At 71.7% G+C, this 96,600-nt stretch carries 83 protein-coding genes (1 of these 83 cut by a window edge); 49 read left to right on the forward strand and 34 right to left on the reverse strand.

Annotation, left to right across the window (positions count from 1 at the left end):
* Nucleotides 1–220 carry the 3' portion of a tyrosine-protein phosphatase gene (locus tag ABZ738_RS26230; RefSeq protein WP_357217481.1) on the forward strand. Its footprint begins 575 nt before the window's first position, so the window shows 220 of its 795 coding nt (coding positions 576–795); its start codon lies beyond the left edge, outside the window; the stop codon is at nt 218–220.
* On the opposite strand, the gene ABZ738_RS26235 is transcribed toward ABZ738_RS26230, so the two are convergent.
* Entirely contained in the window at nt 174–1,067 is an 894-nt protein-coding gene (locus ABZ738_RS26235; protein WP_357217345.1) for a serine hydrolase, read from the reverse strand. The genes ABZ738_RS26230 and ABZ738_RS26235 overlap by 47 nt on opposite strands.
* Nucleotides 1,068–1,075: 8 nt before the next feature.
* Entirely contained in the window at nt 1,076–2,944 is a 1,869-nt protein-coding gene (gene typA, locus ABZ738_RS26240; RefSeq protein WP_131055881.1) for a translational GTPase TypA, read from the reverse strand.
* A gap of 126 nt (nt 2,945–3,070) precedes the next feature.
* Here typA and ABZ738_RS26245 point away from each other — a divergent pair, with 126 nt between their 5' ends.
* Both ABZ738_RS26245 and ABZ738_RS26250 read left to right on the forward strand, forming a co-directional pair.
* Nucleotides 3,071–4,441, forward strand: coding sequence for a DedA family protein (locus tag ABZ738_RS26245; protein ID WP_176094825.1), 1,371 nt, complete (start codon nt 3,071–3,073; stop codon nt 4,439–4,441).
* 102 nt (nt 4,442–4,543) lie between these two features.
* Complete coding sequence (locus ABZ738_RS26250; RefSeq protein WP_131054682.1) at nt 4,544–5,434, forward strand: lytic transglycosylase domain-containing protein; 891 nt, start codon at nt 4,544–4,546, stop codon at nt 5,432–5,434.
* Here the strand turns inward: ABZ738_RS26250 and ABZ738_RS26255 are convergent.
* A complete protein-coding gene (locus ABZ738_RS26255) occupies nt 5,380–7,509 on the reverse strand; it encodes an efflux RND transporter permease subunit (RefSeq protein WP_131054681.1) in 2,130 nt (709 codons plus the stop codon). The genes ABZ738_RS26250 and ABZ738_RS26255 overlap by 55 nt on opposite strands.
* Before the next feature lie 188 nt (nt 7,510–7,697).
* Between ABZ738_RS26255 and ABZ738_RS26260 the strand changes: the two genes are divergently transcribed.
* The 3 genes from ABZ738_RS26260 (at nt 7,698) to ABZ738_RS26270 (ending at nt 10,966) form a co-directional block, all read left to right on the forward strand.
* A complete protein-coding gene (locus ABZ738_RS26260; protein ID WP_131054684.1) occupies nt 7,698–8,213 on the forward strand; it encodes a MarR family transcriptional regulator in 516 nt (171 codons plus the stop codon).
* 4 nt (nt 8,214–8,217) lie between these two features.
* Nucleotides 8,218–9,906: a CocE/NonD family hydrolase gene (locus ABZ738_RS26265; protein ID WP_357217353.1), complete on the forward strand. Its 1,689-nt coding sequence runs from the start codon at nt 8,218–8,220 to the stop codon at nt 9,904–9,906.
* A 163-nt stretch (nt 9,907–10,069) separates the two neighbouring features.
* Nucleotides 10,070–10,966 carry a hypothetical protein gene (locus tag ABZ738_RS26270; RefSeq protein ID WP_357217356.1) on the forward strand — a complete coding sequence of 299 codons (897 nt, stop codon included), beginning with the start codon at nt 10,070–10,072 and terminating at the stop codon, nt 10,964–10,966.
* Nucleotides 10,967–11,029: 63 nt separating this feature from the next.
* On the opposite strand, the gene ABZ738_RS26275 is transcribed toward ABZ738_RS26270, so the two are convergent.
* Nucleotides 11,030–11,233 carry a cold-shock protein gene (locus ABZ738_RS26275; RefSeq protein WP_111219891.1) on the reverse strand — a complete coding sequence of 68 codons (204 nt, stop codon included), beginning with the start codon at nt 11,231–11,233 and terminating at the stop codon, nt 11,030–11,032.
* A 236-nt stretch (nt 11,234–11,469) separates the two neighbouring features.
* Between ABZ738_RS26275 and ABZ738_RS26280 the strand changes: the two genes are divergently transcribed.
* Nucleotides 11,470–12,078 carry a VTT domain-containing protein gene (locus ABZ738_RS26280; RefSeq protein WP_357217361.1) on the forward strand — a complete coding sequence of 203 codons (609 nt, stop codon included), beginning with the start codon at nt 11,470–11,472 and terminating at the stop codon, nt 12,076–12,078.
* A 127-nt stretch (nt 12,079–12,205) separates the two neighbouring features.
* Here ABZ738_RS26280 and ABZ738_RS26285 read toward each other — a convergent pair whose 3' ends face one another.
* Both ABZ738_RS26285 and ABZ738_RS26290 read right to left on the reverse strand, forming a co-directional pair.
* Complete coding sequence (locus ABZ738_RS26285) at nt 12,206–12,859, reverse strand: MBL fold metallo-hydrolase (protein WP_131057794.1); 654 nt, start codon at nt 12,857–12,859, stop codon at nt 12,206–12,208.
* A 7-nt stretch (nt 12,860–12,866) separates the two neighbouring features.
* Nucleotides 12,867–13,583: a maleylpyruvate isomerase family mycothiol-dependent enzyme gene (locus ABZ738_RS26290; protein ID WP_357217365.1), complete on the reverse strand. Its 717-nt coding sequence runs from the start codon at nt 13,581–13,583 to the stop codon at nt 12,867–12,869.
* A gap of 119 nt (nt 13,584–13,702) precedes the next feature.
* Here ABZ738_RS26290 and rsgA point away from each other — a divergent pair, with 119 nt between their 5' ends.
* The 3 genes from rsgA to ABZ738_RS26305 all read left to right on the forward strand — a co-directional run bounded on the left by rsgA (nt 13,703) and on the right by ABZ738_RS26305 (nt 18,503).
* Nucleotides 13,703–14,728, forward strand: coding sequence for a ribosome small subunit-dependent GTPase A (gene rsgA / locus ABZ738_RS26295; RefSeq protein WP_357217368.1), 1,026 nt, complete (start codon nt 13,703–13,705; stop codon nt 14,726–14,728).
* Nucleotides 14,729–14,892: 164 nt separating this feature from the next.
* On the forward strand, nt 14,893–17,859 hold the full coding sequence (gene uvrA / locus ABZ738_RS26300; protein WP_357217371.1) for an excinuclease ABC subunit UvrA: 2,967 nt from the start codon (nt 14,893–14,895) through the stop codon (nt 17,857–17,859).
* A 158-nt stretch (nt 17,860–18,017) separates the two neighbouring features.
* Nucleotides 18,018–18,503 (forward strand): Rieske (2Fe-2S) protein, encoded by a 486-nt coding sequence (locus tag ABZ738_RS26305; protein ID WP_131052183.1) that lies wholly within the window; start codon nt 18,018–18,020, stop codon nt 18,501–18,503.
* 63 nt (nt 18,504–18,566) lie between these two features.
* On the opposite strand, the gene ABZ738_RS26310 is transcribed toward ABZ738_RS26305, so the two are convergent.
* Nucleotides 18,567–21,827 (reverse strand): penicillin acylase family protein, encoded by a 3,261-nt coding sequence (locus tag ABZ738_RS26310; protein WP_357217375.1) that lies wholly within the window; start codon nt 21,825–21,827, stop codon nt 18,567–18,569.
* A 195-nt stretch (nt 21,828–22,022) separates the two neighbouring features.
* On the opposite strand from ABZ738_RS26310, the gene uvrC reads away from it, so the two are divergent.
* Nucleotides 22,023–24,020, forward strand: coding sequence for an excinuclease ABC subunit UvrC (gene uvrC / locus ABZ738_RS26315; RefSeq protein ID WP_131052181.1), 1,998 nt, complete (start codon nt 22,023–22,025; stop codon nt 24,018–24,020).
* A 484-nt stretch (nt 24,021–24,504) separates the two neighbouring features.
* On the opposite strand, the gene recQ is transcribed toward uvrC, so the two are convergent.
* Entirely contained in the window at nt 24,505–26,385 is a 1,881-nt protein-coding gene (gene recQ / locus ABZ738_RS26320; protein ID WP_236145636.1) for a DNA helicase RecQ, read from the reverse strand.
* A 155-nt stretch (nt 26,386–26,540) separates the two neighbouring features.
* Nucleotides 26,541–27,194, reverse strand: coding sequence for a hypothetical protein (locus ABZ738_RS26325; protein WP_131052180.1), 654 nt, complete (start codon nt 27,192–27,194; stop codon nt 26,541–26,543).
* Nucleotides 27,195–27,504: 310 nt separating this feature from the next.
* On the opposite strand from ABZ738_RS26325, the gene rapZ reads away from it, so the two are divergent.
* The 8 genes from rapZ (at nt 27,505) to ABZ738_RS26365 (ending at nt 34,558) form a co-directional block, all read left to right on the forward strand.
* Nucleotides 27,505–28,377, forward strand: a complete 873-nt coding sequence (rapZ, locus tag ABZ738_RS26330) for an RNase adapter RapZ (protein ID WP_131052187.1) — start codon at nt 27,505–27,507, stop codon at nt 28,375–28,377.
* Nucleotides 28,374–29,351 (forward strand): uridine diphosphate-N-acetylglucosamine-binding protein YvcK, encoded by a 978-nt coding sequence (gene yvcK, locus ABZ738_RS26335; protein ID WP_131052179.1) that lies wholly within the window; start codon nt 28,374–28,376, stop codon nt 29,349–29,351. The genes rapZ and yvcK overlap by 4 nt, the downstream gene beginning before the upstream one ends.
* Before the next feature lie 54 nt (nt 29,352–29,405).
* Nucleotides 29,406–30,386, forward strand: a complete 981-nt coding sequence (gene whiA, locus ABZ738_RS26340) for a DNA-binding protein WhiA (protein WP_131052178.1) — start codon at nt 29,406–29,408, stop codon at nt 30,384–30,386.
* 333 nt (nt 30,387–30,719) lie between these two features.
* Entirely contained in the window at nt 30,720–31,724 is a 1,005-nt protein-coding gene (gap, locus tag ABZ738_RS26345; RefSeq protein ID WP_131052177.1) for a type I glyceraldehyde-3-phosphate dehydrogenase, read from the forward strand.
* On the forward strand, nt 31,721–32,929 hold the full coding sequence (locus ABZ738_RS26350) for a phosphoglycerate kinase (protein ID WP_217706037.1): 1,209 nt from the start codon (nt 31,721–31,723) through the stop codon (nt 32,927–32,929). Before gap ends, ABZ738_RS26350 begins: the two co-directional genes overlap by 4 nt.
* Nucleotides 32,930–32,932: 3 nt before the next feature.
* The gene (gene tpiA, locus ABZ738_RS26355) at nt 32,933–33,724 is read left to right on the forward strand and encodes a triose-phosphate isomerase (protein ID WP_176094637.1); all 792 of its coding nucleotides are present in this window, start codon (nt 32,933–32,935) and stop codon (nt 33,722–33,724) included.
* 95 nt (nt 33,725–33,819) lie between these two features.
* The gene (secG, locus tag ABZ738_RS26360; protein WP_131052175.1) at nt 33,820–34,080 is read left to right on the forward strand and encodes a preprotein translocase subunit SecG; all 261 of its coding nucleotides are present in this window, start codon (nt 33,820–33,822) and stop codon (nt 34,078–34,080) included.
* Between the two features lie 136 nt (nt 34,081–34,216).
* Nucleotides 34,217–34,558, forward strand: coding sequence for an RNA polymerase-binding protein RbpA (locus tag ABZ738_RS26365; protein WP_357217387.1), 342 nt, complete (start codon nt 34,217–34,219; stop codon nt 34,556–34,558).
* Nucleotides 34,559–34,661: 103 nt separating this feature from the next.
* Here ABZ738_RS26365 and pgl read toward each other — a convergent pair whose 3' ends face one another.
* From pgl to tkt, 6 genes are read right to left on the reverse strand one after another with little or no spacing between them, the layout of a single operon-like run.
* Complete coding sequence (gene pgl / locus ABZ738_RS26370) at nt 34,662–35,426, reverse strand: 6-phosphogluconolactonase (protein WP_131052173.1); 765 nt, start codon at nt 35,424–35,426, stop codon at nt 34,662–34,664.
* Nucleotides 35,427–35,485: 59 nt separating this feature from the next.
* Entirely contained in the window at nt 35,486–36,502 is a 1,017-nt protein-coding gene (locus tag ABZ738_RS26375; protein ID WP_131052172.1) for a glucose-6-phosphate dehydrogenase assembly protein OpcA, read from the reverse strand.
* 31 nt (nt 36,503–36,533) lie between these two features.
* The gene (zwf, locus tag ABZ738_RS26380; protein ID WP_131052171.1) at nt 36,534–38,048 is read right to left on the reverse strand and encodes a glucose-6-phosphate dehydrogenase; all 1,515 of its coding nucleotides are present in this window, start codon (nt 38,046–38,048) and stop codon (nt 36,534–36,536) included.
* A gap of 37 nt (nt 38,049–38,085) precedes the next feature.
* Nucleotides 38,086–39,690, reverse strand: a complete 1,605-nt coding sequence (locus tag ABZ738_RS26385; protein ID WP_176094636.1) for a glucose-6-phosphate isomerase — start codon at nt 39,688–39,690, stop codon at nt 38,086–38,088.
* A 48-nt stretch (nt 39,691–39,738) separates the two neighbouring features.
* Nucleotides 39,739–40,920: a transaldolase gene (tal, locus tag ABZ738_RS26390; protein ID WP_131054973.1), complete on the reverse strand. Its 1,182-nt coding sequence runs from the start codon at nt 40,918–40,920 to the stop codon at nt 39,739–39,741.
* Nucleotides 40,921–40,933: 13 nt separating this feature from the next.
* Nucleotides 40,934–43,072, reverse strand: a complete 2,139-nt coding sequence (gene tkt, locus ABZ738_RS26395) for a transketolase (protein ID WP_131054972.1) — start codon at nt 43,070–43,072, stop codon at nt 40,934–40,936.
* Nucleotides 43,073–43,339: 267 nt separating this feature from the next.
* Here tkt and ABZ738_RS26400 point away from each other — a divergent pair, with 267 nt between their 5' ends.
* The 3 genes from ABZ738_RS26400 (at nt 43,340) to ABZ738_RS26410 (ending at nt 45,883) form a co-directional block, all read left to right on the forward strand.
* Nucleotides 43,340–44,296: a heme o synthase gene (locus ABZ738_RS26400; protein WP_131054971.1), complete on the forward strand. Its 957-nt coding sequence runs from the start codon at nt 43,340–43,342 to the stop codon at nt 44,294–44,296.
* Between the two features lie 301 nt (nt 44,297–44,597).
* Complete coding sequence (locus tag ABZ738_RS26405; RefSeq protein WP_131054970.1) at nt 44,598–44,933, forward strand: hypothetical protein; 336 nt, start codon at nt 44,598–44,600, stop codon at nt 44,931–44,933.
* Between the two features lie 38 nt (nt 44,934–44,971).
* Complete coding sequence (locus ABZ738_RS26410; protein ID WP_131054969.1) at nt 44,972–45,883, forward strand: hypothetical protein; 912 nt, start codon at nt 44,972–44,974, stop codon at nt 45,881–45,883.
* A 51-nt stretch (nt 45,884–45,934) separates the two neighbouring features.
* Here the strand turns inward: ABZ738_RS26410 and ABZ738_RS26415 are convergent, their stop codons facing one another.
* Complete coding sequence (locus ABZ738_RS26415; protein WP_357217398.1) at nt 45,935–46,906, reverse strand: COX15/CtaA family protein; 972 nt, start codon at nt 46,904–46,906, stop codon at nt 45,935–45,937.
* Nucleotides 46,907–47,067: 161 nt separating this feature from the next.
* Here ABZ738_RS26415 and ABZ738_RS26420 point away from each other — a divergent pair, with 161 nt between their 5' ends.
* The 8 genes from ABZ738_RS26420 (at nt 47,068) to ABZ738_RS26455 (ending at nt 53,797) form a co-directional block, all read left to right on the forward strand.
* On the forward strand, nt 47,068–47,799 hold the full coding sequence (locus ABZ738_RS26420) for an HTH domain-containing protein (RefSeq protein ID WP_131054277.1): 732 nt from the start codon (nt 47,068–47,070) through the stop codon (nt 47,797–47,799).
* Complete coding sequence (sufB, locus tag ABZ738_RS26425) at nt 47,796–49,226, forward strand: Fe-S cluster assembly protein SufB (protein WP_117227176.1); 1,431 nt, start codon at nt 47,796–47,798, stop codon at nt 49,224–49,226. Before ABZ738_RS26420 ends, sufB begins: the two co-directional genes overlap by 4 nt.
* A gap of 82 nt (nt 49,227–49,308) precedes the next feature.
* Complete coding sequence (gene sufD / locus ABZ738_RS26430; protein ID WP_131054270.1) at nt 49,309–50,454, forward strand: Fe-S cluster assembly protein SufD; 1,146 nt, start codon at nt 49,309–49,311, stop codon at nt 50,452–50,454.
* Entirely contained in the window at nt 50,454–50,780 is a 327-nt protein-coding gene (locus ABZ738_RS26435; protein ID WP_131054271.1) for a non-heme iron oxygenase ferredoxin subunit, read from the forward strand. The genes sufD and ABZ738_RS26435 overlap by 1 nt, the downstream gene beginning before the upstream one ends.
* Nucleotides 50,780–51,553 (forward strand): Fe-S cluster assembly ATPase SufC, encoded by a 774-nt coding sequence (gene sufC, locus ABZ738_RS26440; protein ID WP_131054272.1) that lies wholly within the window; start codon nt 50,780–50,782, stop codon nt 51,551–51,553. Before ABZ738_RS26435 ends, sufC begins: the two co-directional genes overlap by 1 nt.
* Before the next feature lie 25 nt (nt 51,554–51,578).
* Nucleotides 51,579–52,883, forward strand: a complete 1,305-nt coding sequence (locus tag ABZ738_RS26445; protein WP_131054273.1) for a cysteine desulfurase — start codon at nt 51,579–51,581, stop codon at nt 52,881–52,883.
* A 39-nt stretch (nt 52,884–52,922) separates the two neighbouring features.
* Entirely contained in the window at nt 52,923–53,399 is a 477-nt protein-coding gene (sufU, locus tag ABZ738_RS26450) for a Fe-S cluster assembly sulfur transfer protein SufU (protein WP_131054274.1), read from the forward strand.
* Nucleotides 53,396–53,797, forward strand: coding sequence for a metal-sulfur cluster assembly factor (locus ABZ738_RS26455; protein ID WP_131054275.1), 402 nt, complete (start codon nt 53,396–53,398; stop codon nt 53,795–53,797). Before sufU ends, ABZ738_RS26455 begins: the two co-directional genes overlap by 4 nt.
* A 115-nt stretch (nt 53,798–53,912) precedes the next feature.
* Here ABZ738_RS26455 and ABZ738_RS26460 read toward each other — a convergent pair whose 3' ends face one another.
* Nucleotides 53,913–55,781, reverse strand: a complete 1,869-nt coding sequence (locus ABZ738_RS26460) for a S8 family peptidase (RefSeq protein ID WP_176094632.1) — start codon at nt 55,779–55,781, stop codon at nt 53,913–53,915.
* 570 nt (nt 55,782–56,351) lie between these two features.
* Here ABZ738_RS26460 and ABZ738_RS26465 point away from each other — a divergent pair.
* The 3 genes from ABZ738_RS26465 to ABZ738_RS26475 all read left to right on the forward strand — a co-directional run bounded on the left by ABZ738_RS26465 (nt 56,352) and on the right by ABZ738_RS26475 (nt 61,976).
* Nucleotides 56,352–57,008 (forward strand): LysE family transporter, encoded by a 657-nt coding sequence (locus ABZ738_RS26465; RefSeq protein WP_176094631.1) that lies wholly within the window; start codon nt 56,352–56,354, stop codon nt 57,006–57,008.
* 313 nt (nt 57,009–57,321) lie between these two features.
* Complete coding sequence (locus ABZ738_RS26470; protein WP_357217408.1) at nt 57,322–60,927, forward strand: M12 family metallo-peptidase; 3,606 nt, start codon at nt 57,322–57,324, stop codon at nt 60,925–60,927.
* Between the two features lie 173 nt (nt 60,928–61,100).
* On the forward strand, nt 61,101–61,976 hold the full coding sequence (locus ABZ738_RS26475) for a sulfurtransferase (protein WP_131056036.1): 876 nt from the start codon (nt 61,101–61,103) through the stop codon (nt 61,974–61,976).
* 116 nt (nt 61,977–62,092) lie between these two features.
* On the opposite strand, the gene ABZ738_RS26480 is transcribed toward ABZ738_RS26475, so the two are convergent.
* The 7 genes from ABZ738_RS26480 to ABZ738_RS26510 are packed head-to-tail and all read right to left on the reverse strand — an operon-like array spanning nt 62,093 to nt 68,482.
* Complete coding sequence (locus ABZ738_RS26480) at nt 62,093–63,577, reverse strand: mannitol dehydrogenase family protein (protein WP_357217411.1); 1,485 nt, start codon at nt 63,575–63,577, stop codon at nt 62,093–62,095.
* Complete coding sequence (locus ABZ738_RS26485) at nt 63,574–64,509, reverse strand: PfkB family carbohydrate kinase (protein WP_357217414.1); 936 nt, start codon at nt 64,507–64,509, stop codon at nt 63,574–63,576. Before ABZ738_RS26485 ends, ABZ738_RS26480 begins: the two co-directional genes overlap by 4 nt.
* The gene (locus ABZ738_RS26490; RefSeq protein WP_131052846.1) at nt 64,506–65,057 is read right to left on the reverse strand and encodes an SIS domain-containing protein; all 552 of its coding nucleotides are present in this window, start codon (nt 65,055–65,057) and stop codon (nt 64,506–64,508) included. Before ABZ738_RS26490 ends, ABZ738_RS26485 begins: the two co-directional genes overlap by 4 nt.
* Nucleotides 65,015–65,662: an orotidine 5'-phosphate decarboxylase / HUMPS family protein gene (locus tag ABZ738_RS26495; RefSeq protein ID WP_357217418.1), complete on the reverse strand. Its 648-nt coding sequence runs from the start codon at nt 65,660–65,662 to the stop codon at nt 65,015–65,017. Before ABZ738_RS26495 ends, ABZ738_RS26490 begins: the two co-directional genes overlap by 43 nt.
* 3 nt (nt 65,663–65,665) lie before the next feature.
* Entirely contained in the window at nt 65,666–66,436 is a 771-nt protein-coding gene (locus ABZ738_RS26500) for an ATP-binding cassette domain-containing protein (protein ID WP_131052844.1), read from the reverse strand.
* Entirely contained in the window at nt 66,429–67,454 is a 1,026-nt protein-coding gene (locus ABZ738_RS26505; protein ID WP_357217422.1) for an ABC transporter permease, read from the reverse strand. Before ABZ738_RS26505 ends, ABZ738_RS26500 begins: the two co-directional genes overlap by 8 nt.
* A 44-nt stretch (nt 67,455–67,498) precedes the next feature.
* Nucleotides 67,499–68,482: an ABC transporter substrate-binding protein gene (locus ABZ738_RS26510; RefSeq protein WP_131052842.1), complete on the reverse strand. Its 984-nt coding sequence runs from the start codon at nt 68,480–68,482 to the stop codon at nt 67,499–67,501.
* 272 nt (nt 68,483–68,754) lie between these two features.
* On the opposite strand from ABZ738_RS26510, the gene ABZ738_RS26515 reads away from it, so the two are divergent.
* The 3 genes from ABZ738_RS26515 to ABZ738_RS26525 all read left to right on the forward strand — a co-directional run bounded on the left by ABZ738_RS26515 (nt 68,755) and on the right by ABZ738_RS26525 (nt 71,146).
* Complete coding sequence (locus tag ABZ738_RS26515) at nt 68,755–69,801, forward strand: LacI family DNA-binding transcriptional regulator (RefSeq protein ID WP_131052841.1); 1,047 nt, start codon at nt 68,755–68,757, stop codon at nt 69,799–69,801.
* Nucleotides 69,782–70,429, forward strand: coding sequence for a nucleoside/nucleotide kinase family protein (locus ABZ738_RS26520; RefSeq protein WP_357217427.1), 648 nt, complete (start codon nt 69,782–69,784; stop codon nt 70,427–70,429). Before ABZ738_RS26515 ends, ABZ738_RS26520 begins: the two co-directional genes overlap by 20 nt.
* Before the next feature lie 69 nt (nt 70,430–70,498).
* Complete coding sequence (locus tag ABZ738_RS26525; RefSeq protein WP_303393496.1) at nt 70,499–71,146, forward strand: acVLRF1 family peptidyl-tRNA hydrolase; 648 nt, start codon at nt 70,499–70,501, stop codon at nt 71,144–71,146.
* Nucleotides 71,147–71,221: 75 nt separating this feature from the next.
* Here the strand turns inward: ABZ738_RS26525 and ABZ738_RS26530 are convergent, their stop codons facing one another.
* A complete protein-coding gene (locus tag ABZ738_RS26530) occupies nt 71,222–72,130 on the reverse strand; it encodes a neutral zinc metallopeptidase (RefSeq protein ID WP_131052839.1) in 909 nt (302 codons plus the stop codon).
* Between the two features lie 230 nt (nt 72,131–72,360).
* Between ABZ738_RS26530 and ABZ738_RS26535 the strand changes: the two genes are divergently transcribed.
* Entirely contained in the window at nt 72,361–73,965 is a 1,605-nt protein-coding gene (locus ABZ738_RS26535; RefSeq protein ID WP_131052838.1) for an ABC-F family ATP-binding cassette domain-containing protein, read from the forward strand.
* A gap of 82 nt (nt 73,966–74,047) precedes the next feature.
* Here ABZ738_RS26535 and ABZ738_RS26540 read toward each other — a convergent pair whose 3' ends face one another.
* Entirely contained in the window at nt 74,048–74,647 is a 600-nt protein-coding gene (locus ABZ738_RS26540) for a cadmium resistance transporter (RefSeq protein WP_357217433.1), read from the reverse strand.
* Nucleotides 74,648–74,992: 345 nt separating this feature from the next.
* Here ABZ738_RS26540 and ABZ738_RS26545 point away from each other — a divergent pair, with 345 nt between their 5' ends.
* From ABZ738_RS26545 to ABZ738_RS26555, 3 genes are all read left to right on the forward strand, one after another.
* Nucleotides 74,993–75,220 carry a helix-turn-helix domain-containing protein gene (locus ABZ738_RS26545; protein WP_007072022.1) on the forward strand — a complete coding sequence of 76 codons (228 nt, stop codon included), beginning with the start codon at nt 74,993–74,995 and terminating at the stop codon, nt 75,218–75,220.
* Between the two features lie 46 nt (nt 75,221–75,266).
* On the forward strand, nt 75,267–76,034 hold the full coding sequence (locus tag ABZ738_RS26550; RefSeq protein ID WP_357217436.1) for an enoyl-CoA hydratase/isomerase family protein: 768 nt from the start codon (nt 75,267–75,269) through the stop codon (nt 76,032–76,034).
* A 111-nt stretch (nt 76,035–76,145) separates the two neighbouring features.
* Nucleotides 76,146–78,122: an ABC transporter ATP-binding protein gene (locus tag ABZ738_RS26555; RefSeq protein ID WP_357217487.1), complete on the forward strand. Its 1,977-nt coding sequence runs from the start codon at nt 76,146–76,148 to the stop codon at nt 78,120–78,122.
* A gap of 6 nt (nt 78,123–78,128) precedes the next feature.
* Here the strand turns inward: ABZ738_RS26555 and mug are convergent, their stop codons facing one another.
* The 6 genes from mug to ABZ738_RS26585 all read right to left on the reverse strand — a co-directional run bounded on the left by mug (nt 78,129) and on the right by ABZ738_RS26585 (nt 82,621).
* Nucleotides 78,129–78,686, reverse strand: a complete 558-nt coding sequence (gene mug / locus ABZ738_RS26560; protein ID WP_357217440.1) for a G/U mismatch-specific DNA glycosylase — start codon at nt 78,684–78,686, stop codon at nt 78,129–78,131.
* Nucleotides 78,687–78,877: 191 nt separating this feature from the next.
* Nucleotides 78,878–79,639, reverse strand: coding sequence for an SDR family oxidoreductase (locus tag ABZ738_RS26565; RefSeq protein ID WP_357217443.1), 762 nt, complete (start codon nt 79,637–79,639; stop codon nt 78,878–78,880).
* Nucleotides 79,640–79,758: 119 nt separating this feature from the next.
* Nucleotides 79,759–80,226, reverse strand: a complete 468-nt coding sequence (locus ABZ738_RS26570) for a hypothetical protein (RefSeq protein WP_357217446.1) — start codon at nt 80,224–80,226, stop codon at nt 79,759–79,761.
* Nucleotides 80,223–81,038, reverse strand: coding sequence for a DUF692 domain-containing protein (locus ABZ738_RS26575; RefSeq protein WP_357217449.1), 816 nt, complete (start codon nt 81,036–81,038; stop codon nt 80,223–80,225). The genes ABZ738_RS26570 and ABZ738_RS26575 overlap by 4 nt, the downstream gene beginning before the upstream one ends.
* A complete protein-coding gene (locus ABZ738_RS26580; protein ID WP_357217452.1) occupies nt 81,035–81,946 on the reverse strand; it encodes a TIGR04222 domain-containing membrane protein in 912 nt (303 codons plus the stop codon). Before ABZ738_RS26580 ends, ABZ738_RS26575 begins: the two co-directional genes overlap by 4 nt.
* Before the next feature lie 102 nt (nt 81,947–82,048).
* Nucleotides 82,049–82,621: a helix-turn-helix domain-containing protein gene (locus ABZ738_RS26585; protein WP_357217455.1), complete on the reverse strand. Its 573-nt coding sequence runs from the start codon at nt 82,619–82,621 to the stop codon at nt 82,049–82,051.
* Nucleotides 82,622–82,768: 147 nt separating this feature from the next.
* On the opposite strand from ABZ738_RS26585, the gene ABZ738_RS26590 reads away from it, so the two are divergent.
* Both ABZ738_RS26590 and ABZ738_RS26595 read left to right on the forward strand, forming a co-directional pair.
* Nucleotides 82,769–83,443, forward strand: a complete 675-nt coding sequence (locus tag ABZ738_RS26590) for an HAD family hydrolase (protein ID WP_131054878.1) — start codon at nt 82,769–82,771, stop codon at nt 83,441–83,443.
* A 158-nt stretch (nt 83,444–83,601) separates the two neighbouring features.
* Entirely contained in the window at nt 83,602–84,528 is a 927-nt protein-coding gene (locus ABZ738_RS26595; RefSeq protein WP_176094618.1) for an RIO1 family regulatory kinase/ATPase, read from the forward strand.
* Nucleotides 84,529–84,610: 82 nt separating this feature from the next.
* Here the strand turns inward: ABZ738_RS26595 and ABZ738_RS26600 are convergent, their stop codons facing one another.
* Nucleotides 84,611–84,859 (reverse strand): DUF2630 family protein, encoded by a 249-nt coding sequence (locus tag ABZ738_RS26600; RefSeq protein WP_131054876.1) that lies wholly within the window; start codon nt 84,857–84,859, stop codon nt 84,611–84,613.
* Between the two features lie 530 nt (nt 84,860–85,389).
* On the opposite strand from ABZ738_RS26600, the gene ABZ738_RS26605 reads away from it, so the two are divergent.
* The 7 genes from ABZ738_RS26605 (at nt 85,390) to ABZ738_RS26635 (ending at nt 93,362) form a co-directional block, all read left to right on the forward strand.
* The gene (locus ABZ738_RS26605; RefSeq protein WP_131054883.1) at nt 85,390–86,727 is read left to right on the forward strand and encodes a cytochrome P450; all 1,338 of its coding nucleotides are present in this window, start codon (nt 85,390–85,392) and stop codon (nt 86,725–86,727) included.
* On the forward strand, nt 86,724–87,626 hold the full coding sequence (locus ABZ738_RS26610) for a terpene synthase family protein (protein WP_357217462.1): 903 nt from the start codon (nt 86,724–86,726) through the stop codon (nt 87,624–87,626). Before ABZ738_RS26605 ends, ABZ738_RS26610 begins: the two co-directional genes overlap by 4 nt.
* Nucleotides 87,623–89,248: a prenyltransferase/squalene oxidase repeat-containing protein gene (locus ABZ738_RS26615; protein ID WP_357217465.1), complete on the forward strand. Its 1,626-nt coding sequence runs from the start codon at nt 87,623–87,625 to the stop codon at nt 89,246–89,248. Before ABZ738_RS26610 ends, ABZ738_RS26615 begins: the two co-directional genes overlap by 4 nt.
* A 95-nt stretch (nt 89,249–89,343) precedes the next feature.
* The gene (locus ABZ738_RS26620; protein WP_357217468.1) at nt 89,344–91,875 is read left to right on the forward strand and encodes a nitrate- and nitrite sensing domain-containing protein; all 2,532 of its coding nucleotides are present in this window, start codon (nt 89,344–89,346) and stop codon (nt 91,873–91,875) included.
* 47 nt (nt 91,876–91,922) lie between these two features.
* Nucleotides 91,923–92,384: a roadblock/LC7 domain-containing protein gene (locus ABZ738_RS26625; protein ID WP_201272410.1), complete on the forward strand. Its 462-nt coding sequence runs from the start codon at nt 91,923–91,925 to the stop codon at nt 92,382–92,384.
* 5 nt (nt 92,385–92,389) lie between these two features.
* Nucleotides 92,390–92,776: a DUF742 domain-containing protein gene (locus tag ABZ738_RS26630; protein WP_131054129.1), complete on the forward strand. Its 387-nt coding sequence runs from the start codon at nt 92,390–92,392 to the stop codon at nt 92,774–92,776.
* The gene (locus ABZ738_RS26635) at nt 92,757–93,362 is read left to right on the forward strand and encodes an ATP/GTP-binding protein (RefSeq protein WP_131054128.1); all 606 of its coding nucleotides are present in this window, start codon (nt 92,757–92,759) and stop codon (nt 93,360–93,362) included. Before ABZ738_RS26630 ends, ABZ738_RS26635 begins: the two co-directional genes overlap by 20 nt.
* Nucleotides 93,363–93,440: 78 nt before the next feature.
* Here the strand turns inward: ABZ738_RS26635 and ABZ738_RS26640 are convergent, their stop codons facing one another.
* Nucleotides 93,441–96,296, reverse strand: coding sequence for an aconitate hydratase (locus ABZ738_RS26640; protein ID WP_357217474.1), 2,856 nt, complete (start codon nt 96,294–96,296; stop codon nt 93,441–93,443).
* Between the last annotated feature and the right edge of the window lie 304 nt (nt 96,297–96,600).

Here is a 96,600-nt window from a genome sequence, read left to right on the forward strand (position 1 = left end):
CGAGAGCCTGCGCGAGGTGCTGATCGAGGCGATGCGGCGGCGGCATCCCGGGCTTGACGACGCGGCGGTGCGTCCGGTGCTGGAGGTCCGTCCGGAGTATCTGGACGCCGGGTACGCGCAGGTGCGGCGGGTGCACGGGTCGTTCGACGCGTACCTGCGGGACGGGCTGGGGGTCACCGGTGAGACGGTGGCGGCGTTGCGGGCCAACCTGCTGGAGTGAGGTGGTGGCGGTCGCGCCACAGCCGGGCGGAGATGTCGGCGACCAGCCGTCGGGCGTGCGCGTCGGCCGGGCCGCTGGGCTGTTGCGCGGTCAGCGGGGTGGTGGTGCAGACGACCAGCAGGTACGGCGGGGCGTCGGTGGGGAAGACCACTGCCGCGCCGTGGCGGACTCCGCGTACCCAGCCGTTCTTGTGGGCCAGCCGGGTGCCGGCGGGTAGGCCCTCGGCGATGTCCTGGCGGACCTGTTGGGCGCAGAGCACGTCGCGCATCGCGGCGCAGGCGGCGGGTGAGGCGATCGGCCCGGGGCGGGTGGCGCCGACGGCGACGGCGCGCAGCAGGGCGGCCAGGTCGGCGGCGGTGACCAGGTTGGTGATGCCGGCGTCGCGGGCGGCGAGGTCCTCGATGCCCCGGGCGGTGACGCTGTGCCGGGCGCCGGCTGCGGCCCAGACCTCGGCCACGGCGGGTCGGCCGACGTGGTCGAGGAGCAGGTTGGTGGCGAGGTTGCTGGACCGCACGATCATCCGTTCGGCGAGCCAGCGCAGCGGCACCTGCCGCCCGAGCCGGTCCCAGACCTCCTGGTCGTTGTCGTACTCCCGGACGCAGGAGTACGGGGGTGCGTCCGGGAGGGCGGAGGTGAACCGGTTGCGGACCGGCACCGGGGTGTCCAGGTCGAGCCGTCCGGTCTCGGCGGTGCGGTGCAGCGCGGCGAGCACCGCGAGTTTCATGGTGCTCGCCGCGTAGTGGGTGACCTCGGCGTGTCGGGTCCAGGTGGGCGGGGCGTCGAGCCGCCCCGCGTACACCGAGATCGTGCCGGGTTCCCGGTCCAGCCGCGCGTCGTCGGCGGACATGAAAGGGGTCAGCCGGCGTGCTTGCGGCGGGCGGCGGTGCGCGCCCGCTGGGTCTGGTCGAGCACGACCTTGCGGATGCGTACGGCGGCGGGGGTGACCTCGACGCACTCGTCCTCGCGGCAGAACTCGAGGGCCTGCTCCAGCGACAGCTTGCGCGGCGGGATCAGCTTCTCGGTCTCGTCGGCGGTGGAGGAGCGCATGTTGGTGAGCTTCTTCTCCTTGGTGATGTTGACGTCCATGTCGTCGGAGCGGGAGTTCTCCCCGACGATCATGCCCTCGTACACCTCGGTGGTGGGCTCGACGAAGAGTTGGCCGCGTTCCTGGAGGTTGGTCATCGCGAAGGCGGTGACCGCACCGGCCCGGTCGGCGACCAGCGAGCCGTTGTTGCGGGTCCGCAGCTCGCCGAACCACGGCTCGTACGACTCGAAGACGTGGTGCAGGATGCCGGTGCCGCGGGTCTCGGTGAGGAACTCGGTGCGGAAGCCGATCAGGCCGCGCGCCGGGACCAGCCACTCCATCCGGATCCAGCCGGTGCCGTGGTTGACCAGCTGCTCCATCCGGCCCTTGCGGGTGGCCAGCAGCTGGGTGATCGCGCCGAGGTAGTCGTCGGGCGAGTCGATGGTGAGCCGCTCCACCGGCTCGCAGGTGCGGCCGTCGATCTCGCGGGTGACCACCTGCGGCTTGCCGACGGTCAGCTCGAAGGACTCGCGGCGCATCTGCTCGACCAGGATCGCCAGCGCCAGCTCGCCTCGGCCCTGCACCTCCCAGGCGTCCGGGCGCTCGGTGGGCAGCACCCGCAGCGACACGTTGCCGATCAGTTCCTTGTCCAGCCGGTCCTTGACCATCCGGGCGGTGACCTTGGCGCCCTTGACCCGGCCGACCAGCGGCGAGGTGTTGGTGCCGATGGTCATCGAGATGGCCGGCTCGTCGACGGTGATCAGCGGCAGCGGCTGCGGGTTCTCCGCGTCGGCGAGCGTCTCGCCGATCATGATCTCGGGGATGCCGGCGACGGCGATGATGTCGCCCGGGCCGGCCGAGTCGGCGGGCTTGCGCTCCAGGCCCTCGGTCATCAGCAGCTCGGAGATGCGGACCCGCTGGGTGCTGCCGTCGGTGCGGCACCAGGCCACGGTCTGGCCCTTGGCGATGGTGCCCTGCCGGACCCGGCACAGCGCGAGGCGGCCGAGGAACGGGGAGGCGTCGAGGTTGGTCACGTGCGCCTGGAGCGGGGCCTGCTCGTCGTACGCGGGCGGCGGGATGGTGTCCAGCAGGGTGCGGAACAGCGGCTCCAGGCTCTGGCTGTCCTGGGGTACGGAGCCGTCGGCGGGCTGGGTCAGCGAGGCGATGCCGTCGCGGGCGCAGGCGTAGACGATCGGGAAGTCGATCTGCTCCTCGTCGGCGTCGAGGTCGAGGAAGAGCTCGTAGCTGTCGTCGACGACCTCCTTGATCCGGGCGTCGGGACGGTCCACCTTGTTGATCACGAGGATGATCGGCATCCGGGCCTTGAGGGCCTTGCGGAGCACGAACCGGGTCTGCGGCAGCGGGCCCTCGCTGGCGTCGACCAGGAGCACCACGCCGTCGACCATGGTCAGGCCGCGCTCGACCTCACCGCCGAAGTCGGCGTGGCCGGGGGTATCGATGATGTTGATGGTGACCGGGTCGGAGCCGTCCGCCGGCAGGTAGCGCACGCCGGTGTTCTTGGCGAGGATGGTGATGCCCTTCTCGCGTTCGAGGTCCATCGAGTCCATCACCCGCTCGGTCACCTCGCCCCGGGCGCCGTAGGCGCCGGCCTGCCGCAACATGGCATCGACCAGGGTGGTCTTGCCGTGGTCGACGTGAGCGATGATGGCGACGTTGCGAAGGTCGGTGCGCAGCTGCATGAGCTCCATCCTCCCGCCTCGGCGGTAGCCGCGTGGCGTCGGGGTCACCGGAGGGTGGGGCCGCGCGGTGACGGAGAGCACTGTCACACTTGCAGGGCAGTCCTGCCGAGGTGATCCGGGGGCGCCGTGCACGATCTGCTGAACTCGGTGCAGAGCCTGCCACCGGGTCTGATCTACGTGGTGGCGGCCCTGGTGGTGGCGGCCGAGACGGCTCTGCTCGTCGGGTTGGTGGCGCCCGGTGAGGCCACTCTGCTGTTGGTGGGCTTCCTCACGTACACCGGGACGTTGCGGCTCGGTCCGGCGCTGGCGGTGATGGTGGTCGCGGCGGCGACGGGCGACGCGGTGGCGTTCCGGGCCGGGCGGCGCTACGGACCCCGGTTGCGGGCGAGCCGGTGGGGTGCGCGGGTGGGGCCGCAGCGGTGGGCCCGGGCCGACGCGATGCTCGGGCGGATGGGGGGCCGGGGCGTGCTGACCGCCCGCTGGGTGGCGTTCGCCCGGACGCTGGTGCCCCGGCTGGCGGGCGCGGCGGGCATGCCGTACCGCCGGTTCGCGCCGTGGAACCTGGCCGGGGTGGCGACCTGGGTGGGTGGGTCGGTGCTGGTGGGGCACCTGGCGGGTGAGTCGTATGCGACGGTGTCCCGGCTGCTCGGGCAGGCCACCGGCGCGGTGCTGGTGCTGATCGCGGCGCTGCTCGCGGTGGTGATGGTCGGGCGGTGGCTGGGGCGTAACCCGGACCCGGTCCGGGCGCTGGTGACGCGGGCCGCGCGACTGCCGCCGCTGCGGTGGCTGTCGGCCCGGTACGGGCTGCTGTTCTTCCTGCTCAGTCTGCGGCTCGGTCCGGCCTGGGCGTTGCTGGCGAATCTGGCGGCCGGGGTGGTGCTGCTGTTCGCGGTCGGTCTGGTCATCGCCTGGGCGTTGCGGACGGTGGTCCGGCACAGCGGTCTGTCACTGGTGGACGGGGCGATCGCGGGGTGGTTCGCGGCGCGGCGTACGCCGGACGCGGTGGAGGCGACGCAGGCGGCGGTGTCGGTGTTGCGCGGATCGTCGCTGATCGTGGTGGTCGCGGTGGTGGCGCTGGTGCAGGCGTGGCGGCACCGGCCGTGGCGGGCGGACCTGCTCAGCGTGGTGGGCACGGTCGGTGCGTTCGTGCCGCTGGTGGTGTTGGCGGTGGTGGCCGACCTGGCCGCCGGCGGACGGACGGTGCTGTTCTCCACGCAGAACGTGGTGGTCACGGCCAGCCTGTGCACGCTGGCCTGGTTGCTGTCGCGGGGGGCGCGGTGGCCGTTGGCGGTGGCGGCCTGGACGGTCGCGGCGGTCGGGGTCGTCGCGATCGGCGGGGCGCGGCTCTATCTGGGGATGAGCACGGCCAGCGGGACGGTGGGCGCGGTGTTGCTGGGCGCGGCGTGGCCGGCGGTGTTCATGGTCGCGTGGGCCACGCGGGACCGGGCGGTGACGGCCGGGTCGGTGCGTGAGTCGGGTTTCGGGCCGACGGTGTAGCCGACAGGGGGCTTGACCTGGGCGGCGTGGATGTGCGGGCCACGAAACACGACCTGGGGCTGTTAGTGTGCGGCGGGCTCGTCACTGCCGAAGGGGGTCGACATGGGACGGAGCGTCACCAGACTGGGCGTCGCGCTGCTCGCCGGGCTGTTGCTGGCGACCGGGGGTGGTTGCGCCAGTGTGGACGCTCCGGCGACGGAGGTGCCCGCGCCGGTCGCGTTGCCGCAGGAGGCGACGGAGCCGACGCAGGCCACCGAGTCGGTCGGGCCGGACGAGGCCAGTCCCACGCCGAAGGCGGTCCAGTCGATGGGTGCCGCGCCCCGGTCGGCTGCCGCGCCGTCGCCGACGGCGAGCGTGAAGCCGACGCCGCGACGCAGCGCCCCGGCGCCGAGGACGGTGCCGAAGCCGCCGACGGAGACCAACGTGCCGCCGAAGCCGCCGAAGCCCGCGCCCAGTGGCTGCCAGCCCACCTACAAGGGCGAGCAGGCCAGCCGGGCGCAGGCCAAGGCGGCGCTGACCGACGCGGCAGGCCGGACCTACTGGCCGACCTCCGCGCCGGACATCCGCGTTCCGCTGGACCTGATCAAGGCGACCGCCTGGCAGGAGAGCGGGTGGCAGTCCAACATCGTCGCCTGCGACGAGGGCATCGGCCTGATGCAGGTGATGCCGGATACCGCGACCTGGATGAACCAGCGGTTCGGGCAGAGCTACGACGTGTGGGACTACCGGGACAACGCCTATCTCGGCGGCACCTATCTGGCGTGGCTCACCAAGTACATCGGTGACATGTACTTCGACGCCGACTACCGGCTGGACGCGGGCCTGTGCACCCCGGGCGTACTGGACTCCTGTCTGCTCAACGCGGTGATCGCCGCGTACAACTTCGGTCACGGGGCGGTGGCCCGACCGGGGCAGCCGTTGGCCATCCCCAATCCGGGTTACGTGCGCAACGTGCGGGCGCTGATGTCGGAGTGTGTCTGCCTGGGGTTCTGATCGCGGGTGATCCGGCCGGGCCACCAGAACCTCTCGCCGAGCAGGAACGCCAGCGCCGGCACGACGACCGTGCGGACGAGCAGGGTGTCCAGCAGGACGCCCAGGCAGACGATGATGCCGATCTGGGTCAGGGTGATCAGCGGCAGCACGCCGAGCAGCGCGAAGACCGCGGCGAGCAGGATTCCGGCGCTGGTGATGACGCCGCCGGTGGCGCGGAGCGCGGAGAGCATGCCCTCGCGGGTGCCGGTGGCGCGGGCGTCCTCCCGGGCCCGGGTGACCAGGAAGATGTTGTAGTCCACGCCGAGCGCGACGAGGAAGACGAAGGCCAGCAGCGGCACTGTGGTGTCCAGTGCGGGGAAGCCCAGGACGTGGTCGAAGAGCAGCCAGGCACCGCCGAGGCTGGCGAAGTACGACGCGACGACGGTGACCACCAGCAGCACCGGGGCGATGATGCCGCGTAGCAGCAGCACGAGCACTGCGGCGACCAGCAGCAGGATCAGCGGCAGGATCACCCGGAGGTCCCGGTCGTCGGCGGCGGCGGAGTCGTAGTCTCCGGCGAGGCTGCCGCCGACCAGGGCGCCGGAGATCTCGTCGACGCCGGCCGGGGTCGGGGGTGCCGAGTCGGGTACGGCGGAGACGGCGTCGCGGAGCGCGACCAGGGTGCGGTTCGCGGCGGCGGTGCCGGGTTCGGCGTCGAGGACGACGTCGATCTGGGCGACGGTGTCTCCGGCCGGGCCGGGGCGGGCGGAGGCGACCCCGTCGACGGCGGTGGCGGCCTCGGTGACGGCCGGCACGGTGGCGGGGTTGGTCATCACCGCGACGGGTTGGGTGGTGCCGGCGGGGAAGGCGCGGCCGAGGGTCTGCGCGCCGGCCACCGCCTCCGGCTCGACCCGGAACTGCTCGGTCTCGGAGAGGCCGGTGCGCAGGCCCAGCCCGCCGAGGGCGAGCGCGGCCAGCAGCAGGGTGGCCAGCGCCGCGACGGGCACCGGGCGGCGGATCACGGCGGCGCCGAGGCGGCCCCAGATCCGGCCTTCGCGGCCCTGGCTGCCGACCTCGGGCACCAGCGGCCAGAACAGGCGGCGTCCGCCGAGCACCAGGGCGGCGGGCAGCACCAGCAGGGCCGAGGCCATCGCGAGCAGGATGCCGGTGGCGCAGGCCACGGCGAGGGCGCGGTTGAGTTCCCGTTCGCTGAGCAGCAGCGTGAGTACGCCGAGCATGACGGTGCCGCCGCTGGCCAGGATCGGTTCGGCGGTGCGGCGCAGGGCCTTGCGCATCGCGACGAAGCGGTCCTGCTCGCGGCGTAGTTCCTCGCGGTAGCGGGCGATGAGCAGCAGGGCGTAGTTGGTGGCGGCACCGAAGACGAGGACGCTGGCGATGCCGGTCACGGCGCCACCGGCGAAGTTGATGCCGACCGCCGGGATGATGGTGTCCAGGGCGCGCAGGGTGATCTGCTCGGTGGCTGCCACGATGGTCAGCGGGATCAGCCAGAGCAGCGGGCTGCGGTAGGTGACCAGCAGCAGGACCGCGACGACGGCGGCGGTGAAGGCGAGCAGGGTGAGGTCGGCGCCCTCGAAGACCTTGGTGAGGTCGGCGGTGAAGGCGGGCCCGCCGGTGACCTCGACGGTCAGGTCCCCGGGCAGCGCGGTGAGTGACTCGCGCAGCTCGGCCACCTGGGCGCTGACGGCGTCCTGGCCGCCGGCGGTGGACATCGGCACGACGACCAGGGCGACGGTGCCGTCGGGGGACACCTGGGGCGGGACGACCTGGCCGCCGACGGCGAACTCGCTGAGCCCGGTGGATCCGGTGGTGATCGCGGCCTGGTCGGCGTCGGTCAGTGCGGCGCCGTCGTCGCGGCTGACCACCACCACGGCGGCGGCGACGTCACTTTGGGGCAGTTCGTCCTGGAGCAGCTCGACCTGGGTCGACTCCCAGCTCTCGGACAGCCCGGTGGCGGAGACCGGTGCCGGGTTGTCGGGAGTGGGCAGGGCGAAGACGATCGCGCCGAAGACGACCGTCAGCAGGACGGTGAGCCAGGCTGCGCGGCGGCTGCGCGCGACACGGGTTAATACGGACATCCGTAGGGCCCCTCGAAACAGGTCTCTCGACAGACAGATATCTAGACAGTCGAGAGTTTTGCCCATCAAGATAGATGTGGCAACTACTGGCGGCGTGAGAATCTCGACAACGGTGGTGGACGGCCGGCTGGGTATGCTCCGACGCGGGCGTTCGGGAGGGGAAGCGGCGCGACGTGGCGGCTCAGGGGATGTACCGGCGGCGGGATACCCGCCGGGAGCTGCTGATCGCCGAGATCACCGCCGAGCTGCGCCGCTACGGCGTGGACGCCCAGCACGTGGGGCACGCCTTCGCCGGGCAGCACGGTCTGAACGTCACCGACCTGCAGGCGTTGATCGCGGTCATGGACGCCGAGCTGGCCGAGGCGCCGATCACCCCGGGACGGCTCGGCGAGCGCCTCGCCATCTCCTCCGGGTCGGTCACCGCCCTGATCGACCGGCTGGAACGCGCCGGGCACATCCGGCGGGACCGGGATCCCACCGACCGGCGCAAGATCCTGCTCCGCTACGCCGACCGTGGTGCGGCGCTCGCGATGGACTTCTTCCGGCCGCTGGGCGAGCGCACCGACCGGGTGATGAGCGGCTTCCGCGACGACGAGCTGGAGGTGGTGTACCGCTTCATCTCCGCCATGGGTGCCTCGCTGCGGGAACACCGGGACACCGTCCGGGGCGCCCGACCCGAGCCGCCCCGACGCCGGACGGAGTGACCCGATGTGGGAACGACTGACGTCGGCGCTCGCCGGCGCCGCGTTGCGACTGCCGCCGGCCCGTACCCGTCGGGTCGCCGTCACCCGGGACATCCCGGTCCGGGTCCGCGACGGGGTGATCCTGCGCACCGACCACTACCGCCCGGACCGGGTGGACGCGCCCACCGTGCTGATCCGCACCCCGTACGGGCGGGGTGGGCCGATGCGGCTGCTCTGTCGGCTCGCCGCCGAGCGCGGCTTCCACGTGGTCATCCAGTCCTGCCGGGGCACCTTCGGCTCCGGCGGCTCCTTCGACCCGTTCGTGCACGAGCGCGACGACGGGTTGGACACCCTCGACTGGCTGCGTCGGCAGCCCTGGTGGGGTGGGGCGTTCGGCATGTTCGGCGCGAGCTACCAGGGTTTCGTGCAGTGGGCGCTGGCCGCCGACGCGGGCACCGAGCTGCGCGCGATGGTCGCCGTGGCCACCGCCTCGTCGACCCGCGACTCCACGTACGCGGGCGAGTCGTTCGCCCTGGACACGGTGCTGACCTGGGTGGAACTGCTCCAGGCGCAGACCGTGCCGTGGCTGGCCCGGCAGTGGGAGCTCAAACGCGGCCAGCCCCGCCTGGCCGCCGCCCTGGCGCACCTGCCCCTGGTCGAGGCGGACCGGATCGCCACCGGGGTCACCGTGCCGTTCTTCCAGGAGTGGCTGGAGCACCACACGCCGCAGGCCGACTACTGGCGTACCCGGATCTTCGACGACCGGCTCGACCTGGTGCGGGCGCCGGTGGCGATGGTCAGCGGGTGGCACGACATCTTCCTGCCCGCCCAGTTGCGCGACTACGCGGCCCTGCGCGCCACCGGGGCCCGGCCGAGGCTGGTGGTGGGGCCGTGGACCCACGGCAGCCCCGGCCTGTTCGTGGCCGCGTTGCGCGAGGGACTCGACTGGCTCGACGAGCACCTGAACGACCGCGCCGCGGCGCCGGCCGGTGTCGACCGGGACACCGGTGCCGGCGCGCCCGTGCGGGTGCACCTGGGCGGCACCGGGGGCGGGTGGCGTGACCTGCCCGACTGGCCGCCACCGGCCCGACCCACCCGGTGGCACCTGCACCCGGGCTCGGCGCTGCGTACCTCGCCGCCGGTGTCCTCGACGCCGGACGCCTTCTGGTACGACCCGGCCGACCCGACCCCCTCGCTGGGCGGCCCGCTGCTGGTGGCCCAGCGCGCCGGGCCGTTCGACAACCGTCCGGTCGAGGCCCGTCCCGACGTGCTGACCTGGACCACCGATCCGCTGGAGCACGCGGTCGAGGTGATCGGCCCGGTGCGGGCGGAGATCCACCTGCGCAGCGAGCTGCCCCACCTGGACGTCTTCGTGCGACTGTGCGACGTGGACCGGCGTGGCCGGTCCTGGAACGTCTGCGACGGCCTGGTCCGCGTCGACCCGCGACGCTTCCGCTCCGACGCCACCGGTGCCGTCGCGGTGCCGGTGGAGATGTGGCCGACCGCCCACCGGTTCGCCCCCGGGCACCGGGTGCGGGTGCAGGTCTCCGGCGGGGCCCATCCCCGCTACTCGCGCAACCCGGGAACCGGCGAACCCCTCGGCGCTGCCGTGACTCTCCGTGGTGGACGCCGGGAGATCATTCACGACCCGGAGTATCCGTCCGCAGTGGTCCTTCCGGTCGTCCACTCTGCCTCACAGGCTTCTCCAAGCTGAACAAACCGGCTCTGAGCTGGGCATTCGTCGAGAAGTGCGGCTATGGTGGGGGTACGCCCGGCGCTGTGCAACCACTGGCCGGGAGCGCTTGTGCAGCCTTCCTACCGCGCACGCGGTGTCACTGCCGTGCCCGGCCCCCGACGGATCAGTAGAGGGGGGAACCATGACGCGGGCACCGGCGAACCTGATGGCCGTCCGCAGTTTGCTGCTCAAGCACCTCAACCGCGACCCGAACCGGGTACGCGACGAGGACCTGGAACCCAACGAGGTCGGCATCGTCGGTGATGTCAACCACCGCGGGGGATACCACACCGGATCGGACCGGGTCGTCGCGAACGACTACTCGGTGGTCGAGTCGCCCCGGGACCGCAACGGTCTGACGCTGGACGCGGCCGCGCTGGACGTGGGCATGTTCCGGGTCAGCAGCGGCGGTCGTCACCACGACCTGTTCACGTTCTCGACCTGGTGTGTGGCCCAGTGCGTCGCCAACACGGCGGACAGCCGGGACATCCGCGAGATCATCTACTCACCCGACGGCAAGGTCGTGCGGCGGTGGGACCGACTGGGGCGGCGCAGCACCGGTGACCGTTCCCACCTGTGGCACACCCACTTCAGTTTCTTCCGCGACTCGATCAAGGCGGGACGTGACCAGACGCCGCTGTTCCGCCGCTACCTGACCACCATCGGACTCATCACGCCCGAGCAGGAGGAGATGGACATGACCCCCGAGGAGCACAACTGGCTCAGGACCGTGCACCGCAACCTCACCGTCCTGGACGGTCGCAACCCGATCGGGCAGACCTATACCCGCACCACGACGGGTGAGGACCACACCGACCCGAAGTTCCAGGTCGGGCACCCGACACTGCGCAGCCTCGGCGCGCAGTTGACCGCGTTGCAGACCGCGGTGGAGTCGCTGGCCAACCGCGACTTCACCGACGAGCAGGCGATCATCACCGGTGTCCTGGCCGGCCTCACCCCCGAGGAGATCGCGGCGGCGATCCCGCCGACCGTGGCCGAGCAGGTCGTGCAGGAACTCGGTCGGCGGCTCGCCGCCTGAGGCGAGGACAGGTGGACGGGTGGCGGCGGCCGGCACGACCGGCCGCCGCCACCCCGGCACGGGTCACATCGGTCGGACGTTGTCCGCCTGCGGCCCCTTCTGTCCCTGGGTCACGTCGAACTCGACCTTCTGGCCCTCGGTCAGCTCCCGGTAGCCACTGCTCGCGATGGCCGAGTAGTGGACGAAGACGTCCGGGCCCCCACCATCCTGTTCGATGAAGCCGAAGCCCTTTTCCGAGTTGAACCACTTCACGGTGCCGGTTGCCATGCGTTCTCTCTCCCTGTTCCAGGCGGGCGACCGCCGGCTCCACGCCGGTGGCCGCCCGATACCTTCCCGACAGTAACCGGTGAATAGCGGATTTGCCGGGCGAAGCGCCTCAGGGAGTGGCGGCGGAACGATTCAAGCGGTGTGGAGACGGATCAGGGATGACCCGGAGCACACCGCGCGCAGTGTGGGGAGAATCCCGATGTCCACACCGGCGGTCAGGCAATAGCGTACGAGGCATGGCAAACCAGTTGGCCCAGGTCGGAGAACTTCCCGTCGCCCTGTTGATGGCGGTGCTCGGGGTGGTCATGGTCTTCGACGCGGTCCCGCTGTTCGGCGTCCTCGTTCCCGGTGACGTGGCGATCCTCGCCGCTGTGGCGGTCGGCACTCCCCGTACCGGGCTGGCGACCTTCGTCGCCGTGGTCGTCGGGTGCCTGGCCGGATGGTCCCTGACCTTCCTCGTGGGCCGGCGGTGGGGCGCGGTCCTGCGCCGCAGCCGCGTCGGCGGTTGGGTCGGGGAGACCCGCTGGGCCACCGCGGAGGGCATCCTGCGCCGCAACGGTGGCCGGCTGGTGCTGGTCGCCCCGTTCCTGCCGGTGTTCAACGCGCTGCTGCCGCTCGCGGCCGGCGGCCTGAACATGTCGTACCCGCGCTTCCTCGGCTTCGCCTCGCTCGGTGCGGGCGCGTGGGCCGGGCTCTACCTGGCGGTGGGCACCGCGTCGCGGTCGCTGGCCGGGCTGCTGCCCGGTGGCGCCAGCCCGATGCTGATCACGATGGCCGGCGGCCTGGTGCTGGCCGCCCTGGTGCTGCTCGGCGTGCGGCGCCGGCTGCGTGAGGTCACACTCTGACCGTGCGGACACCGGTCCGGAGCGCCGCGCGTTGTCGGATCCGTGCGGGGTGCGCCAGGCGCGGGCCCGGCGCACCCACGAGGGGCATCGCCGTGATCCGCGCCCGGCGGCGCGATCTGCCCCGGCCTCACCAGCCCCGGGCGCGCCACTCGGCCAGGTGCGGGCGTTCCGCGCCGAGCGTCGAGTCCCGGCCGTGGCCCGGATAGAACCAGGTCTCGTCCGGCAGCCGGCCGAACAGCTTGTGCTCCACGTCGTCGATGAGCGCCGCGAAGCGCTCGGGATCCTGGTCGGTGTTGCCGATGCCACCCGGGAAGAGACTGTCGCCGGTGAAGAGGTGCGGGGTGCCGGCCGGGTCGCGGTAGAGCAGCGCCACCGAACCCGGGGTGTGCCCCTTGATGTGGATGACCTCCAGCGTGCAGTCACCCACGGGCACGGTGTCCCCGTCGGCGAGGGTCTGCGCCTCGATCGGCAGCCCCTCCGCGTCGTCGGCGTGCACCAGCGCGCGGGCCCCGGTCTTGGCGACGACCTCCTCCAGCCCCACCCAGTGGTCCATGTGCTGGTGGGTGGTGACCACGGTGCGCAGCCCGCCGTCACCGACCAGCTCCAGCAGTCGGGGCGCCTCGTTGGCGGCGTCGATCAGCACCTGTTCGCCGGTGTGCCGACAGCGCAGCAGGTACGCGTTGTTGTCCATCGGGCCGACCGACACCTTGGTGATGGTCAGGGCGTCGAGTTCGCGTACGGCCGGCGGGCCGCCGGGGGTGACATCTCCGCTGTAGGTCATCGTCTTCCTAGATCCATTCCGGTGGGCGGGGCAGGTCACCGTCGGGGGTGACGGTCAGGGCGGTGCCGGTGCTGCGGCCGGTCAGCCAGGCGGCGAGTTCCGCTGCCGGACCGGTGACGACGGGCGCCCCCGCGCGCTCGCCCACCACCAGTTCGTGGCCGGCGCCGTCGAAGCGCAGCACCATCGGCGGCGCGTCGTCGCGGTCGCCGAAGCCGGTGGCCACCTCGTGCAGCAGCCGGTGGCCGAAGGTCGGCGACCAGTCCGCCGGCCGGTAAGCGGCGGCCAGGTCGACGTGGTGGATCTCCAGCTCCCGGAGCCGTCCCCAGACCAGCAGCGCGGCCGGCCAGGGACCCCGTCGGGTCTCGACGGTGGCCGCCCAGGCCGGCACCGGCATCGCCGCCACCGCCTCGGCGAAGCGGTCCGCGCTGCGACGCAGGTCGTCCAGGTGCTCCTCGGGCGGGCGGGACGCGCCGGCCTCGATGTCGGCGTCGCGGGCCTGCGCGCTGGCGTACTGCGGGATCTGCTCGCCGGTGCGCGCCGAGGTGAGCAGGTTGACGAAACCGTCGGCGTTGCGGCACAGGTGGGCCAGGACGTGGCCGCGTGTCCAGCCGGGCAGCAGCGACGGCGCGGCTAGGTCGGTGGCGTCGAAACCGGCAGCCGTACGCACCAGCCGGGCGGTGGCGTCGGTCACGTCACCGGTGAGGAGAAGGGGGTCTGTCGGCACGTTCCGACCCTAGCCCTCCGGGCGTGCCGCGTCGCCGGGGAATTCACTTCCGGCCGGGCGCCGCCGGGCCTACCGTCTGCGGTGGTTGCGGCGCCGGAGTGGAGGAGGTGGCGTCGAGCATGAGCATCACGTTGACCGCCCTGGGCTGGGACGCCGAGCGGGCGGCACATCTGCGACGTATCCGTACCGATCACCGTCCGGGTCGGGTGGCCCGGGTCGACCGTGGGGTCTGCACCGTGCTGACCGAGGCGGGGCCGGTGCGTGCCACCTCGGGCGGGGCGGTGCTGGTCGCCGCCGCGGGTGACCCCACGCGGCTGCCCGGTGTGGGGGACTGGGTGCTGCTCGGGCGCTGGCCCGACGCCCGGATCACCGTGGAGGCGGTGCTGCCCCGGCGTACCGCGTTGGTGCGGCGCACCGCCGGCAAGGACGCCGCCGGTCACCTGCTCGCCGCCAACCTGGACGTGGCGGCCGTGGTGGAGGCGGTGCACCCGGCGCCCGACGCCGCCCGCGTCGAGCGGCTGCTGGCGCTGGCCCACGAGTCCGGCGCCCGTCCGCTGGTGGTGCTGACCAAGACCGACCTGGCTGCCGACCCGGTCGCGGTGGCGCGGCAGCTCGCGGCGCTGGCTCCCGGCGTGCCGGTGCTGCCGGTCAGCGCCGAGCGCGGCACCGGGCTGGACCCGCTGCGCGCCGAGGTCGGCCCCGGCCGCACCCTCGGTCTGCTGGGACCCTCCGGTGCGGGCAAGTCGAGCCTGGTCAACGCGCTGGCCGGGGCGACGGTGATGCCCACCCAGGCGATCCGGCGGGTGGACGGCAAGGGCCGGCACACCACCACCTGGCGGGCGTTGGTGCCGCTGCCCGGCGGTGGGGCGGTGGTGGACACCCCCGGCGTCCGGGCGGTCGGTCTGCTCGACGGCGCGACCGGGCTCGACCGGGCCTTCGGCGACATCGCCGCGCTGGCCGTCGAGTGCCGCTACGGCGACTGCGGGCACGAGGCCGAGCCGGGGTGCGCCGTCCAGGATGCGCTGCGGACAGGTGAGCTGACCGCCCGGCGCTGGGAGAACTGGCGACGGCTGCACCGCGAGATCGCTCACGAGACCGGGCGGCGCGCCGCCCGCCGGCCCCGCCGTCGGGGCAGATTGTCGTAGGGCGGGTCTACAGTTGCCGGGGCGCTTTTCCGCGCCGGCACAACCGCTGGGGCGTACCCGAAAATCGGGTTCGCCCAGAAAGCCGGGTTTGCCCGAAAGGTCGGGCTCATCCCAGAAAGCGGACAGATCTTCCTTCGTCATCCTCACCCGGGAGTACACGGACCGTGGCCGACCGTTTGATCATTCGTGGCGCACGCGAGCACAACCTGCGTGACGTCAGTCTCGACCTGCCCCGGGACGCCCTGATCGTGTTCACCGGGCTGTCCGGCTCGGGCAAGTCGAGCCTGGCCTTCGACACGATCTTCGCCGAGGGGCAGCGCCGCTACGTGGAGTCGCTGTCGTCGTACGCGCGGCAGTTCCTCGGCCAGATGGACAAGCCGGACGTCGACTTCATCGAGGGGTTGAGCCCGGCTGTCTCGATCGACCAGAAGTCGACCTCGCGCAACCCGCGCTCGACCGTCGGCACGATCACCGAGGTCTACGACTACCTGCGACTGCTCTTCGCCCGGGTCGGCGTGCCGCACTGCCCGGTCTGCGGCGAGCGGATCTCCAAGCAGAGCCCGCAGCAGATCGTCGACCGGGTCCTGGCGATGGCCGAGGGCACCCGTTTCATGGTGCTCGCCCCGGTGGTGCGCGGCCGCAAGGGCGAGTACGTCGACCTCTTCGCCGAGCTCCAGTCCAAGGGGTACGCCCGAGCCCGGGTCGACGGGGTGGTGCACCAGCTCACCGACCCGCCGAAGCTCAAGAAGCAGGAGAAGCACACCATCGAGGTGGTGATCGACCGGCTCAGCGTCAAGGCCGGCGCCAAGCAGCGGCTGACCGACTCGGTCGAGGCGGCGCTCGGGCTCTCCGGCGGTCTGGTGCTGCTGGACTTCGTCGACCTGGCCGAGGACGACCCGGACCGGGAACGCCGCTACTCCGAGCACCTGGCCTGCCCCAACGACCACCCGCTGGCGATCGAGGACCTGGAGCCCCGGGTCTTCTCCTTCAACGCGCCGTACGGCGCCTGCCCGGAGTGCACCGGCCTGGGCACCAAGAAGGAGGTCGACCCGGAGCTGGTCGTCCCGGACCCGGAGCGCAGCCTGCGCGAGGGCGCGATCCAGCCCTGGGCGACCGGGCACAACCTGGAGTACTTCCTGCGGTTGTTGGAGGCGCTGGGCGAGGCCGAGCACTTCACCGTCGACACGCCGTGGCGGGCGCTGCCGTCGCGGGCGCAGAAGACGATCCTGCACGGTTCCGACGACCAGGTGCACGTGCGCTACCGCAACAAGTACGGCCGGGAGCGCTCGTACTACACCGGCTTCGAGGGCGTGGTGCAGTGGATCGAGCGCCGGCACTCCGACACCGAGTCGGAGTGGTCCCGGGACAAGTACGAGGGGTACATGCGTGACGTTCCCTGTGCGGCCTGCGGCGGTGCCCGGCTCAAGCCCGAGGTGCTCGCCGTCACGCTGGCCGGGCGCAGCATCGCCGAGGTGTGCAACCTGTCCGTCGGCGAGTGCGCCGACCTGCTGGCCGGCATCGAGCTGACCGACCGGCAGAAGCTGATCGCCGAGCGGGTGCTCAAGGAGATCAACGCTCGGCTGCGCTTCCTGCTCGACGTCGGTCTGGACTACCTCTCCCTGGACCGGGCCGCCGGCACCCTCTCCGGTGGCGAGGCGCAGCGCATCCGGCTCGCCACCCAGATCGGGTCCGGCCTGGTCGGCGTGCTCTACGTGCTGGACGAGCCGTCGATCGGGCTGCACCAGCGCGACAACCACCGGCTGATCGAGACCCTGGTCCGGCTGCGCGGGCTGGGCAACACGCTGATCGTGGTCGAGCACGACGAGGACACCATCCGCACCGCCGACTGGATCGTGGACATCGGGCCCGGCGCGGGGGAGCACGGTGGGCAGATCGTGCACAGCGGCTCGGTGCCGGAGCTGCTGACGAACCCGGAGTCGATGACCGGGGCGTACCTCTCCGGACGTCGGGAGATCCCGCTCCCGGCCGGGCGCCGCCCGCAGACGCCGGGTCGGGAACTGGTGGTGCACGGTGCCCGCGAGCACAACCTGCGCAACCTCACGGTGAACTTCCCGCTGGGCCAGTTGATCGCCGTCACCGGCGTCAGCGGGTCGGGCAAGTCGACCCTGGTCAACGACATCCTCTACGCGGTGCTGGCCAACCAGATCAACGGCGCCCGGCTGGTGCCCGGCCGGCACACCCGCGTCGGCGGGCTGGAGCACGTGGACAAGGTCGTCGGGGTCGACCAGTCACCGATCGGTCGGACGCCGCGCTCGAACCCGGCGACCTACACCGGCGTCTGGGACCACGTGCGCAAGCTGTTCGCCGAGACCACCGAGGCCAAGGTCCGGGGGTACGGGCCGGGCCGGTTCTCGTTCAACGTCAAGGGCGGACGCTGCGAGGCGTGCTCCGGTGACGGCACCATCAAGATCGAGATGAACTTCCTGCCCGACGTGTACGTGCCGTGCGAGGTCTGCAAGGGCGCCCGGTACAACCGGGAGACCCTGGAGGTGCACTACAAGGGCAAGACCGTCTCCGACGTGCTGGAGATGCCGATCGAGGAGGCGGCGGAGTTCTTCTCCGCCATCCCGGCCATCCACCGGCACCTCAAGACGCTCGTCGACGTGGGCCTGGGCTACGTCCGGCTGGGCCAGCCGGCGCCGACCCTCTCCGGCGGTGAGGCGCAGCGGGTCAAGCTCGCCTCCGAGCTGCAGAAGCGGTCCACCGGGCGGACGGTGTACGTGCTCGACGAGCCCACCACCGGCCTGCACTTCGAGGACATCCGCAAGCTGCTGCTGGTGCTGGAGGGGCTGGTCGACAAGGGCAACACGGTGATCACCATCGAGCACAACCTCGACGTGATCAAGAGTGCCGACTGGCTGATCGACATGGGCCCGGAGGGCGGTCACCGGGGCGGCACGGTGCTCGCCACCGGCACCCCGGAGGAGGTCGCCGAGGTCACCGAGAGTCACACCGGGCAGTTCCTACGGACCGTGCTCAAGCTCGACGGCACGGCCAAGGGCGCGACGGCGGCCACCGCCCGGGCCGCCAAGGCCAACGGTGCCAAGGCCACCGCCGCGAAGGCCACCGGGGCCAAGACGCGCGGTCGCAAGACGGCCGCCGCCCGCTGATCCGCGAGGCCCGGCCGTCGCCCGTGGCGGCGGTCGGGCCCACCCGTTGGGGTACGCCCGAGTGGCCGATCGGGTGAACCACCGGGCAGAGTGGTGCGTGTCGAGAGACGTAGCCACGGATCATGCACGGTGGTAGCCGAAGAGAGAAGCGAGGCGGCATGAGTGACGATCAGGTGCTGGCCGGACCGGACACGCGTACCCGACGGAGCCTGCTGACCGGCGTGGGCGCGGTCGGCGCGGCGGTGGTGCTGGCCGGGTGCGGCGGCGGTGACGACTCCGGTGACGGCGCGGCCCCGACCAGCGGCGGACCTCAGGTCACCAACACCGGTGACCCCGGCGGCGGGGACCGTGAGGGGGCGCAGTCACTGGCCAGGACCGCCGACATCCCGGTCGGCGGCGGTGCGGTCTTCGCCGCGCAGGGCGTGGTGATCACCCAGCCCAGCGCCGGGGAGTTCAAGGGGTTCGACCCTATCTGCACGCACCAGGGCTGCCCGGTGTCGAACGTCGACGGCGGGACGATCAACTGCACCTGTCACGGCAGCAAGTTCTCCATCGAGGACGGCTCGGTCAAGGCCGGGCCGGCGACCACCGGCCTGCCGGCCAAGGAGGTCAAGGTCGACGGGGACCAGATCTCGCTGGCCTGACAGCGGGGCACACGGATACGGGCGCGACCGGGGCGAACTCGCCTCCGGCCGCGCCCGTCCGCGTCACTGCGCGTACGCGGACAGCTCCCACAGCGAGAAGCCGTACGTGGTGGCCCGGGTGAGCCCGTACACCCGCACGTAGCGGGCCTGTTGCGGGGCGAAGGTCAGCACGTCGGTGCCGCCGTCGCCGGCCGTGGTCGACCAGACCGTCCGCCAGGTGGCGCCGTCGTCGGAGACCTCGACGCGATACGACCGGGCGTACGCGGACTCCCAGGCCAGGGCCACCCGGCCGACCTGCCGCACCGAGCCCAGGTCCACCCGCAGCCACTGGTTGTCCGACCAGGAGCTGGCCCAGCGGGTGTTCAGGTCACCGTCGACGGCGCGGGCGGCGCCGTTGCCGAGCTGGCTGCTGGAGGCGGTCACCGGACGGCCGGTCGCCAGGTTGGTCACCGCGTCACCACGTCGGGCCGGGAACGACACCACCTGCTGGTAGGTGGGACGGTTCTGCCAGGCGATGGTGGCGTGCTTGATACCGCCCAGCGGCGACTGGACGATCGCGTCCGCGCACCACTGGTCACCGGCGGCGCAGGTGGCGTCGCCCGGGTAGGTCTGGGCGGCCGGGGTCGTCGACGCGGTGCGCAGCGTGTCCAGCAGCACCTGACGGCACGTACCCAGGTTGCCGGCGCCGCAGAAGGTCCGTCCGGGGCCGCCGGCGACCGGGTCACCGAGCACCGCCCGCAGGTCCTTGTCGACGTAGCCCCACCAGCCGTACTGGAACGCCGAGCCCTTGTGGGTCTGCGCGCTGTTCGCCGAGGACGGCAGGTTCGACACATCGCCCTGTTGCAGGCCGGACGGGGACTCGTTGATCTGCATCGCGTTGATCACGGACTGGTAGAGGTCCGTGCCGAGCTGGTCGCGGAACATGCCCCGCACCAGCAGCGGCCACCAGGCGTCGAAGGTACGGATCGCCTCGGCGTGCTGGTACACCTTGGAGCCCTTGGCGGTCTCCACCCGCAGCGCGCCCGCCTGTCGCCAGGCCTTGAGCCGGGTGATCTCGGTGGCCAGGGCGCTGTCGGTGACCGGCTGGCTCTCCAGCACCCGGATGAGCTCGCCGAGCACCTCGGCGCCGCGCAGGTCGGTCAGCCCGGCCCGCTGCACCAGTTCGGTCAGCGAGGCCCGGTCGAACTTGCGGCCCGCCGAGATGGCCGCCTTCATCGGCTTGTCCAGCAGGTCACCCCGGTGTACGGCACCGAAGCTGAAGTTGCCGTCGGCGGCACCGAAGTCCTTGGCCTGCTTGTTGTTCCAGCTGATGTAGTAGTCCTGGTTGATTGACTGCGGGTGGGCCGAGCGCGGCGCGTACCGCGCGGTGCCGGTCGCCGGGTCGAAGTCCTGCCACTCGTAGGCCCGTTCGGCCTTCATCGGCAGGTTCGGGTTGCTGCCGGCGGCCCGCACCGGGTTGAGCCCGGAGTTGAAGTACGCCGACTGGGTGGAGTTGACGTAGAACCAGTTGAAGGCGTACTCGACGTTGTTGGCGGAGGTGAGGAACGCCTCGGCGGAACCCATCTGGGTCGGGTCGTTGAACATCTGGAAGCCGATGGCCGAGTCGGCCTCACGACCGTAGGTGGAGCGCAGTTGGGTGAACGCGTGCGGCACCCCGCCCACCGTGCCGCGCCAGCCCACCAGGCCCAGCTTGGTACGCCAGGCGACCAGCTTGTACGACCCGGCCGCGGTGCCGTCGGCGACGGTCGGGGTCCACCGGTTGACCCGGGACAGCTCCTCCATCGCCAGGCACTGGCCCCGGAAGAGGTAGTGGTTGCTGGCCGGCGTCGGCGTTCCGCCGCCGGGCACGCAGAGCGGCACCGCGTACGTGTCGGTGATGTCGTGGATCGAGGAGGTGGCGCTCCACGCGTAGTCCTGGCCCCGGCCGAGCAGGACATAGAGGTTGAGTCCGGCGAAGGCGGCGCCCCGGGCGCTGATGCCCGGGCCCTGCAACTCCTGCACCATCAGCAGTTGCGGGGAGAAGTAGCCGGTCTGCGGCCCGAAGACGGCGATCGGATGTCCGGTGGCCGAGTGGGCGGCGGAGACCACGGCCGCGTTGGACATGCCCCGGTGCGCCGGGTCGATGGTCAGCCCGGAGAGCGCGGCGGCCAGTTCCGAGCTGCGGTTCGAGGTCGTGGCGGTGGTGGCGGAGCCGGTCTGGTCGGTGACGATCGGCTCGACCCGGGCCGACCCGGCGTCCGGCAGCACCACGCTGGGCGCGTTCGGCGCGGCGTCACCGTACGGGAAGCTCTGCCCGTCGTGCAGGGTCAGCACGGTCTCCGGGTCGTTCTGCCCCCGGAAGGCGTTCCACACCCGGTCGCCGTCGGTCGGACCGAACTTGGCCCGGGCCGCGATGCGGACCAGCGCCGACTGCATCTCGGTGCCGCCACCGCCGCCGAACAGGCCGCCGACGACCCCGGCGATGGCGATCAGGTCGGTCATCACGAACGGCTTCGGTCCACCGGCGTTCGTGATCGCGTCGAGGTGACCGGTCAGCACGTACTCGCCGGGGCAGTTGCGGTTGGCCATGCAGGTCTGGATGTAGGCGTTGACCCCGGCGACGTACTCCTGCACGTCGGCGTAGAGCTGCTCGCCGCGCGTCCCACCCTTGCCGCGCAGGGCGTTCACCTGGGCCTGCAGGTCCGCCTCCGTGTACGGGGAGGTGCGCCACACGCTCTGCTCCAGCGCCCGGTTGCCCGGTGCGCCACCGGCGAACGGGGTCAGCGTGCCCCGACCGACGTGCCGCAGCAGGTCCATCGTGAAGAGTCTGTCCTCGGCTCCGGCGTACCCGGCGCCGTACATGGTGCCGCCCCGGGTGGTGCCGGTGATGTGCGGGACACCGTTGGTCCGGTCGCGCACGATCCGCACGTCGGAACGCGGGGAGTAGTCGCGTTCGACCTGGCCGGGGGCGACGCCGAAGGAGGCGTCCCGGAAGAACGTGCTGACCTGGTCCTCGCGCAGCCCGGCGTAGCCGTAGACCAGGTTGGCGTATGTGTCGAGCTGGTCGGCGGAGTGCCGGGGCAGCGTGCCGAACGCCTGGTTGCCCAGGACCTCGACGAGGGTGGCGTTGCCGTTCTGGCCGGGCGGCAGGATCTCGGAGCACTCGCCGAGGCAGTAGTCGTTGCCGGCGAAGGCGCTGGCGACGTTCACGGCGAGGGTGCCGGCGTCGGGGACGGGGGTGGCGGTGGCGGTGGCGGGGGACGACACGCCGACGAGCGCGGTGGCGACCGCGAGGGCGGCGGTCGCACCGGCGAGCAGCCGGCGGGTGGCGGGGTGAGCAGGCATGGCGATCCTCTGTGGACGGGGGACCATCGGGCGGGATCATTACGTGAAGAACATTCGGTTACTGGATGGTAGGGGTCGGCGCCCGAGATTGGAAGGCATCAATCACGACTCCCCGGTACGCCGACCCCGGACGGGCGGAGAAAGGGGCGAGTGGGGATGATCAGGGCTGTCGGGGGTGGCGACTAGTCTCGGAGTGTGGCTGATCCGTCGACCTACCGTCCCGCGCCGGGCACCATCCCCGAGGCGCCGGGGGTCTACCGCTTCTACGACGGCACCGGCCGGGTGATCTACGTCGGCAAGGCGCGGAGCCTACGCAGCCGGCTCAACTCCTACTTCGGCGACCTGTGGGGGCTGCACCAGCGCACCCAGCAGATGGTCACCACCGCCGAGTCGGTCGACTGGGTCACCGTCGGCACCGAGGTCGAGGCGCTCCAGCTCGAATACCTCTGGATCAAGCAGTACGACCCGAGGTTCAACGTCCGCTACCGCGACGACAAGTCGTACCCGTACCTGGCGGTCACCCTCGACGAGGAGTACCCACGGCTACAGGTGATGCGGGGCAGCAAGCGCAAGGGGGTGCGCTACTTCGGGCCGTACTCGCACGCCTGGGCGATCCGCGAGACCCTCGACCTGCTGCTGCGGGTCTTCCCGGCGCGGACCTGCTCCGCCGGGGTGTTCAAACGGGCCGGGCAGGTGGGCCGTCCCTGCCTGCTCGGGTACATCGGCAAGTGTTCGGCGCCCTGCGTCGGCAGCGTCACCGCCGAACGGCACCGCGAGATCGTCGACGACTTCTGCGACTTCATGGCCGGTCGCACCGACTCCATGGTCCGCAAGCTGGAACGCGAGATGACCGAGGCCAGCGAGGCGCTGGAGTTCGAGCGGGCGGCCCGGCTGCGCGACGACGTCGCCGCCTTGCGCCGGGCGATGGAGAAGCAGACCGTGGTGCTCGGCGACGGCACCGACGCCGACGTGGTCGCGTTCGCCGACGACCCGCTGGAAGCCGCCGTGCAGGTCTTCCACGTACGCGGCGGCCGGGTACGCGGCCAGCGCGGCTGGGTGGTGGAGAAGACCGAGGACCTCAGCACCGGAGACCTGGTGCACCACTTCTGCACTCAGGTCTACGGCGGTGAGCAGGGCGAGACCGACGTCCCCCGTGAGCTGCTGGTGCCGGAGCTGCCCGCCGACGCCGAGGCCCTCGCCGACTGGCTCTCGCACCATCGGGGCAGCCGCGTGACCCTGCGGGTGCCGCAGCGCGGCGACAAGCGCACCCTGATGGAGACGGTCGAGCGCAACGCGAAGGACGCGTTGGCCCGGCACAAGCTCAAGCGGGCCGGCGACCTCACCACGCGGGGCAAAGCGCTCGACGAGATCAGTGACGCGCTCGCCATGCGGACCGCGCCGTTGCGCATCGAGTGCTTCGACATCTCGCAGATCCAGGGCACCGACGTGGTGGCCAGCATGGTCGTCTTCGAGGACGGACTGCCCCGCAAGAGCGAGTACCGCCGCTTCATCATCCGGGGCGCCACCGACGACCTCTCCGCGATGTCCGAGGTGCTGCGCCGCCGTTTCGCCCGCTACCTCGACGCCCGCGCCGAGACCGGCGAGGCGGGTGCGGAGTCCGCTGTTGACCTTCCCGCCTCCGCTGAGGCGACGCGCGACGGGGCGGACCTGGGCGAGGCCGAGCCGGGGGTGGGTGTGTTGGTCGACCCGACGACCGGGCGGCCGCGCAGGTTCGCGTACCCGCCGCAGTTGGTGGTGGTCGACGGCGGCGCGCCGCAGGTGGCCGCCGCCGCCCAGGCCCTGGCCGAGATGGGCATCGACGACGTGGCGCTGTGTGGCCTCGCCAAGCGGCTGGAGGAGGTCTGGCTGCCCGACGACGACTTCCCGGTCATCCTGCCGCGCACCTCCGAGGGGCTGTACCTGCTCCAACGGGTACGCGACGAGGCGCACCGCTTCGCCATCACCTTCCACCGGCAGCGCCGCTCGAAGCGGATGACCACCTCCGCGCTGGACAGTGTCCCCGGCCTCGGCGAAGTCCGTCGCAAGGCGCTGCTGCGCCACTTCGGCTCGCTCAAGCGACTCTCGGCCGCCACCGTGGACGAGATCACCGAGGTCCCCGGCGTCGGCCGCCGCACCGCCGAGGCGATCCTCACCGCCCTCGGTGCCACCGACAGTCAGGCCGGCACTGACTGATCCTCGCGGTCAGGTCCGACGCGACCGTCCCATCGAACCCCGCGCGGCAACCTCGGGGCCTCGTCGCCTTGTCGGCTCGGTGTGATCGAGGTCGAGGGCAGTTTCCGCCCGAACCTGTCGAGCACCAGGCTGGTCGCCCGCGTCGGTCGACGACCCGACCTTGCCGACGTGGTTCGGCACCGGACCGCGTCGTCGTCGGCCTTGCCAGGTGAGGTCTCACGACTATCGAGCTGACTGCACCGACGGGTCACCCCTTCCGAGGGTGTGCACCGACGTGGCACCACTCCCGGCGGCGTGAGTGGTTCACCTCCGGTCACCGCGTCCGACAGCACGAACGGGTCAGCTCGAAAGGCGCCGACCTGGTCAGGCAGGAGAAGCTGCCGCACGCCAGGGAGGCAGGCTCACCGCTCCCGCCGACTGCCGAACAGTAGGCGCGTGAACAGCGGCGCGTTCAAGAGTGGCGAGCAGCGGGCGGGCGGGCGGATCAGGTCGGGTCGGCCAGCACCGAGAGGATCTGCTCGCCGTACTTGGCCAGCTTGTTCTCGCCGACACCGCTGATCCGGGACAGCTCGTCCAGCGAGGACGGGGCGTCGGCGGCGATCTGCCGCAACGTGGCGTCGTGGAAGATGACGTAGGCGGGTACGCCCTGCTCCTTGGCACTGGTCGCGCGCCAGGCGCGCAGGCGCTCGAACGTACCGGCGGCCTCGGCCGGCAGTTCCGCGACCACGGTGGCCGCGCCCCGGGGCTTGGCCGTCTTCGCCGGCCGGGCCGGCTCCCGACGCATCATCACGGTACGTCGACGGCCGAGCACCTCGGCGCTGGCGTCGGTGAGCGCCAGGGTGCCGTAGTCGCCCTCGACGGCGAGCAGGCCCTCGGCGAGCAACTGGCGTACCACGCCCCGCCACTCCGCCTCGCTCAGATCGTCGCCGATGCCGAAGACGGTGAGTGAGTCGTGCCGGTGCTGGACGATCTTGTCGGTGCTCTTGCCCAGCAGGATGTCGACGCAGTGTCCGGCACCGAACCGCTGGTTGCGTTCCCGGTCCAGCCGGAACACCGTGGAGAGCAGCTTCTGCGCGGCGACCGTCCCGTCCCAGGACTCCGGCGGAGCCAGGCAGGTGTCACAGTTGCCGCAGTCACCGTCCAGGCGCTGCCCGAAGTAGTCGAGCAACTGCACCCGGCGGCAGCGGACCGTCTCGCAGAGCGCCAGCATCGCGTCGAGGTGCGCGGCGAGGTTACGTCGGTGGGCCAGGTCGCCCTCGGAGGTGTCGATCATCTTGCGTTGCTGGACGACGTCCTGGAGCCCGTACGCCAGCCAGGCGGTCGACGGCAGTCCGTCCCGGCCGGCGCGACCGGTCTCCTGGTAGTAGCCCTCCACCGACTTGGGCAGGTCGAGGTGGGCGACGAAGCGGACGTCCGGCTTGTCGATGCCCATGCCGAAGGCGATCGTCGCCACCATCACCACGCCGTCGGCGCGCAGGAACCGCTGCTGGTTGGCGGCGCGGGTCGCCGCGTCCAGACCGGCGTGGTAGGGCAGTGCGTCGATGCCGTTGGCGGTGAGGAACTCGGCCGTCTTCTCCACCGAGGCCCGCGACAGGCAGTAGACGATGCCGGCCTCGCCCGGGTGCTCGTCGCGCAGCAGGGCGAGCAGTTGCTTGCGTGCCTCCCGCTTGGGCACGATCCGGTACTGGATGTTGGGCCGGTCGAAGCTGGCCACGAAGTGCCGCGCCTCGGTCAGGTTGAGCCGGGTGGCGATCTCCGTGCGGGTGGCACTGGTCGCGGTGGCGGTCAGCGCGATCCGGGGTACGCCCGGCCAGCGCTCGTGCAGCATCGACAGGTTGAGGTAGTCCGGCCGGAAGTCGTGCCCCCACTGCGACACGCAGTGCGCCTCGTCGATGGCGAAGAGGCTGATCCGGCCCCGCTCCAGCAGGCTCAGCGTGGCCCGGCTGGCCAGCGCCTCCGGCGCGAGGTAGAGCAGGTCGATCTCCCCGGCGACGAACTCCGCCTCGACCAGTCGACGGGTGTCCAGATCCAGCGTGGAGTTCAGGAACCCGGCCCTGACCCCGACGGCGGTCAACGCGTCGACCTGGTCCTGCATCAACGCGATCAACGGCGAGATCACCACCGCGACACCGTCCCGGACCAGCGCCGGAATCTGGTAGCAGAGCGACTTGCCGCCGCCGGTCGGCATCAGCACCAGCGCGTCCCCGCCGGCCACCACGTGCTCGATGACCTCCTGCTGGAAGCCGCGGAACGCGTCGTACCCGAAGACCCGCCGCAGCACGTCGAGCGTCGCTGTCACCTTTTCGCTGATGGGCGCGTCGGAGGTGGCCAGTTCGGTGACGCTCACGTCGGCGGGGGAGACCATCCGAGGATTCTACGAGCCACACCGCCTGCGGTACGGACCGCCGTTCCCCCGCCGACGTCGCGCGACTGGCCGGGCAGCACCCGGATCGTGGCAGTGCAGCTGGTCTCGCCCCGGCGTGTCGGCTAGCTGCGGTGCCACGTTGACGGCTGATGGGCTCAGTAGCTCGGGGGGACGGGGACGCGTTTGGCCCAGCGGACCTCGCCGTCGTCGTCGACGTGGCAGAAGGCCACCACCAGGCGGGTCGGGTCCTCCAGCGGCAGCGCGTCGGGAGCGAGGCGGAACACCCCGATCAGGCTGCCGTCGCCGGTCGCGCGGGTGCCGATCGCGCCGACATGCGGTGCGCTTCCCGCCGTATCGTCCGGCTCCTCCCGGGCGCCGGTGTCGGCCAGCCAGTCGTACCGGGCGGCCAGCACCTCGTACTCGGTGGACCAGCCGAATCCGGTGTCGCCGGCGGCGTCGTAGCCGCCCTCGGGGCGCAGCACCCGGGGCGGTGACTGTCGATCGTCCAGCAGCAAGACCTGGTAGGAGCCCTTGCGGGGCGGCCCGGACCAGCGCAGCCGCAGCACCACCGACTGCCGGTCGGGATCGCCGTGGACGCGGTCGGTCGCATGCGGCCAGCCGAGCGCGGCGGCGGCGCGTGCCACCCGGTCCGGTTCCGGCATGCGGGCCTCGACGGTCACCGCGACCTGGTCACCGCCGTGTGCCCACTCACGTTCCCGTTCGACGAAACGATCCACCGTGGCCAGCACCGCGATCGTGACCGAGACAAGGGCCACCACCCAGCGCAGCCGCGCCCCGTGCCTCCCCATTTCCGGAGGATAACGGTCCCGGGCGTCACGTGCCGTCAGTCAGCCGACACGAGCCGTGAAAGGAAGGGACCCTTTCTAACGCCTCGTGTATAGCAGGGGACCCCTCCTTACACTCCCGGGCCGGCGGCGGCGGTGCTGGTGGGACGGGTGCGGCGGTGCGCTCCGTCGGGTCGGGACCGGCGAGCTAGAGTCGGCGCTTGACCATGCCCGGTCGGCTCCGACCGCGGCGCCACGGCTTGGGGGTTGATGGGTGGGCGAGGCGCACACGACCGGTCACCACGGCGGCGTACCCGGTGAGCAGTCCGGGAGGGTGGCCGGCGAGACGGACACCACCCTGGTCGTGGTCACCGGCCTCTCCGGTGGCGGGCGCAGCACCGTGGCCCGGGCCCTGGAGAACGTCGGCTTCTACGTGGTGGACAACCTGCCGCAGGCACTGCTGCTGGACATGGCCGAGCTGGCGGTGAAGGCCGGTGGCGCGGCCCGACGCACGGCGATGGTGCTGGACGTGCGCTCGCGTGCCTTCTCCACCGATCTGGCCGAGGCGATCCGGGAGTTGAAGGAGCGTGGCTACGCCCCCCGGGTGGTCTTCGTCGACGCCGACGACGAGGTGCTGATCCGGCGCTTCGAGAGCGTGCGGCGCTCACATCCGTTGCAGGGTGACGGGCGGCTCGCCGACGGCATCGCCGTCGAGCGGGGCCTGCTGGAGGAGGCCCGCGACCAGGCCGACGTGATCATCGACACCAGCCACCTCAACGTCAACCAGCTCCGCCGACGCATCGAGGAGCTGTTCGGCGGGGAGGACGCGCGGCGACTGCGACTGACCGTGATCTCGTTCGGCTTCAAGTACGGCCTGCCGCCGGACGCCGACTTCGTGATGGACGCCCGGTTCCTGCCCAACCCGTACTGGGTGCCGGAGCTGCGTGAGCACACCGGGCGGGAGGAGGCGGTCAGCGCGTACGTGCTGAGCCAGGTGGGCGCCGACGCGTTCGTCGACGGGTACGCGGACCTGGTCGGCGCCACCACCGCCGGTTTCGAGCGGGAGGGCAAGCGGTACCTGACCGTGGCGGTCGGCTGCACCGGCGGCAAGCACCGGAGTGTGGCGATCGCCGAGGAACTGGCGGCCCGGCTGCGTCGTGCCGGGCTGGCCGCCAACGCACAGCATCGGGATCTGGGGCGCGAATGACGGTCCGGGTGGTGGCCTTCGGGGGCGGGCACGGCCTGTCCGTGTCGTTACGGGCGTTACGTCGCTGCGCCCCCGGGCTCGACCTCGACATCACGGCGGTGGTGACCGTCGGCGACGACGGCGGCTCCAGCGGACGGCTGCGCGCCGAGCGGGGCGGGTTGCCCCCCGGTGACCTGCGGCAGGCGCTGGTCGCGCTGGCCGGCGACCATCCGGCCACCCGACGCAGCGCCGGGCTCTTCCAGCACCGGTTCGGCCCGGCGACGCGCGGCCTGCCCGGTAAGGGTGACGGGTTGGGCGGACACGCGGTCGGCAACCTGGTGATCGCCGGGTTGATGGAGCAGCTCGGCGACCCGGTGGCGGCGCTGGAGCACGCCGGGGCGATGCTCGGCGCGGTCGGGCGGGTGCTGCCGATGTCCTGCCAGCCGGTCGACATCGAGGCCCGGGTACGCGCCGCGGACCCCGGCCGCCCGGACGAGGTGTGCACGGTACGCGGCCAGCACCAGGTGGCGATCACCACGGGCCGGGTCGAGTCGGTGCGACTGACCCCGCAGGCGCCGGCGGCGTGCCCGCAGGCGGTCGCCGCGATCGGTGCCGCCGACTGGTTGATCTTCGGGCCGGGCAGCTGGTACACCAGCGTCCTGCCGCACCTGCTGGTGCCGCAGTTGGCCGCGGCGATCCTGGCCAGCCCGGCCCGACGCCTGGTCACGCTCAACCTGGCCGCCGAGAAGGAGACGCTCGGTCTCTCCGTCGCCGATCACCTGGCGGCGCTGCGCTGGTATCTGCCGGAGTTGACGGTCGACGTGGTGCTCGCCGACGCCAAGGCGGTCGGTGCCCCCGAGCCGGTCGACCGTGCGGCAGAATCCCTGGGAGCCCGATTGGTCCTCGCTCCCGTCGCGGTCGATGACGGCACTCCCCGGCATGATCCGGCCGCCCTGGGCGCCGCCCTGGTGCCCGTACTGGGCGCCGATCGTTAGACACGTACGTAATCTCCGGCGACACGCCGGAACGGGTCCGTGAGGGGACGCACAATGGCGATGACGGCTGCGGTCAAGGACGAGCTGAGTCGGGTCGACGTGCCCAAGCCCTGCTGCCGGCGGGCGGAGATGGCCGCGCTGTTGCGGTTCGCCGGTGGGCTGCACATCGTCTCCGGGCGGGTGGTGGTGGAGGCGGAACTCGACACCGGCGCGGTGGCCCGTCGGTTGCGGCGGGAGATCGCCGAGGTCTACGGCTATTCGAGCGAGATCCACGTACTGGCCTCCGGCGGGCTGCGCAAGGGCAGCCACTTCATCGTCCGGGTGGTCAAGGACGGCGAGGCCCTGGCCCGGCAGACCGGCCTGCTGGACGTGCGGGGTCGGCCGGTGCGCGGGTTGCCGCCGCACGTGGTCGCCGCCAACGTCTGCTGCGCGGTGTCCGCGTGGCGGGGTGCCTTCATGGCGCACGGCTCGCTGACCGAGCCGGGCCGCTCCAGCGCCCTGGAGATCACCTGTCCGGGGCCGGAGTCGGCGTTGGCGCTGGTCGGCGCCGCCCGCCGGATCGGCATCACCGCCAAACAGCGGGAGGTACGCGGCGTCGACCGGGTGGTGGTCAAGGACGGTGACGCGATCGCCGCGCTGCTGACCCGGGTCGGTGCCCACTCCAGTGTGCTGGCCTGGGAGGAGCGTCGGGTCCGCCGCGAGGTGCGGGCCACCGCCAACCGGCTGGCCAACTTCGACGACGCCAACCTGCGGCGCTCGGCGCGGGCTGCGGTGGCGGCGGCGGCCCGGGTGACCCGGGCCCTGGAGATCCTCGCCGAGGATGCGCCCGAGCACCTGACGTCGGCCGGTCGGCTGCGGTTGGAGCACCGGCAGGCGTCGCTGGAGGAGTTGGGCGCGTTGGCCGACCCGCCGTTGACCAAGGACGCCATCGCCGGGCGGATCCGCCGGCTGCTGGCGCTGGCCGACAAGCGGGCCCGTGACCTGGGCATCCCGGATACCGAAGCGGCCGTCACGCCCGACATGCTCGTGGTCTGATAGGACGGTGGGTCGTCCCGGCACGGGCGGGCCGGCGAGGCACGCCCTCGTCGCCGCGCGTCGTCGAGGCGGTACGGCGTCCGGCGGTGCGGGTGAGGGCAACCACCCGGCGCGGCACGGCTCGCCGCGCTCGGATATGGTCGCTGCGTACGGCAAGGGGGCCGGCACCGGCGCTCCCCGCCGAACCCACCGCCTCGGGGCGGTCAGGTCCCTCGGACCGCGGCGGGGTGGCCGAGATGAACCGTCAACGGCCGGCTCCAACGGTCGGCGCACATCACTTCGCCGGCCGAGGGTCTCCACGCCGGCGAACCAGAACGCGAGGAGATGGGACCTGTGACCATCCGGGTTGGCATCAACGGCTTCGGCCGGATCGGCCGTAACTTCTTCCGGGCAGTGCTGGCGTCCGGCGCTGACGTCGAGGTCGTGGCCGTCAACGACCTGACCGACAACGCGACGCTCGCTCACCTGCTCAAGTACGACAGCATTCTGGGTCGCCTCCCGCACGAGGTCAAGGCCACCGCTGACGAGATCACCGTCGGCGGCAAGACCATCAAGGCGTACGCCGAGCGTGACCCGGCCGCGCTGCCGTGGGGCGACCTGAACGTCGACGTCGTCATCGAGTCGACCGGCTTCTTCACCGACGCCACCAAGGCGAAGGCGCACGTCGACGGTGGGGCCAAGAAGGTCATCATCTCGGCGCCGGCCAAGAACGAAGACGTCACCGTGGTGATGGGTGTCAACCAGGACCAGTACGACCCGGCCAAGCACACCATCATCTCGAACGCCTCCTGCACCACGAACTGCCTCGCGCCGATGGCGAAGGTGCTGCACGACACGTTCGGCATCGAGCAGGGTCTGATGACCACGATCCACGCGTACACCCAGGACCAGAACCTGCAGGACGCGCCCCACTCCGACCTGCGTCGGGCCCGGGCCGCCGCGCTGAACATCGTGCCGACCTCGACCGGTGCCGCGAAGGCGATCGGCCTGGTGCTGCCGGAGCTCAAGGGCAAGCTGGACGGGTACGCGCTGCGGGTGCCGATCCCCACCGGCTCGGCCACCGACCTCACCGTGACCGTCGGTCGGGAGACCACGGTGGACGAGGTCAACGCCGCGCTGAAGGCCGCTGCCGAGGGTCCGCTCAAGGGCATCCTGGTCTACAACGAGGACCCGATCGTGTCGGCCGACATCGTCACCGACCCGGCGTCCTGCATCTTCGACGCGCCGCTGACCAAGGTGATCGGCAACCAGGTCAAGGTCGTCGGCTGGTACGACAACGAGTGGGGCTACTCGAACCGTCTGGTCGACCTGGTCAAGCTGGTCGGCAAGTCGCTGTGAGTGCGACCATCCGCAACCTCGACGACCTGCTCGCCGAGGGGGTGTCGGGTCGGCGCGTGCTGGTGCGCGCCGACCTGAACGTCCCGCTCGACAAGCAGACCGGTGAGATCACCGACGACGGTCGGATCCGGGCGGTGCTGCCGACGCTGGGCGCGCTGGTCTCCGCCGGCGCGAAGGTGGTCGTCTGCTCGCACCTGGGTCGGCCGAAGGGCGCACCGGACCCGCAGTTCAGCCTCACCCCGGTCGCCGGCCGGCTCGGTGAGCTGCTCGGCGCGCCGGTGCACTTCGCCGCCGACACGGTCGGCGAGTCGGCCCAGGCCACCGTGGCGGCGCTCGCCGACGGCGAGGTCGCGCTGCTGGAGAACCTGCGCTTCAACAAGGGTGAGACCAGCAAGGACGACGCCGAGCGCGGTGCCTTCGCCGACCAGCTCGCCGCGTTGGGCGACGCGTACGTCGACGACGCCTTCGGTGCGGTGCACCGCAAGCACGCCAGCGTGTATGACGTACCGGCGCGGCTGCCGCACGTCGCGGGTCGCCTGGTGCTACGCGAGGTGGAGGTGCTCTCCACGCTCACCGGGTCGCCGGAGCGGCCGTACGTGGTGGTGCTGGGCGGTTCCAAGGTCTCCGACAAGCTCGCCGTGATCGAGGCGCTGCTGCCGACCGTGGACCGGCTGCTCATCGGTGGCGGCATGTGCTTCACGTTCCTCAAGGCGCAGGGTCACGAGGTGGGCACCTCGCTGCTCGAGAAGGACATGGTCGACACCTGCCGCAACCTGCTGGAGCGCGGCGAGGGCAAGATCATGCTCCCGGTCGACGTGGTGGCCGCGGACGCCTTCGCCCCGGACGCCGCGCACGACGTGGTGCCGGCCGACGGCATCCCCAGCCACCGGGTCGGGCTCGACATCGGTCCGGAGACCGTGGCCGGCTTCGCCGCGGCGCTGCGTACCGGTGCCCGGACGATCTTCTGGAACGGCCCGATGGGCGTGTTCGAGATGGCCGCGTTCGCGGGCGGCACCCGGGGGGTCGCCGAGGCGATCGCCGAGTCCGAGGCGTTCAGCGTGGTCGGTGGCGGTGACTCGGCGGCGGCGGTGCGGTCGCTCGGCCTGGACGAGAAGTCCTTCGGCCACATCTCCACCGGCGGCGGCGCCTCCCTGGAGTACCTGGAGGGCAAGACCCTCCCCGGCATCGCGGCCCTGGAGAACTGACTGATGGCAAGTGCTCCCCGCCGGCCGCTGATGGCCGGCAACTGGAAGATGAACCTCAACCACCTTGAGGCGAACCTGCTGGTGCAGAAGCTGGCGGCCAGCCTCAATGAGAAGCAGTTGACCGACGTGGAGACGGTGGTCCTGCCGCCCTTCACCGATTTGCGCACGGTGCAGACCGTGGTGGAGGGCGACAAGCTGCTCATCGGCTACGGCGCGCAGGATCTCTCGGCGCACGCCTCCGGCGCGTACACCGGTGAGATCGCCGGGTCGATGCTGGCGAAGCTGGGCTGCACCTACGTGGCGATCGGGCACTCCGAGCGGCGTGCCTACCACGACGAGGACGACGCGCTGGTCAACGCCAAGGTGCAGGCCGCGCTGGCCAACGGGCTCACGCCGATCCTCTGCGTGGGGGAGGGGCTGGACGTCCGCGAGCAGGGCGGGCACGTGGCGCACTGCGCCGACCAGCTCGACGCGGCCCTGAAGGGGCTCACCGCCGAGCAGGTCACCAAGGTCGTCGTCGCGTACGAGCCGGTCTGGGCGATCGGCACCGGCAAGACGGCGACCCCCGAGGATGCCCAGGAGGTGTGCGGCGCGGTGCGGTCCCGGCTCGCCGAGACCTTCGACCAGGCCACCGCGGACCAGGTCAGGGTCCTCTACGGCGGCTCGGTGAAGTCGTCGAACGTGGCCGCGATCATGGCGCAGCCGGACGTGGACGGTGCCCTGGTGGGTGGCGCCAGCCTGGACGCCGAGGAGTTCGCGAAGATCTGCCGGTTCCCGGAGCACATCACCGGCTGATCGCTCGCTATCCTTGACTCCGCCCGTCCGCCGGTCGGTGCCGCCGTGCCCGACCTGTCCGGGCGAGGATCGTAACGAGAGGACTGACCCCCGCCATGCCGATCTGGTTCGCCTACACGTTGATCGTGTTGCTGGTCATCACGAGCGTTCTGCTCGTCCTGCTGATTCTGCTGCACCGGGGCAAGGGCGGTGGGATGTCCAGCATGTTCGGCGGTGGGGTCAGTTCCAGCCTGGCCGGGTCGTCGGTGGCGGAGAAGAACCTCGATCGCTACACCGTCCTGGTGGGCATCGTCTGGTTCGCCTGCATCGTCGGGCTCGGGCTCTGGCTCCGGCTCGAAGTCGGCACGGGGGTCTGAGCCGCCTCTCCAGTCGTACAATCTGCGCGCGGTCCGTCACTCGACGGGCCGCGCGCAGTCCGTTACACCCGCTGCACCGCGTCGCCCGCCGTCCACCCCTCGACGGCGGTCCCCTCCGACGACAGGAGCGAGCGCCGTGTCGAACGGCCATGTCATCCGGGGCGCCCGGGTCGGGTCCGCGCCCCCACGCCATTCCGAACGCCATCAGCCGGTCCCGTGCCGGTCGGTGAGCTACTGGTGCCGTAACGGGCACCGCACCGACATCCGTCTCGTGGCCGAGGTGCAGGCGCCGCCGACCTGGGACTGCCCGCGCTGCGGGTTGCCGGCGGGGACGGACGCCCACGACCCGCCCGGCCGGGTACGCGCCGAGCCCTACAAGAGCCACCTGGCGTACGTGAAGGAGCGGCGTACCGAGGCGGAGGGGGAGGCGATCCTCGCCGAGGCCCTCGCGGCCCTGCGCCGCCGACGGGGCCGCTGAACCGCATCCTCGCTGCGCGCCGTCCGGCCGTCTCGCCGCCGGACGTGAGGAAGGGTCCCCTGCTATGCACGAGGCGTTAGCAGGGGACCCTTCCTTGCACGCGTCAGCGCAGGCTGCGGAAGCGGGCGGGGAGATCGGCGGCGGCGGCGCGGTCCAGCAGCCAGAGGGTGCGGCTGGTGCCCTGGACACCGGCCGCCGGCACCTGCACCGGCCCGGCACCGGCCAGCGCCATGCCGACCGCCTGGGCCTTGTCGGAGCCACCGGCCACCAGCCACACCTCTTCGGCGGTGTTGATGGTCGGCAGGGTCAGGGTGGTCCGCACCGGCGGCGGCTTGGGGCTGCCCCGCACCGCGCTGACCGGACGGCTCTCGTAGTGCACCGGGTGCTCGGGGAAGACCGAGGCGACGTGCCCGTCCTCGCCCACGCCGAGCATCAGCACGTCGAAGTGGGGCAGGGCGGCGGTGCCGGGCCGGGCGGCCCGGGCCAGCTCGGCCGCGTAGCGGGCGGCGGCCTCCTCCGGGTCGGCGCCCGCGTCCGACGACGGCATCGGGTGGATCCGGTCCGGGTCGAGAGGCAGCGCGTCGAGGAGGGCCGCGCGGGCCTGCGTCTCGTTGCGGTCCGGGTCGCCGGCCGGCAGGAACCGTTCGTCGCCCCACCAGAAGTCCACCCGGGACCAGTCCACCGCGTCCTTGGCCGGCAGGGCGCCGACCGCCCGGTAGACCGCCGCCGCGATCCGCCCGCCGGTGAGCACCACCGCCGCCTGGCCCCGTTCGGCCTGCGCGTCGAGCAGCTTCACCACCAACCGTGCCGCGACGGCCTGCGCCAGCAGATCCGCGTCGGCGTGTACGGCGACACTCGCCTCAGTCATGCTGTCCTTCCGCGACCGCACGGCGGTCGGTGTCGTGGTGGGGTATCCGGTCCGGACGGTCAGGAATCGGTGCTGGTGGAGCTGTGCGCGGTGACGCCCGCCTCGGCCCGCCGTGCGGTGCTCGGGTCCTTCCAGACGTGCACGCGTTGGCCGGAGCGCCGGTCCAGGTTGGTCAGCCCGGCGAAGGCGCCGAGCGCCTCGGCGTACACCTGGTCGGAGCCGAGCCGGCGCAACTCCTCGGCCAGTTCGTCGCCGAGCGGCCGACGCACCAGCGGCAGCACCCGGTCCTCCTGGCCGGTCCGCCGGAAGACGGCCATGCTGTCGTCCCGGGTCAGCGTCAGCTCGTCGCCGTTGGCGCAGCGCAGCTGCACCTCGCGCATCCGGGGGAACTCCTTGGTCCGCTCCCAGCGCGGCTTGATGCCGAGTCGGCTGCGGAGCCAGCCCCGCATCAGCGCGGCCGTCGGGTCGGTCGGCGGTGCGACCACCGCCGCCTCGGTGAGCTGCGCCTCGGTGGTGTCGAAGGCGCCGGCGACCAGGGTGCGCCACGGGGTGATCCGGGTCCAGGCGAGGTCGGTGTCGCCGGGGGCGTAGTCGCGCGCCCGCAGCCGCAGCGCCTCGATCGGGTCGGCGGCCTGGGCGGAGTCGGTGATCCGCCGGTCGGCGACCACACCGAGGAAGTCGGTGGCGATCTCGTCCGGCGGCTCGCCGTGCCACCAGGTGACCACCGGTACGTCCGGCACCAGCAGCGGCATCACGACGGACTCGGCGTGCAGCGCGAGGCGGCCGTACATCCGCATCACCACGGCCTCGCACGGGCCCAACCGGCCACCGACGACGATCTCCGCGTCGAGGCGGTTGCGGTCCCGGTCGACGTCGGAGCGGACCACCACGAGCAGCCGGCACGGGTGCGCGGCGGCGGCGATGGTGGCCGCCGCCTCGGCCTCGCGGACCCGCTTCTCGTCCACCACCACGATCAGGGTCAGGGCCATGCCGCTGGCCACGCCACCGGCACTGCGTCGTTCGGCGGCGAGCGCCTTCACCACCTCGTTGCCGGTGGTGTCCCACAATCCGATCAACGGAGCCTCCAGGTTCGCTCGCGGTGCCCGGTCACGCCCGCCGCCAGGCGCGGCCTTCGCGGGCCAGCATCTCGTCGGAGGCCCGGGGACCCCACTCACCGGACCGGTACGGCTCGGGCTTGCTGCCCTCCCAGGCGGCCACCAGCGGGTCCACCACGGCCCAGCTCTGTTCCACCTCGGCGGCGTCCGGGAAGAGCGTGCGGTCGCCGATCAGCACGTCCAGGACCAGACGCTCGTACGCCTCCGGGCTGGACTCGGTGAACGCCTCGCCGTACTGGAAGTCCATCGCGATGTCGCGGACCTCCATGGTGGTCCCCGGCACCTTGGAGCCGAACTTGAGCACCACGCCCTCGTCCGGTTGGACCCGGATGACGAGCTGGTTGTTGCCGAGCATCTCCATGTCGGCCGCGGTGAACGGCAGGTGCGGGGCCCGCTTGAACATCACCGCGACCTCGGTGACCCGTCGGGGCAGCCGCTTGCCGGCCCGGATGTAGAACGGCACCTCGGCCCAGCGGCGGTTCTGGATGCCCAGCCGCACCGCGACGTACGTCTCGGTGGTCGACGTCTGCGGGACGCCGTCCTCCTCCAGGTATCCCTTGGCCCGCTGGCCGCCGACCCAGCCGGGCAGGTACTGCCCGCGTACGGTGCCGTCGGCGACGTCGTGCGGCAGGGTGATCGCCTTGAGCACCTTGAGCTTCTCGGCCCGGATCTCGTCGGCGTCGAAGCTGGTCGGCTCCTCCATCGCGACCAGGGCGAGCAGTTGCAGCAGGTGGTTCTGCAGCACGTCGCGGGCGGTGCCGACGGAGTCGTAGAAGCCTGCCCGGGAGCCGATGCCGACGTCCTCGGCCATGGTGATCTGCACCGAGTCGACGTACTGCGAGTTCCACAGTGGCTCGAAGAGGCTGTTCGCGAACCGCAGCGCGAGGATGTTCTGGACCGTCTCCTTGCCCAGGTAGTGGTCGATGCGGAAGACGTCCTTGCGGGTGAACACGTCGTCGACCAGGTCGTTGAGCGCCTTGGCCGAGGGCAGGTCGTGCCCGAACGGCTTCTCCACCACGACCCGCCGCCAGCCGCCGCACTTCTCGTTGTCGGCCATGCCGGTGCGGGCGAGTTGCTTGAGCACCACCGGGAAGGCCGCCGGGGGGATGGAGAAGTAGAACGCCGCGTTGCCGTGGATGCCGTGGCTGTCGCGCAGCCCCTCCAGGCAGGAGGCGAGGTTGTCGAACGCGGTGTCGTCGTCGAACGAGCCGCCGACGAACTTGATGTTGTGCTCCAGCCGGGACCAGACCTCCTCCCGCCACGGGGTGCGGGAGTGTGCCTTGGCCGCCTCGCGGGCCAGCGAGGCGAAGTCGCCGTCGCGCCAGTCCCGCCGGGCGAAGCCGACGACCACGAAACCGGGCGGCAGCAGCCCCCGGTTGGCGAGGTCGTAGACCGCGGGCAGCAGCTTCTTCTGGGCCAGGTCACCGGTGACTCCGAAGATCACCAGAGCGCAGGGCTCCGGGATCCGCGGCAGCCGCCGGTCCTGCGGGTCGCGCAGCGGGTTCACGCCGCCTCCTCGCTCCGCTCGTCCACGTCGTCCATCGTCATGCCCGCAGCGACCCGACCGCGTCGATCAACCGGGTCAGGCCCGCCGACCGCTCGGTCAGGTGCAGGTGCAGTAGCGGGCGTCCACGACCGGCCAGGGCGCGCCGGTCGCCGGCGGCCTGCGCCGCCTGTCGTTCCCCGAAGGTGTACGGCTTGCCGGGTACCGGCAGATCAACTGTGACCGTACCGGTTATCTGAAGAAAGCTACCCGCCTGCGGGCCGCCCTTGTGGTATTGCCCGGTGGACTGCAGGTAACGGGGTCCCCAACCGAAGGTCACCGGTCGTCGGGTCAGTGCGGCCAGCAGCGGGCGCAGCCGTGCGGCGGCGGCCTCGGCGTGCGGGTCGAGGAAGGCGGTGACCGCCAGGTAGCCGTGGTCGCCGAGACCGGCGAGCAGGTGGCGCAGGGCGTCGGACAGGTCGTCCGGGGTGCCGGTCGGGGCGTACACCTGGATCGCGTCGGTGGTGGACGACGGCGTCGGCGTCGGGTCGGCCAGGGCCGCCTCGGTGTGCCGGGCGGACTCGGCGGCGTCGGGCCGGTCGGCCGGGTCGACACCGAGCACGGTGGCGGCGACGGCAGCGGCGTACTCCCAGGCCAGGAAGTGCGCGCCGAGGGGGCCGTTGACCGCCACGTCGGAGGTCGGCACCGCCGGAGCGGCGAGCGCGCCGCCGTAGCTGACGGTGAGTACGCCCGGCCCGGTCAGGCCGGGTTCGTCCGGGGACCCGACCGCCACCGGCAGGATGCCCTGGCCGTCCTTGCCGGTGGCACCGGCGAGCAGGTGCTCCACCCAGTCGCCCAGTCCCTCGACGCCGGTGCCGTCGGCGACCAGCGCGACCGTGTCCCGCCCCGTCGTCGCGGCGGCGGCCAGCGCGGCACCGAGCGTCAGGGCGGGGTTGTCCTGTGGGCGCGACAGCGAGGCCGCGAACGTGTCGGCCTGGTCGAGCAGGTCGGCCACCGGGACGCCGGCCAGCGCGCAGGGCACCAACCCGTACGCGCTCAGCGCCGAGGAGCCTCCGCTCACCGGCGGGTCGGCGGGCACGGTGATCGCCTCCCACTCGGCGGCGGCTGCCGCCAGCGGTGAACCCGGCTCGGTGACCACCACGACGTGTCGACCCGCCTCGGCCTCGCTCAGCCCCGCGTCGAGGAACGCCTGCCGGTAGGCGCGTCGGAGATCGTCCACCTCCGGCGTCGCCTCGGCGGCGCCGGTCAGGACCACGACGGTGCGGGCGAGCCGGTCGTCCAGGGCGGCCCGGATCCGGCCGGGGTCGGTGGTGTCGAGCACGGTCAGCGGGTGACCGGTGGTGCGGGCGACGGCCTGCGCCGCGAGCGCGGTGCCGTCCATGCCGAGCAGCACCACGTGGTCGAGGTCGGCCAGTTCCGCCGCCAGTTCGGCGAGGCGGGGGAGTAGATCGGCCCCGCCGTCGCCCCGGCCGGCCGCCGCCCGGGGATCCCACAGGGGTGGGTCCTGGGCGGCCAGCCGGCCCGGGACGTCGGCGTCGACCAGAGCCTGCCGGGTCGAGGCCGGGGTGCTGCCGTCCACGGCCCGTGCGCCGTGCACGGTGAGACCTCCCGCCGACTCGGCGGGTGCGGCCAGCAGGTCACCCACGCCGCCACCCGGACGGGGCGGCGGCGCGGGGGACTTCTGGTCGCAGGGTCACGCATTGCCTCCGGCGCGCACGGCGGCGTCGGCGTTGTCGCTGGCGGCGTCGCTCGGGTGGCCGCTGCCCCGCCCGGCGGCGTCGAGCGACTTGCGGACACCGTCGAGCAGTTCGTTCCAGCTCGTCTCGAACTTCTCGACGCCCTCGCGCTCCAGCGTGTCGATCACGTCGGCCAGGTCCACACCGACCTCACCGAGGTCGGCGAAGACCTGCCGGGCGTCGTCGTACGCGCCGGTGACCGTGTCCGGCCGGGTCTCCCCGTGCTCGGCGTACGCGTGGACGACCGACTCCGGCATGGTGTTGACCGTGCCCGGCGCGATCAGTTCCTCGACGTAGATGACGTCCCGGTAGTCCGGGTTCTTCGTCGAGGTGGAAGCCCACAGCGGACGCTGCGGGTGCGCCCCGGCGGCGGCCAGCGCCTGCCACCGGTCACCGGAGAAGACCTCGGCGTACCGCTCGTAGGCCAGTCGGGCGTTGGCCACGGCCGCCTTGCCGCGCAGGGCCTTGGCCTGCTCCGAGCCGATCTTCTCCAGCCGCTTGTCCACCTCGCTGTCGACCCGGGAGACGAAGAACGAGGCCACCGACGTGATCGTGGACAGGTCGTGCCCGTTCGCCTTCGCCTGCTCCAGACCGGCGAGGAACGCCTCCATCACCTGCGAGTAGCGGTCCAACCCGAAGATCAGCGTCACGTTCACGCTGATCCCCTCGGCGAGCGCGGCGGTGATCGCCGGCAGGCCGGCCTCGGTCGCCGGGATCTTGATGAAGAGGTTGGGCCGGTCGACCAGCCACCACAGCGCCTTGGCCTCGGCGACCGTCTTCGCGCTCTCGTGGGCCAGGCGCGGGTCCACCTCGATGGAGACCCGGCCGTCGACGCCACCGCTGGCGTCGTACGACGGGCGCATCACGTCGCAGGCCCACCGCACGTCGTACGTGGTGAGCATGCGGACGGCCTCTTCCACCTCGACGCCCCGGGTGGCCAGGTCACGAAGCTGCCAGTCGTACTCGTCGGCGTCGCTCAACGCCTTCGCGAAGATCGTCGGGTTGGTGGTCACCCCGACGACGTGCTTCTCCCGGCGGAGCTGGTCGAGCCCGCCGGAGCTCAGTCGTACCCGGGAAAGGTCGTCGAGCCACACCGCCACCTGCGCGGCGGAGAGCTCACCCAGCCTGTCGGTCGTCATTCACGCGCCTCCCTCAGTTGCCGGTCGTGAAACCGGTGATGTCACCGACCCGGGTCAGCGCCGCGTGCGCGGCGGCGACGATCCGGTCGGGGGTGAAGCCGAACTGTTCGAAGAGCACGGAGTGCGGGGCGCTCGCGCCGTAGTGCTCCAGGCTGACGCTCTCGCCGCAGTCACCGACGATGGCCCGCCAGGACATCGCGATGCCCGCCTCCACGCTCACCCGGGCCTTTACCCCGCGCGGCAGCACCGACTCCCGGTACGCCTCGTCCTGCGCGAAGAACCACTCCTGGCAGGGCATCGAGACGACCCGGGTGGGGGTGCCGTCGGCCTCCAGCCGCTCCCGCGCGGTCAGGCAGAGCTGCACCTCGGAACCGGTACCGACGATGATCACCTGAGGCTTGCCGTTGGACGCCTCGGCCAGCACGTAGCCGCCCTTGGCGGTCCCCTCGGCCCCGGCGACCTGCGTCCGGTCCAGCGTGGGCAGCGCCTGCCGGCTCAGTGCCAGCGCGGTGGGCCGGTCGGTGTGCTCCAGGGCCTGCCGCCAGGCCCACGCCGTCTCGTTGGCGTCGGCCGGCCGGACCACGTCCAGGCCGGGGATGGCCCGCAGCGCGGTCAGGTGCTCCACCGGCTGGTGGGTCGGTCCGTCCTCGCCGAGACCGATCGAGTCGTGCGTCCAGACGTAGACCACCGGCAGCTTCATCAGCGCGGCCAGCCGCACGGCGGGACGCATGTAGTCGCTGAAGACCAGGAACGTGCCGCCGTACGGGCGGGTGCCGCCGTGCAGGGCGATGCCGTTGAGGATGGCGCCCATGGCGTGCTCGCGGATGCCGAAGTGCAGCGTCCGGCCGTACTCGTGACCGGGGAACTCCTTGGTCGCGAACTGGCTGGGCACGAAGGAGGGCTCGCCCTTCATCGTGGTGTTGTTGCTCTCCGCCAGGTCGGCGGAGCCGCCCCAGAGCTCGGGCAGCACCGGCGCGAGCGCGGCGAGGACCTTGCCGGAGGCGGCCCGGGTGGCGATGCCCTTGGCGTCGGCGGGAAACTCCGGCAGCGCCTCGGTCCAGCCGTCGGGCAGGATCCGCCCGGCCAGCCGGTCGTAGAGGGCGCGGCGCTCGGGGTTGGCCTCGGACCAGGTGCCGAAGGCGGTGGTCCATTCCTGCTGGGCGGCGTCGCCGCGGGCGAGCGTCTTACGGGTGTGGGCGAGCAGTTCCTCGGTGACCTCGAACGATCCGGCCGGGTCGAAGCCGAGGATCTCCTTGGTGGCGGCCACCTCGTCGGCGCCCAACGCCGAGCCGTGGATCTTGCCGGTGTTCTGCTTGTTCGGCGCGGGCCAACCGATGATGGTGCGCAGCCGCACGAACGACGGGCGGCCGGTCTCGGCCTTGGCAGCCAGCAGCGCCTGGTACAGCTCCTCGACGTTCTCGTGGTAGTCGCCCTGGTCGGCGTCGCCGGTGCGCCAGTCGACCGTCTGCACGTGCCAGCCGTACGCCTCGTAGCGGGCCGCGACGTCCTCGCTCAGCGCGATCCGGGTGTCGTCCTCGATCGAGATCTCGTTGTCGTCGTAGATCACGCAGAGGTTGCCCAGCTGCTGGTGCCCCGCGAGCGCGCTGGCCTCGTGGGTGATGCCCTCCTCGATGTCACCGTCGGAGGCGATGCACCAGATGTGGTGGTCGAAGGCGGACTCGCCCGCCTCGGCCTCCGGGTCGAACAGGCCGCGCTCCCGGCGCGCCGCCATCGCCATGCCGACGGCGTTGCCCAGGCCCTGCCCGAGCGGGCCGGTGGTGGTCTCCACACCCGGGGTGTGCCCGTGCTCGGGGTGACCCGGAGTGAGCGAGCCCCACTGCCGCAGCGACTTGAGGTCCTCCAGGCTCAGCGGGTAGCCGGCGAGGAAGAGCTGGATGTAGAGCGTCAGGCTGGAGTGACCGGCGGAGAGCACGAAGCGGTCCCGGCCGGGCCAGTTCGGGTCGGCGGGATTGTGTCGCATCACCCGGTTGAACAGCAGGTACGCCGCGGGGGCGAGACTCATCGCGGTGCCCGGGTGGCCGTTGCCGGATTTCTCCACGGCGTCCATGGCCAGGACGCGGACGGTGTCCACGGCACGGCGGTCGAGGTCGGACCAGTCAAGTGCGGGGTGCGCAGGTCGGTTGGCAGCCACGGTGGTTTGTGCTCCTCGGCGAGATGGGCGGAACCCTCACAGGTGACCCTATCGAGCGCGGCTAAACGTGCGCCCGAGGATCTCAGCATGCTGGTCTGTACGTTTCCGTTCCGCCCGGCGGTTCAGTCGCGGGTGTGACGGCCCGCACCGTTACCGGGTCGCCCGGGCAGCCAAAACGACAACGCGTAGTGTGTGGGTCGGTGTGTGGACCCGAGACGGGTCCCCGCCGTCGTGACCTCCCCTGCCGAAGCCGGAAGGTGGCAATCCGTGAGCATGATCACCGAGCGCCCCGTCAGCAACCCTGCCGGGCAGACGCCGGTGCGCGTCACGGAGGAGGTGCCGGTCCGTTCGCGTGACCTGCGGACGGTGGTGGCGGCGTACGTGACGCTGACCAAGCCGCGGATCGTGGAGCTGCTGCTGGTCACCACGGTGCCGGCGATGATGCTCGCGCACGGCGGCATGCCGTCGCTGTGGCTGGTCGCGGTGGTGCTGGTCGGCGGGTCGCTCGCCGCGGGTGCGGCCAGCGTCCTGAACTGCTACATCGACCGGGACATCGACCAGGTGATGCGGCGCACCAAGCGTCGCCCGCTGCCGGCGCACACGGTGACGCCGCGTAACGCGCTGGTCTTCGGTCTGGTGCTGGCGGTGGTCTCGGTCGCGCTGATGGCGGCCTTCACCAACCTGCTCGCCGCCGGGCTGACGCTGGCGGCCATCGTCTACTACGACGTGGTCTACACGCTCTGGCTCAAGCGGACCACCACGGCGAACACCTTCTGGGGCGGCGCGTGCGGGGCGGCTCCGGTGCTGATCGGTTGGGCGGCGGTCACCGGGTCGCTGTCGCCGATCGCCTGGGCGTTGTTCGCGGTGGTCTTCTTCTGGCAGATGCCGCACTTCTATCCGCTGGCCATGAAGTACAAGGACGACTACGCCCGGGCGGGTATCCCGATGCTGCCGGTGGTGGCGTCGGTGCGGCGGGTCAACACCGAGATCGTGTTGTTCGCCTGGCTCACGGTGCTCACCTCGCTGGCCGTCTGGGCGCTGGGCCTGAGCCCGATCTACGGCGTGCCGACGCTGGTGGTGGGCGCGATCTTCCTGGTCGAGTCGCACAAGCTGGCCGGTCGGGCCAGCCGGGGCGAGCCGGTCAAGCCGATGCGGCTGTTCCACTGGTCCACCACGTACCTGACGATCGTCTTCGCCGCCGCCGCGCTCGACGCCCTGATCTGATGCAAGGAAGGGTCCCTTCCTAACGCCTCGCGTATAGGAAGGGTCCCTTCCTAACAATCGGGCAAGGGCGAGCGAATGCGATTTGTCTGCTTTGTCGGACTATTGACAGCGACTTCGGTATCAATCTCGTCCGCCCGCGAGCGAGGGCATTGATGGCGATCTGCGGCGTCGATTAGGGCGTTTTGGCCGGATAAATTAGGTCAAAACTCCTAGGTGCTGTCGTAAACCAGCAGGTAATCGGTATCACAAAAGCCCGCCGGTTCTCGCACTTTCGCTTGCCTCTCTGCTTAGGCTTCGCGTTATGGCAGATGGTTCCGATACGACGCTGACGGCTGATCAGACCGCCTCCGGCACGGCCCCGAGCGGGCTGGTCGCGGGTATCAAGTCGTTCGCCGCCGGACACGGCGGGGCGAAGGCGGTCATCGAGTACGTCGGCAAGCGTGGGGCGCGGATCGTCCTGGTGGGTTCGGACGGTGCGTGGGGCGACCAGTTCGCGGAGGACACCGGCGTCGCCCGGGATGCCTGCGCGGCGGCCGGCGTCGACGTGGAGAATGCCTGGGAGCGGGAGCTGATGGACCAGATGCGGCCCAGCAACGACCTCTGGCGTTCGATGGCCCGCCGCACCATGGCCCGCTAGATCAATCCGCACCAGAGACAGATAGAGATAGAGACAGATTGACTAACCACCACCAGTCGACCCGGGGGAAACCCCGGGTCGCTCTCGTCACCTGCACCGAACTGGCGGATCTGGAGCCGGACGACCGCCTCGTGGTCGGCCCGCTCGCCGCCCGTGGGGTCACCGCCGAGCCGGTCGTCTGGGACGACCCGGCCGTCGACTGGTCCGACTACGACCTGGCGATGCTCCGCTCGCCCTGGGACTACATGTCCCGCCGCGACGAGTTCGTCGCCTGGGCGACCCGGGTGCCCCGGCTGGCCAACCCGGCCGACGTGGTGCGCTGGAACACCGACAAGCGCTACCTCGACGAGCTCTCCGCCGCCGGTGTGCCGACGGTGCCCACCGCCTGGGTGCTCCCCGGCGAGCAGTGGCGACCGCCCGCCGACACGGGGGAGTACGTGATCAAGCCCTCGGTCAGCGCGGGCAGCCAGGACACCGGCCGCTACGACCTGGCCGACCCGGAACACCGGGACCTCGCCGTGGCCCACGTGCGCCGACTGGGCGCGGCCGGCCGGGTCGCCATGATCCAGCCGTACCTGCGCGCGGTGGACTCGGCCGGCGAGACCGCGCTGCTCTACTTCGCCGGTCCGGACGGGCCGGCGTTCAGCCACGCCATCCGCAAGGGCCCGATGCTCGCCGGGCCCGACCTCGGGGTGGGCGGCCTGTACCGGGCCGAGGAGATCAGCCCGCGTACCGCCGGCCCCGACGAACTCGCGGTGGCGCAGCGGACCCTCGCGGCCGTGCCCGGTGGCCCGGAGCGCCTGCTCTACGCCCGGGTGGACCTGATTCCGGGCCCGGACGGCGCACCGGTGCTGGTGGAGTTGGAGTTGACCGAGCCGTCGCTGTTCCTCGGGCACGCCGAGGGTGCCGCCGAGCGGCTCGCGGAGGCGATCATCGCCCGGATGGGCTGATCGTCGGGTTCCGGCCGGTGACCTGTCGGCCGGAACCGGTGGGTCGTCGCCTCAGGCGTGCGCGGAGACCGGCTGCGCGGCCGGGACGGCGCTCTCGTCCGGCGCCGGGTCCACCGGGCGGCGCTCCCGGGTCGACCAGAGCACCGCCAACGTCGACAGCCAGACCAGGCAGGAACCGAGCATGTGCGCGCCGACCAGCAGCACCGGCAGGTTGGTCAGGTACTGCACGATGCCGATCACGCCCTGCGCCAGTTCGACGGCGAGCAGCACCCCGGCCGCCCGCACGGCGCGGGCCGGCGCGCCGACCGCGCGGAGCGCCAGCCAGAGGCCGACGGTCAGACCGATCAGCAGGAAGACCAGGTCGGCGTGCACCTGGGAGATGGTCTGCGGATCGAGGCCGTTGCGGACGGCGTTCGCGTCGCCCGCGTGCGGGCCGCTGCCGGTGACCGCCACGCCGACCACGATCACCGCCGCACTGACCATCACGGTCAGCCAGGTCAGGGTGCGCAGCGCGGAGGGCACGACCGGCACCTTCGGCCCGTCCGGCTCGGTCACCCGACGCCAGAGGGCGTACGCGACGAGCAGCAGCGCCATCGAGACCACGAAGTGGATGCCGACGACCGAAGGGTGCAACTGGGTGCGGACGGTGATCCCGCCGATCACCGCCTGCGCCACGATCCCGAGGACCACCGCCAGGGCCAGCGGCACCACCCCTCGGCGGCGCGGCCGGTGCGCCAGCGCGGCCAGCAGCATGGCGCCCGCGATCAGCACCAGCACGAAGGTGAGCAGCCGGTTGCCGAACTCGATCACCCCGTGCACGCCCATCTCGGCGGTGGTGGTGTACGAGTCGTCGGTGCACCGGGGCCAGGTGGGGCAGCCGAGTCCCGAGGCGGTGAGCCGGACCGCCCCGCCGGTGACGACGATCACCGTGTTCGCGACGATGTTGGCGTACGCGAGTCGGCGCAGCAGGGTGGTGGAGACCGAGAACCGGGCGGGTCGCTTCACGGAGCGAATCCTACGCACCGTAGTTGACGCTGATCGGGTGACTCCGCCCGCTCGGTGGTTCGGATCACCGGACCCCGCGTTTGCAGGCGTCTGGCGAATTACGTAACGTGGGCGTTGTGAAAAAGGCGGCAGGGTTCCCCGGGTACCCGCCGACGGCCGGTTCGGCCGCCGGTGGCCCGGTGCCGCCTGCCACGGAACTGCCGCCCAGCTCGGAAGTGGCGCCCGCCGCCGACCTGTCGACCCGGGATCGGGTCACCCAGTTGCTGCTGGAGCGTCGCGCCGCCACCGCCGCCCAACTCGGCGACGCGCTGGGGCTCAGCCCGGCGGCGATCCGTCGGCACCTGGACGCGATGCTCGCCGACGGCGACGTGGTCGCCCGTGAGCAGACCGTCCGCGGCCACCGGGGGCGGGGTCGCCCGGCCAAGGTGTTCCTGCTGACCGACGCCGCCCGCAGCCGCTGCGGCACCCACCACTACGACAACATGGCCACCGCGGCGCTGCGGTGGATCGCCCGTACCGGCGGCTCCCGCGCGGTGGAGGACTTCGCCGCCGAGCAGGTGGCCGCGCTGGAGGCGCGCTGTCAGGCCGCCCTGAGCGACGCCGGGGACGATCCGATGGCGCGTGCCGAGGCACTCGCCGCGGCGTTGACCGCCGAGGGATACGCTGCCAGTGCGTCCACGATCGCTTCCGGCGGCCAGCTCTGCCAGCACCACTGCCCGGTGGCGCACGTGGCCGCCGAGTTCCCTGCGTTGTGCGAGGCCGAGACCACGGTGATCTCTCGCCTGGTCGGCACCCACGTGCAGCGCCTGGCCACCATCGCGCACGGCGACGGGGTGTGCACCACGCACATTCCGGGCTCGTCGCCTGCCCAGTCCGGTAAGACCGTCACCACTGTGAGGACAGATAGATGACCGAGCAGATCGTCCAGCCCCTGACCCAGGAGGAGCAGCTCGCCGCCCTGGGCAACTACGAGTACGGCTGGGCCGACCCGGACGTCGCCGGGGCGGTCGCCCAGCGTGGCCTCAGCGAGGCGGTGGTGCGGGACATCTCGGCCAAGAAGAACGAGCCCGCGTGGATGCTCGACCTGCGGCTGAAGGGTCTGCGGCTGTTCGGGCGCAAGCCGATGCCGGCCTGGGGCGCCGACCTCACCGGGATCGACTTCGACAACATCAAGTACTTCGTGCGTTCCACCGAGAAGCAGGCCGCCAGCTGGGAGGACCTGCCGGAGGACATCAAGAACACCTACGACAAGCTGGGCATCCCGGAGGCGGAGAAGCAGCGTCTCGTCGCCGGTGTGGCCGCCCAGTACGAGTCCGAGGTGGTCTACCACAAGATCCGTGAGGACCTGGAGGAGCAGGGTGTCCTCTTCCTGGACACCGACACCGCCCTCAAGGAGCACGAGGACGTCTTCAAGGAGTACTTCGGCACGGTGATCCCGGTCGGCGACAACAAGTTCGCCGCCCTGAACACCTCCGTGTGGTCCGGCGGCTCGTTCATCTACGTGCCGAAGGGCGTGCACGTGGAGATCCCGCTGCAGGCGTACTTCCGGATCAACACCGAGAACATGGGCCAGTTCGAGCGGACGCTGATCATCGTCGACGAGGGCGCGTACGTGCACTACGTCGAGGGTTGCACCGCGCCGATCTACTCCTCGGACTCGCTGCACAGCGCCGTGGTGGAGATCATCGTCAAGAAGAACGCCCGGTGCCGTTACACGACCATCCAGAACTGGTCGAACAACGTCTACAACCTGGTCACCAAGCGCGCGGTCTGCCACGAGGGCGCGACCATGGAGTGGATCGACGGCAACATCGGCTCCAAGGTGACCATGAAGTACCCGGCGGTCTACATGACCGGCGAGCACGCCAAGGGCGAGGTGCTCTCGGTGGCCATGGCCGGCGAGGGCCAGCACCAGGACGCCGGCGCCAAGATGGTGCACGCCGCGCCGCACACCAGCAGCACGATCGTGTCGAAGTCCATCGCCCGGGGCGGCGGCCGGACCTCCTACCGGGGTCTGGTGCAGGTCCTGGAGGGCTCGCACAGCAGCGCCAGCACGGTCAAGTGCGACGCCCTGCTGGTGGACACCATCTCCCGCTCCGACACCTATCCGTACGTCGACATCCGCGAGGACGACGTGTCGATGGGGCACGAGGCGACCGTCTCCAAGGTCAGCGAGGACCAGCTCTTCTACCTGATGAGCCGGGGCCTGAGCGAGGACGAGGCGATGGCGATGATCGTGCGCGGCTTCATCGAGCCGATCGCCAAGGAACTGCCGATGGAGTACGCCCTGGAGCTCAACCGCCTGATCGAGCTGCAGATGGAGGGCGCGGTCGGCTGACCCGCCCACCGGCGGGCCGGCTCGCGTCGGCCCGCCACCCTCGCACCACAGACCGTCGTCGTGAGAACAGACCAAGGACGAGATGACTACCCAGGCTTCCGCACCGCCGCCGAGCACCAAGTCGCAGGCGCTGCGCTCGTACGACGTCGCCGACTTCCCGGCCCTGACCGGCCTGGAGGAGGAATGGCGTTTCACCCCGCTCAAGCGGTTGCGCGGGCTGGTCGGTGACGGCCGCACCGCGACCGGCACGGTCCGGCACGAGTACGCCGACCTGCCCGAGGGCGTGACGGTGGAGCGCGTCGACCGGGACGACGAGCGGGTCGGCAGCGTGCTGACCCCGTTCGACCGGATCAGCGCGCTGGCGTACGGCGGTGCCGGCCAGGCGCTGCTGGTGCGGGTCGCCCGGGAGGCCGTCCCGGCCGGGCCGGTGACCGTACGGGTGGTCGGCGAGAGCGCCGAGGGGGTGGCCTTCGGGCACACCGTCGTGCAGGTGGAGCGCTTCGCCGAGGCGACCCTGGTGCTGGAGCACGTCGGTTCGGCGACGCTGGCCGACAACGTCGAGGTGACCGTGGCAGACGGCGCGAAGCTGACGCTGGTCACCGTCTCCGACTGGGCCGACGACGCGGTGCAGGCGCAGCACCTCAAGGTGAAGCTGGGCCGGGACGCCCGTGTGGTGCACGTCCAGGCCACGCTCGGCGGCGACCTGGTGCGCCAGTTCACCACCGTCGAGTACACCGACCGGGGCGGCGAGGCCGAGCTGTACGGCGTCTACTTCGCCGACTCCGGCCAGCACCTGGAGCACCGCCAGCTGGTCGACCACACGGTGCCGGACTGCCGCAGCTACGTCGGCTACCGGGGCGCGTTGCAGGGTGACAGCGCCCGGACGGTCTGGGTCGGCGACGTGCTGATCCGCGCCGAGGCGACCGGCACCGACACCTACGAGATCAACCGGAACCTGCTGCTCAGCGACGGTGCCCGGGCCGACTCCGTGCCGAACCTGGAGATCGAGACCGGCGAGATCGCCGGTGCCGGGCACGCGAGCGCCACCGGCCGCTTCGACGACGAGCAGCTGTTCTACCTGATGGCCCGGGGCATCCCGGCGGCCGAGGCCCGTCGCCTGGTGGTGCGCGGCTTCTTCGCCGAGCTGCTCAACAAGATCCCGGTCGAGGAGCTGCGCGAGCGGCTCGGGGAGACGATCGAGGCCCGCCTGACCAAGGCCGGCGCCTGATGATCCGTGTCTGCGCCGTCGAGGACGTGCCGAAGGGCACCGCGGTCAGCGCCGACGTCGACGGCACCGCGATCGCGCTCGTGCACGCCGAGGACGACGTGTTCTACGCCGTGCACGACGAGTGCTCGCACGCCGCGGTGGCCCTCTCCGAGGGGGAGGTGTCCGGCTGCACCCTGGAGTGCTGGCTGCACGGCTCCCGCTTCGACCTGCGTACCGGCGAGCCGAGCGGGCTGCCGGCGACCGAACCCGTACCCGTCTATCCCGTCGAAGTCCGCGACGGCGACATCTACGTCAGCCTGACGCCGAGTAATGGAGTGACCCGATAATGAGCACCTTGGAGATCCGTGACCTGCAGGTGTCGGTCAAGCTGCCCGAGGGTGAGCTCAAGCCGATCCTGGCCGGTGTCGACCTGACCGTGCGCTCCGGTGAGACGCACGCGATCATGGGCCCGAACGGCTCCGGCAAGTCGACCCTGGCGTACTCGATCGCCGGTCACCCGAAGTACGAGATCACCGGCGGGTCGGTCACCCTCGACGGCGTCGACGTGCTGGAACTCTCCGTCGACGAGCGGGCCCGCGCCGGTCTGTTCCTCGCCATGCAGTACCCGGTCGAGGTGCCCGGCGTGTCGGTGGCGAACTTCCTGCGGACGGCCAAGACCGCGCTGGACGGCGAGGCGCCGAAGCTGCGTACCTGGGGTGGCGAGCTGCGCGGTGCCATGGAGCGTCTGCACATGGACCCGGCCTTCGCCCAGCGCAACGTCAACGAGGGCTTCTCCGGCGGTGAGAAGAAGCGGCACGAGATCGTGCAGCTCGAACTGCTCAAGCCGAAGATCGCCATCCTCGACGAGACCGACTCCGGCCTCGACGTGGACGCGCTGCGCGTGGTGAGCGAGGGCGTCAACCGGGTCCGCGACACCGGTGACACCGGCCTGCTGCTGATCACCCACTACACCCGCATCCTGCGCTACATCAAGCCCGACTACGTGCACGTCTTCGTGGCCGGCCGGATCGTCGAGGAAGGCGGCCCGGAGCTGGCCGACAAGCTCGAGGAAGAGGGCTACGAGCGGTACGTCGCCGGGGCCGGGTCGGCGCGGGCCTGAGCCGAGGGAAGGGCCGGTCACCACGATGACCACCATCGCGATCCCGTCCGGGATGCCGCAGTACGACGACGTGCCCGGCTACGACGTGGCGGCGGTACGCGCCGACTTCCCGATCCTCGATCGGGAGATCAACGGGCATCCGCTGGTCTACCTGGACAGCGCCAACACCTCGCACAAGCCGCGCCAGGTGCTCGCCGTGCTGGACGAGCACTACCGCCGGCACAACGCCAACGTGTCCCGGTCGGTGCACACCCTGGGCACCGAGGCGACCGAGGCGTACGAGGGGGCCCGGGCGAGGATCGCCGCGTTCGTCAACGCGCCGAGCGTGGACGAGGTGGTGTTCACCAAGAACTCCACCGAGGCGATCAACATCGTGGCGTACGCCTTCTCCAACGCCTCGCTGCGCGCCGACGGCGACCCGCGGTTCCGGCTCGGGCCCGGTGACGAGGTGGTGATCTCCGAGATGGAGCACCACTCGAACATCGTGCCGTGGCAGTTGCTCTGCGAGCGGACCGGTGCGACGCTGCGCTGGTTCCCGGTCACCGACAACGGCCGGCTGGACGAGTCGGGGCTGGCGGACCTGGTCAACGAGCGGACGAAGATCGTCTCGCTGGTGCACATGTCCAACATCCTCGGCACGGTCAACGCCACCTCGCGGATCACCGCGCGGGTGCGCGAGGTGGGTGCGCTGCTGATGCTGGACTGCTCGCAGTCGGTGCCGCACATGCCGATCGACGTGGTCGACCTGGACGCCGACTTCATCGTCTTCACCGGGCACAAGATGTGCGGCCCGACCGGCATCGGGGTGCTGTGGGGACGGGCCGAGCTGCTGGCGGCGATGCCGCCGGTCTTCGGTGGCGGTTCGATGATCGAGACGGTGTCGATGGACGGCTCGACGTACGCGCCGCCGCCGGCCCGCTTCGAGGCGGGTACGCCGCCGATCGCCGAGGCGGTGGCGCTCGGTGCGGCCGTGGACTACCTGACCGGCCTCGGCATGCGGGCGATCCAGTGGCACGAGAAGCGGCTGACCGCGTACGCGTTGGACGCTCTGGCCACCGTGCCGGGCCTGCGGATCTTCGGTCCGGAGGTGCCGGTGGGTCGGGGTGGCACGATCTCGTTCGACCTGGCCGACGTGCACCCGCACGACGTGGGGCAGGTGCTCGACTCGCTCGGCGTGCAGGTGCGGGTCGGTCACCACTGCGCCCGTCCGGTCTGCCGGCGCTTCGGGGTGCCGGCGACGACGCGGGCCTCGTTCTACCTGTACACCACCACCGAGGAGATCGACGCCCTGGTCGCGGGTCTGGAACAGGTGCGGACGGTGTTCCGGTGAGCCGGGCCACGCCGGGCGCGTCGACGGGAGGTCGGCCCGATGCAGCTTGAGTCGCTCTACCAGGAGATCATCCTGGATCACTACAAGCACCCGCACGGCCGTGGCCTGCGGGACGCCGCCGACCCGGCGGCGCAGGTCGGCGAGGCGCACCACGTCAACCCGACCTGCGGCGACGAGGTGACCGTCCGGGTGGCCACCGACGGCACCGTGCTGCACGACGTGTCGTACGACGGCATGGGCTGCTCGATCAGCCAGGCGTCGGCGAGCGTGCTGCACGAGCTGCTGACCGGCCGTGACGCGGCGGCGGCGTTCGAGGTGCACGAGGCGTTCGTGGCGTTGGTGTCCGGCCGTGGCCAGGTCACGGCGGACGAGGAGGTGCTCGGCGACGGGGTGGCGTTCGAGGGTGTCGCCCGCTATCCCGCCCGGGTCAAGTGCGCGCTGTTGCCGTGGATGGCGTTCAAGGACGCCGCGGCACGCGCCGGTGTGGGCGCGAGCCCGACGGAGGTGAAGGCATGACCGAGGAAACCAGCACGCCGGAGAACGGGGGCGTGGCCACCGAGGCTGCCGCGCCGGTCGCGGCGACCGGCGGCAAGGCCGCCGCCGCCGACATCGAGGAGGCGATGAAGGACGTCGTCGACCCGGAGTTGGGCATCAACGTGGTCGACCTGGGCCTGGTGTACGGCGTCCACGTCGACGACGACAACGTCGCGACCCTGGACATGACGTTGACCTCGGCGGCCTGCCCGCTCACGGACGTGATCGAGGACCAGACCCGCCAGGCGCTGACCACCGGTCCGGGTGGTGGCCTGGTCAACGACATCCGGATCAACTGGGTCTGGCTGCCCCCGTGGGGGCCGGACAAGATCACCGACGAGGGGCGCGACCAGCTCCGCTCGCTCGGCTTCAACGTCTGACCTGACGACACGGCGCCCGGAGCCCGGCCGATGGCCGGAACTCCGGGCGCTGTCGTGTGTGCGCCGTGCCTTCTGTGGTGTCGGGCGGTGTGACCCGCCCGACGCGACAGTCAGGTCACAGGCTCAGCGTCCAACTGTCCAGGTAGCCGGTGTCGGCGCTGGCGGAGTCCTGGACCCGGAGCTTCCAGGCGCCGTCGGCGGCCTTGCCGGACAGGTCGCGGGTGTAGGTCTGGAAGATGTTGTCGGCGCTGCTGCCGGTGCGGTTGTGCAGCACGTACGCGGTGCCGTCCGGGGCGATCAGCGAGACGGTCAGGTCACCGATCCAGGTGTGGAAGATGCGCACCTCGACCGTGCTGGCCGCGCTGGCGGCGCGTCCGCACCCGTGGATGACGATCGTGCTCTCCACGGTGCTGTTGTCGTTGATCGGGTAGTCGGTGGCGTTGCCCTGGGTGCAGCCGGGCGGGCCGTTGACGGTGAGCGTGAAGGTGGCGCCCTGGGTGGTCTCCGGCCCGGTGCCCAGCACGGTCACCGTGTAGAGGCCGGGCACGGTGCCGGCGGCGGCGCTCAGGGTCAACGTGGCGGTGTCGCCGGAGGTGACCGTGGTCGGGCTGAAGCTCGCGGTCACTCCGGCCGGCAGGCCGCTGACGCCGAGCGCGATGCTGTGCGGAGTACCGACCGTGGTGGTGGTGCCGACCGTGGTCGTGGTGGAGCTGCCCGGGTCGACGGCACCGGCCGCCGGGGTGAGGGTGAGGGCGAAGTCCTGGGTGGGCGGCACGATGTTGCCGGTGTAGAGCAGCTTGTTCGGGGAGCCGACGCCCGGGTTGGTGACCACGTTGTCGGTGGCGTCGGCGACCAGCAGGTCGCGGATCTGCTGCGGGCTGTAGCCGGGGTTGGCGGCCACGGCCAGGGCGGCGGCGCCGGCCACGTGCGGGGAGGCCATCGAGGTGCCGTTGATGGTGTTGGTGGCGGTGTCGCTGCCGATCCAGGCCGAGGTGATCGTGCTGCCGGGGGCGAAGACGTCCAGGCAGGTGCCGAAGTTGGAGTAGCTGGCGCGGGCGTCGGTGCTGGTGGTCGCGCCGACGGTGATCGCCTCGGGGGTGCTGGCCGGCGAGTAGTTGCAGGCGTTGGCGCCGCTGTTGCCGGCGGCGACGGCGTACACCACGCCGTCGGCGATGGAGCGGGCGACCGCGTCGTTGGTGGCCTGGTCGCGGCCACCGCCGAGGCTCATGTTCGCCACCGCCGGCTCGCCCGGCTGGTGATCCGCGGTGACCCAGTCGATGCCGGCGATGACCTGCGCGTAGGTGCCGCCGCCGCCGTTGTCCAGCACCCGTACGCCGACCAGGGTCACGCCCTTGGCCACGCCGTACGCGGTGCCGCCGACCGTGCCGGCGACGTGGGTGCCGTGACCGTTGCCGTCGTCGGCGCTGCCGCCGTCGATGGCGTCGAAGCCGGAGACGGCCCGCCCGCCGAAGTCGGTGTGGGAGAAGCGGATGCCGGTGTCGATGATGTACGCGGTGACGCCGGTGCCGTCGTTGGGGTAGGCGTAGCTGTTGTTCAGCGGCAGCGAGCGCTGGTCGATGCGGTCCAGTCCCCAGGACGGGGTGGGGGACTGGGTGCCGGCGATGCTGACGGTGCGGTTCTGCTGGACGTACTCGACGGACGGGTGGGCCGCCAGCCGCTTGGCCGCTCGTTCGGTCAGTCGGGCCTCGAAGCCGCGCAGGGCGTCCTGGTAGGTGCGGGCGATGCTGCCGCCGTGCCGCCCGGCGAGGGTCTTGGCGGTGGCCCCGACCTGTGCCCGGCTCACCGCCGAGTCCTTGAGCACGACGATGTACGAGTCGGCGACGGCGGCGGCGTCGCCGGCGTGCACGATCGCACCCTCCGCGGGGGCGGCCTGGGCGGGTGCGGCGACCGCCACCAGGGCGAGTGTGGCCGCGGCGGTGAGGGCGAGGCGCCAGGGACGCCGGGACGGCTGGGAGAGGAGCATCTCCCGCCTCCTTTCGATGCGCAGCCGGGCCGTTTGTGACGGGCCGACCGGTGACCGTGGAACGGACTGACACAGATGGTAGGACCTCAACGCATCGAAATTGAGAGATATAATTCGTCCCGCGAATCGCGTAGCATGGTGGATTTCGGCATCCACGATCTTGAATCATTTACCCGAAACAAGCCGGAAACGTCGGTCATTGGTGGGTGGCAGAGCTTGTCCGTTGTGGATGGTCTTCGACGTTCCGTGGTCAGGACTTGTTTCGGTTGGCGAGTCGGGTGTGTCCGCTACTGATCCACATGATTCGACCAGGAACGATTGTCGGGCGGCAATTCGTCGCGGGGGATGTTCGCAATTCGGTCCCATTGACGAGACGCGTGGATAGATGGCCGTGACGCGTCGGCCGGGACACCCGGTGGGAGCCGCCCGTAAATGCGTGGCACCCGTCGGGCGGGGGACGCAGGATGGCGGCGTGCGAACGTACCCGATGATGCCCCGCCCGGTTGCCGTGCCCGTCGCCACGGGCCGACAGCCGGTCGCGCCCGGGTCCCCGCCACCTGATCCGCTGTCGTGACCGGCGCGTTCCTGGCCGGCGTGGTCGCCGGCTACGGCGTCGCCATCCCGGTCGGCGCCATCGCGGTGCTCATCGTGGGGCTCACCGCCCGCACCTCGTTCCGGGTCGGTGCCTCCGCCGCGCTCGGGGTGGCCAGCGCCGACGGCCTCTACGCCGCGCTCGCGGCGTTCGGTGGCGCGGTCGTGGTCGGCTGGCTCGCCCCGCTCGCCACACCACTGCGGCTGGTCGCCGTCGCGGTGCTGCTCGCCCTCGCCGCACACGGCGCGTGGCGGGCGCTGCGCCCCACCGGCCCGACCCGGCCCGCCGTGGACGCCGACGGCCGTCCGGCCCCCGGTGCCGTGCGGCGAGGGCTGGACACCCCACTGCGGGCGTACGCCGGCATCCTCGCGCTGACCCTGCTCAACCCGGCCACCGTCGTCTACTTCACCGCACTGGTGCTCGGTCGCGGCGGCCGGTACGGGTCCGGGGCCGGCGCGGCGACCCTCTTCACCCTCGGGGTGTTCCTGGCCTCGGCCAGTTGGCAACTGGTGATCGCGGCCGGCGGCACGCTGCTCGGCCGGACGCTCACCGGTGCGCGGGGACGCCTGGTCACGGCCCTGCTGTCGAGCGCCATCATCGCGGCACTCGCCGTCGCCCTGCTGATCGGCGGCTGACCCTCCGAACGGGACGGTCGACGGTGTGACGATCCGGTGACAGTCGCGTTGCGACCGGCGGCGGCGGTTCCCTTCCAGAGGATCTTCCCCTGTTCGGCTGATGTTCGTCCTCCGCCGTCCGGTTAGGGTCTGGCCCATCCATCGATCACTCGCGCTGCCCGTCGACCCGGACGGCGCGATGGGTCGCACCCCTCATCACCAGGGAGACGAGTTGAGGCGCTTCCGCACCCCTCGACCGGGCGGACGGTCCGGACACACCCGGTCACACCGACCCCGCCTGGCCGCCGTGCTGGCCATGGCATTGGTGGCGACGATGTCACCGATCCTGCTGACCTCCACCCCGGCCGCCGCCGCCCCCTCGGCCGACGGCCCGTGGCGCAAGGTGGACGGCACACCCGCCGCCACCAAAGCGGGCCGTCCAGCGGCCATCGAGGCGGCGCACCTGTCCGCCTACACACTGGACCGGGGCGGCATGCAGCGCCTGCTGGAGAGGGCACCGGCGGAGCAGCGCCGCGCGGCGGGCCAGCCCCAGCAGGTGGTGTCCCTGCCCGCCCCCGACGGGACCTTCCAGCGTTTCGCGCTGGCGGAGTCGCCGGTGATGGAGCCGGAACTGGCCGCCGCCCACCCGGAGATCAGCACGTACGCCGGCACGGGCCTGGACGACCCGACCGCGACGATCCGCGCCGATCTCACTCCGCTCGGCTTCCACGCCTCGGTCCGGTCCGCTGACGGCGCGTGGTACATCGACCCCTACTACCACCGCGACCAGAGCCTGTACGCGAGCTACTTCGCCCGCGACCTGACGAACCAGAACGGTGAGTTCGTGGAGCGGGAGGACGTCGAGTCGGCGGCGCACCACCTGCACGACGAGATCGAGGAGGCGCACGACGAGCCGGTGGTCGGCCCACTGGTGACGCTGCGCACCTACCGTCTCGCGTTCGTCACCGACCCGTCGTACGCCACCTTCTTCGGCGTGGAGAACGTGACGGCCGCGAAGGTCACGCTGATCAACCGGGTGAACCAGATCTACGAGGACGAGACCGCGATCCGGCTCGTCCTGGTCAACGACACCGAGAAGACGAACCTGAACACCCCGGCGCTGGCCACCGAGCCGAACGGCCCCTGTGGCAGCGCCGGCTGCTACACCCCGGCGCAGCTGACCGGGTGCAGCAGCGGGCTGCTCAACCGCAACCGGATCGTGCTCGGCCAACTCGTCGGCGCGGGCAACTACGACGTCGGCCACATCGGTCTCGGACTGAGCGGCGGCGGCATCGCCGGCCTCGGCGTGGTCGGCGGTGACGGCAAGGCGCGCGGCTGCACCGGCCTGCCCAACCCGGTCGGCGACTACTTCGCCGTCGACTACGTGGCACACGAGATCGGGCACCAGTTCGCCGGCAACCACACCTTCAACGGCAACCAGTGGAACTGCTCGGGCGGCAACCGCAGCGCGGCCAACTCGTACGAGCCGGGCAGCGGTTCGTCGATCATGGCGTACGCGGGCATCTGCCAGCAGGACAACCTCCAGCCGCACACCGACCCGTACTGGTCGCACCGGACCTTCACCGAGATCACGAACTTCGTCACGTCGAGCCGGCCGGCGATCAACGAGGTGCAGACCGTCTCGTTGCGCGACTTCGACACCGCCGGTGACTCGTTCACCCTCGGCTACGGCGACGCGACTTCGGCGCCGATCGTGCGCGGGGCCAACTACACCACCGCCGGGATCAAGGCCGCCGTCGAGTCGATCGCGGGCTGGCCGGCCGGCGCGACGGTCACCGTGGCCGCCTTCGGGGGCAGCGGCACGCTCAACGACACCGGATTCCAGGTCACCTTCGGCGGCACCCTGGCCGCCACCGACGTGGCCCCGCTGACCCTGGGCGACCTCACCGGGGCCACCGGCTTCGTCGGCGAGACCGCCAAGGGCGGTGCCGTCGACAACGGCGGCCACCTGGTCGAGCAGACCACCAACCACGCCCCGGTGGTCACCGTGCCGGACGGTCTGACCATCCCGGTGCGTACGCCGTTCGCGCTCACCGGCAGCGCCACCGACGTCGACGGCGACACGCTGACCTACCTGTGGGAGCAGAACGACCGGGGTGGCAGCGCCGGCACCGCGCTGGTGAACAACACCAAGACCAACGGGCCGCTGTTCCGGGTCTTCGGCGAACCGGCGTGGGTGTCGCCCGAGGACGCCCTGAAGTACCACTCGCCGGGTCAGAACGCCGTCACCACCGACTCCACCCGGGTCTTCCCGGACCTCGCGCAGGTGCTGGTCGGCAACACCAACGCCCGTACGGGTGCCTGCCCCACCCCGCCGGCACCCCCGGCCAGCGGCAGCGCCTCCAACGTCCCGCCGGAGATCCTGGACTGCTACTCGGAGTTCCTGCCCACCCGGGACTGGGTCGGTGTGAACAACGACCGGACCCTGAACTTCAAGCTCACCGCCCGGGACGGTCGGCCGGGCGGGGGCGGGATCGGTAGTGCCGACGTCGCGCTGCGGCTGGCCCCGGACGCCGGACCGTTCCTGGTCACCTCGCAGGCCGAGGCCGCCGTGCTCGACGGTGGTACGGCCCAGACCGTCACCTGGGACGTCGCCGGCACCGACGTGGCGCCGGTGAACGTCGGCCACGTGAAGATCACGCTCTCGGTCAACGGTGGGGGGACCTTCCCGTACGTGCTGGCCCAGAGCACGCCGAACACCGGTAGTGCGACGGTGACCCTGCCGAACGTGGCGACCGACGAGGCACGGATCAGGATCGAGGCGGTCGGCAACGTCTTCTTCGCCGTCAACGACGCCGAGTTCGGCGTCCGCGCCGCCCCCGAGGTCTCCACCGACGCCCCGGCGGCGGGAGTCGACGTGCAGTACAGCGACGCCCTCTCGCCGACGGTGACCGTCCGGGCGACCGACGCCGACGGCGCCGGGTCGACGCTGACCGCGACCGCCACCGGTCTGCCGGCCGGTCTGGCGCTCACCGTCGCGGGCACCTCCGGAGCGGACACCCGCCCCGGCACCCGGAGCTGGACCGTCACCGGCACCACCGCGGCAGCCCCGGGCACGTATCCGGTCACCGTCACGGTGACCGACGGCACCGGGCTGGTCGGCAGCACCACGTTCACCGTCACCGTCAGCCCGGAGAACGCGGCCCTGACCTGGGCCGGTGACACCCTGGTCAGCACCGCGACCGCCGGTGCCGCCGGTCGGGCCCTGCTGCGGGCCGTGGTGCGGGACAGTTCCGTGCTGCCGTCGTCGGCCGACACCACCGGCGGCGACCTGCGTACCGCCACGGTGACCTTCACCGCGGGTGGGGCCACGCTCTGCACCGCCCGTGTGGACCTGGTCGCCCCGGCCACCACCACCGGTACGGCGGCCTGCACGGCGACTCTGCCGGCGGGCGCGCACACGGTGACCGCCACGGTCGGCGGCACCTACACCGGTGGCACCACCGCCACGGTGACGGTCGCGCGGTCCGACGGCGGATTCCTCACCGGGGGCGGCCACCTGACCGCCACCCGATCGGCCGGCACCCACCCGGCGGACCGGGCGTCGAAGGTCTCGGTGAACCTGAACGCGAAGCCGGCCACCGCGAAGAAGGCGGCGTCGGGCCACGCGGAGATCACGTACCGCTCCGGCGGCACCGACTACAAGGTCCGGACCACCGCCGTCGACGGTCTCGGCATCACCTCGGCCGGTAGGTCGGCGTCGGTGCGCTACCAGGCCGGTCTCCACGACGGCCGGGGCAAGCTGGTGGCCGCCGGGCTGACGCTGGCGGTGACGGTGACCGACCGGGGCGCGCCGGGACGTCACGACACCGTCGGCATCACCCTCTGGCAGGGCGGCACCCTGGTCTTCTCGTCCGACTGGACGGGAGGCGGGACCGGCGAGGTGGCGCTGACCGGCGGCAACCTCACCGTGCACTGACCGGCGGGCAGGCCGGGGAGGCCCGTCCTCCCCGGCCTGTCGTCCGTCGATGGCTACCCCGGCAAGCGGCGGGTGAGCTCCACCACTAGCCGAAATATCCGCAGGTCGGGGCCGTATTGTCGCGAAGGTAATCCCGATTGCCAAGATAGGGAATCCCGGCGACAGGAGGACTCATGGCACGCACCCTCGACCTGCCCACCCCGCTCGTGTCCACCGAGTGGCTCGCCCAGCACCTCGACCACCCGGACCTGCGGATCCTCGACGCGACCGTGCACCTGGCCCCGCCGAGCGAGGCCGGTCAGGACTGGTCCCAGACGTCCGGTCGCCCCGAGTACCTGGCCGCGCACATCCCGTCGGCGGCGTTCGCCGACATCATCGACGACCTCTCCGAGCCGGACGGCGGCTGGTTCACCAAGCCCTCTCCGGAGCGCTTCGCCGCGGCGGCGGGCCGACTGGGCATCGGCCCGGACACGGCGGTCGTGGTCTACGCGGCCAACGTCTTCTGGGCCACCCGGGTGTGGTGGCTGCTGCTCGCGAACGGCTTCGACAACGTGGCCGTCCTCGACGGCGGGTTCGGCAAGTGGACCGCCGAGGGCCGGCCGACCCGCGACGGCGAGGAGAGCTACCCGCCCGCGCAGTTCGTCGGCACGCCCCGGCCGGAACTCTTCGCCGATCTGGACGAGGTCAAGCAGGTGGTGGAGAACGTCAGCGGAGCCTGCCTGATCAACTCGCTGTCGCCCGAGGACCACCACGCCACCGAGACGATCAACTACGCCCGCCCCGGCCGGATCCCCGGCAGCCGCAACGTCTTCGTCGCCGCGCTGCTCGACCCGGCCGACGGGACCTTCCGGTCGGTGCCGGAGCTGCGGGAGATCTTCCAGGAGGTGCAGGCCCAGCCGGGCCGGAAGGTCACCTACTGCGGCGGAGGCATCGCGGCCACCGGCGACGCCCTGGCACTGCGCCTGATCGGGGAGACCGACGTGGCCGTGTACGACGGCTCCCTGCGCGAGTGGACCAGCGACCCGTCGCTGCCCGTCGAGGTCGGCTGAGCGCGTCCCACCCCCGTACGCCTTCCGGCCCGCCGCGCTGTCGCGCTGGCGGGCCGGAAGGCTGTACGGCGTCTGACACGTCCCGGCTCAGCGGGACGGTGTCGACTGGTCCCGGCTCAGCGGGACGGTGTCGCCACGATCTGCCGCAGGGCGGCGCGCACGCCGCCGGTCCGGATCAGTCGCAGGGCCTCGACGTAGGCCTCGACGAACCGGGGGGAGTCCGCGAGAGCGCCGAAGAGCGACCGGTCCGCGATGAAGGCGGTCGGGTCGTCCCCGTTGCGCCGCGCGGCGGCCATCAGGCTGTCCCGACGCGGATCCACCACGTCGATCGGCTGGCCCTGCTCGTCGGTGCCCTCGGCGTACCGCGCCCAGGCCGCCACGACGGCGGCGCAGATGCCCACCGGCCCGCCGTCGGCGAGCTGCGCGGTCACCACGGGCAGCAGGAACTTCGGGATCCGGTCCGAGGTGTCGGCGCAGATCCGGGTCAACGGATCCTGGATCTCCGGGTTGCCGAAGCGCGCGACCACCGTGCGGCCGTACGCCCGGAAGTCGACCCCGGCGATCGGCTTGAGCGTCGGTACGGCCTCCTCGTCGATGTACCGCAACAGCAGCGCCTGGACGTCCGGGTCGGTGATGGCCTCGTGCACGTACCGGTGCCCCAGCAGGAAACCGAAGTAGCAGAGCGCCTGGTGGGTGCCGTTCGCCAACCGCAGCTTCATCAGCTCGTACGGCTCGACGTCCCCGACGATGTCCACGCCGACGTCCTCCAGCGGTGGGCGGCCGGCGACGAAGGTGTCCTCCAGCACCCACTGGTGGAACGGCTCGGCGGTGACCGGCCAACGGTCCCGGTAGCCGAAGGTCCGCTCCAGGTACGCCCGGTCGGCGTCCACGGTCGCCGGGGTCACCCGGTCCACCATCGAGTTCGGGAAGGAGACCTCCTGTGCCATCCACCGGGCCAGATCGGGGTCCTTCATCCCGGCGAAGCCGAGGAACGCGGCGCGGGACACCACGCCGTTCTCCTGGATGTTGTCGCAGGACATCACGGTCAGCCCGCCCAGGCCCCGGGCGCGTCGCAGGCGCATCGCCTGGAGTACCAACCCGAACGGTGTCGCGTTCGGCACGTCGGCGTCCAGGTCCGCGCGGATCGGGGCGGAGTCGCCGGTGAACTCGCCGGTCACCTGGTCGATGCCGTACCCGCCCTCGGTGATGGTCAGCGACACCACGCGGGTGGCCGGGTCGGCGATGCGCTCCACGACGCCGGTCGGGTCCTGCGGGGCGTACCCGGTGCTCAGCAGCGAGCCGATCACCCGGTTACGTCGGCTGCCGTCCGGCTCCTTCACCGTCAGCGTGTAGAGATGGTCCTGCGCGGCGAGCCGGTTGCGGGTGCCCTCGTCGGCGGGGCGGACGCCCACGCCGTGCACCGCCCAGTCCATGCCCTGCCCCCGGCGCATGAGTTCGTCGAGATACATCGCCTGGTGCGAGCGGTGGAAGTGCCCGACACCGAAGTGCACGATCCCGCCGCGCAGTGCCGCCCGGTCGTAGCGGGGCGCCTCGACCTCGCTGGGCAGCGAGGTCAGGCTCGCGTTGCTCAGTTCCCTCATCGCTCTTTCCGTCCTGTGGGCCGCAGCGCGGCCAGGTTGCCGCCGGAGATCCGGCAGATGTCGGCCGCGAGGTCCATCGCCTCGCGGGCAAGATCGCGCCACCGCGCCGCGTCCAGGTCGACGCCGTCCTCGGCGACGCCGCACACCAGGCGGGCGAGGGTGGCGTCGCCCGCGCCCATCGTGTCGACGACGGGTCCGGGTCGGTCCGGTACGGGTGCGGTCGCCACGACCCCGTCAGCCGTGTGCACCGACACGCCGTCGGCGGCCCGGGTCAGCACGACCACCCGTACCCCCGATCGCAGCAGCTCGGCCACGAACTGCTCGGGGTCCTCGACGTGCAGGTCGGCGATGTCCTGCAGGCTCAGCTTGACCACGTCGGCGACGGTGGCGAGCCGGCGGAGTCCCGACCGGTACGCCGGGACGTCCCGCACCAGCGTGGGCCGCACGTTGGGGTCGACGACGAAGGTCCGTCCGGTCCGGCGGACGACGTCGACGAGCGCCTGCACCTGGCCGAGGTCGTCCATCGGGTACGAGTTGACGACCAGGACGGCGCCGCTGCCCATGGCCGCGACCTCCGCCTCCGGGTACGCGTACCGCCGATTCTGGATCGCCTCGGAGAACTCGTAGGCCGGCTCTCCCGCCACCCGCCGGGACGTCGCTGTTCCGGTCGGCAGCGCGCAGGCCAGTGGCACCAGGGCGACGTCCTCGGCGGTGACCGCGTCCCGCAACCACTCGCCGAGGCGGTCGGCGGAGACCGGTGACACCAGTGCCGCCGGTGTCCCGAGCCGCCGTACGCCGACGGCGAGGTTGAGCCCGGCACCGCCGGGGTGGCGGGTACGGGTCCCGTCCTCGTGCTCGATGATGTCGGCGAGGAGGTCGCCCACCACGACCACGCCGGAGGGCGCCACCCCGGCTCCGGTCGACGCGGTCACTGGAGATTGGTGTGGTGGTAGCTCATCGTGGCGTCCGGGTCCGGCAGCGCCCGCATCAGCTCCAGCACCACGGAGTCGAGCAGGATCAGCGCCGACTGCTCGAAGAGCGTGCCGCCGAACTGTCGGCTGGCGTCCGCCGGCAGGACGATGGAACCGTCCGCGAGATCCCGCAGCGGGCTCTCCCGTTGGTGGGTCACCAGCAGCACCTTCGCACCCTCCGCGCGGGCGATCCGTGCGAAGCCGACACTGACGGGGGTCTGCCCGCTGCCGGACACGATCACCAACGTGTCGCCCGACCGCACCGACGGCGCGGTGGCCTCGCCGACGACGTGCGCCGCCAGGCCGAGGTGCATGAAACGCATCGCGGCCATCTGCGCGGCGAGCCCGGAGCGGCCCTGCCCGGAGAAGAAGAGGCGGCCCTCGGCCACGCCGTCGAAGCAGGAGACGAACCGGTCGTACTCCTCGACGGGCAGCGCCGCGAGCACCGACCTCAGTTCGGTGCCGCTCAGGTGCCAGGAGTCGACAGGTCGACCTGTGCCCTGATCCATGCCGCTTCTCCTTCCGGGTCGGTGGCCTCGGTGACTCCCGAGCCGATCACGACGATGTCGGGGGCGACCTCCAGGGCGCGGGCCAGGTTGGCGCGCCCGATGCCGCCGGCCAGGGAGACGCGGAATCCGCGTTCCCGGCGCTGGGCCACCCGGTCGATGTGGTCCTCGTTGCCGAGACCGGCCCGCCGGGCGTCGGACGGGGAGTGCAGGGCCAGCCAGACGTCCTGCGGTGCGCGGCCGTCCAGCAGCGGCTCCACGTCCAGTTCGCCGTCGAGGATGGTGTCGAGCACCACCTCCCGCCCGTACCGTCGGGCCACCTCGTCGGTGTCGCGTCGGGTGGCGGGGGAGGCGTGCGCGAGCACGGTCATCATGGCGGCCCCGGCGGCGAAGACCATCTCGGCCTCCAGGCTGCCGCCGTCGGCCGTCTTGGTGTCGGCGAGCACCGGTGTGTCCGCGCCGAGTTCCCGGACGGTGCTGATGGCGGCGAGCCCGAAGCGCTTGAGCACGGGCGTGCCGACCTCGATGATGTCGAAGTAGCGGCCGACGCGCGGGATGAGCGCGAAGTGCTCCGGCGCGTCGATGGCGAGTTGCAGTCGGACCGTCACGGCCTAGCTCCTCGGCTCGGGAGTGTGCAGACCGGTGATCACCTTCAGCAGCGAGTCCGGGGTGAACGACGACGTCGGCTCGTCGGCCACGACCCGGCCGAGGCGCAGCACGACGATGCGGTCGGTCACCTGGAGCACGTGCGGCAGCGTGTGCGAGATGAAGATGACGCCCAGACCCCGTTCCCGGGCTCCCGCGATCACCTTCAGCACCTCGCCCGACTGCCGGGCGCCGAGGTGGTTGGTGGGCTCGTCCAGGATGATCACCTTGCGGGCCCAGGCGACGGCGCGGCCGATGGCGACGGCCTGCCGCTGCCCACCGGAGAGCTGGTTGACGTTGCGCCGTACGCCGGTCGTCAGGCCGATCCCGGCACGCTCCAACTCCTCGTGCGCGACGCGGGCCATGGCCTTGTTGTCGAGGAATCCGAGCTTGCCGAGCAGCCCCGGCCGACGGCGTTCCCGGCCGAGGAAGACGTTGCCGCTGATGGTGAGGTCGGGGCAGAGCCCGGAGTCCTGGTACAGCGTCTCGATGCCGGCCTGGAGCGCGTCGTGCGGCGACTTCCACTCCTGTGCCACGCCGTCGAGATACACGCCGCCGGTGTCCGGCCGGTGCACGCCGGAGAGCACCTTCACCAGCGTCGACTTGCCGGCCCCGTTGTCGCCGACCAGACCGATGATCTCTCCGGCCCGCAGGGACAGGTTGACGTCGGTCAGCGCCCGGACGCTGCCGTAGGACTTGGTGACCTCGCGGGCCTCGTAGATGGGTGCGTCAGCCACGGCCGGCTCCCCTCCTGGTACGGATGTTGATCTGCTGGACCCCGACCGCGACGGCGATCAGGACGCCGATGACGACCTGCTGCCAGTTCGGTGCGACGCCGATCAGGATCAGGCCGCTGAGGACCGCCGTCGTGATGAGTGCGCCGAGCACGGTGCCGGACATCCGCCCGACGCCGCCCGCCAGGCTGGTGCCGCCGATGACCGCCGCGGCGATCGCCGCCAGCTCCTGGCCCTGGCCGGAGGTGGGCGAGCCCGAGCCGAGCCGGAAGTAGACGAACAACCCGGCCAGGCCGGCCATCAACCCGGCCAGCATGTACACCTTCAGCAGGTGCCGTTCGACGTTGATCCCGGCACCCCGCGCGGCGAATCCGTTCGACCCCACCGCGTACGTCCAGCGGCCGAACCGGGTGAAACTGAGCGTCAGCCACGCGACCGCCAGCACACCGAGCACGATGATCAGTGGGACGGTCAGCAGGTTGAGGTACTGCGTGTTGCCGAGCCGGATCACCTCGGCCGGGCCGCCGGCGATCTGGACGCCGCCGGTCAGCACCAGCGTCAGACCGGCGGCGGCACCCATGGTGGCCAGCGTGGCGATGAAGGGCGCCAACTTGGCCCGGGTGATCAGCAGCCCGTTGACCAGGCCGACCGCGAGACCGGTGGCGAGGGCCACCACCACGCCGACGGCGATGGTCGTGGCGGTGGCCGTACCACCCTCGTTCAGGGACCTCATCGTCATCGCACAGGCCACGCCGCTCAATCCGAGCGTGGATCCGACCGACAGGTCGATGCCGCCGGTGATGATGACGTACGTCTGCCCGATCGCCAACAGCATGACCGGGGCCCAGTCCTGCAGGATGTTGGCGAAGGCGAACCGGCTGAAGAACAGCGGGTTCATCGCCGTGAAGAAGACCACCATGACGATGAGGACGCCGAGCAGGATCACGTCCTGCCGTAGCAGTGTCGCCATCAGGCGGCTGGCGCGCGTCTCGCTCGCCGCCTGTGTGGTGTCGGCCGTCATGGTGCTCCTCCTCCTGAGATCCGCATTCCCCTGATCGCCGCCGACTACTGGGTCGGGTACTGGTACTGCTCGGTCTCGGCCAGGTTGTCGTTGGTCATCACGACGTTCGTCATCACGACGTCCTTCTCGATGCTGTCGACGTTCTGGCCGCGGATCGTGTCCACCAGGTTCTGCAGGGCGAGCGCGGCCTGGTCGCCGGGCTTCTGGGCGACGAGAGCGCTGTAGATGCCGGCCTTCAGGTCGGCCACCTGGTTGTCGTACGCGTCGTAGCCGATGAGCTTGACCTGCTCGGCCTTGCCCGCGTTGCGCAGCGCCGCCACGGTGCCGGAGCCGGAGGTGCCGTCCACGGCGAAGATGCCCTTGAGGTTCGGGTGCTTCAGCAGGATCGTGTTGACCGCCGAGGTCGCCCTGGCCGGCTGGCTGTTGGCGTACTCCTTGCCGACGAGGGTGATGCCCGGGTACTTCTTCAGCTCCTCGGTGAAGCCCTCCTCGCGGAGCTGGTTGGTGGTCGCCGTCGGCGAGCCGGACATCAGGAAGACCTCTCCGGACTCCCCGATCTGCTCGGCCAGGGTCTGGGCCGCCTGCCGGCCGCCCTCACGGTTGTCACCGGTGATCGCCGAGGTGAGGTAGCTCTGGTCGGTGACCGTGGTGTCGACGGTGACGACCGGGATGTTCGCCGACTGCGCCTTGGTGACGCTGGGCTGCAGCGCGTCCGGGTCGGTGGGGACGAGGACGAGCCCGTCCACCTGCTGGGTGAGCATCGAGTCGACGAACGGGATCTGCGACTGGGGCGAGTACTCGTCCGGAGCGCCCTGCCACAGCAGCCTGATGCCCAGCTCCTGGGCCTTCGCCTCGGCGCCGACCTGCATGGCGCGGAAGAAGGGGTCGGAGGCGATGCCCGGGACGAACCCGATGGTCAACTGCTCCTCGCCGCCCTCCGCGGCGGAGTCGTTGCCACAGGCGGCCACCGAGAAGGCGAGCGCGCCGGCCATGGCTACACCGATTACTGTCCGGAATGTCCTCTTCATGCCACCAGATCCTTGTCGACTAGTCAGACCACATCAGGGGAGTTCCGCCTACCGTCGTCCTGCCGGGCCGTGTTGCGTCGTCGGGCATCCCCACCAGCACTTCATCAGATGCGCAACCGCTTGCGTACCGTGAAGATGGCGGAACTTTACCCCCGCGCAACCGCTTGCGCAAGGGCTTGCTTTTGGTTAGATTGAGCTCCTTCTCGCCGTGGTCCCGGCAGCCGTAGGACAGGTGGCGAGCCGGGGGAAAGGGTGCAAAACGAGTGGCGACGATGGCCGAGGTAGCACGGATCGCCGGAGTGTCGACGACGACCGTGTCGCACGTGCTCAACAAGACGCGCAAGGTCGCCCCGGAGACCGAGGAACTCGTGCGCAAGGCGCTGGAGTCGACCGGTTACCGGCACAACCTCGCCGCCCGGGCCCTGGCCACGCAGTCCACGGACACCATCGGGCTGGCGATGTCCGTGGTCACCAACCCGTACTTCGCCGCGCTCATCCGGGACATCGAGCGGCACCTGCGACGGGCCGGGTACACCCTGATCCTGGCCGACACCAACGACGACCCCGAGGTCGAGTTGGACGTGATCAACCACCTGCTGGCGCGGCGGGTGAGCGGCCTGATCGTGAATCCGCTCGAAGGCCACGGCGAACTCACCCAGTGCCTGCAGAAGCTGCTCGACGAGCAGTTGCCGACGATCTTCCTCGACCGCCGGTCGACCCTGCCGGGCGACCAGGTCTACTCCGAGTGCCTGGATTCGATCCACCACCTCACGGCCCACCTGGCGGCGCAGGGGCACCACCGGATCGGCTACGTCCGGGGCGCCATGCGGGAGATGTCGGCCCAGGACCGGCTCGCCGGATACCAGCGGGCCGTCGCGGAACTGGGGCTGGCGGACGACCCGGGGCTGGTCATCGCCGGTGAGTCCGACGAACGCACCACGGAGCAGCGCCTCGTCGAGCACCTCGCCTCGGACGAACCGGCCACCGCCCTGGTCGTCTCGAACAACCAGATGACCCTGGGCGCGCTCCGCGCCATCCGGCGTACCGGGTTGAAGGTGCCGCACGACATCGCCCTGGTCTGCTACGACGACTTCGAATGGGCCGACCTGTTCGACCCGCAGATCTCGGCGATGGCGCAGGACGCCGCCCGACTCGCCTCGACCGCCGTCGAACTCCTGCTCGCCCGGATCCGGCGACCGGACCGCGCCCCGCAGTCCGTGGTGGTGCCGGCCACCTTCCGGCACCGGGACTCGTGCGGCTGCGGCGCCGTGCCGCACCAGACACAGGGGAGCGTGGACAGTGTCCTGGCCGCCGGCTGACACCCTGACGCTCGGCGGACTCGCCGACCGCGCCCGGGCGATGTCGGCGGGCGCCGCCCGTACGCTCATCGGGATCGTCGGGCCGCCCGGCGCGGGCAAGAGCACCGTCGCGGAGGCCCTTGTCCGGCAGCTCGGCCCGGACGCCGTCCTGGTGCCGATGGACGGCTTCCACCTGAGCAACGAGGTCCTCGGCGCACTCGGCCGCGCCGACCGCAAGGGCGCTGCGGACACCTTCGACGCGGACGGCTACCTCGCCCTGCTCCGCCGGCTACGCGACCAGACCGACGAGGTCGTCTACGCGCCGACGTTCCGCCGCGACATCGAGGAGCCGATCGGTTCCAGCATCCCGGTGCCCCGCAGCACCCCGATCGTGGTCACCGAGGGCAACTACCTGCTGCTCGACTCGCATCCGTGGAAGGTCGTCCGCGACCTGCTCGACACCACCTGGTATCTGGAGGTGGCCGAGGAGGTCCGCCTCGACCGGCTCGTCGCCCGCCACGTCGCCTTCGGCAGGACACCCGACGCGGCCCGCGCCTGGGCACAGGGCAGCGACCAGGCCAACGCGGCGGTCATCGCCGAATCGCGCCGCTGCGCCGACCTGCTGGTCCACCTCGCGCCGAGCGACTGAGGGACCCGGCGCCGCCGATCCGCTTCCGCCGGACGGTACCGCCCCGTCCGTCTGCCGTAAGGTCGGGTGATGAGCAGCCGACCCGCCGCCGGGGGAGGCCGGTGGGTCGAGATCGACCCGGCCCGGACCGAACGCTGGGTGGCCGGCTTCGCCGACCGGCACGGTCCACCCACCACCACCGCGCAGGAGTACGGACTCCTGCTCACCGCCCCGGACGGTGCCACCGCCGAACTGCACACCCCACCGGGCTCGCCGGCCACCGCAGACCTGGACACCTTCGCGGCGGAGGCCGTCGTGTCCCGCCGGATCGGACTGCTGCTGGCGCGCAAGGGCGCGGTGGCGGTCGGCGTCGCGGAGGGGGAGAAGCTGCCGGTGCACAAGGTCGACACACGGTACGTGCAGGGGCGCACCGCCGCCGGTGGCTGGTCCCAGCAGCGGTTCGCCCGGCGGCGCGACAACCAGGCCAAGGCCGCCCTCGCCGACGCCGTCGACCTGGCGGCCCGGCTGCTGCTGCCGCAGGCCGAGCGGTTGGACGCGGTGGTCGCCGGTGGCGACCGGCGGGCCGTGGACACCGTGCTCGCCGAGCGCCGACTCGCCCCACTGGCCGCACTGCGTGCCGACCGGCTGCTCGACGTACCCGAGCCCCGGTACGCGGTGCTGCTGGCCGCGATCACCGCCGCCCGCGCCGTGCACATCCTGATCCGCGATCCTGCCTGAGGCGTCGTCACGTCGGACACGGACGGCCCCGGTCGACGCCCTTCCAGGCGTCGACCGGGGCCCGTCCGCACCGCGTCAGATCGCGCCGCTGAAGGTGTCGCAGGAGGCCGGGGTGCCGGACTCGTAGCCACGGTTGAACCAGCGCTTGCGGTCGGCCGAGGAGCCGTGCGTGAACTCCTCCGGGTTCACCGGCCGGTCGGCGCGCCGGGAGATGGCGTCGTCGCCGATGGCCTCGGCGGTGTCGATGGCCTCGGCGATGTCCTGCTCGGTGATGCTGGTGAAGATCTTCTGGCCGCGGTCGTCGGCGGTGCCGGTGGCGTTCTTGGCCCAGGCGCCGGCGAAGCAGTCGGCCTGCAACTCCAGGCGGACCGACAGGTCGTTGGCGTTGCCCGGGTCCCGCTGCTGCTGGCGGCGGACCTGCTCGTTGGTGCCGAGCAGGTTCTGCACGTGGTGGCCGTACTCGTGGGCCAGCACGTACGGCTGGGCGAACTCACCGGTGGCGCCGAGCTGCGTGGCGAGCACCTCGTAGAAGGAGAGGTCGATGTAGACCAGCGAGTCGGCCGGGCAGTAGAACGGGCCGACGCCCGAGTCGGCCTGGCCGCACGCGGTGTTGACGGCCTGGTCGAAGAAGACGGTACGGGTCGGCCGGTACTGCTCGCCGAACGCCTCCGGCAGGGCGGTCCGCCAGTACGCCTGGATCGAGTTGACGTAGAGGCTGTTGCGGCAGTCGAGCTGCTCCAGGGCGTCCGGGGCCTCGCAGCGCTGCTCCAACGCGGTGTTGTCGCCCTGCTCGCCGCCGGTCATGGCGTTCAGCCCGAAGCCGCCGCCCACCAGCGCCACCAGCACGGCGATGACGATTCCGACGATGCCGCCGCGACCACCGCCGATCGGGATGGGGATGCCCAGCCCGCCTCCCCCTCCACCACCACCTCGCCGGTCCTCCACCTGGCTGGTGTCGATCCGCGCATTCTCGTTCAGCTCCATGATGACCCCGATCAGTCGGTGGCTCGCGGGCCGGAACCGGTCCGGACGGCGAATCGGTACCCGACGATCTTGGTCGGTAATCCGCGTTCGCCGTTCACCGGGGCCCGGTACAATCGACCCGTGCTGCTCTGCGAAGGCTGAACGCCCCGCGCCGACGGGTCACCATGATCCGCCGGCGCTTTCGTGTGCCCTGAGTCAGCCCTGCGGATCCCGAGAGCGAGTACCCCGACATGATCACTGCCAGCGGCCTGGAACTGCGCGCCGGCGCCCGGATCCTGCTGTCCGACACCACGCTGCGGGTGCAGCCGGGCGACCGGATCGGCCTGGTCGGCCGCAACGGTGCCGGCAAGACCACCACCCTCAAGGTGCTCGCCGGTGAGGGACAGCCGTACGCCGGACAGATCGACCGGCGCAGCGCCGTCGGCTACCTGCCACAGGACCCGCGTACCGGCGACCTGGAGGTCACCGGCCGCGACCGGGTGCTCTCCGCCCGGGGCCTGGACAAGCTGATGGCCGGGATGAAGGACCTGGAGGAGAAGCTCGCCGACGGCGGTGACGAGAAGCTGGTCCGTCGGTACGGCGCGCTGGAGGACCAGTTCGCCGCGCTCGGCGGGTACGCGGCCGAGGCCGAGGCGGCCCGGATCTGCGCGAACCTGGGGCTGCCCGACCGGGCGCTCGCCCAGACCATCGGCACCCTCTCCGGCGGTCAACGTCGGCGCATCGAGCTGGCCCGGATCCTGTTCCGCGACGCGGCCGACAACGGCGGCGGGATCCTGCTGCTCGACGAGCCCACCAACCACCTCGACGCCGACTCGATCACCTGGCTGCGCGGCTTCCTCGCCAACCACAAGGGCGGGCTGGTGGTGATCTCGCACGACGGGTCGCTGCTGGAGTCGGTGGTCAACAAGGTCTGGTTCCTCGACGCCACCCGGTCCGTGGTCGACGTCTACAACCTGGGCTGGAAGGCGTACCTGGAGGCGCGGGAGACCGACGAGCGGCGGCGGCGTCGGGAGCGGGCCAACGCCGAGAAGAAGGCCGGCGCCCTGATGGCCCAGGCGGACAAGATGCGGGCGAAGGCCACCAAGACGGTGGCCGCGCAGAACATGGCCCGGCGGGCCGAACGCCTGATGTCGGGCCTGGATGAGGTCCGCGTCGGCGACAAGGTGGCCAAGGTGCGTTTCCCCGCCCCGGCGCCGTGCGGCAAGACTCCGCTGACCGCGTCCGGCCTCTCCAAGTCGTACGGGTCGTTGGAGATCTTCACGGACGTGAACGTGGCGGTGGACCGGGGTTCCCGGGTGGCCATCCTCGGGCTCAACGGTGCCGGCAAGACCACATTGCTGCGGATGCTCGGCGGGCTGTTGGAGCCGGACACCGGCGAGGTGCGGCCCGGCCACGGGCTGCGGCTGGGCTACTACGCGCAGGAGCACGAGACGCTGGACATCGAGCGGACCGTGCTGGAGAACATGCGGGCCGCCTCGACCGAGCAGACCGACACCGAGCTGCGCAAGATCCTCGGGGCGTTCCTCTTCTCCGGCGAGGACGTGGACAAGCCCGCCGGGGTGCTCTCCGGTGGCGAGAAGACCCGGCTGGCGCTGTCGACCCTGGTCTGCTCCGGCGCGAACGTGCTGCTGCTGGACGAGCCGACCAACAACCTCGACCCGGTCAGCCGCGAGCAGGTGCTCGACGCGATCGCCAACTACCCGGGCGCGATTGTCCTGGTCACCCACGACCCGGGCGCGGTGCTGGCGCTCAAGCCGGACCGGGCCATCCTGCTGCCCGACGGCGACGAGGACGCCTGGAGCGACGACCTGCTCGAACTGGTCGAGCTGGCCTGACCATTTGCACCGCGTGTAAGGAAGGGCCCCCTACTAACGCCAGGCGTATAGGAAGGGTCCCCTCCTAACACGCGCGCCGACGTCAGCGGGCGAGGTCGAGCAGGTGACCGACGACGCCGGAGCTGGCCAGGATGACCACGCCGACGCCGATGAAGATCGCCGGCACCAGCCAGTGGCCGGTGCGTTCGACCAGCCGGGTCACCCTCGGGTGGCCGCCGAGCCAGGCACCGGCGACGCACCAGACGGCGACCAGGGCCGCGAAGACCACTCCGAAGACGGCGGCGTCGGCGACACCGAGGGTGCGCAGCACCGGCACGTAGACGGCCACGTTGTCGGCGCCGTTGGCGACGGTCACGGCGGCCACGCCGACCACACCGGCGACCACCGGGGGCGGCTCGTCGTCGTCGCGTCGCCACAGCGCGCGGAGGCCGAGGGCGATCGGCAGCAGTCCGAGCAGACCGGTCCACTCGTCGGGCACCACCAGGAGCCCGGCCGCGACCACGGCACTCACCAGCACCAGGGCGCCGATGCCGAGGTACTGACCGGTGACGATCTGCCCGACGCGGGGACGGCCGGTGGTGCGGGCGGCGACGAAGAACACCGTCAGGACGACGATGTCGTCGATGTTGGTGGCGGCGAAGACCACCGCGGCGACGGTCGCGGTGCCGAGCAGGTCGAGCATGGCCGGCAGCGTACGGGCACCGGGCCGACCGGAGCATCACGGAGGCCGAGGGCGACTCCGGTGGCGGGCGGTCGCCGCCATCTATACCGGCGGTGAGGATCGGTGGCGGACGGTGGTGTCGGCGGTACCGTGCGTGTGGGTGGCGGCGGTTCGTCGAGGGCCAGCTCCGGGCCGGTCCGACGCGGTGTCCCGCAGTCGAGCCCCGGATGTCGTCACCTATCGGGAAGCTGACATTGCATAGCGTGTCGGTTGGCGAATAGTTGATATCTGGCGCATGATCGTTCGAGGCGGTCTAATAGGTGGGACCGTATCCGAACCGCACAGTCTGGGACGTGAGGACACAGCATGGCAGCCACTGGCACAGCCACCAGCACTGAGAAGGGTCGCCGGATCGTCGGAGCCGAGCGTCAGACGCTCGCCAAGGACCTCGTCAAGCGGTACACCGGAGGAGAGAGCATCCGTGCTCTCGCGGCCTCGACCGGCCGATCCTACGGGTTCATCCACCGCGTGCTCACCGAGTCCGGGGTGCAGCTGCGGCAGCGCGGCGGCGCCCGGCGCCGCAAGAAGGCGTGACCCGCCCGTCAGCGTCGTACACCACCACCGTGACCCGGGCCGCCCGGTGACCACCGAGGCGACCGGGGTCCGGCTGGAATGTGACGGGCCCATCGCCACGGTCACGCTGTGTCGGCCCGAGGTGCTCAACGCGCAGACCCCGTCGATGTGGCGCGCGATGAGCGAATTCTCCCGGGACCTGCCCGGTGACGTCCGTGTCGTGGTCGTCCGGGGTGAGGGGCGGGCGTTCTCCGCCGGCCTCGACCTGGCGGTCGTGAGCGCCACCGGGCCGGGCTCGTTCGCCGAGCTGGCCGCACTGCCGGAAGCGGAGTGCGCCGACCGGATCGCCGCCCTGCAGGACGGCTTCACCTGGCTGCACCGACCGGACATCATCTCCGTCGCGGCCGTGCAGGGGCATGCCATGGGCGCCGGGTTCCAACTCGCCCTCGCCTGCGACCTGCGGGTATTGGCGCAGGACGCGAAGCTGTCGATGGCCGAGGTCACGTTGGGTCTGGTGCCCGATCTGGCCGGCACGAAGCGTCTGGTCGAGTTGGTCGGCTACGCCCGTGCGCTGGAGATCTGCACCACCGCCCGGCGGATGGACGCCGCCGAGGCGGACCGGCTCGGCCTGGCCACCCTGGTGGTGCCGAACGCGGAGCTGGACGACGCGGTGCGCGACCTCACCGCCGGGTTGGTCGCCCACCAGCGCGACGCGGTGGTGGAGATCAAGGCACTGCTCGCCGGTGCCTCCGGGCGGACCCACGCCGAGCAGCAGCGGGCCGAGCGGGAAGCACAGACCCGGCGGATCCGCGATCTTGCCGGGTACGCAGAATAGTAAGGACCGTTCGGGAAGATCCGGGTTACTCACGAGGTTGTCGTAGCTGTCGGGAGAATTGACCCGACGGCATCCTGAGGCCCTTTCCCGGAGGTGAGCGTGTCGAACCCGATGGCCGCCGGCGGCATGGGCGGTTGGAGCATGCTGCGGTCGATGCGCAACGGTGACGAGATCTCCAGTCACCGGTTGCAGCGCGGTGTCGCCCGGCGGATCGTGGCGTTCGCCCGGCCGTACCGGCGCGACATCGTCGTCTTCCTGCTGACCGTGGTCGTCGCGGCGGTGATCGGGGTGGCCACCCCGTTGCTCGCCGGCCAGGTCATCGACGCGATCACCCGGGGCGGCGACGAGGCCGGCGCACTGGTGATCCGGCTGGCGTTCTTCATCGCCGGCCTGGCCGTCGCCGACGCGATGCTCTCCCTCGCCCAGCGCTGGTATTCGGCGCGCATCGGCGAGGGCATCATCCTCGACCTGCGCACCCGGGTCTACGACCACGTGCAGCGGATGCCGTTGCAGTTCTTCACCCGCACCCAGACCGGTGCGCTGGTCAGCCGGCTCAACAACGACGTGATGGGGGCCCAGCGGGCCTTCACCTCGACGCTCTCCGGCGTGGTCAGCAACGTGATCCAACTGCTGCTCACCGCCGCCGTGATGCTCACCCTCTCCTGGCAGATCACCGCGCTGTCGCTGGTGCTGCTGCCGGTGTTCATCATCCCGGCCCGGCGGGTCGGCCGACGGCTGGCCGAGATCACCCGCGAGTCGTACAACCTCGACGCCAAGATGAACGCGACCATGACGGAGCGGTTCGGGGTCGCGGGCGCCCTGCTGGTGAAGCTCTTCGGTCGCCCCGATGCCGAGGCCGGCCGGTTCGCAGCCCGCGCCGAGCGGGTCCGCGACATCGGCATCACCTCCGCGATGTACTCGCGGACGTTCTTCGTGGCGATGCTGCTGGTCGCCTCGCTGGCCCAGGCGCTCACCTACGGGCTCGGCGGATGGCTGGCGGTCACCGGCGAGGTCAGCGCCGGCACGGTCGTGACGCTCGCGTTGCTGCTCACCCGGCTCTACGGTCCGCTCACCGCGCTGAGCAACGTCCGGGTCGACGTGATGAGCGCGCTGGTCTCGTTCGACCGGGTCTTCGAGGTGCTCGACCTCGATCCGGCGATCAAGGAGCGGTCCGACGCGATCCCGGTGCCCCGGGACGCGGGCCGGGTCGAGTTCCGCGACGTGCGCTTCCGCTACCCGAGCGCCGCCGAGATCTCCCTCGCGTCGCTGGAGGAGGTCGCCACGCTGGACCGTACGGTCAACGAGCCGGTGCTCAAGGGCGTCTCCTTCCGGGTCGATCCCGGGCAGATGGTCGCCCTGGTCGGGCCCTCCGGCGCGGGCAAGTCCACGCTGTCCATGCTGATCTCCCGCATCTACGACGTCACCGACGGCCAGGTGCTGGTCGGCGGTGTCGACGTCCGGGACGCCACCCTCGAATCGCTGCGGGACGAGATCGGTGTGGTCACCCAGGATTCGCACCTGTTCCACGAGACGATCGCCGAGAACCTGCGGTACGCCAAGCCGGACGCCACCGACGACCAGCTCTGGGCGGCGCTGGCCGGTGCACAGGTCGCCGATCTGGTCCGGTCGCTGCCCGACGGGCTGGACACCACCGTCGGCGAGCGCGGTTACCGCTTCTCCGGCGGTGAGAAGCAGCGCATCGCGATCGCCCGGCTGCTGCTCAAGGCGCCGTCGATCGTGATCCTCGACGAGGCGACCGCGCACCTCGACTCGGAGAGCGAGGCGGCGGTGCAACGGGCGCTGTCGGTGGCGTTGACCGGGCGTACCGCGTTGGTGATCGCGCACCGGCTCTCCACGGTCCGCGACGCCGACCAGATCCTCGTCCTCGACGAGGGACGCATCGTCGAGCGCGGTCGGCACGACGAACTGGTCGCCGTCGGTGGCCTCTACGCCGAGCTGTACCGCACCCAGTTCGCGGTGGCGGACTCGCCGACCCCGCACACCGACCAGGCCATGGTGGAGCCGGTGATCATCTCGTCGCGGGAATACCTCGCCGACGAGGCGATGCCGCCCGCCGCCGCCAACTGACGGCGGTCACTCCCGGGTCGTCGCCTCGCGCAGTTCGGCGAAGGCGGCACCGAGTGTCTGCGGGGTGTAGTGCGCGTTCAGGCCGCTGGGGTTCGGTAGGACCCAGAGGTGGGCGCCGGCCAGCGGCTCGGGCTGCCGGCCGAAGGTGGCCTTCGGCCGCGCGAACCCGATCCGGTACGCGGTCACCCCGACGACCGCCACCCAGCGCGGCCGGTACGCGGCGACCTTGCCGGTCAGCTCCCGTGCCCCGTCGACCAGTTCGGCGGCGGACAGTTCGTCGGCGCGGGCGCTGGCCCGGGCCACCACGTTGGTGATGCCCAGCCCGAGCCCGGGCAGTTCGTCCTGCTCACTGGGGTGCATCAGGCGTGGGGTGAACCCGCCCCGGTGCAGGGCCGGCCAGAACCGGTTGCCGGGGCGGGCGAAGTGCCATCCGGTCGCGGCCGACCACAGCCCGGGGTTGATCCCGACGAACAGGACGTCCAATCCGGGCGCGACGACGTCCGGCAGCAGCCGGTCCACGGCCGCCGCCAGTTCCTCCCGGGTCGGCCGGTACCCCCGATCCACGCTGTCGGTCCGCGCGGCGGGTCCGGGACTCGGCACCGCCGCGCCACGGACGCTTCGCGCCGGGCCGCCCTCTGCTTGCCCGTTCACCGGCCGCGCAGCGCCGCCTTCCGGTCGCCCGGTCTCCGGACGGGCGGGGCTGCCTTCCGGTCGCCTGGTCGCCGGACGGTCAGCGCCGCCTTTCGGTTGCCTGGTCACAGGCCGCGCAGCGCGCCGCCGTCGACCGGGATGGTGACCCCGGTCAGGTAGCTCGCGGCCGGGGAGAGCACGAACGCGGCCACCTTCCCGAACTCCTCGGGGTCACCGATGCGGCGCAGCGGGATGCCGGCCTCGGCTTCGGCGCGGGCCTGTTCGGGGTCGCCGCTGGCGGCGAAGAGCTCCCGGTTCCGGTCGGTCATGATCCGCCCCGGCAGCAGCCCGACCACCCGTACGCCCCGGGGGCCGTACTCGTCGGCGACGTCCTTGGCCACCCCGGCCAGGCCGGGGCGCAGCCCGTTGGAGATGCCCAGCCCGGTGACCGGTCCTCGTACCGAGGTGGACAGCACCAGCGCGATGGCGCCTCCGTCTGGCAGCGCCCCGGCCACTGTCCGCACCGTCCGTACGCTGCCCAGGAAGATGGTCTCGAAGGCACGTCGCCACTGCTCGTCGTCGACCGAGGCGGCGCTGCCGGGGGTCGGTCCGCCCACCGAGACCAGCGCGCCGTCGAGTCGGCCGAAGTGCTCGTGGGCGGCGTGCACCAGCCGTTCGGGCGTGTCCGGGTCGGTGAGGTCGGCGGTGATGCCGACGGCGTGCTCCGGGCCGCCGAGATCGGCCGTGGCGGCGGCCACGGTGTCGGCGTTCCGGGCCGAGAGCACGACTCGGGCGCCGTCGGCGACCAGGCACCGCGCCGTGGCGTGACCGAGGCCGCGCGAGGCGCCGGTGAGCACGTACACCCGGTCGGTGAGTCCTAGATCCATGCCACCGATCCTGCCGCAGCCGGTGCGGGTCCGGCATCCCCGGGTCCGTCCGCTCGGCCGACCGCTGATGTTAGGAGGGGACCCCTGCTCTACCGCAGGCGTTAACAAGGTGCCCTTCCTTACCTCCGCAGGAGGTGTGTGCGGCCGGCGAATTGGATCGCTACGGCGCCGTCGACGTGCGCGAGCGCGGGGGACCGGCGGGGGCGTGGCGCCCGGCGGCCGTCGTAGCGCAGGCTGACTTCGCGCACGGCGAGTTCCTCGGCGCCCAGCGGCGGCAGCTCGGCGCGGTCGCGGAGCGCGCGGGCCAGATCCCAGCCGTCGCGCAGGCCGCCGCCGGTGGGCCGGTCGGCGGCCCAGGTGAGGAAGGCCGACGGCCAGTGTGGGCCGAGTGCGGCGGTGAGCAGCGGCCAGTGTCGGGCGACCTCGCCGGCCCGCTTGCGGAGCAACGCCGCGCGGGCTGCGGCCAGCGGTGCGGGCGCGAACCCCGGTGGCGGTGCGCCACCGGCCACCAGCGCGGCCACCAGTCGTGCCTGCCGCTCGGCCAGCGTGCCACCCGGCGCGGGTGGCTCGTGGGCGTCGGTGCTCACGTCACCACCGGCAAGCCGCTGGCGGTGGCGATGGCGTCCAACTCGGCGCGCAGGTCGGCGGCGGGCGGGTAGTGCCCGTCGCGTTCCAGCATGACCGCCGGTGGCCGGTGTCGCGCGCACAGCTCGGCGAGCAGGTCGAGGACGTCCTGGCTGACCGGGTCGGTGTGGGTGTCGTGGTAGAAGCCGCCGTGGTCGGCGCCGCCAGCGACGTGTACGTACGCGACGCGGTCCAACGGCAGTCGGTCCAGCAGGGCGAGTGAGTCGGTGCCCCGGTTACGGGCGTTGGCGTGCACGTTGGCGATGTCGAGCAGCAGCAGGGCGTCGGTGCGGTCCAGGATCTCGGTGAGGAAGGTGGCCTCGTCGAGTTCGTCGTCCGGCCAGTCGAACAGCGCGGCGATCGGCTCCAGCGCGATCGGCACCGGCAGGTCGGCCCGGGCCCGGGCGACGTTGGCGCAGACCACGTCGACCGCCTCGCGGGTACGGGGCAGCGGCAGCAGGTGTCCGGCCTCCAGCCCACCGGCCCGGACGAAGGCGATGTGCTCGCTGACCAGGGGTGCCGCCAGCAGTTCGGCGACCGCCGCCAGGTGGCCGACCCGGGCCGGCTCGACCGGATCGGTGCCGCCGAGGGAGAGCCGTACCCCGTGCGGCACCACAGTCACGCCGCGCCGTCGCAGCTCGACCAGCCCGTCCGGTGGGTCGGTGGGGGACACGCCCTCCGCGACCACCTCGACGAAGCGCAGGCCGGGCAGCTCCGCGACGAATCCGGCGATCTCCGGTCGCCAGCCGATGCCGACCCCGTACGGGCCGGTCATCCGCCGCACCCACCGCCGCCGCCACATCCACCACCGCAGCCACCGCCACTGTCGCTGGCGCCTGCGGTGCTGCCGCCGCCACAGGCGGTGGTGCCGCCGGTGCTGGTGGCCGCCTGGCGCTGGAGTTCGGCCTGCTGGGCGAAGGTGGGGTCCATGGCCCAGATCGTGGCGCTGCCGTAGAGGGCCACCGCCATGGCGGTGCCGGCAGCGCCGTAGGTGGCGTACGACGGGTTGCTGTGGGGCGCCAGGTGGTGGTTGCGCATGCGGAGGAGCCCCAGCGCCGCGTCGGCGGCCCGGGTCCGTCGGGGCACCAGGGCGAACAGCAGCGTGGTCACCACCAGGAGCCCGAGTACGACGGCCACGAGATACCAGACGGGCCGCCCGTTGGCCATGCCGGCGAAGATGCGCGCGATCCCGACCGCCGCCAGCACGGCCATCAGCAGCGGGCCGATCCGTAGGGCCGCCCGCTGCTCCGGGGTGACCAGCAACCCGTGCCGGTCCAGCCCCTCCCGGAGTTCGGTGAGCGCCCGGCTCACCCACTCGGTCGTGATGACCTGGCGGGCGGGGCAGCGCTGGCTGGCGGCGTGGTGGACGGCGCGGTCGAGCGGGGTCGCGCCGGGCGGAAGGGGGGCGTCGACGGTCAGCCGGTGGTGCTGGTCCACCCCGATGACACCCTGGCCGCGCAGCGCGCCGATGGCGGTCCAGACCGCCAGGTTCTCGCCGCCGTTGAGGTAGGCGACCTGCTGCGGGCCGAGCTGGGCGGCGGGGGGCGCGGAGCGGCCGGACAGCAGCGCCCGGCGTTGGATCAGGGTGCCGACGACGAGGACGAGCGCCGCCGCCAGGTAGAGAAACAGGAAGGTACGGCTGGGAATGCCCCAGGTGTGGAAGTCCGCCACGGGATCCTTCATGGCCTGCTCCTGTCGCGCGAAGGGGACGCGTACTCATTGTGGAGCGCGGCTGCCACCGTGCCGAGGCCGGGGCGGCGGGGTTACCAGGCCGTTACCGATCGTTCAGGGGCGGCGCACGGCTTCCTCGACCAGGTCCAGGACGGGCCCGAGGTCACCGGCGGGTCGCCCCATGGCCAGGTGCAGGACCAGGCCGTCGTAGGCGAGTTCGAGGAAGCGGGCCAGCACGTCGATGGGTACGTCCTCGCGCAGCACCCCGGCCTCGCGTTGCCGGGACAGGCGGTCGCGGGTGGCCTCGGCGATGGCCGCCGACCGCTCGGCCCACCGTTTGGCGAAGGCCGGATCGGTGCGCAGGCGTCGGGAGACCTCCAGTTGACTGCCGAGCCATCCGGTGGTGTCCGGGGAGACCGCGCGGGCGAGCAGGTCCCGCATGACCTGGACCAGACCGTTGCGGGCGACCGTCTCCACCATCACCGCCGCGTCGTCCTCGGCGACGGCCAGGAAGAGCGAGTCCTTGTCCCGGAAGTGGTGGAAGATGGCCCCTCGGGACAGCCCGGTCGCCTCTTCGAGCCGGCGCACGGTGGCGCCCTCGTAGCCGTGCCGGGCGAAGCAGGCACGCGCGGCGGTGAGGATCTCGTGTCGGCGAGCGTCGAGCTGGTCCTGACTTACTCTGGGCACGTCTCGATCGTGTCAGCTCACCCGGGGTAACGCAAACCGTACGTACGGCTTGGATATGTGGTTCCGGTCGGGGCCAGTGCCGGTACGACATCACCGCGTAACCTCCGGCCCTGTCGGGCGGGTACCGAATTCCCGTAAGGTGCCCGAGTGCCGCTGCTCCTGCTGGATCTGGACAACACCCTGCTCGATCGAGCCGGGCCGTTCCGTACCTGGGCAGAGCGCTTCCTCGACGGCATCGGCGCGCCCGCGCATGACATCGAGTGGCTCTTGTCGATAGACGCCGACGGGTTGACCGACCGGTGGGACGTCGCGGACGCCATCCGGGACCGCTACCGGCTGCGGATCCCCTCCATCGACCTGGTCGAGGAGTTGCACGACGGCGTCGTGGAGTTCACCCGGCTCGATCCACTGGTCGCCTGCGCGCTGCGGATCGCCGACGACGCCGGCTGGATGCCGGTGGTGGTCACCAACGGTGCGGTCCGCCAGCAGGACACCAAGATCCGGCGGACCGGCCTGGACCGGTACGTGGCCGACTGGGTGATCTCCGAGGAGGCCGGGGTCAGCAAGCCCAACCCGCGGATCTTCGCGCTGGCCGCGCAGCGGGCCCGGATGCCGCTGCGCGGAGCCTGGGTGATCGGCGACGGCCCGGAGGCCGACATCGGTGGCGCCACCGCGGTCGGCCTGCCCAGCATCTGGCTGCATCGGGGCCGGCCGTGGACGGACGCCCGGTTCGCCCCGACGGTCACCGTCGACACCGTGATCGCCGCCATCGCCGCGATCATGGGTGCCACGGGTGGCGCTGCGGGGCGTACCCGCGCCTGACGCGGAAAACCGGTTGCCCCGCCGCGCCGACGCGACCAACATGGTCCGCGCATCGTGCTGCCGGGCCTGGGTCCGGTCGAGGAGAGGAGGTCGGTCATGGCCGTCTTCGCAGGTCAACTCCTGCCTCCATCCGCCTCGAACAAGGGACGACCAGCGCAGTGCGCGATCACGACTTCTCGGTGCCGGAGCATCGAGCCCGCGGCAAACGCCGCTTCGACGACGACGAACCACACTTCCTGAAGCGGGGGCGGCCGTCCGGCCCCGCCCCGACCGACCCGGACGACGGGCCCGACCCGGTGACCGGCGAGGTCTGGTCCTCCTGGGACGACGCGCTCCACGGTCCGCAACCCCACCCGGCGTGGCTGGTCACCGACCTGGCCGCGAAGGACACCGAACTCGGGGTGCTCAAGACCGGCAAGGAGGCCGACGTCCACCTGGTCCGCCGGGCCGTGCCGGAGACCGGCCGGTCCTGCCTGCTGGCCGCGAAGCGCTACCGCGATCCCCGGCACCGGCTCTTCCACCGCGACGCCGGATACCTCGAAGGCCGTCGGGTCCGCCGTTCCCGGGAGATGCGGGCGATGACCGGGCGGACCGCGTTCGGCCGGCAGATGATCGCCGGGCAGTGGGCGGCCGCCGAGTTCGCCGCCCTGGCCCGGCTCTGGGAGATCGGCGAACGGTACGGCACCGTCGCCGTGCCGTACCCGGTGCAGTTGCGCGGCACCGAGCTGATGCTGGAGTTCCTCGGTGACCCCGACCAGGGGCAGGCCGCGCCCCGGCTGGCCGAGCTGCGTCCCGAGTCGGGTGAGCTGCGCAGGCTGTGGGAGCAACTCGTCGACGCCCTGGTGGTGCTGGCCCGCGCCGGGTACGCCCACGGCGACCTGTCGCCGTACAACCTGTTGGTGCACGAGGGGCGGCTGGTCCTGATCGACCTGCCGCAGGTGGTCGACGTGGTGGCCAACCCGCAGGGGCGGGACTTCCTGGCCCGGGACGTCCGGGTCGTCGCCACCTGGTTCACCGCCCGTGGCCTGCCCTCGGAACCGGACGCCCTGACCGACATGCTGGCCCGCGAGGCCGGCCTGCGTTGACGGTCCGAACCCGGCCGTCGGCCGGGACGGACGACGGACTCCGGGTGGCGGTCCCGCCGCCACCCGGAGCCCGACAGGTGCCCTACTGGAGGTACCGCTCGACCTCGGGCACCGGGCGTGCGCCCTGGGCGTCGGGGTCGCCGTGTGCCTGCCGCGCGGCGCGCCGACGGCGGAGCAGGTCCCAGCACTGGTCGAGGGACTCCTCCAGCTCACGCAGCCGGGTACGGGCATCGTCGTCGGTGCCCGCCTCGTGGGCCTGCGCCTCGGCGCGCAGCCGGTGTTCCTCGTCGACCAGATCGGAGATCCGGCTCAGGATCGTCGTGTCGTCCATGCCCCTGAGCCTGGCACAGCGAGACGGGTCGTGCCCGCATTCTCCGGGCGGAGTCCGTCGGTGCGGTGCGGCCGATCGTCGCGCCCGCCGGCGACGCGTCGCCCGGTCACCGGACGGTCGCGCTCGGCTTTCTCACGAGGTCAGGCCGTCATGACAAAGATCACCTGGCAGACCGGCGGCCCGCCGACGCGTGGGGTGGGCCGGTAGGTCTGTCGGCTGCCTCGCCCGGTCGGCAGAACCCCTTGTGGGCAGGGACGATGTGCCGTCAGTCGACCTCGGACGCCGACCCGTCGCGGACCGGGCCGGCTGTGGTCGGGCCGGACCACGACGTGCCCGGCCGCGATCTTCTTTGTGGACGGCGGGAATGCCGGCCATGAAGATTTCTCGTTGCGTGACTAGTAAGGAGCGCTACGGCAATGTCATGCTCATCGCAATCGTGGCATTTCGAAGAGTAACGCCCCTCACCCCCGGGGCCCGTGCAACTGGGAGCCGACGACGTGAACTGCGCCCGAACCCGGAGACCGGCATCGATTCCCTTGCGGCACACGTTACCGAGTCTGCTGCGTGATCCGGCGAGCGCCCTCGTCGAGTTCGGCGAACGCTCGGCAGGTGAGGTGGTCCGGCTCAATCTCGGTTCGCTGCGCCCGTACCTGGTCACCCATCCTGAGCACCTGCAACGGGTCCTGCGCGAACGGTCCGACAACTACGTGCGCGCCGGCGACGGTCTGCAGTGGCGCCCGCTGAAACGCCTCTTCGGCGAGGGCATCCTCAGCGACGGCGAGTACTGGGCCGACAGCCGACAGATCCTCCAGCCGCTGTTCACCGCCCGTCGCATCGACGCGATGGTCGACCGTCTCGCCGTGGCGATCGAGGAGGCTGTCGACGAACTGGCGGAGCCGGCACGCACCGGTCGACCCGTGAACATGGGCACCGTACAGGCCCGAATCGTCTGCTCCGCGATCATGCGGGTCTTCTTCGCCGACCGGATCTCGGTGCCCGATGCGATGCGGATCATGCAGGCACAGGACGACATCGCCCGGTCGGTGATGCCGAGGATCCTGATGCCCTGGGCGCCGCTCGCCGCGCCCATGCCGGGTGACCGGACGTTCCGTCGGGCCGTGCAACTCATCGACGACCTGCTGTTGCCGACCGTGCGGGCCGCCCGCCACGAGACCGCCGACGACGCCGACGACATCATCAGCACGTTGTGGCGGGGCCGCACCGAGAGCGGTGGCCGACTCGACGAGCAGCAGGTCCGCAACGACACGGTGGCGATGGTGGCCACCACCACCGAGACCACGATCAGTGTGCTGACCTGGCTGTGGCCGCACATCGAGCGCAACCCCGAGATCGCTGCCCGGCTCTACGCCGAGATCGACGAGGTGGTCGGCGGCCAGCCGGTACGCCAGGAGCACCTGCGCGACCTGCGGTACACCCGGCAGGTGCTGGACGAGTTGCTCCGGCTCTATCCGATCGGCTGGCTCTTCCCCCGCAACGCGGTCGAGGAAGACGTCATCGGTGGGGTCCGGATCCCGGCCGGTTCCACTGTGGTGGTCAGCCCGCTGATCACCCACCGCATGTCGATGTTCTGGGAGCGACCCGAGGTCTTCGACCCGGACCGGTTCCGGCCGGAGCAGGCCCAGCAGCGGCACCGGTACACGCACTTCCCGTTCGGTGGTGGCCCCCACCAGTGCCTGGGCATGCACCTGTTCTATCTGGAGGCGATGCTGATCGTGGCCAGCCTGCTGAGCCGGTTCCGGTTCCGGCTGTGCCGGCCGGCCGTACCCGGCATCAAGGTGGCCGCCGCGTTGCGTCCCCTGGAGCCGGTCGAGGTGGTCCTGCGCCCCGTACAGGGTGTCGCGGCATGAGCTACCGGACCGAGGTGTCGCCGGGCGGCCCCGGGGACCAGATGACCGACGCCGCAGAACAGGGCCGGATCTGTGCCCTCGCTGCGAAGGGCCAGCGTGACCTGGCGGCGGTCGCCGCCGCGTACCCCGAACTGTTCCCGCCCCGGCCCTTCGACGCCACCCTGTTCGGCACCGTGGCGATGGCGATCGCCTTCGGCGCGCCGTGGTGCGACCTCGACCGGCTCCGGGTCACCAACCGGGCGGTGCTGTGGGGCTTCGCCATCGACTGGCTCGTCGACCACGAGGCCCACTCGCGCGACGAGATCGACCGGCTGACCGCCCGCTGCCTGGCGGTTGTCGACGGCGGTACGCCGGAGGAGGGCGACCAGCTCGGTGCCTTCCTCGCCGAGTTGCGCGACGAACTCGCCGCCGTGCCGGCCTTCGCGACGCACCGCGAGCGCTGGCGGGAGGAGACCCGCAAGGTGCTCGCCGCGATGGCCCGGGAGTGGGACTGGAAGCAGACGCCGGACACACTGCCCGGGTTCGCGGAGTACCTGGACAACGCCGCCAACCTGGCCTGCACCGTGGTCAACGTCGTGCACTGGATCCACGCCGACGACCCGGCGACCCTGGCGCACCTGGACGCGCTGCTCGCCGCGAGCGACCAGGTGCAGCGGATCCTGCGCCTGGTCAACGACCTCGGCAGCTACGAACGCGACCTGCGTTGGGGGGACCTCAACGCACTGCTGCTGGTGTCCCGCGCCGAGGTGGAGAAGCGGATCGCCGAGTTGGTCGCCGAGGCCCGGGACCAACTCGCGGCGCTGCGCGTCGACTGCCCGGTGGCGGCCGACTACCTGTCCCGGCAGATCGGCTTCAGCAGCGGCTTCTACCGGTCCACCGACTTCTGGGGTACGCCGTGACGGCCGCCGGCGTGACCGCGTTGCCCGAGACGGCGCAGACCGTCGCCGACGCCGCCGCCGACCTGGTCGTGGACCTTGAGCGGGAACCGGCCGGGCGGGTGAGCGCCTCGGTCTACGAGACGGGTCGCCTGGTCGCCGACGCGCCGTGGCTCGGCGGTCATGGCCGGCGACTGACGTACCTGCTGGGCGAGCAGGGACCGGACGGCGCCTGGGGTCTGCCCGGTGGGTACGGCCTGGTGCCGACGGCGAGCGCGGTGGAGGCCATGGTCACCGTCCTCGGCCGGGACGAGCCGGCCGACCTCACCGGCCCGCCACGGTCCACTCTGGAGGCCGCCGCCGCTCGTGGGCTGACCGCGCTGGCCCGGGGGCTGGGGGCCGGCGCGCCGTTGCCGGACACCCCGGCGGCCGATCTGATCGTGCCGGCGTTGACCGGTCGCATCGACACGCACCTGGCCCGGCTCCGCGACCGGGACACCCCGACACTGCTCGCCACCCATCCGCTGCCCCGGGTGGACCGGCGGCGCCTCGACGCGGTCTCCGCGCTGCTCGCCACCGACCGTCCGATGCCGCGCAAGCTCTGGCACGCCTACGAGGTGCTCGGACCGAACGCCGCCTCCCGGGACGAGGTACGTCCCGTCGACGGTGCGGTGGGCGCCTCGCCCGCCGCCACGGCCCGATGGCTCAACCAGCGGCGAACGCCGGACCGGGCCGCGCGGGCGTACCTGGACGAGGTGGTGGCCCGGTACGAGGGCCCGGTGCCGTGTTGCACCCCGATCACCGTGTTCGAACGGTCCTGGACGCTCGGCACGCTCATCCGGGCGGGCGTGCCGGTCCGACCGTCGCCCGCGCTGGTGGCCGGACTGGTCGCCGCGCTCGGCCCGGACGGTGCGGCGACCGGACCGGGGCTACCGGCCGACGCGGACACCACCTCGGCCACCCTGTACGCCCTGGCCCGGCTGGGCCGGCCGGTCGACCCGGCGAGTCTGTTCCGCTACGACCTCGGCAGCCACTTCTGCACCTGGCGCGGGGAGGACGGCGACTCGGTCACCACCAACGCGCACGTGCTGGAGGCGCTGGGCTGGCACGCCCGGCACACCCGTGAGGGAGCGAACCGGTACGGCGCCCGGGTCGCGGCCCTCGGTGGCTGGTTGCGCGAGGTGCAGCAGCCGGACGGTCACTGGACGGACCGCTGGCACGCCTCGCCCTACTACGCCACCTCCTGCGCCGCCCTGGCGCTGGCCGGGCACGCACCGCCGGAGGTCGCCGCGGAAGCCGTCGACCGGGCCGTCGGGTGGGTGCTCGCCACCCAGCGCGACGACGGGGGCTGGGGGCGATGGTCGACCACCACGGAGGAGACGGCGTACGCGGTGCACGTGCTGCTCGGCGCAGGCGGTCGGCGGCGGCCCGAGGCGGTGGCGGCGGCCGGTCTGGCGCTGCCACACCTGCAGGTCGGCGCCACCACCGACCCTCCACTATGGCATGACAAGGACCTCTACACGCCGCTCCTCGTGGTGCGCGCGGCGGTCCTCGCGGCGCGGCGTCTGGCGCTCACCGAGGGCGCGGCACGCCGTGGCGGTAAGGGCCCCGCGGCCCCCCACCAGGGCATGATCACGAGCGCTTGAGTTGCAACGGTGACGCTGTTAGCGTGCGCCGGGGTCGGTGCGTGTGTCGCCCGCCTGACTGACCGATCAACTCGCTCCGGGCCAGGGACGGTGTAATGGGTTCCCGCAGTTCGAATCTGCGTACCAAGGTCGTGGCCCTGTTGGCCTCGCTGGTGGCACTCTGGAGCTTCACCGCCTGGGTGACCATCCGGGAGGGTGTCAACCTCGTCGGCGTGCAGGCCCTCGACGTCCGGGTGTTCGACCCCACCGAGCCGCTGCTGTTGCAGTTGCAGTTGGAACGCCGGACCTCGCTGGCCTACCTCGGGCGGCCCGAGGACCGCAGGCGCGGCGAACTCGTGCAGGTGCGTCAGCGTACCGACGAACTGGCCGCCGAGTTCGAGGAGTCGGCCGGGCACTGGCAGGTCGGCCTGCTCGGCAGCGACGCTCTGCAGCAACGGATCAGTGACCTGAACCGTAGGATCGCCGCGCTGTCGGACACCCGGGCCGCCGTGGACGACCGCAACATCGGCCGCAGCGAGGCCGGCGGTGCGTTCACCCGGGTGATCGAGTCGATCTATCAGGTCTATGACGAGTTGGGCAATCTCGACGACGACCAGGTCGCCGAGGACACCACCCAACTCATTCAGCTCAACCGGGCCCGGGAACTGCTGTCCCAGGAGGACGCCCTGCTCGCCGGGGTGCTGGCCGCCGGCCGGATCACCGTGAGCGAGCGCGCGGAGTTCACCCGGATCGTCGGTGCCCGCCACTTCGTCGCCGAGCAGGCGGTCGTCCGGCTGCCGCAGGCGGATCAGGCCCGTTACCAGCAGATGTCCTCCGGGCCCAACTTCCGCCGGCTGGCCGACCTGGAGAACCAGGTGATGCTGGCCGGCAACAACACGCGGCTGCCGTTCAGCGTCGAGGGGTGGACCGACGCCACCGGGCCGGCGCTGATCGAGATCGGCGACGTCGTGCTGGCCGGTGGTGACGACGTGGTCGAACGGGCCACCCCTGTGGCCGTCGGCGTCATCATCCGGTTGGTGCTCGCCGCCGGTCTCGGCCTGCTCGCCGTCATCGCCTCGGTGATCGTCTCGGTCACCACCGCGCGTGCCCTGGTGCAGCAACTGCAACGCCTGCGGGACGCCGCGTTCCAGCTCGCCAACGAACGACTGCCCGATGTGGTGGATCGGCTCGGCCGGGGCGAGCAGGTGGACGTGGCCAAGGAGGCGCCGCCGCTGCAGTTCGGTGACGACGAGATCGGCCAGGTGGGCAAGGCGTTCACCGTGGTGCAGGAGACGGCCATCCGGACCGCGGTGGAGCAGGCGGAACTGCGCCGCGCGGTACGCGACGTCTTCCTGAGCCTGGCCCGGCGTACCCAGGCCCTGGTGCACCGGCAGCTCACCCTGCTGGACTCGATGGAGCGCCGGGAGCAGGACGCGGAGGAACTGGAGGACCTGTTCCGCGTCGACCACCTGGCCACCCGGATGCGGCGTAACGCGGAGAACCTGATCGTGCTCTCCGGTTCCACGCCCGGCCGGGCCTGGCGCCGCAGCGTGCCGATGGTCGACGTGGTCCGTGGCGCGGTCGGTGAGGTCGAGGACTACACCCGCGTCCAGGTGCTTCCGATCAGCGGGGTGTCGCTGGCCGGGCGGGCCGTCGGTGACGTCATCCACCTGCTCGCCGAGCTGATCGAGAACGGGCTGTCGTTCTCGCCACCGCACACCACCGTGGAGGTGCGCGGGCAGCTGGTCGGCAACGGGTTCGCCCTCGAGATCGAGGACCGAGGACTCGGCATGACCGAGGAGGACCTGGCCGCCGCCAACCACCGCATCGTGGACCGCTCCGAGCTCAACCTCGCCGACGCGTCCCGGCTGGGCCTCTACGTGGTGAGCCGGCTGACCGACCGGCACGGGGTGCGGGTACACCTCAAGGAGTCGCCGTACGGCGGGACGACCGCCGTGGTGCTGATCCCGGGTGACCTGATCATCGTGGACGGCGCACAGCCGGCGGTGTCGCAGTCGACCACCCGGAGCAAGACCCCGGAACTGCCCGCCGACGCGGCCCCCACCCCGGACGAGCGGTCACCCGCACCGGTGGCGGTGGCGGCACCCACCGCACCCCGGACGGAGACCCGGGCAGCCGAACCGCTCGCGTCGTCCTCGGCGGAGCCCGCCGAGGAGAGCACGGGCCTGCCGACCAGGTCCCGCCGCCGGCCCGGTCAGTCCGCCCTGGACGGACCGACCATCCCGATCGAGGTGCCGGTGACCTCGGCACCGGGTGAGAGCCCGGCCCGGCCGCCACACCCGCCGGCCGACGGCGCGGTCGCGCCCGGTACGCCGGCGGGCCCGCCCGAGACGGCGGCGACCCCGCCCGAGCCGGGTACGTCGACGACGGCCGAGTCCGACCTGGGGCGTACCGAGTCGGGCCTGCCGGTCCGGGTACGGCAGGCCAGTCTCGCCCCGGCGCTGCGCGACGAGCCCGGGGCGGCCGACGCCGGCGAGGACGTGATCCGCGAACCAGAACAGGTTCGCCGCATGATGAGTTCGTACCAGACGGGCACCCGGCGCGGACGCTCCGACGCCGCTAGGTTGCTCGATGGGGGCCGGCGTGCCGAGGACGGGTCCGACGGCGCCGACCAACAGGCGACCTGATCCGTGTCGCTGGCCCGTCATACCAGGTCAGCGCTGATCAGGCCCAGATGAGCACGGCGAAGAGCCGGGGAGAAGAGGACGACGAAGTGGCGCAGAAGACGGCTTCGAGTGCCGACCTGACGTGGTTGCTGGACGACCTCGTCGGCCGGGTCAAGCAGGCCGAACATGCGGTGGCGCTGTCCGCCGACGGTCTGCTGATGGCCTCGTCGCAGGGGCTCAGCCGCGACGACGGCGAGCACCTGGCGGCGATGGCGGCCGGCATCCAGAGCCTGGCCCGCGGCGCGGGCAAGCGGTTCGGTGGCGGGCAGGTCCAGCAGACAATCATCGAGATGCAGTCGTCCTTCCTGTTCGTCACAGCCGCCGGCCGCAACGCCTGTCTCGCGGTGCTGGCCACCGAGGACGCCGACGTGGGTCTGATCGCCTACGAGATGGCGATGCTGGTCACCAGGGTCGGCAAGTACGTCGCGTCGCCGTCCCGGTCCGTCGAGCAGACCGGCGGGGAGAAGTAACCCGGATGACGGTGCAGGGAGAGTCCGCGGACCACCAGTGGGTGGACGACCACGCCGGTCCGGTTGTCCGTCCGTACGCGGTGACCGGCGGCCGGGCCCGTCCGGTCACCGGCACGTTCGACCTGATCTCCCTGGTGACGGCGACCCGCACGGACGTCTCCCCGGAGATCGGGCTTGGCCCGGAACACCTGGCGATCGTCGGCCTGTGTCAGCGGATTCAGTCCGTGGCCGAGATCGCGGCACACCTGGACCTGCCGGTGGGCACCGTGCGGGTCCTGCTCGGCGATCTGGTGGCGCGCAGCCTGGTGCGGATTCGCGAGCCGCACACCACCGTCGGCATACCCGATCACAGCATTTTCGAGGCGGTTATCAATGGACTACGGGCACTCTGAGCGGCCGCCGGGAGCGGTCGCCCTGCCCACAGCGATCAAGATCCTGATCGCCGGCGGCTTCGGGGTCGGCAAGACCACGCTGGTCGGGGCGGTCAGCGAGACGCGCCCGCTGCGGACCGAGGAGGTCCTGACCGAGACGGGGGTCGGCATCGACGACCTCTCCGGCGTCGAGGCGAAGCAGACCACCACGGTGGCGATGGACTTCGGCCGGATCACGGTCAGCGAGGACCTGGTGCTGTACCTGTTCGGCACACCGGGTCAGGACCGGTTCTGGTTCGTCTGGGACGAACTGGCGCTCGGTGCCATCGGCGCGGTGGTGCTGGCGGACACCCGCCGGCTGGCCGACTGCTTCCCCTCCATCGACTACTTCGAGGGGCGGGGTACGCCGTTCCTGGTCGCGGTGAACTGCTTCGAGGGGTCGCGCTCGTACCGCCTCGACGAGGTGCAGGCCGCGCTGAACCTCGATCCCGAGGTGCCGGTGCTGCTCTGCGACGCCCGCAACCGGGAGTCGGTCAAGGAGGTGCTGATCACCGTGGTGGAGCACGCGATGAAGATCCGGGAGGCCCGTGGTCGCGCCGTCGGGTGACGGCGGGCCCAGCGCCCTCGGTCGGACGAACGAAGGGCTCCCTCCCCGACGGGGAGGGAGCCCTTCGACATTCGTCGCCTAGCTGGCGATCATGCGCCGCAGCACGTACTGCAGGATGCCGCCGTGCCGGTAGTAGTCCGCCTCACCCGGGGTGTCGATCCGCACCACCGCGTCGAACTCCACGCCGCTGTCGGTGGAGACCCGCACGGTACGCGGAGTCGAGCCGTCGTTGAGCGCGGTGACACCGGTGATGGTGAACGTCTCGGTGCCGCTCAGCCCCAGCGACTCGGCGCTCTCGCCGGTCGGGAACTGCAACGGCAGCACCCCCATGCCGATCAGGTTCGAGCGGTGGATCCGCTCGTACGACTCGGCGATGACCGCCTTGACGCCCAGCAGCATGGTGCCCTTGGCCGCCCAGTCCCGGGACGAGCCCGAGCCGTACTCCTTGCCGGCCAGGATGACCAGCGGGATGCCGGCCTCCTGGTAGGCCACCGAGGCGTCGTAGATCGAGGTCTGCTCGCCGGTGAGGTGGTTGACGGTGAAGCCGCCCTCCACCCCCGGGACGAGTTGGTTACGCAGCCGGATGTTGGCGAAGGTGCCCCGGATCATCACCTCGTGGTTGCCCCGGCGCGAGCCGTACGAGTTGAACTCGTGGCGCGGCACGCCGTGCCCGGCCAGGTACTCGCCGGCGGGGGAGTCGGCCTTGATGGAGCCGGCCGGGGAGATGTGGTCGGTGGTCACCGAGTCACCCAGCTTGGCCAGCACCCGCGCCGGACCGATGTCGGAGACCGTCTGCGGCTGCGGCGCCATGCCCTCGAAGTACGGGGGCTTGCGCACGTAGGTGGACTCGCCGTCCCAGGCGAAGGTGTCCCCGGTCGGGGTCGGCAGCGACTGCCAGCGCTCGTCACCGGCGAAGACGTCGGCGTACGCGGAGCTGAACCCGCCGGCACCGATCGCCGAGGCGATGACGTCCTGGATCTCGGCGCTGCTCGGCCAGATGTCGCGCAGGTAGACCGGCTGGCCCGTGCTGTCCTCGCCGATCGGCTCGTTGGCCAGGTCGATGTCCATCGTGCCGGCGAGGGCGTACGCCACCACCAGCGGCGGGGACGCCAGGTAGTTCATCTTGACGTCGGGGTTGATCCGGCCCTCGAAGTTGCGGTTGCCGGAGAGCACCGACACCACGGCCAGGTCGGCCTCGTTCACCGCTGCGGAGACCTCCTCCGGCAGTGGACCGGAGTTGCCGATGCAGGTGGTGCAGCCGTAGCCGACCAGGTGGAAGCCGAGCTTCTCCAGGTACGGCGTGAGGCCGGCCCGCTCGTAGTAGTCCATGACGACCTTCGAGCCCGGCGCGAGGGTGGTCTTCACCCACGGCTTGCGGTTCAGGCCCTTGTCCACCGCGTTGCGGGCGAGCAGCGCCGCACCGATCATCACCTGCGGGTTGGAGGTGTTGGTGCAGGAGGTGATGGCGGCGATCACGACCGCGCCGTGGTCCAGCTCGTACTCGTTGCCGTCGGCGCCGGTGACCCGGATCGGGTTACTGGCCCGCCCGCCGGAGCCGACCGCGGCGGTCGCCAGGTCACGCGGGGCATCGGCCGGGTCGTTGACCGCGTTGGCCGGGGCGTCGCTGGCCGGGAAGGACTCGGCGCTGGCCTCGTCCGCCGGGCCCGCCGTGCCGAAGGGCTTGTCCTGCTGCGGCACGCCGGGGCGGCGGCCCGGGTCGCCACCGGTCTCGTCGGCCGCGACGTAGTCGGTGAGCGCGGCGCGGAACAGCGTCTTGGCGCTGCCCAGCGGCACCCGGTCCTGGGGACGCTTGGGTCCGGCGAGCGAGGGCTCGATGGTGCCCAGGTCCAGCTCCAGCTGCTCGGAGTAGTGCGGCTCGGCGGACGGGTCGTGCCAGATGCCCTGCTCCTTGGCGTACGCCTCGACCAGCGCGACCTGCTGCGGGTCCCGGCCGGTCAGCTCCAGGTAGCGGATGGTCTCCGCGTCGATCGGGAAGATCGCGACGGTGGAGCCGTACTCCGGGGACATGTTGCCGATGGTGGCCCGGTTGGCCAGCGGCACGGCGCTCACGCCGGGGCCGTAGAACTCGACGAACTTGCCGACCACGCCGTGCTTGCGCAGCATCTCGGTGATGGTCAGCACCAGGTCGGTGGCGGTGGTGCCGGCCGGCATCTCGCCGGAGAGCTTGAAGCCCACCACGCGGGGGATCAGCATGCTGACCGGCTGGCCCAGCATGGCCGCCTCGGCCTCGATGCCGCCGACGCCCCAGCCGAGTACGCCCAGGCCGTTGACCATGGTGGTGTGCGAGTCGGTGCCGACGACGGTGTCCGGGTACGCCTGGCCACCGCGCTCCATGATCGTGCGGGCCAGGTACTCGATGTTGACCTGGTGCACGATGCCGGTGCCGGGCGGCACCACCTTGAACTCGTTGAACGCGCTCTGCCCCCAGCGCAGGAACTGGTAGCGCTCCTTGTTGCGCGAGTACTCCAGCTCGACGTTGCGCTCGAAGGCGTCCTCACGGCCGAACAGGTCGGCGATGACCGAGTGGTCGATGACCAGCTCGGCGGGGGCGAGCGGGTTCACCTTGGTGGGGTCGCCGCCGAGGTCCCGCACGGCCTCACGCATGGTGGCCAGGTCGACCACGCACGGTACGCCGGTGAAGTCCTGCATCAGCACCCGGGCCGGGGTGAACTGGATCTCGACGTTGGGGTCCGCGGTCGGGTCCCACGAACCGAGCTGACGGATGTGGTCGGCGGTGATGTTCGCGCCGTCCTCGGTCCGCAGCAGGTTCTCCAGCAGGATCTTCAGGCTGTAGGGGAGCCGTTCGTGGCCCTCCACCTGGCTGATCTTGAAAATCTCGTAGCTCGCGTCTCCGACGCGTAGCTGGGTCTTCGCACCGAAGGTGTCGAGGCTCGCCACGTCGTACTCCTTCACACCAGCGACCGTGAGTAGTCCTGAGCAGTCTGTCGCACCGGCCGGAGGGCCGCCGTGGTTAGGCAACACTTACCGCCGAATACGCGCTGTCAACAAAACCGTACGTCCGTCTTGCTATGAGTGCAACCCGTCGATCACGGAGTGGACGTTAGGAAGGGCCCCCTGCTATGCGCGAGGCGTTAGCAGGGGGCCCTTGCTTGCATCGCCGTGGTGTCAGTGGGTGGTGGCGTAGCCGCGGGTGGCGATCCAGTTGGCGAGGTCGTTGATGTGGAGGTCGTAGCGGGCGTGGTCGGGGTTGGCGGAG

This window comes from Micromonospora sp. NPDC047793 (assembly GCF_040642635.1).
In the GTDB taxonomy this organism is placed as follows: Bacteria; Actinomycetota; Actinomycetes; order Mycobacteriales; family Micromonosporaceae; genus Micromonospora.

Bases quoted from the DNA above. Each gene is read 5' to 3' on its own strand.
- pgl (WP_131052173.1), bottom strand. From the start codon at position 35,426: ATGACTGAGGCGAGTGTCGCCGTACACGCCGACGCGGATCTGCTGGCG.
- ABZ738_RS26325 (WP_131052180.1), bottom strand. From the start codon at position 27,194: ATGGGGAGGCACGGGGCGCGGCTGCGCTGGGTGGTGGCCCTTGTCTCG.
- ABZ738_RS26255 (WP_131054681.1), bottom strand. From the start codon at position 7,509: ATGTCCGTATTAACCCGTGTCGCGCGCAGCCGCCGCGCAGCCTGGCTC.
- ABZ738_RS26265 (WP_357217353.1), top strand. From the start codon at position 8,218: ATGTGGGAACGACTGACGTCGGCGCTCGCCGGCGCCGCGTTGCGACTG.
- ABZ738_RS26445 (WP_131054273.1), top strand. From the start codon at position 51,579: ATGACCACCATCGCGATCCCGTCCGGGATGCCGCAGTACGACGACGTG.
- whiA (WP_131052178.1), top strand. From the start codon at position 29,406: ATGGCGATGACGGCTGCGGTCAAGGACGAGCTGAGTCGGGTCGACGTG.
- ABZ738_RS26555 (WP_357217487.1), top strand. From the start codon at position 76,146: ATGGCCGCCGGCGGCATGGGCGGTTGGAGCATGCTGCGGTCGATGCGC.
- ABZ738_RS26435 (WP_131054271.1), top strand. From the start codon at position 50,454: ATGATCCGTGTCTGCGCCGTCGAGGACGTGCCGAAGGGCACCGCGGTC.
- sufC (WP_131054272.1), top strand. From the start codon at position 50,780: ATGAGCACCTTGGAGATCCGTGACCTGCAGGTGTCGGTCAAGCTGCCC.
- tpiA (WP_176094637.1), top strand. From the start codon at position 32,933: ATGGCAAGTGCTCCCCGCCGGCCGCTGATGGCCGGCAACTGGAAGATG.
- ABZ738_RS26515 (WP_131052841.1), top strand. From the start codon at position 68,755: ATGGCCGAGGTAGCACGGATCGCCGGAGTGTCGACGACGACCGTGTCG.
- ABZ738_RS26270 (WP_357217356.1), top strand. From the start codon at position 10,070: ATGACGCGGGCACCGGCGAACCTGATGGCCGTCCGCAGTTTGCTGCTC.
- ABZ738_RS26475 (WP_131056036.1), top strand. From the start codon at position 61,101: ATGGCACGCACCCTCGACCTGCCCACCCCGCTCGTGTCCACCGAGTGG.
- ABZ738_RS26610 (WP_357217462.1), top strand. From the start codon at position 86,724: ATGAGCTACCGGACCGAGGTGTCGCCGGGCGGCCCCGGGGACCAGATG.
- ABZ738_RS26460 (WP_176094632.1), bottom strand. From the start codon at position 55,781: ATGCTCCTCTCCCAGCCGTCCCGGCGTCCCTGGCGCCTCGCCCTCACC.
- tal (WP_131054973.1), bottom strand. From the start codon at position 40,920: ATGACGACCGACAGGCTGGGTGAGCTCTCCGCCGCGCAGGTGGCGGTG.
- ABZ738_RS26625 (WP_201272410.1), top strand. From the start codon at position 91,923: ATGAGCACGGCGAAGAGCCGGGGAGAAGAGGACGACGAAGTGGCGCAG.
- ABZ738_RS26575 (WP_357217449.1), bottom strand. From the start codon at position 81,038: ATGACCGGCCCGTACGGGGTCGGCATCGGCTGGCGACCGGAGATCGCC.
- sufB (WP_117227176.1), top strand. From the start codon at position 47,796: ATGACCGAGCAGATCGTCCAGCCCCTGACCCAGGAGGAGCAGCTCGCC.
- ABZ738_RS26600 (WP_131054876.1), bottom strand. From the start codon at position 84,859: ATGGACGACACGACGATCCTGAGCCGGATCTCCGATCTGGTCGACGAG.
- ABZ738_RS26275 (WP_111219891.1), bottom strand. From the start codon at position 11,233: ATGGCAACCGGCACCGTGAAGTGGTTCAACTCGGAAAAGGGCTTCGGC.
- ABZ738_RS26565 (WP_357217443.1), bottom strand. From the start codon at position 79,639: ATGGATCTAGGACTCACCGACCGGGTGTACGTGCTCACCGGCGCCTCG.
- ABZ738_RS26545 (WP_007072022.1), top strand. From the start codon at position 74,993: ATGGCAGCCACTGGCACAGCCACCAGCACTGAGAAGGGTCGCCGGATC.
- ABZ738_RS26540 (WP_357217433.1), bottom strand. From the start codon at position 74,647: ATGCTCGACCTGCTCGGCACCGCGACCGTCGCCGCGGTGGTCTTCGCC.
- sufD (WP_131054270.1), top strand. From the start codon at position 49,309: ATGACTACCCAGGCTTCCGCACCGCCGCCGAGCACCAAGTCGCAGGCG.
- typA (WP_131055881.1), bottom strand. From the start codon at position 2,944: ATGCAGCTGCGCACCGACCTTCGCAACGTCGCCATCATCGCTCACGTC.
- secG (WP_131052175.1), top strand. From the start codon at position 33,820: ATGCCGATCTGGTTCGCCTACACGTTGATCGTGTTGCTGGTCATCACG.
- ABZ738_RS26525 (WP_303393496.1), top strand. From the start codon at position 70,499: ATGAGCAGCCGACCCGCCGCCGGGGGAGGCCGGTGGGTCGAGATCGAC.
- ABZ738_RS26310 (WP_357217375.1), bottom strand. From the start codon at position 21,827: ATGCCTGCTCACCCCGCCACCCGCCGGCTGCTCGCCGGTGCGACCGCC.
- sufU (WP_131054274.1), top strand. From the start codon at position 52,923: ATGCAGCTTGAGTCGCTCTACCAGGAGATCATCCTGGATCACTACAAG.
- ABZ738_RS26580 (WP_357217452.1), bottom strand. From the start codon at position 81,946: ATGAAGGATCCCGTGGCGGACTTCCACACCTGGGGCATTCCCAGCCGT.
- ABZ738_RS26480 (WP_357217411.1), bottom strand. From the start codon at position 63,577: ATGAGGGAACTGAGCAACGCGAGCCTGACCTCGCTGCCCAGCGAGGTC.
- ABZ738_RS26405 (WP_131054970.1), top strand. From the start codon at position 44,598: ATGGCAGATGGTTCCGATACGACGCTGACGGCTGATCAGACCGCCTCC.
- ABZ738_RS26280 (WP_357217361.1), top strand. From the start codon at position 11,470: ATGGCAAACCAGTTGGCCCAGGTCGGAGAACTTCCCGTCGCCCTGTTG.
- ABZ738_RS26630 (WP_131054129.1), top strand. From the start codon at position 92,390: ATGACGGTGCAGGGAGAGTCCGCGGACCACCAGTGGGTGGACGACCAC.
- ABZ738_RS26635 (WP_131054128.1), top strand. From the start codon at position 92,757: ATGGACTACGGGCACTCTGAGCGGCCGCCGGGAGCGGTCGCCCTGCCC.
- ABZ738_RS26260 (WP_131054684.1), top strand. From the start codon at position 7,698: ATGTACCGGCGGCGGGATACCCGCCGGGAGCTGCTGATCGCCGAGATC.
- ABZ738_RS26455 (WP_131054275.1), top strand. From the start codon at position 53,396: ATGACCGAGGAAACCAGCACGCCGGAGAACGGGGGCGTGGCCACCGAG.
- ABZ738_RS26530 (WP_131052839.1), bottom strand. From the start codon at position 72,130: ATGGAGCTGAACGAGAATGCGCGGATCGACACCAGCCAGGTGGAGGAC.
- ABZ738_RS26235 (WP_357217345.1), bottom strand. From the start codon at position 1,067: ATGTCCGCCGACGACGCGCGGCTGGACCGGGAACCCGGCACGATCTCG.
- ABZ738_RS26470 (WP_357217408.1), top strand. From the start codon at position 57,322: ATGTCACCGATCCTGCTGACCTCCACCCCGGCCGCCGCCGCCCCCTCG.
- ABZ738_RS26620 (WP_357217468.1), top strand. From the start codon at position 89,344: ATGGGTTCCCGCAGTTCGAATCTGCGTACCAAGGTCGTGGCCCTGTTG.
- ABZ738_RS26505 (WP_357217422.1), bottom strand. From the start codon at position 67,454: ATGACGGCCGACACCACACAGGCGGCGAGCGAGACGCGCGCCAGCCGC.
- ABZ738_RS26305 (WP_131052183.1), top strand. From the start codon at position 18,018: ATGAGTGACGATCAGGTGCTGGCCGGACCGGACACGCGTACCCGACGG.
- ABZ738_RS26285 (WP_131057794.1), bottom strand. From the start codon at position 12,859: ATGACCTACAGCGGAGATGTCACCCCCGGCGGCCCGCCGGCCGTACGC.
- recQ (WP_236145636.1), bottom strand. From the start codon at position 26,385: ATGGTCTCCCCCGCCGACGTGAGCGTCACCGAACTGGCCACCTCCGAC.
- rsgA (WP_357217368.1), top strand. From the start codon at position 13,703: ATGAGCATCACGTTGACCGCCCTGGGCTGGGACGCCGAGCGGGCGGCA.
- ABZ738_RS26510 (WP_131052842.1), bottom strand. From the start codon at position 68,482: ATGAAGAGGACATTCCGGACAGTAATCGGTGTAGCCATGGCCGGCGCG.
- yvcK (WP_131052179.1), top strand. From the start codon at position 28,374: ATGACGGTCCGGGTGGTGGCCTTCGGGGGCGGGCACGGCCTGTCCGTG.
- ABZ738_RS26490 (WP_131052846.1), bottom strand. From the start codon at position 65,057: ATGGATCAGGGCACAGGTCGACCTGTCGACTCCTGGCACCTGAGCGGC.
- ABZ738_RS26535 (WP_131052838.1), top strand. From the start codon at position 72,361: ATGATCACTGCCAGCGGCCTGGAACTGCGCGCCGGCGCCCGGATCCTG.
- ABZ738_RS26250 (WP_131054682.1), top strand. From the start codon at position 4,544: ATGGGACGGAGCGTCACCAGACTGGGCGTCGCGCTGCTCGCCGGGCTG.